General features: G+C 68.7%; 102 protein-coding genes and 2 tRNA genes (2 of these 104 cut by a window edge). 42 read left to right on the top strand and 62 right to left on the bottom strand.

Annotation, left to right across the window (positions count from 1 at the left end; translation table 11 throughout):
• A protein-coding gene (gene ubiB, locus DJ018_RS04350) for a 2-polyprenylphenol 6-hydroxylase (RefSeq protein ID WP_276309805.1) crosses the window boundary here: on the top strand, positions 1–675 show its final stretch. The gene continues 831 nt to the left of window position 1, outside the view; the window shows 675 of its 1,506 coding nt (coding positions 832–1,506); the start codon falls outside the window, past its left edge; it ends in the stop codon at positions 673–675.
• A gap of 3 nt (positions 676–678) precedes the next feature.
• On the opposite strand, the gene DJ018_RS04345 is transcribed toward ubiB, so the two are convergent.
• Positions 679–1,257: a hypothetical protein gene (locus tag DJ018_RS04345; RefSeq protein WP_240609452.1), complete on the bottom strand. Its 579-nt coding sequence runs from the start codon at positions 1,255–1,257 to the stop codon at positions 679–681.
• Between the two features lie 181 nt (positions 1,258–1,438).
• Here DJ018_RS04345 and coaBC point away from each other — a divergent pair, with 181 nt between their 5' ends.
• The 3 genes from coaBC (at position 1,439) to dut (ending at position 5,016) form a co-directional block, all read left to right on the top strand.
• The gene (gene coaBC / locus DJ018_RS04340; RefSeq protein ID WP_111513640.1) at positions 1,439–2,629 is read left to right on the top strand and encodes a bifunctional phosphopantothenoylcysteine decarboxylase/phosphopantothenate--cysteine ligase CoaBC; all 1,191 of its coding nucleotides are present in this window, start codon (positions 1,439–1,441) and stop codon (positions 2,627–2,629) included.
• A 228-nt stretch (positions 2,630–2,857) separates the two neighbouring features.
• Positions 2,858–4,453 (top strand): porin, encoded by a 1,596-nt coding sequence (locus DJ018_RS04335; RefSeq protein ID WP_111513639.1) that lies wholly within the window; start codon positions 2,858–2,860, stop codon positions 4,451–4,453.
• 107 nt (positions 4,454–4,560) lie between these two features.
• A complete protein-coding gene (gene dut / locus DJ018_RS04330) occupies positions 4,561–5,016 on the top strand; it encodes a dUTP diphosphatase (RefSeq protein WP_111513638.1) in 456 nt (151 codons plus the stop codon).
• Positions 5,017–5,031: 15 nt separating this feature from the next.
• On the opposite strand, the gene dapB is transcribed toward dut, so the two are convergent.
• Together dapB and DJ018_RS04320 are read right to left on the bottom strand one after the other, a co-directional pair.
• Complete coding sequence (gene dapB, locus DJ018_RS04325; protein ID WP_111513637.1) at positions 5,032–5,805, bottom strand: 4-hydroxy-tetrahydrodipicolinate reductase; 774 nt, start codon at positions 5,803–5,805, stop codon at positions 5,032–5,034.
• 67 nt (positions 5,806–5,872) lie between these two features.
• Positions 5,873–6,484: a glutathione binding-like protein gene (locus DJ018_RS04320; RefSeq protein WP_111513636.1), complete on the bottom strand. Its 612-nt coding sequence runs from the start codon at positions 6,482–6,484 to the stop codon at positions 5,873–5,875.
• Positions 6,485–6,551: 67 nt separating this feature from the next.
• Between DJ018_RS04320 and DJ018_RS04315 the strand changes: the two genes are divergently transcribed.
• The 3 genes from DJ018_RS04315 to DJ018_RS04305 all read left to right on the top strand — a co-directional run bounded on the left by DJ018_RS04315 (position 6,552) and on the right by DJ018_RS04305 (position 10,996).
• Complete coding sequence (locus DJ018_RS04315) at positions 6,552–7,169, top strand: TetR/AcrR family transcriptional regulator (RefSeq protein WP_111513635.1); 618 nt, start codon at positions 6,552–6,554, stop codon at positions 7,167–7,169.
• A 102-nt stretch (positions 7,170–7,271) separates the two neighbouring features.
• Positions 7,272–9,560: an NADP-dependent malic enzyme gene (locus tag DJ018_RS04310; RefSeq protein ID WP_111513634.1), complete on the top strand. Its 2,289-nt coding sequence runs from the start codon at positions 7,272–7,274 to the stop codon at positions 9,558–9,560.
• 137 nt (positions 9,561–9,697) lie between these two features.
• A complete protein-coding gene (locus tag DJ018_RS04305) occupies positions 9,698–10,996 on the top strand; it encodes an Hsp70 family protein (RefSeq protein ID WP_111513633.1) in 1,299 nt (432 codons plus the stop codon).
• Here DJ018_RS04305 and DJ018_RS04300 read toward each other — a convergent pair.
• A complete protein-coding gene (locus DJ018_RS04300) occupies positions 10,968–12,227 on the bottom strand; it encodes a flavin monoamine oxidase family protein (RefSeq protein ID WP_111513632.1) in 1,260 nt (419 codons plus the stop codon). The genes DJ018_RS04305 and DJ018_RS04300 overlap by 29 nt on opposite strands.
• Positions 12,228–12,262: 35 nt before the next feature.
• Positions 12,263–15,097 (bottom strand): M16 family metallopeptidase, encoded by a 2,835-nt coding sequence (locus DJ018_RS04295; RefSeq protein ID WP_111513631.1) that lies wholly within the window; start codon positions 15,095–15,097, stop codon positions 12,263–12,265.
• A 182-nt stretch (positions 15,098–15,279) separates the two neighbouring features.
• Between DJ018_RS04295 and DJ018_RS04290 the strand changes: the two genes are divergently transcribed.
• Complete coding sequence (locus DJ018_RS04290; protein WP_111513630.1) at positions 15,280–16,254, top strand: LysR family transcriptional regulator; 975 nt, start codon at positions 15,280–15,282, stop codon at positions 16,252–16,254.
• On the opposite strand, the gene DJ018_RS04285 is transcribed toward DJ018_RS04290, so the two are convergent.
• Positions 16,251–17,246, bottom strand: coding sequence for a small ribosomal subunit Rsm22 family protein (locus DJ018_RS04285; protein ID WP_111513629.1), 996 nt, complete (start codon positions 17,244–17,246; stop codon positions 16,251–16,253). The two genes, DJ018_RS04290 and DJ018_RS04285, sit on opposite strands and share 4 nt — an antisense overlap.
• Before the next feature lie 7 nt (positions 17,247–17,253).
• Positions 17,254–19,197, bottom strand: coding sequence for an acetate--CoA ligase (gene acs, locus DJ018_RS04280; protein ID WP_240609450.1), 1,944 nt, complete (start codon positions 19,195–19,197; stop codon positions 17,254–17,256).
• 114 nt (positions 19,198–19,311) lie between these two features.
• Here acs and DJ018_RS04275 point away from each other — a divergent pair, with 114 nt between their 5' ends.
• Genes DJ018_RS04275 through DJ018_RS04265 form a run of 3 tightly spaced genes read left to right on the top strand, consistent with a single transcriptional unit; the run spans position 19,312 to position 21,882 of the window.
• Entirely contained in the window at positions 19,312–19,851 is a 540-nt protein-coding gene (locus DJ018_RS04275; protein WP_111513627.1) for a DUF2939 domain-containing protein, read from the top strand.
• Positions 19,829–21,109, top strand: a complete 1,281-nt coding sequence (locus tag DJ018_RS04270) for a class I SAM-dependent methyltransferase (RefSeq protein WP_165842789.1) — start codon at positions 19,829–19,831, stop codon at positions 21,107–21,109. The genes DJ018_RS04275 and DJ018_RS04270 overlap by 23 nt, the downstream gene beginning before the upstream one ends.
• Positions 21,110–21,132: 23 nt before the next feature.
• Positions 21,133–21,882, top strand: coding sequence for a creatininase family protein (locus tag DJ018_RS04265; protein WP_111513625.1), 750 nt, complete (start codon positions 21,133–21,135; stop codon positions 21,880–21,882).
• A gap of 1 nt (position 21,883) precedes the next feature.
• Here DJ018_RS04265 and DJ018_RS04260 read toward each other — a convergent pair whose 3' ends face one another.
• The 5 genes from DJ018_RS04260 to tsaD all read right to left on the bottom strand — a co-directional run bounded on the left by DJ018_RS04260 (position 21,884) and on the right by tsaD (position 25,847).
• On the bottom strand, positions 21,884–22,969 hold the full coding sequence (locus DJ018_RS04260; protein ID WP_240609449.1) for a cell wall hydrolase: 1,086 nt from the start codon (positions 22,967–22,969) through the stop codon (positions 21,884–21,886).
• Positions 22,970–23,138: 169 nt separating this feature from the next.
• Entirely contained in the window at positions 23,139–23,459 is a 321-nt protein-coding gene (locus tag DJ018_RS04255) for a Rieske (2Fe-2S) protein (protein ID WP_240609448.1), read from the bottom strand.
• Between the two features lie 22 nt (positions 23,460–23,481).
• Entirely contained in the window at positions 23,482–23,763 is a 282-nt protein-coding gene (locus DJ018_RS04250; RefSeq protein ID WP_111513623.1) for a YciI family protein, read from the bottom strand.
• Between the two features lie 3 nt (positions 23,764–23,766).
• Entirely contained in the window at positions 23,767–24,759 is a 993-nt protein-coding gene (locus DJ018_RS04245) for an NAD(P)H-dependent glycerol-3-phosphate dehydrogenase (protein ID WP_111513622.1), read from the bottom strand.
• The gene (gene tsaD, locus DJ018_RS04240) at positions 24,756–25,847 is read right to left on the bottom strand and encodes a tRNA (adenosine(37)-N6)-threonylcarbamoyltransferase complex transferase subunit TsaD (protein WP_111513621.1); all 1,092 of its coding nucleotides are present in this window, start codon (positions 25,845–25,847) and stop codon (positions 24,756–24,758) included. The genes DJ018_RS04245 and tsaD overlap by 4 nt, the downstream gene beginning before the upstream one ends.
• Positions 25,848–25,918: 71 nt before the next feature.
• Here tsaD and hemC point away from each other — a divergent pair, with 71 nt between their 5' ends.
• From hemC to DJ018_RS04225, 3 genes are all read left to right on the top strand, one after another.
• Entirely contained in the window at positions 25,919–26,881 is a 963-nt protein-coding gene (gene hemC, locus DJ018_RS04235; RefSeq protein ID WP_111513620.1) for a hydroxymethylbilane synthase, read from the top strand.
• Positions 26,882–26,939: 58 nt separating this feature from the next.
• A complete protein-coding gene (locus tag DJ018_RS04230) occupies positions 26,940–27,644 on the top strand; it encodes a uroporphyrinogen-III synthase (RefSeq protein WP_111513619.1) in 705 nt (234 codons plus the stop codon).
• Between the two features lie 131 nt (positions 27,645–27,775).
• Positions 27,776–27,851 (top strand) — tRNA-Thr (locus tag DJ018_RS04225).
• A 47-nt stretch (positions 27,852–27,898) separates the two neighbouring features.
• Here DJ018_RS04225 and DJ018_RS18930 read toward each other — a convergent pair.
• From DJ018_RS18930 to DJ018_RS04165, 13 genes are read right to left on the bottom strand one after another with little or no spacing between them, the layout of a single operon-like run.
• Positions 27,899–28,093 carry a hypothetical protein gene (locus tag DJ018_RS18930; RefSeq protein WP_133254212.1) on the bottom strand — a complete coding sequence of 65 codons (195 nt, stop codon included), beginning with the start codon at positions 28,091–28,093 and terminating at the stop codon, positions 27,899–27,901.
• 29 nt (positions 28,094–28,122) lie between these two features.
• Positions 28,123–28,584 carry a hypothetical protein gene (locus DJ018_RS04220; RefSeq protein ID WP_111513618.1) on the bottom strand — a complete coding sequence of 154 codons (462 nt, stop codon included), beginning with the start codon at positions 28,582–28,584 and terminating at the stop codon, positions 28,123–28,125.
• Positions 28,581–29,177: a response regulator gene (locus DJ018_RS04215; RefSeq protein ID WP_111513617.1), complete on the bottom strand. Its 597-nt coding sequence runs from the start codon at positions 29,175–29,177 to the stop codon at positions 28,581–28,583. Before DJ018_RS04215 ends, DJ018_RS04220 begins: the two co-directional genes overlap by 4 nt.
• Complete coding sequence (locus tag DJ018_RS04210; protein WP_111513616.1) at positions 29,177–29,524, bottom strand: hypothetical protein; 348 nt, start codon at positions 29,522–29,524, stop codon at positions 29,177–29,179. Before DJ018_RS04210 ends, DJ018_RS04215 begins: the two co-directional genes overlap by 1 nt.
• A gap of 11 nt (positions 29,525–29,535) precedes the next feature.
• Positions 29,536–30,090, bottom strand: a complete 555-nt coding sequence (locus tag DJ018_RS04205) for a chemotaxis protein CheD (protein ID WP_111513615.1) — start codon at positions 30,088–30,090, stop codon at positions 29,536–29,538.
• A 2-nt stretch (positions 30,091–30,092) separates the two neighbouring features.
• Positions 30,093–30,482 (bottom strand): response regulator, encoded by a 390-nt coding sequence (locus DJ018_RS04200; protein WP_111513614.1) that lies wholly within the window; start codon positions 30,480–30,482, stop codon positions 30,093–30,095.
• The gene (locus tag DJ018_RS04195) at positions 30,482–31,504 is read right to left on the bottom strand and encodes a protein-glutamate methylesterase/protein-glutamine glutaminase (protein WP_111513613.1); all 1,023 of its coding nucleotides are present in this window, start codon (positions 31,502–31,504) and stop codon (positions 30,482–30,484) included. The genes DJ018_RS04200 and DJ018_RS04195 overlap by 1 nt, the downstream gene beginning before the upstream one ends.
• Positions 31,501–32,382 carry a CheR family methyltransferase gene (locus DJ018_RS04190; RefSeq protein ID WP_205853707.1) on the bottom strand — a complete coding sequence of 294 codons (882 nt, stop codon included), beginning with the start codon at positions 32,380–32,382 and terminating at the stop codon, positions 31,501–31,503. Before DJ018_RS04190 ends, DJ018_RS04195 begins: the two co-directional genes overlap by 4 nt.
• Complete coding sequence (locus DJ018_RS04185) at positions 32,379–32,846, bottom strand: chemotaxis protein CheW (protein WP_111514669.1); 468 nt, start codon at positions 32,844–32,846, stop codon at positions 32,379–32,381. The genes DJ018_RS04190 and DJ018_RS04185 overlap by 4 nt, the downstream gene beginning before the upstream one ends.
• Before the next feature lie 20 nt (positions 32,847–32,866).
• Complete coding sequence (locus DJ018_RS04180) at positions 32,867–35,149, bottom strand: chemotaxis protein CheA (protein ID WP_111513612.1); 2,283 nt, start codon at positions 35,147–35,149, stop codon at positions 32,867–32,869.
• An 18-nt stretch (positions 35,150–35,167) separates the two neighbouring features.
• Positions 35,168–35,533 (bottom strand): response regulator, encoded by a 366-nt coding sequence (locus DJ018_RS04175; protein WP_111513611.1) that lies wholly within the window; start codon positions 35,531–35,533, stop codon positions 35,168–35,170.
• The gene (locus tag DJ018_RS04170) at positions 35,530–35,829 is read right to left on the bottom strand and encodes an STAS domain-containing protein (RefSeq protein ID WP_111513610.1); all 300 of its coding nucleotides are present in this window, start codon (positions 35,827–35,829) and stop codon (positions 35,530–35,532) included. The genes DJ018_RS04175 and DJ018_RS04170 overlap by 4 nt, the downstream gene beginning before the upstream one ends.
• A gap of 8 nt (positions 35,830–35,837) precedes the next feature.
• On the bottom strand, positions 35,838–37,775 hold the full coding sequence (locus DJ018_RS04165) for a methyl-accepting chemotaxis protein (protein ID WP_240609447.1): 1,938 nt from the start codon (positions 37,773–37,775) through the stop codon (positions 35,838–35,840).
• Positions 37,776–38,111: 336 nt separating this feature from the next.
• Here DJ018_RS04165 and DJ018_RS04160 point away from each other — a divergent pair, with 336 nt between their 5' ends.
• Positions 38,112–38,570: a MarR family winged helix-turn-helix transcriptional regulator gene (locus tag DJ018_RS04160; RefSeq protein ID WP_240609446.1), complete on the top strand. Its 459-nt coding sequence runs from the start codon at positions 38,112–38,114 to the stop codon at positions 38,568–38,570.
• A gap of 172 nt (positions 38,571–38,742) precedes the next feature.
• On the opposite strand, the gene DJ018_RS04155 is transcribed toward DJ018_RS04160, so the two are convergent.
• From DJ018_RS04155 to DJ018_RS04145, 3 genes are read right to left on the bottom strand one after another with little or no spacing between them, the layout of a single operon-like run.
• Positions 38,743–39,042: a hypothetical protein gene (locus DJ018_RS04155; protein ID WP_111513608.1), complete on the bottom strand. Its 300-nt coding sequence runs from the start codon at positions 39,040–39,042 to the stop codon at positions 38,743–38,745.
• A 56-nt stretch (positions 39,043–39,098) separates the two neighbouring features.
• Positions 39,099–39,380, bottom strand: coding sequence for a DUF167 family protein (locus tag DJ018_RS04150; protein ID WP_111513607.1), 282 nt, complete (start codon positions 39,378–39,380; stop codon positions 39,099–39,101).
• A 2-nt stretch (positions 39,381–39,382) separates the two neighbouring features.
• Positions 39,383–39,697: a YggT family protein gene (locus tag DJ018_RS04145; protein ID WP_111513606.1), complete on the bottom strand. Its 315-nt coding sequence runs from the start codon at positions 39,695–39,697 to the stop codon at positions 39,383–39,385.
• A gap of 129 nt (positions 39,698–39,826) precedes the next feature.
• Here DJ018_RS04145 and DJ018_RS04140 point away from each other — a divergent pair.
• Both DJ018_RS04140 and DJ018_RS04135 read left to right on the top strand, forming a co-directional pair.
• Positions 39,827–39,902: transfer RNA gene (locus tag DJ018_RS04140), tRNA-Ala, on the top strand.
• A 192-nt stretch (positions 39,903–40,094) separates the two neighbouring features.
• Complete coding sequence (locus DJ018_RS04135; RefSeq protein ID WP_111513605.1) at positions 40,095–40,877, top strand: metallophosphoesterase family protein; 783 nt, start codon at positions 40,095–40,097, stop codon at positions 40,875–40,877.
• Positions 40,878–40,916: 39 nt separating this feature from the next.
• Here DJ018_RS04135 and polA read toward each other — a convergent pair whose 3' ends face one another.
• The 3 genes from polA to DJ018_RS04120 are packed head-to-tail and all read right to left on the bottom strand — an operon-like array spanning position 40,917 to position 45,712.
• Positions 40,917–43,793, bottom strand: a complete 2,877-nt coding sequence (gene polA / locus DJ018_RS04130; protein ID WP_111513604.1) for a DNA polymerase I — start codon at positions 43,791–43,793, stop codon at positions 40,917–40,919.
• A 31-nt stretch (positions 43,794–43,824) separates the two neighbouring features.
• A complete protein-coding gene (locus tag DJ018_RS04125) occupies positions 43,825–44,895 on the bottom strand; it encodes a glycosyltransferase family 9 protein (protein WP_111513603.1) in 1,071 nt (356 codons plus the stop codon).
• Between the two features lie 7 nt (positions 44,896–44,902).
• The gene (locus tag DJ018_RS04120) at positions 44,903–45,712 is read right to left on the bottom strand and encodes an isocitrate lyase/PEP mutase family protein (RefSeq protein WP_111513602.1); all 810 of its coding nucleotides are present in this window, start codon (positions 45,710–45,712) and stop codon (positions 44,903–44,905) included.
• A gap of 120 nt (positions 45,713–45,832) precedes the next feature.
• Between DJ018_RS04120 and recF the strand changes: the two genes are divergently transcribed.
• Complete coding sequence (gene recF / locus DJ018_RS04115; RefSeq protein WP_111513601.1) at positions 45,833–46,972, top strand: DNA replication/repair protein RecF; 1,140 nt, start codon at positions 45,833–45,835, stop codon at positions 46,970–46,972.
• Between the two features lie 19 nt (positions 46,973–46,991).
• Here recF and DJ018_RS04110 read toward each other — a convergent pair whose 3' ends face one another.
• Positions 46,992–48,713, bottom strand: coding sequence for a TonB family protein (locus DJ018_RS04110; RefSeq protein WP_133254211.1), 1,722 nt, complete (start codon positions 48,711–48,713; stop codon positions 46,992–46,994).
• 158 nt (positions 48,714–48,871) lie between these two features.
• On the opposite strand from DJ018_RS04110, the gene gyrB reads away from it, so the two are divergent.
• Entirely contained in the window at positions 48,872–51,298 is a 2,427-nt protein-coding gene (gene gyrB / locus DJ018_RS04105; protein ID WP_111513599.1) for a DNA topoisomerase (ATP-hydrolyzing) subunit B, read from the top strand.
• Between the two features lie 166 nt (positions 51,299–51,464).
• Positions 51,465–54,725, top strand: a complete 3,261-nt coding sequence (locus tag DJ018_RS04100; protein ID WP_111513598.1) for a glycoside hydrolase family 99-like domain-containing protein — start codon at positions 51,465–51,467, stop codon at positions 54,723–54,725.
• Between the two features lie 20 nt (positions 54,726–54,745).
• On the opposite strand, the gene DJ018_RS04095 is transcribed toward DJ018_RS04100, so the two are convergent.
• Positions 54,746–55,501, bottom strand: a complete 756-nt coding sequence (locus tag DJ018_RS04095) for a class I SAM-dependent methyltransferase (protein WP_111513597.1) — start codon at positions 55,499–55,501, stop codon at positions 54,746–54,748.
• 125 nt (positions 55,502–55,626) lie between these two features.
• Complete coding sequence (locus DJ018_RS04090) at positions 55,627–56,370, bottom strand: class I SAM-dependent methyltransferase (protein WP_165842788.1); 744 nt, start codon at positions 56,368–56,370, stop codon at positions 55,627–55,629.
• A 305-nt stretch (positions 56,371–56,675) separates the two neighbouring features.
• Here DJ018_RS04090 and DJ018_RS04085 point away from each other — a divergent pair, with 305 nt between their 5' ends.
• Together DJ018_RS04085 and DJ018_RS04080 are read left to right on the top strand one after the other, a co-directional pair.
• A complete protein-coding gene (locus tag DJ018_RS04085) occupies positions 56,676–57,641 on the top strand; it encodes a type 1 glutamine amidotransferase family protein (RefSeq protein WP_205853706.1) in 966 nt (321 codons plus the stop codon).
• A gap of 55 nt (positions 57,642–57,696) precedes the next feature.
• Complete coding sequence (locus tag DJ018_RS04080) at positions 57,697–58,689, top strand: RraA family protein (RefSeq protein WP_111513595.1); 993 nt, start codon at positions 57,697–57,699, stop codon at positions 58,687–58,689.
• Positions 58,690–58,715: 26 nt separating this feature from the next.
• Here DJ018_RS04080 and DJ018_RS04075 read toward each other — a convergent pair whose 3' ends face one another.
• The 3 genes from DJ018_RS04075 to recQ all read right to left on the bottom strand — a co-directional run bounded on the left by DJ018_RS04075 (position 58,716) and on the right by recQ (position 64,319).
• Positions 58,716–60,536 carry a M14 family metallopeptidase gene (locus DJ018_RS04075; RefSeq protein ID WP_111513594.1) on the bottom strand — a complete coding sequence of 607 codons (1,821 nt, stop codon included), beginning with the start codon at positions 60,534–60,536 and terminating at the stop codon, positions 58,716–58,718.
• A gap of 37 nt (positions 60,537–60,573) precedes the next feature.
• Positions 60,574–62,442, bottom strand: coding sequence for a M1 family metallopeptidase (locus DJ018_RS04070; RefSeq protein WP_111513593.1), 1,869 nt, complete (start codon positions 62,440–62,442; stop codon positions 60,574–60,576).
• Positions 62,443–62,510: 68 nt separating this feature from the next.
• The gene (gene recQ / locus DJ018_RS04065) at positions 62,511–64,319 is read right to left on the bottom strand and encodes a DNA helicase RecQ (RefSeq protein ID WP_420849502.1); all 1,809 of its coding nucleotides are present in this window, start codon (positions 64,317–64,319) and stop codon (positions 62,511–62,513) included.
• Between the two features lie 213 nt (positions 64,320–64,532).
• Between recQ and DJ018_RS19525 the strand changes: the two genes are divergently transcribed.
• Positions 64,533–64,664, top strand: coding sequence for a hypothetical protein (locus DJ018_RS19525; RefSeq protein WP_276309803.1), 132 nt, complete (start codon positions 64,533–64,535; stop codon positions 64,662–64,664).
• On the opposite strand, the gene DJ018_RS04060 is transcribed toward DJ018_RS19525, so the two are convergent.
• Positions 64,661–65,038: a COG3650 family protein gene (locus tag DJ018_RS04060; protein WP_111513591.1), complete on the bottom strand. Its 378-nt coding sequence runs from the start codon at positions 65,036–65,038 to the stop codon at positions 64,661–64,663. The two genes, DJ018_RS19525 and DJ018_RS04060, sit on opposite strands and share 4 nt — an antisense overlap.
• 46 nt (positions 65,039–65,084) lie before the next feature.
• Here DJ018_RS04060 and DJ018_RS04055 point away from each other — a divergent pair, with 46 nt between their 5' ends.
• From DJ018_RS04055 to DJ018_RS04040, 4 genes are all read left to right on the top strand, one after another.
• Positions 65,085–66,221 carry a DNA cytosine methyltransferase gene (locus DJ018_RS04055; protein WP_111513590.1) on the top strand — a complete coding sequence of 379 codons (1,137 nt, stop codon included), beginning with the start codon at positions 65,085–65,087 and terminating at the stop codon, positions 66,219–66,221.
• Between the two features lie 85 nt (positions 66,222–66,306).
• On the top strand, positions 66,307–67,296 hold the full coding sequence (gene cysK / locus DJ018_RS04050) for a cysteine synthase A (protein ID WP_111513589.1): 990 nt from the start codon (positions 66,307–66,309) through the stop codon (positions 67,294–67,296).
• On the top strand, positions 67,297–67,731 hold the full coding sequence (locus tag DJ018_RS04045) for a very short patch repair endonuclease (RefSeq protein ID WP_111513588.1): 435 nt from the start codon (positions 67,297–67,299) through the stop codon (positions 67,729–67,731).
• Entirely contained in the window at positions 67,728–68,786 is a 1,059-nt protein-coding gene (locus DJ018_RS04040) for an acyltransferase family protein (protein ID WP_111513587.1), read from the top strand. The genes DJ018_RS04045 and DJ018_RS04040 overlap by 4 nt, the downstream gene beginning before the upstream one ends.
• Before the next feature lie 10 nt (positions 68,787–68,796).
• Here DJ018_RS04040 and DJ018_RS04035 read toward each other — a convergent pair whose 3' ends face one another.
• Positions 68,797–69,663, bottom strand: coding sequence for a glycoside hydrolase family 16 protein (locus DJ018_RS04035; protein WP_205853705.1), 867 nt, complete (start codon positions 69,661–69,663; stop codon positions 68,797–68,799).
• Positions 69,664–69,805: 142 nt separating this feature from the next.
• On the opposite strand from DJ018_RS04035, the gene DJ018_RS04030 reads away from it, so the two are divergent.
• Positions 69,806–71,803 (top strand): transglycosylase domain-containing protein, encoded by a 1,998-nt coding sequence (locus DJ018_RS04030; protein ID WP_111513585.1) that lies wholly within the window; start codon positions 69,806–69,808, stop codon positions 71,801–71,803.
• 21 nt (positions 71,804–71,824) lie between these two features.
• On the opposite strand, the gene DJ018_RS04025 is transcribed toward DJ018_RS04030, so the two are convergent.
• From DJ018_RS04025 to DJ018_RS04015, 3 genes are all read right to left on the bottom strand, one after another.
• Positions 71,825–72,565, bottom strand: a complete 741-nt coding sequence (locus tag DJ018_RS04025) for a M48 family metallopeptidase (RefSeq protein ID WP_111513584.1) — start codon at positions 72,563–72,565, stop codon at positions 71,825–71,827.
• Between the two features lie 10 nt (positions 72,566–72,575).
• On the bottom strand, positions 72,576–73,847 hold the full coding sequence (locus tag DJ018_RS04020) for a polyhydroxyalkanoate depolymerase (protein WP_111513583.1): 1,272 nt from the start codon (positions 73,845–73,847) through the stop codon (positions 72,576–72,578).
• Between the two features lie 99 nt (positions 73,848–73,946).
• Entirely contained in the window at positions 73,947–74,561 is a 615-nt protein-coding gene (locus DJ018_RS04015) for an SCO family protein (protein WP_111513582.1), read from the bottom strand.
• A 50-nt stretch (positions 74,562–74,611) separates the two neighbouring features.
• Here DJ018_RS04015 and DJ018_RS04010 point away from each other — a divergent pair, with 50 nt between their 5' ends.
• Entirely contained in the window at positions 74,612–76,003 is a 1,392-nt protein-coding gene (locus DJ018_RS04010; protein WP_111513581.1) for an ActS/PrrB/RegB family redox-sensitive histidine kinase, read from the top strand.
• Positions 76,004–76,086: 83 nt separating this feature from the next.
• Positions 76,087–76,644 (top strand): ActR/PrrA/RegA family redox response regulator transcription factor, encoded by a 558-nt coding sequence (locus DJ018_RS04005; RefSeq protein WP_111513580.1) that lies wholly within the window; start codon positions 76,087–76,089, stop codon positions 76,642–76,644.
• 4 nt (positions 76,645–76,648) lie between these two features.
• On the opposite strand, the gene mmcB is transcribed toward DJ018_RS04005, so the two are convergent.
• The 3 genes from mmcB to DJ018_RS03990 form a co-directional block, all read right to left on the bottom strand.
• Entirely contained in the window at positions 76,649–77,107 is a 459-nt protein-coding gene (gene mmcB, locus DJ018_RS04000; protein ID WP_111513579.1) for a DNA repair putative endonuclease MmcB, read from the bottom strand.
• A 77-nt stretch (positions 77,108–77,184) separates the two neighbouring features.
• Positions 77,185–77,595, bottom strand: a complete 411-nt coding sequence (locus DJ018_RS03995; RefSeq protein ID WP_111513578.1) for a metallopeptidase family protein — start codon at positions 77,593–77,595, stop codon at positions 77,185–77,187.
• Positions 77,588–78,166 carry a hypothetical protein gene (locus DJ018_RS03990; protein WP_111513577.1) on the bottom strand — a complete coding sequence of 193 codons (579 nt, stop codon included), beginning with the start codon at positions 78,164–78,166 and terminating at the stop codon, positions 77,588–77,590. Before DJ018_RS03990 ends, DJ018_RS03995 begins: the two co-directional genes overlap by 8 nt.
• A gap of 125 nt (positions 78,167–78,291) precedes the next feature.
• On the opposite strand from DJ018_RS03990, the gene DJ018_RS03985 reads away from it, so the two are divergent.
• Positions 78,292–80,616, top strand: coding sequence for a PAS domain-containing sensor histidine kinase (locus tag DJ018_RS03985; RefSeq protein WP_111513576.1), 2,325 nt, complete (start codon positions 78,292–78,294; stop codon positions 80,614–80,616).
• 118 nt (positions 80,617–80,734) lie between these two features.
• Here the strand turns inward: DJ018_RS03985 and DJ018_RS03980 are convergent, their stop codons facing one another.
• Positions 80,735–83,236, bottom strand: a complete 2,502-nt coding sequence (locus tag DJ018_RS03980; RefSeq protein WP_111514666.1) for a glycoside hydrolase family 9 protein — start codon at positions 83,234–83,236, stop codon at positions 80,735–80,737.
• Between the two features lie 143 nt (positions 83,237–83,379).
• Here DJ018_RS03980 and DJ018_RS03975 point away from each other — a divergent pair, with 143 nt between their 5' ends.
• Positions 83,380–84,489, top strand: a complete 1,110-nt coding sequence (locus DJ018_RS03975; RefSeq protein WP_205853704.1) for an aldose epimerase family protein — start codon at positions 83,380–83,382, stop codon at positions 84,487–84,489.
• On the opposite strand, the gene DJ018_RS03970 is transcribed toward DJ018_RS03975, so the two are convergent.
• From DJ018_RS03970 to sdhC, 7 genes are all read right to left on the bottom strand, one after another.
• Positions 84,486–85,391, bottom strand: coding sequence for a LysR substrate-binding domain-containing protein (locus DJ018_RS03970; RefSeq protein ID WP_111513575.1), 906 nt, complete (start codon positions 85,389–85,391; stop codon positions 84,486–84,488). The genes DJ018_RS03975 and DJ018_RS03970 overlap by 4 nt on opposite strands.
• A 237-nt stretch (positions 85,392–85,628) precedes the next feature.
• On the bottom strand, positions 85,629–85,949 hold the full coding sequence (locus DJ018_RS03965; protein ID WP_111513574.1) for a 2Fe-2S iron-sulfur cluster-binding protein: 321 nt from the start codon (positions 85,947–85,949) through the stop codon (positions 85,629–85,631).
• Between the two features lie 26 nt (positions 85,950–85,975).
• Positions 85,976–87,205, bottom strand: a complete 1,230-nt coding sequence (locus tag DJ018_RS03960) for an NAD(P)/FAD-dependent oxidoreductase (protein WP_111513573.1) — start codon at positions 87,203–87,205, stop codon at positions 85,976–85,978.
• Positions 87,206–87,268: 63 nt separating this feature from the next.
• Complete coding sequence (locus DJ018_RS03955; RefSeq protein WP_111513572.1) at positions 87,269–88,051, bottom strand: succinate dehydrogenase iron-sulfur subunit; 783 nt, start codon at positions 88,049–88,051, stop codon at positions 87,269–87,271.
• Between the two features lie 20 nt (positions 88,052–88,071).
• Positions 88,072–89,862 (bottom strand): succinate dehydrogenase flavoprotein subunit, encoded by a 1,791-nt coding sequence (gene sdhA, locus DJ018_RS03950; RefSeq protein WP_111513571.1) that lies wholly within the window; start codon positions 89,860–89,862, stop codon positions 88,072–88,074.
• Between the two features lie 8 nt (positions 89,863–89,870).
• A complete protein-coding gene (sdhD, locus tag DJ018_RS03945) occupies positions 89,871–90,257 on the bottom strand; it encodes a succinate dehydrogenase, hydrophobic membrane anchor protein (RefSeq protein WP_165842787.1) in 387 nt (128 codons plus the stop codon).
• Entirely contained in the window at positions 90,257–90,670 is a 414-nt protein-coding gene (gene sdhC / locus DJ018_RS03940) for a succinate dehydrogenase, cytochrome b556 subunit (protein ID WP_111513569.1), read from the bottom strand. The genes sdhD and sdhC overlap by 1 nt, the downstream gene beginning before the upstream one ends.
• 174 nt (positions 90,671–90,844) lie before the next feature.
• On the opposite strand from sdhC, the gene DJ018_RS03935 reads away from it, so the two are divergent.
• A complete protein-coding gene (locus tag DJ018_RS03935) occupies positions 90,845–91,729 on the top strand; it encodes a LysR family transcriptional regulator (RefSeq protein ID WP_111513568.1) in 885 nt (294 codons plus the stop codon).
• Here DJ018_RS03935 and zapE read toward each other — a convergent pair.
• Positions 91,726–92,850: a cell division protein ZapE gene (gene zapE / locus DJ018_RS03930; RefSeq protein ID WP_111513567.1), complete on the bottom strand. Its 1,125-nt coding sequence runs from the start codon at positions 92,848–92,850 to the stop codon at positions 91,726–91,728. The genes DJ018_RS03935 and zapE overlap by 4 nt on opposite strands.
• A gap of 89 nt (positions 92,851–92,939) precedes the next feature.
• Between zapE and DJ018_RS03925 the strand changes: the two genes are divergently transcribed.
• Positions 92,940–93,467, top strand: coding sequence for a hypothetical protein (locus DJ018_RS03925; RefSeq protein WP_111513566.1), 528 nt, complete (start codon positions 92,940–92,942; stop codon positions 93,465–93,467).
• Positions 93,468–93,507: 40 nt separating this feature from the next.
• Here the strand turns inward: DJ018_RS03925 and DJ018_RS03920 are convergent, their stop codons facing one another.
• Genes DJ018_RS03920 through DJ018_RS03910 form a run of 3 tightly spaced genes read right to left on the bottom strand, consistent with a single transcriptional unit; the run spans position 93,508 to position 96,986 of the window.
• Complete coding sequence (locus DJ018_RS03920) at positions 93,508–95,004, bottom strand: CoA-acylating methylmalonate-semialdehyde dehydrogenase (RefSeq protein WP_111513565.1); 1,497 nt, start codon at positions 95,002–95,004, stop codon at positions 93,508–93,510.
• A 59-nt stretch (positions 95,005–95,063) separates the two neighbouring features.
• Positions 95,064–96,071: a Gfo/Idh/MocA family protein gene (locus DJ018_RS03915; protein WP_111513564.1), complete on the bottom strand. Its 1,008-nt coding sequence runs from the start codon at positions 96,069–96,071 to the stop codon at positions 95,064–95,066.
• 9 nt (positions 96,072–96,080) lie between these two features.
• Positions 96,081–96,986: an SMP-30/gluconolactonase/LRE family protein gene (locus tag DJ018_RS03910; RefSeq protein ID WP_111513563.1), complete on the bottom strand. Its 906-nt coding sequence runs from the start codon at positions 96,984–96,986 to the stop codon at positions 96,081–96,083.
• 147 nt (positions 96,987–97,133) lie between these two features.
• Between DJ018_RS03910 and DJ018_RS03905 the strand changes: the two genes are divergently transcribed.
• Positions 97,134–97,370 (top strand): hypothetical protein, encoded by a 237-nt coding sequence (locus DJ018_RS03905; protein WP_111513562.1) that lies wholly within the window; start codon positions 97,134–97,136, stop codon positions 97,368–97,370.
• A 5-nt stretch (positions 97,371–97,375) separates the two neighbouring features.
• Here the strand turns inward: DJ018_RS03905 and DJ018_RS03900 are convergent, their stop codons facing one another.
• A complete protein-coding gene (locus DJ018_RS03900) occupies positions 97,376–98,848 on the bottom strand; it encodes a L,D-transpeptidase family protein (RefSeq protein ID WP_111513561.1) in 1,473 nt (490 codons plus the stop codon).
• A 20-nt stretch (positions 98,849–98,868) separates the two neighbouring features.
• Here DJ018_RS03900 and DJ018_RS03895 point away from each other — a divergent pair, with 20 nt between their 5' ends.
• The 7 genes from DJ018_RS03895 (at position 98,869) to trxA (ending at position 108,911) form a co-directional block, all read left to right on the top strand.
• Positions 98,869–99,738: a GNAT family N-acetyltransferase gene (locus DJ018_RS03895; RefSeq protein WP_111513560.1), complete on the top strand. Its 870-nt coding sequence runs from the start codon at positions 98,869–98,871 to the stop codon at positions 99,736–99,738.
• Positions 99,739–99,761: 23 nt separating this feature from the next.
• On the top strand, positions 99,762–100,214 hold the full coding sequence (gene tsaE, locus DJ018_RS03890) for a tRNA (adenosine(37)-N6)-threonylcarbamoyltransferase complex ATPase subunit type 1 TsaE (protein WP_111513559.1): 453 nt from the start codon (positions 99,762–99,764) through the stop codon (positions 100,212–100,214).
• Positions 100,174–101,289, top strand: coding sequence for an N-acetylmuramate/N-acetylglucosamine kinase AmgK (gene amgK / locus DJ018_RS03885; RefSeq protein ID WP_111513558.1), 1,116 nt, complete (start codon positions 100,174–100,176; stop codon positions 101,287–101,289). The genes tsaE and amgK overlap by 41 nt, the downstream gene beginning before the upstream one ends.
• Positions 101,286–102,002: a nucleotidyltransferase family protein gene (locus DJ018_RS03880; protein ID WP_240609443.1), complete on the top strand. Its 717-nt coding sequence runs from the start codon at positions 101,286–101,288 to the stop codon at positions 102,000–102,002. The genes amgK and DJ018_RS03880 overlap by 4 nt, the downstream gene beginning before the upstream one ends.
• The gene (gene addB / locus DJ018_RS03875) at positions 101,999–105,001 is read left to right on the top strand and encodes a double-strand break repair protein AddB (RefSeq protein WP_111513556.1); all 3,003 of its coding nucleotides are present in this window, start codon (positions 101,999–102,001) and stop codon (positions 104,999–105,001) included. Before DJ018_RS03880 ends, addB begins: the two co-directional genes overlap by 4 nt.
• Positions 104,998–108,498, top strand: coding sequence for a double-strand break repair helicase AddA (addA, locus tag DJ018_RS03870; protein ID WP_111513555.1), 3,501 nt, complete (start codon positions 104,998–105,000; stop codon positions 108,496–108,498). Before addB ends, addA begins: the two co-directional genes overlap by 4 nt.
• 83 nt (positions 108,499–108,581) lie before the next feature.
• On the top strand, positions 108,582–108,911 hold the full coding sequence (gene trxA, locus DJ018_RS03865; protein WP_111513554.1) for a thioredoxin: 330 nt from the start codon (positions 108,582–108,584) through the stop codon (positions 108,909–108,911).
• 126 nt (positions 108,912–109,037) lie between these two features.
• Here trxA and DJ018_RS03860 read toward each other — a convergent pair whose 3' ends face one another.
• The 4 genes in view from DJ018_RS03860 to trpB are tightly spaced (at most 12 nt apart) and all read right to left on the bottom strand, a layout consistent with a single transcriptional unit that may run on beyond the window.
• The gene (locus tag DJ018_RS03860) at positions 109,038–110,369 is read right to left on the bottom strand and encodes a bifunctional folylpolyglutamate synthase/dihydrofolate synthase (protein ID WP_111513553.1); all 1,332 of its coding nucleotides are present in this window, start codon (positions 110,367–110,369) and stop codon (positions 109,038–109,040) included.
• A 1-nt stretch (position 110,370) separates the two neighbouring features.
• Positions 110,371–111,291, bottom strand: a complete 921-nt coding sequence (accD, locus tag DJ018_RS03855) for an acetyl-CoA carboxylase, carboxyltransferase subunit beta (protein WP_111513552.1) — start codon at positions 111,289–111,291, stop codon at positions 110,371–110,373.
• An 11-nt stretch (positions 111,292–111,302) separates the two neighbouring features.
• Positions 111,303–112,136, bottom strand: a complete 834-nt coding sequence (gene trpA / locus DJ018_RS03850; protein WP_111513551.1) for a tryptophan synthase subunit alpha — start codon at positions 112,134–112,136, stop codon at positions 111,303–111,305.
• 12 nt (positions 112,137–112,148) lie between these two features.
• Positions 112,149–112,255, bottom strand: the 3' portion of a protein-coding gene (trpB, locus tag DJ018_RS03845; RefSeq protein ID WP_111513550.1) for a tryptophan synthase subunit beta. It continues 1,114 nt past the right edge of the window; only the last 107 of its 1,221 coding nucleotides appear in the window; its start codon lies off the right edge, out of view; it ends in the stop codon at positions 112,149–112,151.

Below are 112,255 nucleotides of genomic sequence, written 5' to 3'. Positions count from 1 at the left end.
GACCATGGCGTCTTCCACGCCGATCTGCACGAGGGCAACCTGTTCGCGGCCGCGCCGGCGCAGCTGACGGCGGTCGACTTCGGGATCGTGGGCCGCCTGGGCGCGCCCGAGCGGCAGTACCTCGCGCGGATTCTCTGGGGCTTCCTGAACCGCGACTACAACCAGGTCGCTCAGGTCCACTTCGACGCGGGCTATGTTCCCAGCGAGCACAACGTGGCGGCCTTCGCCCAGGCGTTGCGGGCCGTGGGCGAGCCGGTGTTCGGGCGCAACGCCAGCGAAGTGGCCATGAGCCGGGTGCTGATCCAGCTGTTCGAGATCACCGCCTTGTTCGACATGCGACTGCGGCCCGAGCTCGTCCTGCTGCAGAAGACCATGATGACGGTGGAGGGCGTGGCCCGGCGCATCGACCCGGAGCACGACATCTGGGCGGCCGCCGATCCGGTGGTGCGCCGCTGGATCGCCCGCGAGCTGTCGCCAGTCACCCGCGTCGGCCGCCTGGCCGAGGAAGCCTCCCAGGCCCTGCGCAACATCGCCCGCCTTGCGGAACGGCCGCCGGAGCGGGTCCCCGTCGACATTCGCGGCGAGGCCCGAGTCCGCTTTCCGCCAGTGCTGTGGTTCGCCCTGGGGGCGGCCGCGTCAGGCGCGGCCTTCCTCCTGGGCCTGTGGCTGCGCTGAGCCTCAGGCCTCGTCGTCTCGGGAGCTGCGCCGCTCGCTGCGGGCTGTCTGCCGGCGAGCTTCCCGATCCTTCTGCTCCTGCCAATAGGCGGCGCCTTCGTCCGGCTTGAACATGGTGCGTGGCGCGCCATCGCGGTTGGCCACCGCGAACACATTGGCCTTGGCGTCATAGAACAGCATGTCGCCGTTGGCGCGCGTCAGGGTCTCGGTGCCAGCCGGCGGGTGCTCCACAAAGGCGTGCGCCTTCTTGATGTACTGGTCCATGGAGCGGGCGCCGAACGCTTCGCCGTTCCGGTCGAAGGCGCGGCGGGCGCTCTCGTCGGCGGAATAGCGCCGGCTGGCCGCCCACACGGGCTTGCCGTCCACCAGGCGGACCGGGTCCTCGCGATGATCGACGCGCGCGCCTTCAGAGCGCTCCCGGGCAGGGGCCGCCGTGCTCTCGCTCGCCATCTGGGTTCCAGCGGCCTGCTTCTGCGCCACCGCAGACGGGCCGTTGTCACAGGCGACAAGCCCGCCCAGCGCCGAAGCGCCGAGCGCCAGAACCAACGCCGTGCGCGCGCCCATCATTCTCATCCCAGCCATCCTGTTCTCCTTCGAGAGGCTCAGCTAGAACAAAGAAAGAACAGAGTTTTGCAGCCTTGTCGAGTCTTTCGCGTGCAGCTTGCCAGTGCGCATTGCTGCACGTCCTGGCTTCAAGCGGCGCATTTGTGGGCGAGCGTCTGTTCGCCTACATCCAGGCGACCTGCAGCAGGGGCCGACGCCTTTGGACAAACGCATTCTCCTCATCGTGGGCGGCGGCATTGCGGCCTACAAGGCGCTGGAGCTGGTGCGCCTGGCGCGCAAGGCCGGCCTGGCGGTGCGGCCGATCCTCACCAAAGCCGGATCAGAGTTCGTGACGCCGCTGTCCCTGTCCGCCCTGGCCGAGGACAAGGTCTACGCCGAGCTCTTCTCCCTCACGGATGAGGCTGAGATGGGCCACATCGAACTGTCGCGCTCGGCCGACCTCGTGGTGGTGGCCCCCGCGACTGCGGATCTGATGGCGCGCGCCGCAGCAGGCCAGGCCAACGACCTGGCGTCCACCACGCTGCTGGCCACCGACAAGCCTGTGCTGATGGCGCCCGCCATGAACGTGCGCATGTGGCAGCACCCGGCGACCGTCCGGAACTTCGAGCGATTGAAGGCGGACGGCGTGCTATTCGTCGGTCCTGACGAAGGCGCCATGGCTTGCGGGGAGTTTGGCCCCGGACGCATGGCCGAGCCGCCGGCCATACTGACGGCCATACTCGCGGCGCTGAACGGTAGCGCCGCACGTCCGCTGGCTGGTAGGCGCGCCCTGGTCACCGCAGGTCCGACGGCGGAGCCGATCGACCCGGTGCGTCTGATCGTCAACCGCTCCTCGGGCAAGCAGGGCTACGCCATCGCCCGTGCGCTCGCCGACCTCGGCGCGGAAGTGACCTTGGTCAGCGGCCCGACGGCGCTGGAGACCCCGGCCGGCGTCACCCGCGTCAACGTAGAGACCGCGCGGCAGATGCTGGCCGCCTGCGAGGCGGCGCTGCCCGCCGATGTCGCGGTGATGGTGGCCGCTGTCGCTGACTGGCGGCCGGACGAGGCGGCAGGCCAGAAGATCAAGAAGACGGGCGAGGGGCCGCCGGCGCTGCGGCTGGTGGAAAACCCCGACATCCTTGCAACGCTTTCCAGGGGTCCTCTGCGGCCGAAGCTGGTGGTTGGGTTCGCCGCCGAAACCAACGAGCTGGAGGCGCACGCCCGAGCCAAGCTCGCGCGTAAAGGCTGCGACTGGATCGTCGCCAACGACGTCAGCCAAGGCGGTGTCATGGGCGGCGACGTCAACACCGTTTCGGTGGTCACAGCGCAAAGCGTCGAGCGGTGGGAGCGTTTGGACAAGGCGGAAGTCGCCCGCCGACTGGCTGCACGTATCGCGCAAGACTTAGGCTGACGCGGTCATACCGATCTTTGTCTGGCGGCTCAGAGGCTTGCGGCCGTAGAGGCGGTTGATTGCTGTCGCCCTTTTCTTCGTTCGTCTTAGTCGAGTCGCCGTCAAGGTTATCCTGATATCTAAGCGTCTGGTTTTGTGACGCTTTTCTATGCTGGCTGCCGTGCCGTTTACCTTCTCTCTATTGTTCGGACGCACAAGCTGACGCTTCGTTCGCGCGAAGGGGAGCGCATGCGTCATTTTTTTAGAGCCAAGCTGGCGGGGGCCGCCGCTGGGGCTCTCTTCAGCCTCGCGGCGCCGACTGCTCAGGCGCAGGTGCAAGCCGCCGCTCAAGCTCAGGCTACAGCACCGGTCCAGACGATCGCCGTGACTCCGGATCAACTGCTGGCGCTCACCGCCCGGCTGGACGCGCTGGAGCAGCGCAACTCCGAGCTGGAACGGCAGGTACAGGAATTGAAGGCCACGGCCGCGGCCGGCGACCAGGCGATCCGCAAGGAGTTGGGCGGCACGAAGGTGGCCGTCGCCGGAGGCCGTCCGACCCTGGCCAGCGCCGACGGCAAGTTTACCGCCGCCTTCCGGGCCGGCGTGCAGCTTGATGCTTCGCGCTTCTCGCAGGACGCGCCCGGTCCGTTGGCTGCCGACTTCCGCCGCGGCTCCGTGGGCGACGCCGCTGAGGCCGATCGCGCCCGCGACTTCGCCGATGGCGCCAACTTCCGCCGCGCTCGCGTGGGCATGGAAGGGCGACTGTTCAGCGACTGGGACTATGCCTTCCTTTACGAGTTCGGCGGCACGGGCACGGAAGGCGGCGGCGTGATCAACGCCGCCTGGCTGCAATACAGCGGCTTCGGCCGCACCAAAATCCGCGTCGGCGCTTTCGCACCGCCGACGGGCATGGACGACCAGACCTCCGTCTGGGGCGCGCTGTTCCCGGAACGCTCAGCTGTGGGCGAGATGGTGCGCGGCATCGCCGGCGCCGACGGCCGCTCCAGCCTGGCTGTCCTGTCGAACGGGGACCGTTGGACCCTTTCGGCGGCGCTGACCGGCAACGTGGTCGGGCAGCAGAGCTTCGACGAGCAAGTGGGCCTGGTCGCCCGCGCGTCCATTCTGCCGGTGAAGGGCAGCGACTATCTGGTGCACCTGGGGGTGAACACCACCCAGGTTCTTGAGCCCGCCGCTGGCGGTCCGGACGTTGCGCCGGGCGCGACCCGCAACGTGCGTCTGCGCGAGCGGCCTGAGAACCGCGTCGAAACCGTCCGCCTCGTGGATACCGGCAACATCGACGCCAAACGCGCCAGCGTCTGGGGCCTGGAGGCGGCCGGCCAATTCAAGGCCTTCACCGTACAGTCGGAGTACTTCGACATCGGCGTCGATCGTCGCGCCAGCCCGCTGCCGAGCCCGGACTTCTCCGGCTGGTATGTCCAGGGCGCCTGGACCCTGACCGGGCAGCCACGCCGCTATGTGGCGGCCTCCGGGAGCTTCGACGCGCCGCGCATCGATCGACCGTTCGACTTCCGCAAGGGCGACTGGGGCGCGTGGGAGCTGGGGCTTCGCGTGTCGGAACTCGACCTGAACTTCGCCGAGGGCGGGGCGGGGACGGCGCCGCGTACCGGCGCGATCCGCGGGGGTGATCAGAAGATCACCACCCTCGGCCTGAACTGGTATCCGAACGCCGCGGTGCGCTTCTCCGCGACCTACCAAGATGTGCAGGTGGACCGCCTTTCCGCGGGCGGGGCGGCGTTCGGGGCAGGCGCCCTGACCCCGCCGGCCGGCGCCCAAGTCGGCCAGGACGTGCAGATCTGGACGCTGCGCTCGCAGTACGCCTTCTAATCCAGGATCGGCCCGGCGCGGCGGGAGCGCGCCGGCCCGGCCGCTTTGTCCGGCCGTCCGACGCAGCTATAGGCGGAACCATCCGCCGCCGCTCGCAAGGATCTCCCGTGACGCCGACCATCCCCATCGTTCGCCTGCCGCATGCCGAGGGCCTGCCTCTGCCGGCCTACGAGACCGCCCAGGCGGCCGGCATGGATCTGAGGGCTGCGGTGCCGGACGATGCGCCGCTCACCTTGCGCCCCGGTTCCCGTTTCGCCGTTCCGACGGGCCTGGCCTTCGCCCTTCCCAACGGCTTCGAGGCGCAGGTGCGCCCGCGCTCTGGACTCGCCATCAAGGCGGGGGTCACTTGCCTGAATACGCCCGGCACCGTTGATGCGGACTACCGGGGCGAGGTGAAGGTCATCCTGATTAACCTCGGTGAAGAGGACTTCGTGATCCGCCGGGGCGACCGCATTGCCCAGCTGGTGATCGCGCCCGTCGTTCAGGCCAGCTGGCGGGAGACGGACAGCCTCGACGAAACCGCCCGCGGCGCAGGCGGCTTCGGCTCGACCGGCGCGAGCTAGCGTCGGGCCGCGCCTCTATCGGGCGAAGCCCAGCACGTCCTGCATGTCGTAGGCGCCTGCGGGGCGACCAGCCACCCACCGGGCGGCCGCCAGGGCGCCCTTCGCGAACAGGCCGCGGTCCCGCGCCGAATGCGACAGGGTCAGGATCTCCTCATCGGCTACGAAGGAGACGCTGTGCTCGCCGATGATGCCGCCCCCGCGGAGGACGGAGAAGCCGATCTCCCCTGCGCCGCGCTCGCCGGTGATGCCGTCGCGCACGCGCACGGCCACCTCCGGCAGCTGAACGCCACGGCCCTCCGCCGCCGCTTCCCCAAGCATCAGGGCCGTGCCGGACGGCGCGTCGACCTTGCGTCGGTGGTGGGCCTCGAACACTTCGATGTCATAAGTCTCGGCCGGCAGGGCCCGCGCCGCCTGGCGCACGAGGCCCATCAGCATGTTGACCCCAAGCGAGTAGTTGCCGGCCCGCACGATGGCGACCCGCTCGGCCGCCCGGTTGATCGTGGCGATCTGGGCCTCGTCGAAGCCGGTGGTTCCGATCACCAGGGCCGGCCCGCCGCGTTCGGCGCAATGGGTCGCCAGGGCGGCCGACGCCGCCGGGCTCGAAAAGTCGATCACCACGTCGGCCGCGTTGAGCGCGGCCTCGCGCTCGCCCAGGATCGGATCAGCCGCTTCCGGCCGGTCGAACCGTCCGGCGAGTTGCAGGGCTGGGTCCTGCTCGACCACGGCTGCGATGGCGCGGCCCATGCGGCCGAGGGCGCCGGCGATGGCGATTTTGATGACGTCGGACAGCGGAAGAACTCCCGGCAGGCTGGGCCGCTAATCTCGCCAGCCCGCCCGCCGGGTCAACCCCGTCGCCTCAGGCGGCCTGGTACAGCGCAAGCTCTTCCTGGAATGCGCGGCCAGCCGCCGGCCGCGCCAACACGCGTTGATGATAGGCGCGGATGTTCGGATAGGGCGAAAGATCGAAGTTCACCGCCTGCGCCCAGTTCAGCACCACGGCCAGGTAGGCGTCCGCTACGCTGAAGGTGTCGACCAGGTACTCGCGGCCGTCCAGCTGGTCTTCCAGGTAGGCGAACCGCTCGGGCGCGGCGGCGCGGGCGAAGGCCTTGGCCTCGTCGTTGGCCCTGCGGCTGAACAGGGGCGCAAAGACGAACTTGTGCAGTTCGGTCCCGATGAAGCTCAGCCACTGCTGGGCGCGATAGCGCTCGAACCCGCTCGGCATCAGGGCGGCCTCGGGGAAGTGGTCGGCGATGAACTGCAGCACCGCGGCGTTCTCGGTCAGCACCTCGCCGTCTTGTGTCCTCAGGGCGGGGACGAGGCCCTTGGGGTTGATGCGCAGGTAGTCGGCGCCGTCCTCCGTACGTCCGGCCTTGGTGTCGACGCGGCTGTAGCGCGCCTCCGCGCCGGCTTCGTAGAGCGCGATGCGGCTGGCCAGAGAACAGGCGAGAGGCGAGAAGAAGAGTTCCATGAACGTGCCCGTGTTGATATGTGTACCGTTCCGCACAAAATAGCGGCGGTCAAGGATTGTGTGCGAAATGGTACAAAAAGAGCCCCGCCCCCGCGGTCGTCCCCGCAGCTTCGACGCCGATGCGGCGTTGGAGAAGGCGCGAGCGGTGTTCTGGAACCAGGGCTACGCCGCCACATCGCTGGACGAGCTTTCCGCCGCCACCGGCCTAAACAGGCCAAGCCTTTATGGCGCGTTCGGCGACAAACATGCGCTCTACACTGCAGCGCTGGAGCGTACGCGCGACGAAGCTGTGGCCAGCATCGGCGGCCTGTTTGCTCAGGATCTGCCGCTCCGGGACACCCTAGGACGGCTCTACGCGGGCGCTATCCGCGCCTACAGCGCTGGCGACGCGCGTCAGCGGGGTTGCTTCCTGATCGGCACGGCGGTGACCCAGTCCGTGGACGACCCGGCGGCGCGCGAGATCCTCGCAGGCTTCCTTGCGCAGATGGATCGCCTGTTCGGCGAGCGCTTCTCCCGTGCGCAAGGCGTCGGACAACTGGCGCCCGGGTTGACGGCCGCGGCGGCTGCGCCCCTGGCGTCCGCTTCTTTGCACAGCTTGGCGATCCGGGCGCGGGCGGGCGCGGGCGAGGCCGAGCTCCATGCGATCGCCGCCGGCGCGGTCGACCTATTCTGCGCGCCCGACTGACAATTGCCCTCGCGTCAAGCCTGCGGCGGTTGTTCCCGGCGCATAGCGTCTCTATAGGTTCAGCCCCTTTTTGAGCCTGCGCCGCGAGGAACCGCCGCCGTCATGTCGGACGCCGAGAAGCGAACCTTCACCGATGAGGAAGCGCTCAGCTTCCACAAGTTCCCCACGCCCGGGAAGATCGCCATCGCGCCGACGAAGCCGATGGCCACCCAGCGGGACCTGAGCCTGGCGTACTCGCCGGGCGTGGCGGTGCCGGTTCTCAAGATCGCCGAGGATCCGGAAGCCGCCTACGACTACACCTCCAAGGGCAACCTGGTGGCGGTGATCTCCAACGGTACGGCCATCCTGGGTCTCGGCAACCTCGGCGCCCTCGCTTCAAAGCCGGTGATGGAAGGCAAAGGCGTCCTCTTCAAGCGCTTCGCCGACGTTGACGCCATCGACGTGGAAGTCGCCTCCACCGATCCCGACGAGATCATCACCGTCGTCAAGAACATCGGCCTGACTTACGGCGGCATCAACCTCGAGGACATCCGCTCTCCCGAGTGCTTCCGGATCGAGACGGAGCTGCAGGAGCTCCTCGACATTCCGGTTTTCCACGATGACCAGCACGGCACGGCGATTATCTGCGCCGCCGGCCTGATCAACGCCTGCGCCGTCACCGGCCGCGACCTGAAGACGGTCAAGGTGGTGCTGAACGGCCCTGGCGCCGCCGGCATCGCCACGCTCGAACTGATCAAGGCCATGGGCGTCCCATCCGAGAACGTCCTCGCCGTCGACCGGACGGGCGTGCTGTGGCGCGGCCGCTCGGAAGACATGAACCAGTGGAAGTCCGCCCACGCGGTGGACACCGACAAGCGCACCCTGGCCGAAGCCCTGGAGGGGGCCGACGTCTTCATCGGCCTGTCGGTGAAGGGCGCCCTGACGCCCGAGCTGGTTCAGAAGATGAACGACAAGCCGATCATCTTCGCCATGGCCAACCCGGATCCCGAGATCCTGCCGGAGGACGTCTACTCCGTGCGTCCGGACGCGATCGTCGCCACCGGCCGGAGCGACTATCCGAACCAGGTGAACAACGTCCTGGGCTTCCCCTACATCTTCCGCGGCGCGCTCGACGTGCGCGCCCGGCGGGTGAACATGGAGATGAAGATCGCCTGCGCCCAGGCGCTGGCCGAGCTCGCCCGCGAGGACGTGCCCGACGAAGTGGCCGCCGCCTACCACGGCACCCAGCTGAAGTTCGGGCCCAAGTACATCATCCCGACGCCCTTCGATCCGCGGCTGATCTGGTACATCCCGCCGTTCGTGGCCCAGGCGGCCATGGACACCGGCGTCGCCCGCAAGCCGATCGAGGACATGGACGCCTACCGCGCCATCCTCGCTCAGCGGCTCGATCCCACCGCGGCCTTCCTGCAGAAGGTGCAGGGCGCGGTGCTGTCCCAGCCCAAGAAGCGGATCGTCTTCGCCGAAGGCGAGGAGCCCAGCGTCATCCGCGCCGCCTACGCCTTCCAGACGGCGGGATTGGGCGATGCCGTTCTGTGCGGCCGCGAGGAGCTGGTCGAGCAGAACATGCGCGCCGTCGGCCTCGACCCCGCCGACGTGAAGATCGAGATCGTCAACGCCCGCAAGTCGGATCGCAATCCGGAGTTCGTGGATCGCCTCTACGAGCGCCTGCAGCGGGAAGGCTACCTGCGCCGCGACGTCCAGCGCCTGATCAATCAGGACCGCAACTCCTTCGCCGCCTCCATGGTGGCCCTGGGCTATGCGGACGGCATGGTCACCGGCGTGACGCGTTCCTTCGACCAGGTGCTGGAGGAAGTGCTGCGGGTGATCGACCCCACTCCGGACGGCCGCGTCATGGGCATGAGCGTCGTCCTGGCCCGCGGCCGGACCCTGTTCATCGCCGACACCAACGTCACGGAGATGCCGGAAGCCGAGGACCTGGTGGAGATCGCCCGCGAGGCGGCTCGTGCGGTCCGCGCCCTGGGCTACACGCCGCGCGTGGCTTTCATGAGCTACTCGACCTTCGGCAACCCGATGGGCCTGCGGTCGGAAAAGGTCCGCGACGCAGTGGCGATGCTCGACATGATGCCGGACATCGACTTCGAATACGAAGGCGAGATGCCGCCGGCCCTGGCGCTCGATCCCGCCCGGCGCGTGAACTACCCCTTCATGCGCCTCTCCGGGCCGGCGAACGTGCTGATCATGCCGGCCATTCACTCGGCGGCGATCTCCACCCAGCTCATCCAGTCGATCGGCGGCGCGACCGTGCTCGGCCCGATCCTGCTGGGCATGAGCCATGCGGTTCAGATCTGTCCGCTGTCCTCGTCGGTGTCCCGCATCCTGCACATGGCGACCATGGCCGCCTACGAGCAGCCGCTGAACGTCGAAGACTAGCGTCGATCCTCCCCTTCAGGGGGAGGTGTCCCGAAAGGACGGAGGGGGTTTCCTCCGCAGCGCCAGAGCTGTAACCCCCTCACCCGCTCTGCGGGAGCTCCCTCTCCAGGGAGCCAGCTGACCAGCTTGGACGTCCCATGACCCTGACCCTCGGCGTCGACTTCGGCACCACCAACACGGTGATCGCCCTTGCGGACGCTGACGGCCCTGCGCGGCTGGCCAGGTTCGATGGGCCGGCCGGCGAGCTGTTCGCGGTCCGCTCGGCCCTCAGCTTCTTCGCCCCTCCCGAACGGCCGCAGGCCCGCACCATCGAAGCCGGACCGTGGGCCATCGAGGCCTATATGGAGGACCCGGGCGAGACCCGGTTCATTCAGTCCTTCAAGAGCTTCGCCGCCCAGGAAAGCTTCTCCGAGACCCAGGTGCTGGGTAAGCGCTACCGCTTCGAGGACCTGCTCTCGACCTTTCTGCTGAAGGTGCGCGAGCACGGCGGGGCGCAGCTGGCCGACCTGCCCAAGCGGGTGATCGTCGGCCGACCGGTGACCTTCGTCGGCGCTTCGGCGGACCCGGAGCTCGCCATGCGCCGCTACGAGGAGGCGTTCCGCAGGCTCGGCTTCGAAGAGGTGCTCTACGCCTTCGAGCCCGTCGGGGCGGCCTTCTTCTTCGCGCGCGAGCTCGATAACGACGCCACGGTCCTCGTGGGCGACTTCGGCGGCGGCACCTCCGACTTTTCGGTGATCCGTTTCGAGCGGGAAGCGGGGCAGGTTCGCGCCGTGCCGCTGGGCCGCGCCGGCGTGGGCGTCGCGGGCGACGCCTTCGACTACCGGATCATCGACAACCTGGTCTCGCCGCAGCTCGGCAAGGGCTCCAGCTACACTTCGTTCGGCAAGGTGCTGCCGGTGCCGAACCGCTACTACTCCGCCTTCGCGCGCTGGGATCAGCTAGCCCTCATGCGCCAGAGCCGCGAGATGCGCGAGATCCGCCAACTCGCCAAGGATGCGGTCGAGCCCGAGAAGTTCGAGCGCATGGTCGAGATGCTCGACGAGAACCACGGCTACCTGCTCTATCGTTCGGTCTCACGCCTGAAGGAGGCCTTGTCCTCTGCGAAGAGCGCCGAGTTCCGCTTCGAGGCGGGCTCCATCAGCATCGTGCGCGATGTCGCCCGAGCCGAGTTCGAAGGCTGGATCGCGCCCGAGCTGGCGTTGATCGAAAACGCCGTGGACGCCGCCCTGGCCGATGCCGGACTGAACCTCGAAGGCGTGGATCGCGTGTTTCTCACCGGCGGCTCGTCGCTGGTGCCGGCAGTGCGCGAAATCTTCCATCGCCGCTTCCCGGCTGGCCGGATCGCCAGCGGGGCGGAGCTGGAATCCATCGCCTCGGGTCTCGCCCTTATGGGCCGTGAGGATGACCTCAGCCGCTGGACGCTGCGGGCGAGCTGACGCCAAGCGCCGCAAGCGCCTCATCCGCCGCGCGAAGCCCCGTCTCCCACGCGCCGTGGCAGGTGGAATAGGCGTGGGGGCTTGTCGCCTCGCCGGCGAAGAAAATCCGGTTCTCCACGGGCGCGGCGAGCACCGCCCGAGCCCCGGCGTGACCGGGGAGGGCGTGCGAATAGCTGCCCAGCGTCCATGGATCGCCGGCCCAGTGCGTCTCGCCCACGGGCGTCAGCTTGCGGCGGAAGTCGGAGCCCAACAGCCCCACCAGCTCCTCGACCGCAAACCCCACCTGCGCCCCAGGACCCTCGCCTTCCAGGTGGCGCGCCAGCCGCCCGCCTAGAAACACCTCGATGTATGGGCGCTTGAACGGCCGCAGATGATAGCTGCCGGTCTCGGTCCGGTCGGTGCGGCCAAACATGTGCTCTTCAGTCGGCAGCGCCTCCGGCTCCTCAAGCAGCAGGAAGGCCTTGTCGGCGAGGCCCAGCGGCAGGCCGGCGGCCGCGGCCTGCTTGTCGCTGAGGCCAGGCGAGAACGAAAGACGTCCCTCGGCCAAGGTGGGCGTCGGCACGGCCACGATCGCCGCCCGACAGCTCACGGTCCCGCGCGTGGTCTCGAGCCGCAGCTCCGGTCCGTCATGGTGCACGACCTCCACCGCGCAGTCGGTCACAATGGCGTCCAGCGGCGCGAAGTGGCGGATGGCCGCGCCGTACCCGTCCGCCACTCGGTAGTTCACCTCGGTGTCGTCGTAGGCCGCATAGTCCAGAACCGATACCTGATCGTACTCCGCGCCGTTGTAGTAGCTCGACACCGCATCCATCAGGACGTTCCAGCGGCACTCCGGGTCGAAGAAATCGCTGGCCGGCTGGTCGCGACCGCTCCTGGCGGCCTCCTCCAGGCGGTTTTCGAAGGCTTCGTAAGCGGACCCGAACGCCTGCTGGTCCTGCGGCGTGAAGTCCTGGTTGCCCGCCTGCCGCTCCCAGTGCGGCGGCGTCCGGTCGATGTGAAAGCCGGCCTGTTCGATCGGCGTCACCAGCGGATTGACGTCAGCCGAGTGTAGCCAGCCGCAGCCCAGGTCCAGCGGCAGATCCGGCCGGGCGAGCACGGTGTGCGCTCGCCCGCCGATCCGACCCTGCGCCTCCAGCGCCACCGCCGAGACGCCCGCAGCCCGCAAGCGCCGCAGCGCCGCGATCCCGGCGGCGCCCGCGCCGATCACCACCACATCGAAACGATCCTGCATGGGGTGCTGAACGCCGCGGCCGAAGCTTCTTTCCCTTACCGCCCCTTGCGCAGCGTCGGGCTGTCGAGATCAAGATCGGTGACCGGGATCACCTCCAGGTTCGGCAGCTTCGACTTAAGCTGAGTGGAGAAGGCCTTGGCGTCGCCGGCGACGATGACGTTCGCCTGGGCCGGATCCATCACTCGGGCGGCGAAAGCCTGCACCTGACCTGGCGTCACCGCCTCCACCTTGCGGGTGTAGGCGCCGATCTCGTCCAGCGGCACGCCGTAAAGCGCCAGGTTGCCCAGGATGTCGGCCAAGCCGCTGGTGGTGGCCAGGTCGCGACCGAAGTCGCCCACTAGCACCGACTTGCGGGCCGTCATCTCGTCCGCCGTCGCCGGACGGGATGCGATCCCGCGGATCTCGGCCTGGATCAGGTCCAGCACTTCCGGCGCGCTCTCGTTCTTGGTCTGCGCCACGGCGCGGAACGAGCCGGTGGTGCGGTTCGCCGACAGCCCGGAGCCGGCGCCATAGCTGAGGCCGCGCTTGATGCGGATCTCCTGATTGAGGCGCGAGGAGAAGCCGACCCCCAGGATCGTGTTGGCGACCAGGCCCTCGTAGTAGGCCGGATCGTTGCGGGCGATGGCCGGCTTGGCCACCGTTACCGAGGCTTGTCCAGTACCCGGCAGGTCGATGGCGATGGCGCGCGGCGCGGCCTTCGGCGCGATCGCCGGGGCGGGGCTGAGCGGCGCGGCGGGCTTGCTCCAGTCCCCGAACGCCTGCTGGGCGAGGGCGAAGCCCTGCTCGGGCGTGATGGCGCCGGTCAGCACCAGGATGGCGTTGTCCGGGCGGAACCAGGTCCGGTGAATGGCCGAAAGGTCCTGCGGCTTGATCTTCTCCAGGGAGGCCGGCGTGCCCGTGGCCACATGGCCGAACGGCGTCCCGGCGAAGTTCACCGGCGCGGCCGCCATGGTCGTGAGGCTGCCGGGCTGCTGGTAGGCGACCTGCAAGCCGTCCAGCGACTGCTGGCGTTGACGCTCCAGCTCTTCGGGGCTGAAGGCCGGGTTCTTGGCCACGTCCGCCATGATCGCCATGGCCTGGAGCAGCTTGTCCGGCATGACGTTCAGGGTGACGGACGAGGATTCCAGGGCCGCGCCGGAAGACAGGCTGGCGCCCAGGGCTTCGATCTGGCTGGCGATCTCCTGCGCCGAGCGCGTCTTGGTGCCCTCGGTCAGCATGTTCGCGGTCATGGCCGCCGCCCCGGACAGGCCTTGCGGGTCGGCCCAGCCGCCGGTCTTCACCGTCAGGTCCGCCGTGACCAGCGGAAGGTCAGTCGAGCGCGCCACGATCACGCGCAATCCGTTCGGCAGCGTGCGCTCCACAGGCGCCGGCAGCACGGGCTGCACCGGCGCGCCCAGGGCCGGCGGGGCGACCCGCTGTTCAGGCGGGGCGAGGGTGACGATCGGGCCGTTGTAGCTCGCCACTGTCTTCGGCGGCGTGGGCGCAGCCGGCGCGGCTTGGCCGGCCGGCCGGGCGCTCTCGGCCTGATACCGGATGGTCATCCGCTTCTGCGGGTCCAGGTACTTGCGGGCGACGCGCTGGACGTCGGCAGCGGTGACCGCCTGCAGGTCCGAGATCTCGGTGTTGGCCTTGGCGGGGTCGCCGTTGATCTGCAGCGCATAGCCGATGGCGAAGGCCCGACCGTCCACCGTTTCGCGGCCGCGCAGCTTGCCGGCCACCAGCTCGTTCTTGGCTTCGTTCAGCTCCGCGGCCGACGGCGGTGCGTCGCGCAGTCGGGCGACCTCGGCCAGCAGGGCGCTTTCGCCCTCCTGCAGGTTATGGCCGGACGCCATGATCGCGCCGACCATGAAGCTGCCCGGCTGCTGGGGCAGGTCGGCGTTGGACATGATCTCGGCCGCGATCTGCTTATCGTAGACCAGGCTGTTGTAGAGGCGCGAGGACTTGCCGCCCGACAGGATGGCGTCCAGCACCTTCAAGGCCGGGGCGTCGGGATCAGCGGCCTTGGGCCCGAGCCAAGTGATAGCCAGCGCCGGCAGCGGCACGTTGGGTCCATAGCCGTCGAAGACGCCCGGCGCGGCGCGAGCCGGCTCCACGGCGCTCACCCGCTTGATCGGCTGGGCCGGCTTCTTCAGCGGCCCGAAGTACTTGTCGACCCAGGCGTTCAGCTGGGCTTCGTCGAAATTGCCCACCACGATCAGCGCCGCGTTGTCCGGGCGGTAGTTGGCGGCGTGGAAGGCGCGCACGTCATCCACCGTGGCCGCGTCCAGCTCCTCGATCGAGCCGATCCCCGGACGCTTGTAGGGGTGCGTCGTATAGGTCGCCTGCGGCAGGTAGAGGCTGAACAGCCGGCCGTACGGCGAGGCGAGCACGCGCTGACGCAGCTCCTCCTTCACCACGTCCCGCTCCGACTTGAAGGCGGCCTCGTCCACCACCAGCGAGCCCATGCGCTCGGCCTCGGCCCAAAGCAGCCGCTCCAGGTGATTCGCCGGCACGACCTCGTAGTAGTTGGTGAAATCGTCCCAGGTGGAGGCGTTGTTGAAGCCGCCCACGTCCTCCGTCATCCGGTCGAAGCTCTCGGACGGCAGATTGCGGGTCGCCTTGAACATCATGTGTTCGAACAGGTGTGCGAAGCCGGAGCGCCCTTGCGGATCGTCCTTCGATCCCACGCCGTACCAGACCTGCACCGTCACATTGGGCGTGCCCCGGTCCAGAGAAGTGAAGACCTTCATCCCGTTGGGCAGCGTGCGTTGCTTGAAGGCGATGGGCGGCACGGCGCTGGACGCGGCCGCAGTCTGGGCGATGGCCGGCGCCGTCAAGGCGGTCGTGGCCAGGAACAGCGCCAATCCGGCGGCGCGGGCAGTGCGGAGCATGAGGCTTCCCCGATGAGCTTGTGGCTCCTCCTTAGCACCGCGCGAAGAGATGGTGGATTACCGCCTTGTCATGTCGCCCGCCTGCAGCTCATGCGCGAGTTCGACAACCATTGTTCTTAAAGCGTGCGCCCAACCTGTGCTAAACATGGGCGGCGGCGGGGCTGCAGGACGGGACGGGTCCGATGTTCGACTGGAACGACGTGAGAGCCTTTCTCGCCGTGGCGCGCGGCGGCTCGACCCTGGCCGCCGCCAAGGCGCTGGGCGTCAACCAGACCACGGTGGCGCGTCGGATCGAGGCGCTGGAAGCGGCGCTCGGCCTGAAGCTGTTCGAGCGCGGCCAGTCCGGCAGCCGGATCACCGAAGCCGGCCGCGATCTGATGCCCCAGGCCGAGACGTTGGAGCATGCGGCCGAGGTTCTGGCCACCCGCGCCCAGGCGCACCAGCGGGGCCTCGCCGGCGGCATCAAGATCACCGCCACGGAGGCGATCGCCAACAACTCCATCACCCCCGCGATCGGCGTGTTCCGGAAGCTCTACCCCGAGGTGCGGATCGATCTGGACGTGTCCGACCGGCCGCTGGACATCGAGGGCGGCGAAGCCGATCTCGCGATCCGCGCCGGCAAGGTTCTGCCGCCGTCGAACCTGATCGCGCGCAAGCTCACCGAATACGAATTCGCGCTCTACTGCAGCCGGGACTATGCCGCCCGGAACGGCTTTCCGGCCGGGCCTGAGGACCTGCGCCACCACGACCTGATCGCCGGCGAGACCGAGCAGGGCGTCCTACCGGGCGTCGAATGGATGTTCGCCCATGCCGGCGGCAAGACCCCGGCCCACCGCTGCAACAGCCTGACCAACCTGTCCCACGCGGTGCGGGCCGGCTTGGGCATCGCGCCCTTGGGCTGCCTGCTGGCCGACAGCGACCCCGCTCTGATCCGCTGCACCGAGCCCATCGCCGAGGCCCGCGCCACGGCTTGGATCGTCACTCGGCGGGAGCTGAAGGACACGCCCCGCATTCGCGCCTTTATCGACTTCTTGGTGCCCCACATGGCGCAGGAACACCGCAGGCGTGAGGCCCACAATCGGCTGGTCCGCCGCCAGGTGGCGGAGGAGCTCGCGGCTCTGGAGATCATCGCCCCGGCGCTGGGCGAGCTGGCCTAGTCCTCGCCGGGCCCGCTGGCCGGCCACACATCGCCCCAGCCGAGCCGGCGCGCCACGCCGTGGCCCGCCTTGTCCCGCTTGCCGACGAACCGCTGCTCGAGGCCCTGGTCGGTGCAGAGCTTCAGGTCGATGCCAGGCTTTCCACTGCGGGGCGGGGCCAGCACGCGTGGGCTGCGGGCACCGGCGGCGACGTCCGGGCGGGCGGCGATCAGGTAGGCGAACCGCTCGTCCTCGAACGGGACCTCGGCGCCCTTGGCCAGGCGGTGATCACGGCTGCGGGGCAGGCGGACGCTGAAATGGCACCAGTCCGAGCCGGTCAGCGGGCAGTCCGCCGAATGAGGGCAGGGCGCCAGCAGGGCCGCGCCCTGGGCGATCAGCGCCTGGCGCGCCGCCAGGATCCGCGCGTAGCCGGCCGGCGTGCCCGGCTCCACCAGCACCAGCAGCCCCTCGCACGCCGCCCAGAGTCCGGATACCACCGCCGCCTGCCGCTCGGCCGCGATCTCCGCCAGGGCATAGCTGGCGCAGACGACGTCCGCCTTGGGCCAGCTGTCGGCGGCCCCGGTGAGGTCCGCGCGAATGCGCTCGCTGCCCTTCAGGGCGCCAGGTCCCTCGCTCGCAAGGCGCGCGGCCATCTCGAGGAAAGGCCGGCTGGAGTCGAGCCAGGTGACCTGCTCCAACGGCCAGACGGCGCTGGCCGCCCAGCTCGCCGCCGCCGTGCCGGAGCCGGCGTCGAGCAGCCGGCGCGGCGTGTACTGCGGGGCCATCCGCTCGGCCTCGGCGAAGACGGTCAGGCAAGCGGCGTAGGTCGCCGGCAGGCGCGCCAGTGCATAAGCCAGCGCATCCTCCGCGCTGCGGATCACGCCCGCGGACGACTGGCCGGCGCGATAGGCGGCCGAGGTGCGCTGGGCGCGCTCGGCCAGGCCTTTGCGGGAAACGCCCTGCAGCTCGCGGTCGATGGCGGCGCGAAGGGGCGCCGGAAGCTCGGGCGTCACGTGAACTCTACGATTGCTGGGTGCGGTTCTTCACCAGATCGTCCACCACGGACGGGTCCGCAAGCGTCGAGGTGTCGCCCAGGTTGGACAGATCGTCCTCGGCGATCTTGCGCAGGATCCGGCGCATGATCTTGCCCGAGCGGGTCTTCGGCAGCCCCGGCGCGAACTGCACCACGTCCGGCGCCGCGAAGGGGCCGATCTCCCGGCGCACCCAGCCCTTCAGCTCGGCTTCCAGGATGTCGGTGGGCGTCACGTCGGCGTTCAGGGTCACGTAGCAGTAGATGCCCTGGCCCTTCACCGGGTGCGGATAGCCCACCACCGCCGCCTCGGCGACGTTCGGGTTGGCTACCAGGGCCGACTCCACCTCCGCCGTGCCGATCCGGTGGCCGGACACGTTGATCACGTCGTCCACGCGGCCGGTGATCCAGTAGTCGCCGTCCTCGTCACGCCGTGCGCCGTCGCCGGTGAAGTACTTCCCGGGATAGGTGGTGAAGTAGGTGGCGATAAAGCGCTCGTGGTCGCCGTACACCGTCCGCATCTGGCCAGGCCAGCTGTCGGTGATCACCAGGTTGCCGCTGACCGCGCCGTCCAGAACCTTGCCCTCGGCGTCCACCAATTGCGGCTGCACGCCCGGCAACGGCTTTGTGCAGGAGCCAGGCTTCATGTGCGTGGCGCCCGGCAGCGGGCTCATCAGGACGCCCCCGGTTTCCGTCTGCCACCAGGTGTCGACGATGGGGCAACGCGCCTCGCCCACCACCCGGTAGTACCAGAGCCAGGCTTCTGGATTGATCGGCTCGCCCACCGAGCCCAGTAGGCGCAGGGACTTGCGGGAGGTGCGGGTCACCGGCTCGTCGCCTTCGCGCATCAGGGCGCGGATGGCCGTCGGCGCGGTGTAGAAGATCTCAACCTGGTGCTTGTCGATGACGTCCCAGAACCGCGAATTGGTCGGGTAGTTCGGCACGCCCTCGAACATCAGGCTGGTCGCCGCATTAGCCAGCGGCCCATAGACAACATAGCTGTGGCCGGTGACCCAGCCGATGTCGGCGGTGCACCAGAAAATCTCGCCGGGCCGATAGTCGAACACCAGCTCGTGCGTATAGGCCGCCCAGGTCAGGTAGCCGCCGGTGGTGTGCAGCACGCCCTTGGGCTTACCCGTCGAGCCGGAGGTGTAGAGGATGAACAGCGGGTCCTCCGCGTTCATCGGCTCTGGCTCGCAGGTGTCCGCGACCGTGGTCTTCAGCTCCGAGTAGAAGGCGTCGCGGCCCTCCGTCATCGGAACCTCGCCGCGGGTGCGGCGCACGACCACCACGTCGGTGACGCCCGGGCAGGTCTTCAGCGCCTCGTCCACATTGCGCTTCAGGGGCACCGTCTTGCCGCCGCGCAGACCCTCGTCGGCGGTGATCACCACCTTGGAGTCGCAGTCCTGGATCCGGCCAGCGAGGGCGTCGGGCGAGAAGCCGCCGAACACCACGGAGTGCACCGCGCCGATGCGAGCGCAGGCCAGCATGGCCACCGCCGCCGCCGGGATCATCGGCAGGTAGATGGTCACCCGGTCGCCCTTTCGGACGCCCTTGGCTTTCAGCACATTGGCCATGCGGCAGACCTCGGCGAGCAGCTCGCGGTAGGTCAGGGTCGTATGGATCTCTGGGTCGTCGCTTTCCCAGATGATCGCAGTCTGGTCGCCGCGCGCGGCGATGTGCCGGTCCAGGCAGTTCACCGAGACGTTCAGCACGCCGTCCGCGAACCAGCGGATCCGGAAGTCGGACTTATTGAACGAGACGTCCTTGATCTGCGTCGGCGGCGTGATCCAGTCGAGGCGGCCGGCCACCTCGCGCCAAAATCCGTCCGGATCGGTCTTGGCCCGAGCGGCCGCGGCCTCATAGCCGGCGGCGTCCAGGTGAGCCTTCTGGGCCCAGGTTTCGAAAACCGGGAAAACCTCGCCGTCGGACACAGCACAATCTCCGCGCAAGAAGTTGGGGATGGAGTAGGCCGATGGACCGCGAGGCGCAATATTCGTGCTGCGGCCAAGCTTGCCCCACCCGGACACGGCGGCCATGTTCCCGCGATGCTTCGAACGGGTCGGGTTCTGGCGCTGGCGGCGCTTGCTTTGGCTGCGGCGTCTTGCGGCGGAAAGCCGGAAAAGGACGCTGCCGCCGACGTGCAGACGTTCCTGGCCGCTGTTCAGCAGCGTGACGTCGCCGAGTTCGAGCGCGCCATCGACCGGCCTGCGGTTCGCGGCGTGCTGCGCGCCCAGATGGTCGAGCTTAGCCGCGCTGCAGGGCTGGAGGTCGAGGGCGGCCCGTCCGAGTTCGCCCTCAACCGGATGATCGGGCCCGACAACCTGCAGCTCGTCGACGCCGCCAGCGGCCAGCCGATGATGTCACCGCCGACCGTCGAACAGGTGCGGCCGATGCTGAAGACTGTCGAGAAGGGCGTCGTCTGCCTGCACGACGGCACCCCCCAGCAGGGCTGCCTCCTGACCTTCCAAAAGCAGAAGGGCGGGACCAAGGACGAGGCGGGCGAGACCCGCCAGGCCGGCTGGCGTCTGACGGGCATGCCGGCCAATCACCTGCAGATCGCCATTGCTCCGCCGCCGGCGTCGTGAGGCGGTTGGGCTTGTGCGGGGCGGCGCCCTGGGCCATCAGACGCAGATGCCGATCCTGACCGCCGGCCCGGACGTGGGCGACCTTTCGCTCGATGCGGTGGATCCGCGCTACCGCAGGTTCCTGCTCGACTCCATCTCCCGCTACGGCCTGGACGCCGATCGTTTCTGGGCGCCGCTGCCGGCAGCCGACGAGATGTTCTTCAAGGCGATCTTGCCGAACTTCGAGCACGACACCGGCATCGCCGCCTTCAAGTTCACCGAGAGCACCCTTCGCCTGTTCGACGCCTATCGGCAGATCGTCGGCCAGGTGTTCGGCGGCTTCGACAAGCTGGGAACGGTGCTCGACTTCGCCTCGGGCTACGGGCGCCTGACCCGTGTGCTGACCCAGAAGCTTGCCCCCTCGCAGGTGTTCGTCAGCGACATCTACGCCGAAGCCATCGCCTGGCAGGCCCGGACCTTCGGCGTCAACGCCGTGCCGTCCGCGCCCAGCCCATCCGAATTCCGGCACGACCTGCGCCACGACATCGTCTTCGTCGGCTCGTTGTTCTCTCACCTGCCGACCGAGCTGTTCCACGCCTGGCTTGCGCGCCTCTACAGCCTCGTCGCGCCTGGCGGCGTGCTGGCCTTCAGCGTGCATGACGAGACCTTCCTGCCGGAAGGCCAGCCGCTGGATCCGTCGGGCCTCAGCTACTTCCGCACCAGCGAAAGCGGCTCCCTCGACCACGACATCTACGGCATGAGCTACGTCAGCGAGGCGTTCGTGGGCGAGGCCATCGGCCGGCTGCCCGGCGCGCCCGGCTGGCGGCGGTTCCACAAGGGGCTCTATGAGAACCAGGACCTCTATGTGGTGGCAGGGCCCGGCCGCGACGTCTCCCAGCTCAAGGTGGCCAGCACGCCGATGGGAGGCTTCGAGACCGCCACGGCCTTGACCAACGGCGACGTTGAATTCGCCGGGTGGGTTCTGGAGCGCACCCCCGGCGAGCGCATCGCCCGCCTCGCCGTCAGCGTCGACGGAGCTGAGCGTCTGTCGGTCGAGCCGCAGGGCGAGCGCCCCGACGTGCTGCGCCACTTCCCCCGCTCGGCCAATGCGCCCCAGGCCTGGCGCTTCCGCTTGCCGCGCGCGCAGGCCTCCGACGGCGCCCTGGTCCGGGTGGCGATGGAAAGCACCAGCGGGCTTTCCGGTTACGCCTATGCCGACTACCCGCCGCTGACCACCATGACCTACTCCGGCTGGTCCCGCAGGGGCCTGCGCGGCTGATCCCCTGAACGCGAGGCGCTGAGATGCTGCTGCACCTGTCCACTTGGGTCGAGATCGAAGCCTATCTCAAACGCTCCCGGACGGTGGTGATCCCCATCGGCTCCAATGAGCAGCACGGCCCGACCGGCCTGCTGGGCACCGACTGGCTGTGTCCTGAGATCATCGCGCATGAAGCGCAGAAGGGCGGCGACCTGCTGGTGGCGCCCACCTTCAACATCGGCATGGCGCAGCACCACCTGGGCTTTCCGGGCACCATCGCCCTGCGACCCTCCACCTTCATGGCGGCCATCGGCGACTGGTGCAAAAGCCTGGCTGCGGCCGGGTTCGAGAAGCTTTACTTCCTGAACGGTCATGGCGGCAACGTCGCCACCATCGAAGCCGCCTTCTCGGAGCTCTACGCCGAAGCGAGCTACGCCGGCGTGAAGCGCGGCTTCGCCTGCAAGCTGAAGAACTGGTGGGACCTGGAGGGTGTCACGGCGCTTGCCAATCGGCAGTTCCCGAGTGGCCACGGCAGCCACGCCACGCCGTCGGAGATCGCCGTCACCCAGTGGGCCTATCCGGACCAGATCAAGACGGCCAACTACGCGCCGCAGATCGCGCCCACCGGTCCGATCCGTGAAGCGATGGACTTCCGCGCGCGCTTCCCCGATGGCCGCATGGGTTCGGACCCGGCGCTGGCCACGCCGGAAAAGGGCGGCGAGCTGGTGCGCGCGGCAGCGGCCGGACTGATCCGCGACGTGGCGGCCTTCGCCGCCGAAGCGCCGGTGATCTGATCTAGAAGCTCATCCCGCCGGAGGGCATGGCCAGTCGCGGCGGCCCTTTCGCCTTCGGGCGCCCGGCCCAGTCGAGCTCTTCGCTCTTGGTGAGAGCTTCCGGCGCCGGAGCGGCCTTGGCCGGCGTGACCAGTTCCACGGCGTCTGCGGCGACCGCAGGGGCGGCTTCCGCGACAGGAGCCGCCACGGGTTCCACCGCCGCCGGGTCGATGGCGGCTGTCTCGCTGACCGGCGTGAGGTTGAGCTTGCCCTGGTTCTTGGCGAGGTCGTCCAGCACGGCCAGCTGCATGCCCTTGGCTTCGCCGCCGGCATAGCGCCCGCCGAAAGCCGGGGGCAGGCCCGCGCCGCCGGTCCAGCGATAGAAGATGTGGGCGCCGATCACCCGCACCTTCACCAGGCTCGGGCTCCAGTACGGGGCGACGTATTCCGCGTGATAGTGGGTGGCGTTGCCGACCTTCTTCATGACGTAGCCGTGCAGCGCCGCCTCCGCGATCTTGCGGGCGCGCATCCAGCCTTCTTCGGCCGGCTTGCGGGCCAGCGATCCGTCGCAGGTGAAGGTGAACTGGCAGCCGGTGGTCCGCTCCGAACCCTGGAAGACAACGCCGCACACCGTCTTCGGGAAGGCCGGATGGCGCATCCGGTTCAGAACCACCTGCGCCACCGCACGCTGGCCATCGACGCTCTCGAAGGCAGCCTCGTAGTAGATGGCGGCGGTCAGGCAGTCGGTCGCGCGCGCCTCGTCCAGCACGCCTTCGGCTTCCAGCCGGAAGGGACGCGCCGGCGGGTTCGGCAGGTCGGAAATCGGGTTGGACGCGTTCCACAGCCGTGCTGCGTCGGGCGACAGGTCCTGGAGCCGGATGAGGTCGTCCTGCGAGGCCTGGTCCTCGCCGCTTGTCGCGGCGGGCGTGAGCACCATCGCCCGCGGCGCGCTGACTGGCGCTTGCGTCAGTCGTGCGCTGTTCGTCTGCGACGGCAGGGCCGCGAGGCTGATCGCGAGGCACAGGACCGAGAGCAGGCCAAGCTGCAGGCCCGCCACCTGGGTGGCGGGAAGCGGATGACGGACAAGGCTGCGGAAGCGGTGAAGCACGCTGGACCGGTGAAGCTGTTTCGGAAGCGTGACCACATAGTCGCGGGGCTCGGCGAACGCGAGTCTTTTATTTAACCAATGGTTAACCAGCGATCTGAATTTCTACAGTCAAATGAGGGCATTAACCGCATTGTGCGTTGCACAAAAATCTTCAGCGCCGCCTGTTTGATTAGGCGGTGAACACCTCGCCGTCACGGATCTCCACCGGCCAGTCGGTCAGCCGCTCGCCTGCGCAGGGGCTGGTCACGCCCAGGCCGTCCAGGTCGAACAGGGCCCCGTGGCCGGCGCAAAGGATGTGACCGCCGTCCCGCGTGAGATAGCGGTCGTCGAGCGCCGAAAGGGGCCAGCCGGCATGCGGGCAGCTGTCGACGAAGCCGCGCACCGTTCCGCCCGCCCGCACCAGGAAACCCGCGAACAGCCGGTTCTCGTGTCGGAAGCGGAAGCCTTTGGATCCGGGCTCAGCCAGCTCGTCCAGTGCGCACAGGCGCACTCCCGCGGCCGGCTGCGCCGGGTTAGAGACTGCCAATCGTCACCCGGAAGGGGCGGATCTCGACGCTCTCGAACAGGCCCGCCTTGGTGTAGGGGTCGTTGGCGTTGAACTCGCGCGCCGCCTTGAGGTCGGCCGTCTCGATGATCATCAGCGAGCCCGCCATGTCGCCGGCCTCGTTCAGGAACGGACCGCCCAGCTTCAGCACGCCGCGCTCGGCCACATAGGCCAGGTGCGCCTCGCGCGCGCCCAGGCGCACCTCCAGGGCGTTCGGCTTGTCCAGGCAGGTCAGCACGAAGAGCGGCATGGCTTATCCTTGTTCGTCGCGAAGCGGTCGGGCCAGCAGGCCCGCGATGGCGGCGTCCACATCGGCTTCGCCCGCCAGGATGGCGGCCACGGCCTCGCAGATCGGCGTGTCGATGCCCAGGCTGCGGGCCAGCTGGCGCACCGCCGGCGCGGAGGCCACGCCTTCCGCCACGGACAACTTGCCGGACAGCGCCCCCTGCAGCGTCTCGCCGCGGCCCAGCGCCAGGCCGACGCTCATGTTGCGCGACTGCGGGCTGGAGCAGGTCAGCACCAGGTCGCCCAGGCCGCACAGGCCCGCCAGGGTCTCGGCCCGTGCGCCCAGCGCAACCGCCAGTCGGGTCATCTCCGCGAACCCGCGGGTGATCAGCGCCGCGTGAGCGCTGCGGCCCATGCCGCGCCCCTCGACGATGCCGCAAGCGATGGCCAGGACGTTCTTCACCGCGCCGCCGGCTTCCGCCCCGATCATGTCGGTGGCGAGGTACGGCCGGAAGGTCGGAGTGGCGATGGCCTCCGCAATGGTCCGGCCCAGCGCCTCATCCGGGCAGGCGAGGGTGACAGCGGTGGGCAGCCCGCGCGCCACTTCTCCGGCGAAGCTCGGACCGGACAGCACCGCGGGCGCCGCCTGCGGCACGGTTTCGGCCAGCACTTCGGTCATCAGCTTCAGCGAGCCCTGCTCCACGCCCTTGGCGCAGAGCACGATCGGCAGGCCTTCGAAGGCGTTGGGCGCAAAGGCCTCCAGGGCCGAGCGCAGGTGCTGGGCCGGAGCCACCGCCAGGATCAGCTCGCTGCGCGCCAGGTCCACGAAATCGCTGGAGGCGCGAACCCCGTGATCCAGCTCCACGCCCGGCAGGAACAGCTCGTTCTGGTGACGGTCGTTGACGCCGTCGACCACCTCGCGCTCGCGCGCCCAGAGCACCGTCTCCAGCCCCGCGCGGGCGCACACCTGCGCCAGGGCCGTGCCCCACGCGCCGCCGCCGATCACCCCGGCTCTTCTCATGCCTTCGCTCCCTTGCGTCCCGCCACGTGGGTCGGGTTAGCCAACGCCGCGGCCTGGTCCAGCGGCCAGCGCGGTCGGGCCGGCGCGTCCAGCGGATCGGCCTGCCCGAGAGCCAAACGCTCGGCGCCCGCCAAAGCGATCATCGCCGCGTTGTCGGTGCAGAACGCCATCGGCGGCGCGGTGAAGGAAAAGCCGCGCTTGGCGGCGGTTTGCTGCAGCAACGCCCGCACGGACTTGTTGGCCGCCACCCCTCCGGCCACCACGAAGCGCAGTTCCTGGCCGCCATGCGTCTCCGCATAGGCGGCCATGGCCCGGTCGCTGCGTTCGGCCAGCTGGCGGGCGATGGCGGTTTGAACGCTGGCGGCGAGATCGTGCCGCTCATCGTCCGACGTCAGGCCCTCGGCCAGGCGCGCGGCCGCCGTCTTCAAGCCCGAGAACGAGAAGTCGCAATCCTTGCGGCCCAGCAGCATGCGCGGCAGCACAAACCGCTCCGCATCGCCGCCTTCCGCCAGCTTCTCCAGCGCAGGCCCGCCCGGGTACGGCAGGCCCAGGGTCTTGGCGATCTTGTCAAAGGCCTCGCCAGCCGCATCGTCGATGGTCGTGCCGATGCGGCGGCAGGCGCCCACGCCTTCCACCTCCAGCAGCTGGCAGTGCCCGCCGGACACCAGCAGCAGCAGGAACGGATAGTCGACTTGCGCCCCGAGCCGTGCGGACACCGCATGGCCTTCCAGGTGGTTCACGGCGATCAGCGGCAGGCCGCGGGCCAGGGCGACCGCCTTGCCGAACGACAGCCCCACCATCACCCCACCGACGAGGCCCGGCCCCGCCGTCGCCGCAACGCCGGTGAGCGCGTCATAGCCGACGCCTGCCTGGCTCATCGCCTCCGCCGTGATGCCGTCGACGCCCTCCACGTGGGCGCGGGCCGCGATCTCCGGCACCACCCCGCCATAGGGCGCATGGGCCGCGATCTGGCTGGCGATCACCGAGGATAGCACCTCGCTGGTTCCATCGGCGTGCAGGCGCACGACCGCCGCGGCGGTTTCGTCGCAGCTGGTCTCGAGGCCGAGGACGGTCTGGGGCGTGGTCATCCGGTTGCCGGGGGAGGCCCGCTCCTGTAGCAGGCCCTTCACAGTTTCGGCTTCGAGGTAGACCGCCCGCCGTGCCCATGCAACCGCCCGTCCGGATCGGGGCCCGTGGCTCCAAGCTGTCGCTCGCCCAGTCCGGGATGATGCAGCGTCGCATCGCCGCCGCCCTCGGTGCGGACCCCACCAATGCGGCCGAAGTCGAGCGCGTGGCGCCCCTCGTGGTGATCACCACCACAGGGGACCGGGTGCAGGACCGCCGCCTGCTGGAGATCGGCGGCAAGGGGCTCTTCACCAAGGAGATCGAGGAAGCCCTGCTCGACGGGCGCATCGATTGCGCCGTCCACTCCATGAAGGACGTGCCGGCGGCCATGGTCGACGGCCTGTGCATCGCCGCCATTCCGGAGCGGGAGGATCCCCGTGACGCCTTTCTGAGCCGCGGTCCCGAACGGCTGGAGGACCTCACGGACGGCGCCGTGCTTGGCACCGCCAGCCTCCGTCGCCAGGCCCAGTCGCTGTTCCGCCGACCCGACCTGAAGGTCGAGATGCTGCGCGGCAATGTCGACACGCGCCTCGCCAAGCTCGCGGCGGGGGAGGCGGACGCCATCCTCCTGGCCTATGCGGGGCTCAAGCGCCTGGGGCTTGGTCACCTGCCCACCAGCCTGATCGACGCGGTGCAGTGCCCGCCGGCCCCCGGCCAGGGCGCCCTGGCCATCCAGACGCGCATCGCCGACCGGGACGCCGCCTGGCTGGCGGCCGTCCGGCACGAGCCCACGATGCTCACCGTCGCCGCCGAACGCGGGGCGATGTGGGCGCTGGAAGCCTCCTGCCGCACCGCGATCGGCGCTCACGCCTGGCTGGAAGGCGGCTCCCTGAACCTGGTGGTGGAGGCCCTGACCCCTGACGGTGCGCGCCGTTTCCGTCACTCAGGGTCGGCCGAGCTTTCGCAGCTTGCCGATCCGGAAGGCTCCGCCCGCGATCTCGGCCTGTCTCTCGGGCAGGCGGTGAAGGACGAAGCCGGAGACGCCCTCGTCCTCTGACTGGCGCCTCAGGTTGCGGTCAATGCTTTAGCCACTTTCGCGTGACAAGGGTCGCCGCATGGCGGGGCGTCGCAAGCAAGTCTGGATCACCCGCGCTCAGCCGGGCGCGGATCTCACCGCCGAGCGCGTGCGAGCTCTGGGCCACACGGCGATGGTCGAGCCGCTGCTTCTGGTCCGCAATCTCGCCGACGTGGACGTGGATCTGAGCGGCGTCGGAGCGTTGGCCTTCACCAGCGCCAACGGCGTGCGGGCCTTCACCGATGTTTCCGGCGACCGCTCCTTGCGGGTGTTCGCCGTCGGCTCAGCCACCGGCCAGGCCGCCCGGCAGGCTGGTTTCCGGACAGTGCTCTCCTCCGACGGCGACGTGTCGGCCCTGGCGGGCAGCATCGCCGCGCGTAAGAGCGAGCTCGGCGGGGCGGTTCTCCACCCCGGCGCGGTGGATCTGGCGGGAGACCTCGTGGGCGCGCTGGAAGCCCAAGGCGTCGCCGCCCGCCGGCTGACCGTCTACGAGACGGTGTCCGCCGAGATCGCCGAGGCGCGCCTTGCCGAACTGCTGCGCTGCGACACCGTCCTGCTCCACTCGCCGCGCGCCGCCGAGGTGTTGGCAAAGCTGCTCAAGGCCCAACCGACCCCGACCTTGCGAGCCCTCGGGCTTTCCAAGAACGTGCTCAAGCCCTTGACGCGGGTGAAGCTCGCAGGCCGCCTTAGCCCGCCGCATCCTCTGGAAGCGGCTCTTCTGAGCCTGATCAGCCCCGCGTCCTGAGCCGGTCCGCGCGGTCGGAAAGCCTCGGTGTCGCGGATGCGCAGCCGGCGCTTGGCGAGCGCCTCAAGACCCGCTAAATAGGCCGCCTTCGCGACCGGCCCGCCGTTCGCGATCCGGCAAACGCCCATTGGGCCGCCTTAGCTCAGCCGGTAGAGCGGCGCATTCGTAATGCGTAGGTCAGGTGTTCGAGTCACCTAGGCGGCACCATCCTTCCTCCGGAAGGCGGGCCTTTCTCCCCAGATCTTAGCCGGCGATCAGCCGCCGCCGATGCCTTCCATCACCTTGCCCGTGCCGTCGCAGGTCGGGCAAGGCTGACCGTCCAGGCGGCCGCTGCCGCTGCATTGCGGGCAGATGTTCTCACCGGCGGCGCTGTCGTCTTGCGGGGGCAGGTTCGGTTCGGCCGGGTCGGTCGGCATGCGGGTCTCCACCGTGAGCGTCCTTTCGCTCAACCGGCGCCCCAGCCGTCCTGTTCCTGGCCTCAGCCGATGCTGGTGGCGACCTGACGCAGGCCGGCCAACACCGCCTGGCGGTGCTCTGGCGAGTGTTCATCCGGCGCCCGCAGCAGGCGCAGGCCGTCCAGGTGCACTTCGATCATCCGCCAGTTGTGGCGCTCGCTGGTCTGCAGGCGGCTGATCAGCTCGCAAAGGCTGTAGGCAGCCTGCCCCAGCTCGGCCAGGCCGAACACGCCCGCCATGGCGACGACGCGGTTGCCGGCCGCGTACATGGCCCGCAAGGCTTCGGGATCGGCCCCCGCCCGCAGGCGCTCGCCGAGTTCGTAGATCTCGCGCAAGGTGGCGTCGATCTCGTTCAGCGTCGGCTGGCGCACCTGCTCCACGGCCGCGGTGGCGGTGCGGATCGCCTCCGACGCGGTCATGCCGCCCTTGGTGACCAGGCTCTTGGCCAGGCGGTTTTCGTACTTGAACACGTTGGCCTTGGTCACCCCGTGGCCCTTTTCGGATTGAACATCGCGTCGATGTCGGACTGAGAAAGATCGGGGCCGACCGCACGGCCGACCTCCGCGGACAGGTCGTCGTGGCGGCGGCCCTTGGTGCCCACCGGCGGGCCGAACATCTTGTGCCGCCGATCCGGGCCGGCGTAGGTGTCGCTGACCACGAACTGGCGCTCTTCCCGCGCCAGCCAGCTCACCCGGTCGAACATCACCTTCGGGGTGATCGGCTTGGCGACAATGAAGTTGGCGCCGGAGTCCCGCGCCCGCAGCACCACGCTCGGCGGGGTGTGGCCCGACACCAGCAGGATAGGGGCCAGGCGGTTGGGATTGTCGTCCATGCGGCGCACCCGGCTGACGAAGTCGAAGCCGGCGCCGTCGGCCATGTCGCTGTCGGCCACGATCAGGTCGAACGGCGCGCGCTTCACCGCCTCTTCCGCCTCGTCGATCAGCAGGAACTTGCGGATCGCCTTGACGCCGAAGCCGATGAAGACCTGGCCCAGGATGTCCAGTTCGCTTTGGTTGTTCTGGATCAGCAGAACCGTCGCCTTGGACAGGTTCAGCCGTGGCTCGCCCGTTCCGCTCATCAGGCGCCCCCGAACATCTCGAAGTCGCCGGACGCTCCTGCGCCAGGCGCCTCGTGCCCGATCAGCCGATGGGCGAGATCCGTCAGGGTGACGCCCGCCGCCGCCGCGCGGGGATCGACCATCGCATCGGCCGGTACGTCATCGGCCAGAGCCGACAGGTAGTGGCCCAGCGCGCCCAGGGTCTGGGTCATCAGGTCCAGCGCCTGGGCTTCCTCTACCAGGGCTGTTCCTTCCAGGGCCGGCGCAAGGTGATGCTGCAGCGCCTCGCACCGCCGCGCGAGGGCGGAAAGCTCGCTGGCGCAAGCTTCCATGGCCTGGGCGACCGACATGGCGGAGGCGGCGGTCATCACGGATCTCCTTAGAACAGCTCCAGGGCGCCGGTTTGGGCCGGCGCGGGCTTGGGCGTCCGCGTCTCGATGGCGATCAGTTCCTCGGCCTGCTTCGGCAGGAAGACCTGCCGGGCTCTGCCGCTGCCGGGCCAGTACTGGATGCGCCGCCCGCTGTCGCCGCGCAGCGAGCCGCCGACGTGCTGCAGGCCTTCGCGCCGGACGAACTCCTCGGCGAAGCCGGCGTTCAGCGCGCCCACGTCCGTCAGGCCCTTGATCAGCCGGGCGCCGCCGAACAGCTTCACCTCCAGCCGCTCGCGCCGCGCGCCGCGGCCCAGCAGGGCGTTGACCAACAGCTCCATGGCGTGGACGCCGTGGCGGACGGAGTCCGTCTCCCCAGGGCGCGCGCCGGGCAGCAGGAAGTGGTTCATGCCGCCCACGCCTGCGAGCGGATCGCGCATGCACGCCGACACGCAGCTTCCCAGGATGGTGGTCAGCACCGCCTCCGGATCATCGGTGACGTACTGCTCGCCCTGGACCACGTGGATTGGCCGCAGGCCGTCCAGACGCTGAAGCCCCCCGACCATCGTCACGTGAGCGGACCGAAGACCGCTTCGATCTTCTCCTTGAGCTGCGCCACGGTGAAGGGCTTCACCAGGTAGTTGTTGACCCCGAACTGCACCGCCCGCTGCACCAGCTCCTTGTCGGCGCGGCCGGTGAGCATGATGAAGGCGGTGCCGCGGATCGGCTCATGGCTGCGGATGGCCCGGAGCAGGCCCAGGCCATCCAGCTTGGGCATGTTGAAGTCCGAGATCACCAGATGGGTGGTGCCGGTGAGCACCTGGCGCAGGCCCGCTTCCCCGTCGCCGGCTTCGCGGATGTCCTTGAAGCCAAGCTGCTGGAGACCGGTGCGCACCAGAGAGCGCATGGTTTGCTGGTCGTCGACGACGACGACGCTGATGGAAGCCGCAGCAGGCATCAGACTCTCTCGATCGGGTTGGGGGCTTTCAGGAGTTCCGCGGCGATGCGCTCAAGGGGCGCCTGCCGCTCGACCGCGCCGAGCTCGAAGGCGGCCTTGGGCATGCCGTAGACGACGGAGCTGGACTCGTCCTGGCCGATGGTGCGGGCGCCGGCCTGGCGCATCTCCAGCAGGCCTTGGGCGCCGTCGCGACCCATGCCCGTCAGGATGGCGCCGACAGCGCGCGCGCCCGCCACCTTGGCGACGGAGCGGAACAGGACGTCCACGGAGGGACGGTGGCCGTTGACCGGCTCGCCGGGCTGCACCCGGCAGTACATCCGGCCGCGGCCGGCGACTTCCAGGTGGGCCGGCCCGCCGGCGGCGATGTAGATGCGGCCCGGCTCGATGGGGGCGCCTTCGTAGGCCTCCTCCACCTTGGGCTGGCACAGGCGGTCCAGCCGCTCGGCGAAGCTCTTCGTGAAGGTCGCGGGCATGTGCTGCGTCACCACGACGGGCGGGCAGTTCGCCGGGAAGCGGCTCAGAACGGTGATCAGGGCCTCGACGCCTCCTGTGGACGAGCCGATGGCGATCAGCCGGTCGTCGGGCGCTTCCAGGGGCGCCGGTGCGGCCGCGGCGGGCGTGGTGCGCAGCGGGCGAACCCGAGCGCGGGCGGCGGCCTTCACCTTCTCGGGCAGCTCGCGGAAGCCTTCCAGGCCTCCGGTCGACGGCTTGGCGATGCAGTCGATGGCGCCGAGCTCCAGGGCGGCCAAAGTCGCCTCGGCGCCCTTCACCGTCAGGGTCGAGACCATGACCACCGGCATCGGCCGCAGGCGCATGATCTTCTCGAGGAACTCGATGCCGTTCATGTTCGGCATCTCGACGTCGAGGGTGATGACGTCGGGATTGAGCTGCTTGATCGCCTCGCGCGCCTCGAAAGGATCGCCGGCCTGGCCGACGACCTCGATCTCGGGATCGCGCGACAGCACCGCGGAAATAAGGCTCCGCATGGTGGCGGAGTCATCGACGATAAGCGCCCGGATCATCGGCCGGCTCGCATGCGGTAGGTGGTGACGCCGTCGGTGTCGAGGCGGTCGGCGGCTTCGCCGGTGATCCGCTCCGAATGGCCGATGTAGAGCCGTGCGTCGGGCGCCATCAGCGGCAGGAAGCGCGAGAACACGCGCGCCTGCGTCGCTTCCTCGAAATAGATCACCACGTTGCGGCAGAAGATGGCGTTGAACTGCTTCTTCATGGGCCACTGGCCCATCAGGTTCAGCTCGTTGAACACCACCAGCTTGCGCAGCGGCTCGGACGCGCGCCAGCGGTCGCCTTCGCGCTCGAACCAGCGCGCGCGCATCTCGCCTGGCACCGGCGCCATGACGGAGGCGCCGTAGACGCCCGCCCGGCCCTCGGCCAGCATCTGGGTGTCGATGTCGGTGGCCAGGATGCGGATGTCGTGCTCCGGCGCTTCCGGCATCATCGACAGGATCGTCAGGGCGATGGAGTAGGGCTCCTGCCCGTTGGAGCAGCCGGCCGACCAGATCCGCACGCTGCCGCCGCGGCGGGCGGCGTTCAGCAGGGGCGGCAGCACCTGGCTCTTCAGGTGCTCGAAGTGGTGCGGCTCGCGGAAGAAGCGGGTGACGTTGGTGGTCAGCGCCACGATCATCTGCTGGCGCTCGTCGAGGCCGTCGGCCCCCTGCACCAGGGCGCAGTAGTCGCGGAAGTTTTCCAGGCCGAGGGCGCGCAGGCGCTTGGCCAGGCGCGAATAGACCAGGGTCGCCTTGGAGTCCGGCAGCGCGATGCCGGCGGCGTCGTGCAGGGTCGCCGCGATCGCCCGGAAGTCGTCGGCGGTGAACAGGAATTCGCCGTCGACCAGCCGTTCGCGCCGGTCCTCTCGTGCAGTCATGGTGGGCGGCGAGGTCATGCTGCGACTTCGAGGTCTTTCTCAGGCAGAACCCGATCGAGGCTGATGAACGAGACCATGCGTCCGTCGATCGCCAGCAAGCCGCGCACGAAGTTGCGCACCATCTCCGACGCCACGTCCGGGGTCGGCTGGATCATGTCGTCCGTGACCGTGAGGATGTCGGAGACCGCATCGACCAGCAGTCCGACGATCTGGTTCTGCACCTGGGCCACGATGATCACGTGTCGGGCGGTCGGGTCGGCCTGGCCGAGGCCCAGTCGCGAGCCCAGGTCGACGATCGGCAGAACCGCGCCGCGCAGGTTGATCACGCCGCGCACGAAGGGCGGCGCCTGGGGCAGGGCGGTGGCCGGCGTCCAGCCGCGGATCTCGCGGACATCCATGATGTCCACGCAGAATTCCTGGCTGCCGATGCGGAAGGAGATCAGCTCCCGGCCCATGCCGGCGTGGGTGAGTGGATCGCTCATCTGAGTCATCCCTAGGACGTTCATCCGGCTTGCAGCATGCGCGGCGCCTCGGTGCCGCGGGAGGCGGCCACCAGGGCGTCGATGTCGAGGATCAGGGCGACGCGGCCGTCGCCCAGGATGGTGGCCGCGGCGATGCCGGGCACACGGCGGTAGTTGGCTTCCAGGCTCTTGATCACCACCTGGCGCTGGCCCTGGATGGCGTCCACCAGCAGCACCGCGCGGCGGCCGCCTTCGCCTTCGATCAGCAGGGCCACGCCCTGTTCGGCGTCCAGCGGCTCGCTGCGGTAGCCCAGCGACAGGCCCACATCCACCAGCGGCACGTAGGAGCCGCGGATCGAGATCACCCGGGCGCCGTCGCCCAGGTTGCTGACGTCCGCCCGACGGGGCTGCAGGGTTTCGACGATGGCCGTCAGCGGCGCCACCAGCGTCTGCTGGCCCGCGGTGACCACCATGCCGTCCAGAACCGCCAGGGTCAGCGGCAGGCTCATGGTGAAGGTCGAGCCGAGGCCCGGGCGCGAGCTGATGGAGATGCGGCCGCCCAGTTCCTGGATCGAGCGCTTCACCACGTCCATGCCGACGCCGCGGCCCGAGATGTCGGAGATCGTCGCGGCGGTGGAGAAGCCGGGCAGGAAGATCAGGTTGTCGATCTCTTCGTCCGTCAGCGCGGCGTCCGCGGCGATCAGACCCTTCTCGATGGCGATGTTCTTGACCCGCTCGCGGTTGATGCCGCCGCCGTCGTCGGCGACTTCGATCACGATGCGGCCCGAGCGGTGCAGGGCGGACAGGCGCACCACCCCCTCGGGGTTCTTGCCGGCGGCGATGCGCTTCTCCGGGCTTTCCAGCCCGTGGTCGATCGCGTTGCGGATCATGTGGGTCAGCGGGTCGGTCAGGCGTTCGATGACCGTCTTGTCGACCTCGGTGCCTTCGCCGTCGGTGACCAGGCGGACCTGCTTGCCCACCACGGCGGCGACTTCGCGAACCAGGCGCGGCATGCGCTGGAACACCGATTTCACCGGCTGGGCGCGCATGGCCATGACGCTGTCCTGGATCTCGCGCGTCAGTTGCTCGAGCTCGTCCAGGCCGACGGCCACGCTGGAGGCCCGCGCCATGCCTGCTTCGGTCACGCGCTGGGCCAGCATGGCCTGGTTGATCACCAGTTCGCCCACCAGGTCGATGACCCGGTCGACGCGGTCGAGGTCGACCCGGATGGTGGCTGCGGCGGCCGCGGCCTTGGCTTCGCGGCCTTCCGGCGGGGCGGCGGCTGCCGGCGCTGGCGCAGGCGCAGCGGCGACGGGCGCGGCCGGGGCCGGCGCGATCACCGGGGCCGGTTGCTGCTCGGAGCTTTGCCCTACGGGCTCGGACGTCTCGGCGATCCCGCCTTGCGCCCGGCTGATCAGGGCGGCGATGTCCAGTTCGGCCTCGGCCGAGGCGATGGCGGCCACGTCATCGGCGCTCAGGCCGGACGCGTCCTCGCCCTCCGCCCCGATCGGCGCCACCGTCAGGTCGCAGTCGCTTTCCACGAAGTCGAACACTTCGCGGATGTCGCCTTCCGGCGCCGGGCCGCGGACCTTGATGTTCCATGACAGATAGGAGCCTTCGGGGTCGAGGTGCGGCAGCAGCGGCAGCTCGCTGGCGTCCAGCTCGACTTCCACGTCGCCCAGCCGCGCCAGTTCACGCAGCAGCAGGACGGTCTCATTGGCTTTCTTGTAGAGCTCGGCCTTCGGCTTGAAGGTGAGCGTCCAGCCGCCGGGCTCGGCCGGGGCGGGTTCGGGCTCCGGCTGGGCGGCGGCCAGCAGGGCCGCGATGTCCAGGTCCGGCGCGCCGGAGGCCGGGGCGTCGCCGATCGGCGGCAGGGCCACCTGCATCGGCTGGAACACCAGGCCGTCCATGCCGTCGTCGTCGGCGGCGGCCGTGTCCTCGATGCCGGTGATCTTCTTCAGCTCGGCCGAGCTGGTTTCGCAGCGCGCCGGGTCGACGAAGCCGCCGTCGCGGGCGGCGCGAACCAGGTCCGCCAGGATGTCGGCGGCCCGCAGCATGGGCTTCACCACCTCGGCGGTGGCGGCGAGGCGTCCGGCCCGGACCTCGTCCAGGGTGGTCTCGAAGACGTGGGCGAAGTGCACGAGATCGTCGAGGCCGAAGGCCCCGGCGCCGCCCTTCACCGAGTGCACGGCGCGGAAGACGGCGTTGACGGTTTCGCTGCTGTCATCGCCGGCATCCATCGCCAGCAGGCCGCTTTCCAGTTCGACGAGCTGTTCCTCGCACTCCTGGAAGAAGGTGGCCTTGATCTCCGCCATCGGGTCCATGGACGCAGTACCTCTGTTTTAGGCGGCCACGCGGCGGATTGCGTCCACCAGCTTCTCGGAATTGAATGGCTTCACGATCCAGCCGGTCGCTCCCGCGTCGCGAGCCCGCATCTTCTTCTCGGGCGAGGACTCGGTGGACAGCACCAGGATCGGCACGGCGCGATGCTTCGGGTCGGCGCGAACGCCTTCGATGAAGCCGTAGCCGTCCATGCGCGGCATGTTGATGTCGGTGATGATCACGTCGGGCGTCTCGCCCGCCAGGACCTCCAGGCCATGCACGCCGTCTTCGGCCTGCACGACTTTGAAGCCGGCGTCGACGAGGGCCATGCGCAGCATGTCGCGCATGGTGCGGGAGTCATCGACCGTCAGGATGGTCTTGCTCATGCGAGCTCCACGGGTTGGAAATACTGCTCAAGAGGCGCCCCAAGCAGGGCGAGAGTGGACTCAAATTCTGAAGACGGACTAACCAAGGCGAAGGCTGCGCCGTCGGCCTCCCAGGTGGCCCGCGCCGACAGCAGCACCTGCAGGCACTGGGCGCCCAACCGCTCCACGGCGGACGCGTCCACCTCGAGGGTCTGGCCCCGGAGGGCCAGAAGTTCGTTGGCGAGCGGGGTCGCGGCGTTCAGGTCCAGGACCTGTGAGAGCCGTACGACGCTCGATGGGGGTGACGTGGTTGCCATGGCTCGCCTCAGAATTCTTCCCAGGTGTCGTGAGCGTGGACCGGTTGGGGCTTGCGCAACGCGCCGCCGCCGCCGGCGTGGGTGGACAGGGTCTTGAGACCCGGTTGGGCCGCCGCGGACTTCGCCGGAGCGGCTGCGGGCGCCGGAGCGCCTCGCCGGGTCGGAGACACGATGCTCGGTGCGCCCACCTGGAAGCGGCCCACGAGGCGGGCCAGCTCTTCGGTTTCCTGGGACAGGGAATGGCTCGCGGCAGTCGATTGCTCGACCATCGCGGCGTTCTGTTGGGTGACCTGATCCATCTGGTTCACCGCCGTATTCACCTGCTGCAGGCCGGTCGCCTGCTCCTGAGCCGAGGCCGCGATTTCCGAGACCACGCTATTGATGTCCGCGACCTGGGTGACGATACGGTTAAGAGCCTCGCCGGTTTGACCGACCAAAGTTACGCCCTGCTCGACCTGGGTGCTGGACGCGGAGATCAGCGTCTTGATCTCCTTGGCGGCGTCGGCCGAGCGCTGGGCCAGCGCCCGCACCTCGGAGGCGACCACCGCAAAGCCCTTGCCCGCATCCCCGGCGCGCGCGGCTTCCACCCCCGCGTTGAGGGCCAGCAGGTTGGTTTGGAAGGCGATCTCGTCGATCACCCCGATGATGTTGCCGATCTGATTCGAGGACTGCTCGATGCCGGTCATGGCGCTGATCGCCTGGCGCACCACCTCGCCGGAATGTTCGGCGTCGCGCTTGGCGGTGGAGACCACCTCGCGAGCGTGATTCGCGCCCTCGGACGTCTTGCGAACCGTGGCGGTGATCTCGTCCAGGGCCGCCGCCGTCTCTTCCAGGCTCGCTGCCTGCTGCTCGGTGCGGCGTGACAGGTCCTCGGACGCCTGGCTGATCTCGTCGGTGCCCGAGCGGATGCCGTGGGCCGCCCCGCTGATCACCTTCATGGTGTCCTGCAGGGTCTGCATGGCTTCGTTGAAGTCGGCCCGCAGCTTTTCGTACTCGGCCGGGAAGGCCTGATCGATGCGGAAGGTCAGCTCGCCCTTGGACAGCTTCTCCAGGCCCGAAGCCACGTTCTCCACCACGTCGGACAGCTGGCGGGCGGCTTCGGCCTTGGCCGCCTCGGTGCGGCGACGCTCCTCTTCGGCCGCCTTGTGCTGTTCGGCGGTCATGCCTTCCAGGCGCAGCTTCTCGATCGCCGCGTCCTTGAAGCTCTGCACCGCCCCGGCCATGTCGCCGATCTCGTCCTTGCGGCCCGCGCCCGGCACTTCGACGGTGTTGTCGCCCGCGGCCAGCTTGCGCATGGCGTTGGTCATCCGCACCACGGGCTGGGCGACGGTCTTGGCCAGCAGCCAGGCGATCATCAGCGAGCTGATCAGGGCGACCACGGCCCCGCCGATCAGCACGAAGGTCGCCGTTCGGATGTCCTCCTTCTGGGCCTCCATCCGCTCGTTCTGAATCTTGTCCTGATCGCGGGAGATCTCGTCGATGGCCGCGCGCAGAGCGCCCAGCGTCTTCTTGCCCATGATCTCGTAAGCCTGCGGCCGCGTCGCCGGGTCTCTGGACAGCTCCAGCGGGCGCTCGCCGTACTCCACCCGCCAGGCGGCGAACTGCTCCTTCAGCTTCAGCGCCCGTTCCTTTTGCTCCGGGCTGCTGGTCAAGCTGGCGAAGTGGTCGATCGCCTTGTCCACCGCGGCGGCGTTCTCTTGGTACGTCTCCAGGAACGCGGGGTCGTTGGCCAACACGAAGCCGCGGATAGCGTTTTGCTGCTCAACCAGCCCGCGGAACATGACCTGGACGTCCATCGACAGGTCGTAGGTGCGGTCGTTCTTCTCCGACGCCACGCGGATCTCGTTGATCTTCGCGAGGACCAGCGCATCGCCAGCCATGGTCACTAGGACGAGGGCGGTGAAGGCGAGGATCAGTTTCCAGGAGAACTTAAGGTTATTCAGCACGAGTAGCGGCTCCATAGCGCAACGAGTCTTCTGACGTCGGTGCGCGAATTGGAGATTTCGCTCGTTATGAATCAGTTACTTAGCTGGTTAAGCATTGTCCTTGGCCAGTTGGGCGACGCCGCGTGCTGAGCGGATGCAACCTGCTGAACTCCCTTATTGATAGGTGTGTGGTATCGGCGTTCGCCGGGTTTACTTACCTGGCGTTGTGTTTGCCCCGTTTGTCCGGGCAGATTGTCGCACTTGCATACAAGAGGCTGGGGTTCACTAACGGGCCCGGCGTTTCCTCATGTACCCGGACGGTTCCGGGATGGCGTTCAATGTTCAGGAGCTTCGAGGGTGCAAGGTCTCAGTATGCAGAACTGCGGCGACGACATGCGGTCCGCGGTGGCTCAGGGCCTTCAACTTGCCGGGCGCCGCTGGCGCGCGCGTCTTAATGAGCGGCTCAAGATCATCGGCCAGACCGACGCACGCTGTGCCGCTTTGGTTGAGATCGCCGGCTCCTCCAGCGGCGTGGTCCAACGCGAACTGTCCCAGCGTCTTGGCGTGGAAGAGCCCACCATCGTGCGGCTGATCGATGCGCTGGAAGCGCAGAACTGGGTGGAGCGGCGCGCGCACAGCGGTGATCGCCGCGCCAAGGTGGTGCATCTGAAGCCGGGCGCCGAGCCGGTGATCGACCAAGCCCAGGAGATCGTCGCCGATCTTCAGGAAGAGCTGTTCGCCGACATGGATCCGGCCGACCTGGCCGCGACCTTGCGGGTGCTGGAAACCCTGTCGCGCAAGCTCGAGCGCGCCTGACGCCACAGGCCTGGGCGCCCACTTAAGGAAGATCGGCCCGACCTTGGTCGGGGGGATGCCAGGGGTGTGGGCCGGGCCGATCTGGACTGCTCGATCCGACAGGAAGGATCAGAGCCGTCCGGGCCATCAACACGCCTCAAAAGAGCATGTTCCGGCCCGTCCGGAGAAAAATTCAGCTTCCCAGGCGGTTGCCCCGCTCGCCCAGCCGTTCGCCGGTCTGGGCCTCGCCGGACAGATCCTTGGACGGGTGGCCATCCAGGCTGCCGTGGTTTTGGTCAGCCATCCGGTCAATGGCTTCTTCGGTCTGCAGGCGCGGGTCGCGCACCGCGCCGCCTTCCTCCGGCGCGTGCGCCGCTTCGGTGTCGGACGGGCCTGCGTCCGCGAAAGACGGGTTCTCCTGCGGCGTCAGGCGGGTGTCGGCCGTAGGGCTGGTCTGGCCGGACATGTTGGGCTGGGACTGGTTCTCGGGCATGGCGGGCCTCCGTTGATGGTCGGCAAGGAAGCGGGTGCGGGCGCCGGTTGTTCCCGTCAGCCGGGCGGCGCCCCGAAGGCGCGGGCCAGGTCCTCGGGCGTCACGCCTTCGGCTTCGATCTGCTTCAGGCGGGATGTGTCGCCGCGCGCCAGGCTCAGGCGCGACTTGGGGATGCCCAGGCTCTTGGCCAGCAGAGCCAGCACGGCCGCATTGGCCGCGCCTTCGCTGGCCGCCGCCGACACGCGGACCTTCAGCACGGGCCGTCCGGCCTCGTCCCTGGTCCAGCCGTCGATCGCATCACGTCCGCCGCGGGGCGTCGCCCGCACGGCCAGGCGCATGCCTAGCCGAGCACCGACATCAGATAGTACTTCAGCGGCGTCAGCAGCTTGGAGCTGGCCAGCTGCAGCACGATGATCACGATGATCGGGCTGATGTCCACGCCGCCCAGCGGCGGGATGATGCGCTGGAACGGCGCCATCACAGGCGCGGTCACCCGGTCCAGGAAACGCACCACGTTGTAGACGAAGCTGTTGCGGACATTGATCACGTTGAAGGCGATCAGCCACGACAGCACGGCATTGATGATCAAGGCCCAGATGAAGAGCTGAATCAGCGCCTGGAGCAGCGAGATCGCGAAGTCGACGATGGCGGCCATGCGCCGCTTCTAGCGATCTTTCGCCGCAACGCAAAGCCGCCGCCGCCCCGGCCGCCGGTTGTTCGGCAGGCTGACCCGCAATGGCCGCTTGACAGCGCACCCAACACGCGACTTATTCCGCGCCTTCCTGGGGCCGTAGCTCAGTTGGTAGAGCGCCTCGTTCGCAATGAGGAGGTCAGGGGTTCGACTCCCCTCGGCTCCACCAGGAACCTTCTCGCACATCGGCGACATTGACCGCCTCGGTCAGCTGATGGAGCGCTTCTTGATTGCGCAACCGGCCGCGGCACGACGTCCACACGACATCGCAGCCTAGCTTTCAGACGCCCTTGCGTTGTAGGTGGGCGACACGGGGCCTATCCTGGGCTCAATCCACGGGCGTAAGCCGGAAGAGTTCGCCGTGTTCTCCCGACTGTTGGGCCAGAAGCGTTCCCGTGAAGTCCTGCCGTCCACCGGCGGGCGGCTCGTCTATGCGGTAGGCGACGTTCATGGCCGCCTGGACGTGTTGCAGATGCTGGTCCGCGACATCGCCAACGATGTGCTGGCCACCCGCCCGCCCGAGCGGCCGGTCCTGATCTTCCTGGGCGACTACGTGGATCGTGGTCCCGACAGCCGCGGCGTCGTCGATCTGATCCTGACCCTGAAGTCCGACCCGGCCTTCGACGTCACCGTGCTGAAGGGCAACCACGAGGAAGCCCTGATGCAGTTCGTGCAGGACCCGGGCTTCGGCTCGACCTGGCTCGATCACGGCGGCGGGGCGACCCTGGCGGCCTATGGCGTGCAGCCGCCGTCCACCCGCATGGACTCCGACACCTGGGCCGCGACCCGGGACGCCCTCAACGCCGCTCTACCGGCCTCGCACCGCGCCTTCTACCAGCAACTCGAGCTCATGCGCGTGGTGGGCGACTACGCCTTCGTCCACGCGGGTGTGCGGCCGGGCGTGGCGCTGGAAGACCAGTCCGAACGCGACCTGCTCTGGATCCGCCACGAGTTCATCCGCGACCGCGGCCCCTTCGGCAAGGTGATCGTCCACGGGCACACCCCGTCCGAAGAGGCGCAGCTCACGCCCTGCCGGATCGGCATCGACACTGGAGCCTACGCCACCGGCGTGCTGACCGCCGTGCGCCTGTATGGCGACAGCCAAAGCCTGATCCAGGCCCGCAGCCAGCGCCGCATCGGCTGAGCCTCTCTCCTCCTGGCTAAGCACGGGCGTGCATCGGCCCTAGTGCGCGTCGTCCCAGTTGGCGGCCGCGCGGGCTTCCACCACAAGCGGCACGGACAGCGAGATCGCCGGCTCGGCCGCCCGCTCCATCACCTGCTTGGCCACTTCGATGACCCGGTCGGCTTCAGCCTCGGGCGCTTCGAACACCAGTTCGTCGTGCACCTGCAGCAGCATCCTGGCCTGCAGCCCCGCCTTCTCCAGCGCGCCCGGCATGCGGATCATCGCCCGGCGGATCACGTCGGCGGCCGCGCCCTGGATCGGCGCGTTGATGGCGGCGCGGTCGGCGAAGCTGCGTTCCGCCTGGCTCTTGCCGCGGGCCGCCGGGATGTGGACCTTGCGCCCGAAGATGGTGGTGACGAACGCCTCTGCCCGGACCTGCTGCTGCATGCGATCCATGTAGCTGCGGATCCCGGGGAACCGCTCGAAGTAGGTCTTGATGTAGGCGCTGGCCTCTTCGCGCGGGATCGACAGCTGGTTCGAGAGCCCGAAGGCCGAGATGCCGTAGACGATGCCGAAGTTGATGGCCTTGGCGCGCCGCCGCGTCTCCGCGGGCATGCCTTCCACCGGCACGCCGAACATCTCCGACGCGGTCATGGCGTGGATGTCGAGGCCCTCGGCGAACGCCCGCTTCAGCTGCGGAATGTCGCCGATGTGGGCCAGCAGGCGCAGCTCGATCTGGCTGTAGTCGGCGCTGATCAGCACATGACCCGGCTCGGCGATGAAGGCGCGGCGGATCTTGCGACCTTCCTCCGTGCGAATCGGGATGTTCTGCAGGTTGGGGTCCGACGACGCCAGGCGCCCGGTGGTGGCCGCCGCCAGGCTGAAGGAGGTGTGCACCCGCCCCGTCTTCGGCGAGATCGCCTCGATCAGGTTGTCCGTGTAGGTGCCCTTCAGCTTCGACAGCTGGCGCCAGTCCAGCAGGGTGCGCGGCAGCTCGTGGCCTTGCGCCGCCAGGTCTTCCAGCAGGGAGGCGTCTGTCGACATGGCGCCGGTGGCGGTCTTCTTGCCGCTCGACAGCCCCATCTCCGCGAACAGGATCTCGCCGATCTGCTTGGGCGAGCCCAGGTTGAACGGCCGCCCGGCCAGTTCGTGCGCCTTGGTCTCCAGCTCGGCCATCCGGACTGAGAAGTCGTTGGACAGAATGCGCAGCTGCTCGGGGTCGACCTTGACGCCCGCCAGCTCCATGTCGGCCAGCACCTTGGGCATTGGCCGCTCGACCGTCTCGTAGACGCCCAGCAGACCTTCGTGCGCCAGGCGCGGCCGCAGGTGCTCGTACAGGCGCAGGGTGACGTCGGAGTCCTCGGCCGCGTAGCAGGTCGCCTCGCTCAGAGCCACGTGCTTGAAGCTCTTCTGCCCCTTGCCCGTGCCGGCCACCGTCTTGAAGCTGATGGGTTCGTGCTCCAGCCACCGCTTGGACAGCTCGTCCATGCCGTGGCTCTTGTGCAGCCCGCCTTCCAGCACGAACGAGATCAGCATGGTGTCCTCGATGGGACCCACCTCGATCCCGTATCGCGACAGCACCGCCATGTCGTATTTGGCGTTCTGCGCCACTTTCAGCACCGAGGGGTCTTCCAGCAGGGGCTTCAGGCGGGCGATCACCTCCTCGCAGGGGATCTGCTCCAGGTGCTCCTTGGCCTCAAAGTCGAGGCCGCCGTCGCTTTCGTGCTGATGCCCCACCGGAATGTAGCAAGCCTCGCCCGGCGCAACGGCCAGGGACACGCCGCAAAGCTCGGCGCTGGCTGACGACAGGGCGTCCGTCTCGGTGTCGAACGCAACGATCCCCGCCGTGCGGGCGCGGGCGATCCAGGCGTCCAGGGTCTCCACGTCGCGAACGCACTGGTAGGCGTTGACGTCGATGGCGCCGTGCTGCGGCCGGGCGGGCGCCTTGGCTTCCGCGGTGGGCGTGGCGGGCGCGCCGGCGCCCGACTTGGCGTCCGTGATGCGGCGAGCCAGCGTGCGGAAACCCATGTCCTCCAGGAACGCCGCAAGCTCGGGGCCCGGCTCCTGCACCGCCAGGCTGTCGATCGGCTCGGGCAAGGGCGTGTCGCAGTCCAGCCGAACCAGCTCACGCGACAGCCGGATCTGGTCGGCGAAGTTGATCAGCGTTTCGCGACGCTTCTGCTGCTTGATCTCTCCGGCGCGCGCCAGAAGCGTGTCGATGTCGCCGTATTCGAGGATCAGCGCCGACGCGGTCTTGATGCCGATCCCCGGCGCGCCCGGCACGTTGTCCACCGAATCGCCGCAGAGCGCCTGCACATCGACGACCTTCTCCGGCGGGACGCCGAATTTCTCGACGACCTGTTCAGGTCCGATCTTCACGTTCTTCATGGTGTCGAGCATCGACACCTGCGGCCCGACCAGTTGCATCAGGTCCTTGTCGGACGAGACGATGACCACCTCGCCGCCCAGGTCTCGCACCTTGCAGGCGTAGGCGGCGATGAGGTCGTCGGCTTCGTAGCCGGACAGCTCCAGACACGGCACGCCGAACGCTCGCGTGGCTTCCCGCACCAGCGGAAACTGCGGAACCAGATCCTCCGGCGGCGGCGGACGGTGCGCCTTGTAGTCGGCGTAGAGATCCTTGCGGAACGTCTGCTCGGACTTGTCGAACACCACAGCCAAGTGGGTAGGCGCCTCGTCGGAGGCTTTCATATCCACCAGCAGCTTCCAAAGCATGTTGCAGAAGCCAGACACGGCGCCGATCGGCAGGCCGTCGCTCTTGCGGGTCAGCGGCGGCAGGGCGTGGAACGCCCGGAAAATGAAGCCCGAGCCGTCGATCAGATAGAGCCGGACCTTCGGCCCGTCCTGCGTCGGCTCACGCGGGATCTCGTCCAGGGTCACGGGCGCGGAAGCGTCGGCGGCGTCGAGGATGTCGGTCATGGGCGGAAGATAGGGCCGCCGAGCGCTCAGGTCATCTGCGACCGTTCAGGCCAGCGGCATCTTCCAGCACCTGGTCCACCACCTCGGCCCATCGCCCTTCGCCCGGCTGGCGGTAGAGCCGCATGCTCTCGTACCAGGGCGTGTCGCGCCTTCCGTGCATCCAGCGCCAGTCGGTGCCCACCGCCGGCAGCAAGGTCCAGCACGGCCGGCCCAGGGCGCCCGCCAGGTGCGCCGCCGAGGTGTCCACCGAAATGACGAGATCGAGCCCGGCGATGATCTTGGCGGTGTCGGCGAAGTCCCGCGCCCCGGTGCTGGCCGGCGACAAGTCGATCGTCCCTGGCAGGGCGTGCAGCCGCGCCGCCTGCTCGGCCGGCAGGGATCGGTGAGCGTCGTTGCCATGCTCCGGATTACCGGCTGTCATCACCCCGATCCGGGCGCCCGCCGGCGGGGAGGGGCCCTCCTGGGGGGCTCGCAGATAAGCCCCGCCCGGGATGTCGCCGACCTCCAAGCCCATGCGCCCGGCTAGCGAACAGAACATCACCCAGTAGTCCGGGTCGGGGAACTCCACCGGGCCGTCCGCCGGCCTCACGTCGACGCCCGGCCACTGCGACAGCAGCCGCTCCAGCCCCGGCCGGCAGAACACCGTCAGCTCCGCCCCCCGAGCCTGCAGCATCGGCAGGAAGCGGGCGAACTGGATCTGGTCGCCGAACCCCTGCTCGGGCCACACTAGCAGCCGCTTTCCGGCGATCGGCTCGCCTCGCCACTCCGCAAACGGCAACGGCGGCTTGGCCATCCGCGCCAGCTGGTGCCGCGCTTCCCAGTAGGCGAAGCCTTCCCGGTAGCGCCCCTGCTCAAGCAGCACCGACGCCAGGCCCCGGGCCGAGGCGTCCGCCGACCCATCCCGCGCCAGAGCCGCGCGATACAGCGCCTCCGCCTCGGCAAGGTCGCCCGCCAGCACCCTCAGGCCCGCCAGGTAGTGCAACGGCTCAGGCCGCTCCGGAGCCGCCTGGATCGCCTGCCGGTAAAGCGCTTCGGCCTCGCCCCGCCGCCGGCTTCCCCGCGCGGCGTCAGCCTGCGCCATCAGCGCGTCGTAGTCGGCCATCGCTGCTTCAGTCCGCAAAGCGCGCGTTGAGGTCCGGCAGCCCCTGGCCCGCCGCGGCCAGGGCTGAGCTGTCGCCGCTCGCCAGATAGTCCGCCACCTGCGCGGCCATGGCGGCATAGGCGACGCGGAACGGCGCCGTCGCGGAGCTCAACCGGCGAACGCCCAGCGCCTGCAGTCGCGCCGCCGAGGGCGCGCCGGCCCGTCCCATCACGTTCAGAGGCAGGCGCACCGCATCAGCCAGCCGGCCGATGAGGTCCTCGTCCGTCGGCCCTGGGATGAAGATCCCGCTCGCCCCGGCTGCGCGATAGAGCTCGGCCCGGGTGATCGCTTCCACGTAGGCCGCGTGCCCCTCGCTCAGGTTCCGCAGGTAGACGTCCGTGCGGGCGTTGATGAACAGCGCCGCGCCTTCCGCTTCCGCCGCCTTGCGCGCAGCTTCCACCTTGCGGGCGGCGAGATCCGGCGTGCGCAGGCCGTCCTCCAGGTTGATCCCCACCGCGCCCGCGCCGATCACCCGCCGCACGGTGTCGGCCAGCTCTTGGAGGTCGTCGGTGTAGCCGCCCTCGATGTCGGCGCTCAGCGGGACGGTGAGGTTCCGGGCCGCCGCCTCGATTGTGGCGATCAGCCGGTCCAGCGGCAGGGCGTCTCCATCCGGGTAGCCGTGCGCCCAGGCCACCGCCGCCGACGAGGTCGCCACCGCCTTGGCTCCCGCCGCTTCCATCAGAGCCGCGCTGGCCGCGTCCCACGCGTTGGGCAGCACCAGGATCTCGGCGCCGCGGTGCAGGGCGGCGAACCGCTCGGCCTTGTCGGTCTGGTTCATTGGCGGCCCCCCGGCTCAAAAGCTCGCCGCGAACATAGGCGCAAGCTTTGCGGCCATGCACGCGGAAACCGGACGTGGAGGTTCTCTCCCGCGATCTCCAAAACCCTGTATGACCGGGCGGTGACCTCCACGGCCCTCACACGCCTGATCCTCACCGACTTCCGCTCGTACGAGCGGGCGGAGCTCGCGCTCACCGGCCGGCCCGTGTTCCTGGTGGGCCCCAACGGCGCGGGCAAGACCAACCTCCTGGAGGCCGTCAGCTTCTTCATGCCCGGCAAGGGTCTGCGCGGCTCCAGCCTTGCGGAGGTGGGCCGCCGTCTGCCGGGCGAGCGCACCGGCCGCGCCTGGGCCGTGGCCGCCACGGTGCAGTCCGGCGAAGACGAGGTGCGCCTGGGCACCGGCGTCGAGCAGGCCGGCGCCAGCCGCCGCATCGTCCGCGTCGAAGGCGAGCCCGCCCCGCCCGGCCGTCTCGCCGACCACGTCCGCCAGGTCTGGCTCACCCCGGCCCAGGACCGTCTGTTTCTGGAAGGCGCCGGAGATCGCCGCCGCTTCTTCGACCGCCTGGTGTTCGCCGCCGAGCCGCGCCACGCCGCCCACGCCGCGGCCTACGAGAAGGCCCAGCGCGAGCGGATGCGCCTGCTCACCGACGGCCCTGCCGATCCCGCCTGGCTGGACGCTCTGGAAGCCCGCCTGGCCGAAGCCGGCGCCCTTATGGCCGACTCCCGCGCCCGCGCCCTGGAGGCGCTGCAGGCCGAGATCGACAGCCGCGGCGAGCGCCCGTTCCCCCAGGCCCGCCTCGCCCTCACCGGCGACTGGGAGCAGATGGCCGGCGCGGGGGCGGAGATCGCCGACATCGAGGCCCGTCTCGCCGCTGCCCTGCGCCAGGCCCGCGAGCGCGACGCCGCGGCGGGCCGGGCCCTCACCGGCCCGCACCGCGGCGACCTTGCGGTGGTGCACGCCGAAAAAGATCGCCCGGCCGCCGAATGCTCCACCGGCGAGCAAAAGGCTCTGATCCTGAACCTGGTCCTGGCCCAGGCCGCGCGCCTGGCTCGCGCGCCCGGCCAGCCCGGCCCCATCCTTTTGCTGGACGAGGTCGCCGCCCACCTCGACCGCCGCCGCCGCACCGCCTTGTTCGACGAGATCGAGGCCCTCGGCCTGCAGGCCTTCCTCACCGGCACCGACGAGCACCTCTTCGAAGGCCTCGCCGGCCGCGCCCAGGGCTTTGCGGTGGACTCCGCAGGGCTTACGGAGATCGGCTGAGGGAGCGCACCATCGGTTCTCAGGTGTCGGGCTTTACGCGATCCACCTGGGACCGCTGCTGCTGTGCAGGCTCAAGGGCTGCTTCGCAGCCCAAGGCTTCGCAAAGACGCTTGCCCGTTTCGGCGTGCACCATCCACACGTGGTGCATCCCCATTTCCTGATAAGCGAGCTGGTTGCGGGAGCGGCTGAGCCGTAGCCGCTGCCCCAAGGGTGACCGCCAGAAGATTGCGGCGGTGCGTAGCTCGTCGTCTGTAAGTCGCTGGCTGAGCGCCGCCGCACGATGCCGCAGCATCTCGGCGCCGACCTTCTCGCCCGCCGTCGCTGTGGCGGCGATCAACGCTGCCTGCGCCTGAGGAGACGCATCCGGCAAGGGCTCCGCCTTCAGCCGCTCGGCGACTTCGACCTTCCAGGCGTTCTGCAAGGCTCGGTCTTGTTCGGTGGAGAGAGCCGCCAGCGCCAGCTGCAGGGCGTGTTCCGACCGCGGCTTGGGCGCAGCGAAGGTGGAAGGCGGCTGCGGCTCCGGAAGGAAGGGAACGATCACCGCTGTGGTTTTGCCGTAGCCGCCCTGCGCCATTTGCACCGGGTTGATCTTGAAGAAGCCGCGCATCCTCAGCGCGGCTGCGCCAAAGCCAATCCCCTTGGGCGCCTCGTCCGCCGCCTCGCATCGGGTCAGCACCCCGTTCTCACCGACCGTGCACTCCAGCCGCGCGGAGCCGGCCAAGTTGACGATCTTTGCCAGCGGCGGTCGCTGGGCCCGCATGGCTTGGACCGGCGGCCATTGAGACCAGGCGGGATTCGGCAGGTCGAGGGACCGGGCCGCGATAGCGAGCGCCTCCTTGGCCTCATCTACCGTCGGCGCCTTGCAGTCCCAGCGCTTGCAGAACTCGGCTTGGCCTTCGATCGCCATCCGGCGTCGCTGCTCAAGCACGAGCGCGGCGGTCAGCTCATGCTCATCTTGATCTCTCTTCAAGACGCTCGCGCCAGCCGGCGTGGAGGCGAACGCGATCAGATCGCGCAAATCCGCTTCGGTCAGATCGGCGGTCAATATTCGCAGGAGGTCTTCGCGGACCTTGCTCCTGTTTGCGTCGGCCGCGGCTCGCAGCGCCTGGGCGGTAGCCTTGCGGCGTTCTGCGTGGAGACAGGCATCCGCCTTACAGTCGAGCGTGCTGGCCAAGCGCTCGAAGCTCGCGTCATACGCCTCGATGCCGCCACCGGCGTCCACCCACTTCACCGCAAGTTCCCGCAGGGCCGGAGTGGCGGGCTCCGCTGGCAGCTTCGGCGCCGGTGGAGGTTCGGGCAGCTTGAAGCGGATCGGCACGCGCACGCTGGCGCCGGCCACTGGCTCTCCGTTGCGGGTCTCCGGCCGCATCCGGAAGAAGCGCGCCATGCTCAACGCCGCCTCCTCGAAGCCGAAGTCCTTGTGCGTTACATCGCCGACTTTGCAGGCCTCCAGCGCCCCGTGGATCGTGACCCGGCAGTCGAGCGTCACGCGCGCCTCCAGCCAGAACAGGTAACCGAACTTCGGATAAGCTTGGGAGAGCTGCTCGGGCGAGGGCGTCTCCTGCCAATCGGGCTGCGTGATCATCCCGCCGTGCGGCTTGAGCTCGGTTGGTGCGGCCAAGGCGACAGCGGCAAGCATCCAGACTGCGGACATACGAGCGGCTCCAGCGAGCCACAACCTTAGCCTGTGGTTGTGGACCCTTGGAAGGGGCGACGATTTTGCCTCCGCTGCGGCGCGCAAAAGCGTGCCAAATCCGCCGTGATCCCTATATTGCCTCTATTGAATCGCGGGCGCGCGCGTGAGTCGCGGGCGCCTGACGCCAAACCGGCGCCTCGGACCCCCTGCGCACGCCGCAGGGCAGGGCCGCCCTCAACCCGGCGCCGCCGACTGGACGACAGATGAGCGAAGAGATCGAGACGAACGGCAACGGCGCGGCCGAGTACGGCGCGGAGTCCATCAAGGTGCTGAAGGGCCTGGACGCGGTCCGCAAGCGCCCCGGCATGTACATCGGGGACACCGACGACGGCTCGGGCCTCCACCACATGGTCTACGAGGTGGTGGACAACGCCATCGACGAAACCCTGGCCGGCTACGCCAGCCGCGTGGAAGTGATCCTCAACGCCGACGGCTCGTGCACCGTCACCGACGACGGCCGCGGCATCCCCACGGACATCCACGAGGGCGAAGGCGTCTCGGCCGCCGAGGTCATCATGACCCAGCTGCACGCCGGCGGTAAGTTCGACCAGAACTCCTACAAGGTGTCCGGCGGTCTGCACGGCGTGGGCGTCTCGGTGGTGAACGCGCTGTCCGACTCGCTGAAGCTCAAGATCTACCGCGGCGGCATGACGCACGAGATGGAGTTCCGCCGCGGCGACCCCGTCTCGCCCCTCGCCATCACCGGCAAGGCGCCCCTGCGGGCCAATGGCGAGTTCCTGACCGGCACCGAAGTCACCTTCATGCCGTCGACCGACACCTTCTCGTTCATCGAGTTCGACCGAAAGACGCTGGAACACCGCCTGCGCGAGCTCGCCTTCCTGAACTCGGGCGTGACCATCTGGCTCAAGGACCTGCGCGAGGCCGAGCCGTTCGAGGAGATGATGCGCTACGAGGGCGGCATCGAGGCCTTCGTGCGCCACCTCGACAAGGCCAAGACGCCCCTGATGAAGGAGCCGATCGTGGTCCGCGGCAAGCGCGACACGGTTGAGCTGGACCTGTCGCTCTGGTGGAACGACGGCTACCACGAGAACGTCCTGTGCTTCACCAACAACATTCCGCAGCGGGACGGCGGCACCCACCTGGCGGCCTTCCGCTCGGCCCTGACCCGCATCATCACCGGCTATGCGGAAAGCTCCGGCGCGACCAAGCGGGAGAAGGTCTCGGTCTCCGGTGAAGACGCCCGCGAAGGCCTGACCTGCGTCCTGTCGGTCAAGGTGCCGGACCCGAAGTTCTCGTCCCAGACCAAGGACAAGCTGGTCTCGTCCGAAGTGCGCCCGGCCGTGGAGAACCTCGTCAACGAGGGCCTCTCCACCTGGTTCGAGGAGCACCCCAACGAAGCCAAGATGATCGTCCAGAAGATCGCGGAAGCGGCGGCGGCGCGTGAGGCGGCCCGCAAGGCCCGCGAACTGACCCGCCGCAAGTCGGCCCTGGACATCACCTCCCTGCCCGGCAAGCTCGCCGACTGCTCGGAAAAGGACCCGGCCAAGTCCGAGATCTTCCTGGTGGAGGGCGACTCGGCCGGCGGCTCGGCCAAGCAGGCGCGCAACCGCGAGAACCAGGCCATCCTGCCCCTGCGCGGCAAGATCCTGAACGTGGAGCGCGCCCGCTTCGACAAGATGCTGTCGTCGGACCAGGTGGGCACCCTGATCACCGCGCTCGGCGCCGGCATCGGCCGCGACGACTTCAACATCGACAAGCTGCGCTACCACAAGATCGTCATCATGACGGACGCCGACGTCGACGGCGCCCACATCCGGACCCTGCTGCTCACCTTCTTCTACCGGCAGATGCCGGAGGTGATCGAGCGCGGCTACCTCTATATCGCCCAGCCGCCGCTCTATAAGGCGGCCAAAGGCAAGTCCTCCCGCTACCTGAAGGACGACTCCGAGCTCGAGACCTATCTGGTCGACGAGGGCCTGGACGGCTCGACCCTGACCCTGTCCTCGGGCGAACGGCTCAGCGGCCGCGACCTGCTGGCGCTGGTGAACACCTCCCGCGGCGCTAAGTCGAACGTTGAGCGACTGTCGACCCGCGCACCGGCCTTCGCCATCGAACAGGCGGCTCTGTCCGGCCTGTTCGCCGACGGCGGCGGCGACATGGTTGCGGCGGCCAAGCGCCTCGACCTCTACGCCGAAGAAGGCGACGGCGCCTGGACCGGCGAAAAGGGCGAGGGCGGCGGCTATGTCTTCAGCCGGGTCAAGCGCGGCGTCTCTGAACGCATCGTGCTGGACGACCTGCTGCTGCACGCCGCCGACGCCCGCCGCCTGGCCGAGCGCTCCAAGGAACTGGCCGAGGTCTTCGCCGCCCCCGCCACATTCCTGCGCAAGGACAAGTCGACCACCGTCCGCGGCCCCATCGACCTCGTCAACGCGGTCATGGACAACGGCCGCAAGGGTCTCTCCATCCAGCGCTACAAAGGCCTGGGCGAGATGAACCCCGAGCAGCTGTGGGAAACCACCCTGGACGCCGAAGCCCGCACCCTGCTGCAGGTCAAGGTCACCCACGCCGACGACGCCGACGACATGTTCACCCGCCTCATGGGCGACCTGGTCGAACCCCGCCGCGAGTTCATCCAAGCCAACGCCCTCGACGCCGAGGTGGACGTCTAGGGGTGTAGCAACGGAGCGCGTCTGACAGCACGCGGGCGCGCTCCGACATCCCCAGCTATGTTGGCGCGCCCAAACCCGACCTGAGGCGCGGCGTGGCGCGTACCCCAGTTGCCTGCGCCGATAGTCCTGGCTAGTTGTCCGCCGCTGAGGCGGAAGGGGCTCGTTCATGGCGCAGATCACTGTAGGACTCTACGCCGCTCAAACGCAGTTCCTGCTCGAGTCAATCTCGAGCGTTTTGGCGCAGACGTTCTCGGATCTCGAACTCATCGTTGTTGACGGCAGTGCTGACGGCTCGGTGTCTAAGCTGGCCGCCCGTATCAGGGACCCGCGTCTGCGTGTGATCCAGGGTGAGAACACCTATGCCGGCGCGGCAGCCCGCGTCTGGAACGAGGGTGGCGGCGCGTTTTTCGCCATGCTGAATGACGGCGACGCATTCGAGCCGGAATTCATCGAGGAGCTCGCAGGGCATCTGCAGCGCGATGCCCGTTATGTGTTCGCCTTCAGCCGATACGCCATCATTGATGCTCTGGGCCGCGCCATTGAGCGCCCCCTCCTGTTCCCAAACGATGGTTGGCTGTGGTTTGATCAGAAACAGATCACTGAGCACTTTTCGCGCGTCGCGAAAAATCCTCTGGTCCGTGTGAGCAACTGCCTGATCCGCCGAGCAGCGTTTGCTCAGGCCGGCTTCCTGAGCGGCTTCCGAGGCTTGCGCTTCCCCACCGATCCGGGCCTCGCGCTGCTTCTCGCCAGCGCTGAGGTCGGGCCCACTGTGGCTACGAGCAAGTTCCTCGCTCGGCTACGTCAACCAACGGCCGAAACGCAGGGCGGATCGTCGCTTTCTATCATCGAGAGAGACATCGCGCTCCGGAGTGCGGTGCAATGCGGCTTCGCGAAAACCAACACTGCGTTGCTCGGGGCTGCGCAGCTACAGAGTGAGTACCGCTGGGCCAGTCGCCGGTTCCCCGAAGCCCACGTGATGTTGCGCCAGGCTCCAGCACTAACATCCGCCCTTGCAGCGGGTGCCAAAGAGGTTCTGACCGACGAGTTCCTCAAGGAAGTGCGTCAGGCCGAAGTTCTGATCAGCGTGCGGCAGGGCAGTACGCAAGGTGACGGGCAGAGTGCCGATGTCCAAGCCACCAGCACGAACAGGATCTTGGGCGAGGTCAACAAGCTGACCCGCCGAGAGGTACATGGTTGGGCTTGGGTTCCGGAAGAGCCCGAGCGAACCGTCATGGTCGAAGCCGTGCTGAACGACGAGGTGATCGGACACGGGGAAGCGAACTACCCCCGCGCGGACCTCCAGCGCCGGAACATCGGCACCGGAAGGTACGGCTTCGTTGTGAACTTCTACCGGCCACTGGCGGGTGACGAGCGTCCGAAGCTGCGCCTGTTTCTGGATACGCCTGAATGGCTCGAAACGGACCTTCAGCTTCCCCCGCTGGAGAGCATGCCGGCCGTCACCGGAGAGGGTGGCGCTGCCGTCCTGCGGGAGCACGCAAGGTTCACCGCGGCTGGAGCAGAGTTCGAGGAATTCGATCTATCGCTTGGCCAAAAACGAGCGTCATTGTCCCCAAACGCCGATCCCCTAATCATCGCGTTCTACCTCTCGCAGTACCACGCGATCCCTGAGAACGATCAGTTCTGGGGCCCAGGCTTTACGGAATGGCGTCAACTCGCGCGCGGAGCGCCGCGTTTCCCCGGGCACTATCAGCCCAGGATCCCAAGGGATCTTGGCTTCTACAACCTGCTCGACCTGGATGTGATGCGTCGCCAGGCGGACATGGCTAAAGCCGGAGGCATCGGCGCCTTCGCGTTCTACTACTACTGGTTCAACAGGAAGCGCGTCCTAGAAAAGCCGATCGAGCAGTTTCTCGGGTCGGACATCGACATGCCCTTCCTGCTTATCTGGGCGAACGAGAACTGGACGCGCACCTGGGACGGAGGTGCGCACGACGTGCTTCTGGAGCAGGAATACCGCGACGAAGACGAAGACGCGCTACTCGCCGATCTAGCCAGGCACATGCTGGACGAGCGTTATGTGCGACTCGATGGGCGGCCACTGTTCGTGATCTACAATCCCGGGCCTATCCCGAATACGACAGAGACCATTGGGCGGTGGCGACAGAAGTGGCGTGATCAGTTCGGTCTGAATCCGCTGATCTATCTGTCCCAGACCTTTGGCCGAGATGATCCCCGTGGGTATGGCCTGGATGGCGCCCTGGAGTTCCCGCCACACAAGATCGGCTCGCGGGCGCCGCGTCGGGACGTCCTGGACGCGTTCTCCCGGGATTTCTCCGGCCAGGTCATCGCTTACGATGACTTCGTGAAGAGCTCTCTTGAGGAACCGCAACCTCCATTCCCGATCATTAAGACGGCTCTGCCCAGCTGGGACAACGAAGCTAGGCGACCAAATCGTGGCTTGATGCTCGAGGGGTCTTCCCCTGCGAAATACCAAGCTTGGCTGAAGGCCCTGATCGATCGAGCGATCGAGACTCCGGTGCAAGGGCGTCCTGTGGTTGCGATCAATGCTTGGAACGAGTGGGCTGAAGGTGCCTACCTCGAGCCCGACGTGCACTTCGGATCCGCCTACCTCAACGCGACCGGGCGGGCGCTACAGGGAGCTTTGACCACGGCGGCCGCAGCGAAAGCCAAGCCGCAGGCAACGATGCAGAAGTTCATCGTGATCGGTGCGCCACGCACTGGCTCGACTTTGATCCAAACAACCTTGGACCAACATCCCGACATCCGAGCTTACGGCGAGCTATTTCACTGGGTGGCGTCTGAGCGAGAGGGCGATCACGCAATGATCACACCCTCGGGGCGTCGAGCCTACCAACCTGACGCCGAGGACGCGCTGGACTTCCTGTGGGCGAACGTCTGGAATGCGGAGGTCAGCAGCGCTCGCGCCGTCGGGTTCAAGCTGTTCAACGAGCACGTCGCGACTGAAGGAACAAGGGATCTATTCGCCCGCCTGAAGTCGGACGTGCCCGATCTGAAGGTTGTGTACGTCTGGCGCGACAATCTCATGGACGTGCTCGTCTCGCGGAGAATGGCTGAGAGCACAGGTGAATGGGTTCGTCGCGTTGGTGCATCCGCCGTGCCGGATGAGCGGCGTCAGATCACGATCTTGCCAGACGAAGCTGAAGACTTCTTCCGTGCGCATGAACAGACCAAAGCGTTCTTCGACAGCTATGTCGCTGACATGTCGGCCATTCGCGTTCGGTACTCCGACTTCGCCGCAAGCTTCGAAAGCCAGTCTAAGGCGCTCTACGAGTTCCTCGGTGTCTCTCCGCGGCCGGTAACGCCCGCCATTCGGAAGCAACTCGCGCGCTCTTCTCGCGAGATCGTCGCCAACTGGGATGACTTGGCCGCCCATTTCCAAGGAAGCTCTTACGCCCGGTTCTTCGAAGCTGACCCGCTTCCGTGATGGCGAGCGTCGCGCGCAAACTACGAGGTGGCCGGGCGGAAGCCTACCCAATCGAAGGCGCCGCTCTGCGGCCTTGCGAGTTGCTCGAACGGCGGCAAGTCGTTGAGCTTGCGCACGAAAGCCTGCTGAAAGGTCAGCGATAGCTCGCAGGATTGCGGGTAGCAGACAGCCGCCATCGCCAGTTCCAGCACCATGGCCGATAACGGCTTCTGTTCAGTTTCGAAGAAGTAAGCGGGGAGCGCACGCCCGAGCTTGTGAACGCAGCCCCAGTCCTCCAGCGCATAGAACCCGCCCCGTCGGATATGCGGATAGACTACGTCGAAAGACTTCGTGGTGTAGCTGTAAAGGTGGGAGCAGTCGTCGACCACCCAATCCAGAGGTTCGCCTTCAAACTCCGCTCGGAGTATCCCTTCAATGCGCGCTCTGTCGTCTTGTGAGACGCCCCAGTAGAGCTTTACACGGTCGGCGTACCCCATCCGTTCCAGATGCGCCTGGATCTCGGGGTTTCCCTGGTTCCAGTCTATTCCGACGATCTTTGCTTCCGGGAACATATCCGCGAACAGTAGAGAAGAGCCCCCCTGGAAAACGCCTACTTCAAGCATGCGCCGCACAGGCCCATGGGCTGCGAGCGCACGATAGTTCTCCATGAAAAAGCGACGCTTCAGGACAACGATCTCATCTGCGGTGGTTCGCAGGTTCTCGTAGTTGCCGTTGTGAAAGCGGAATGGAACACCTCTAAGGGTGCCATGATCTTCGGAGAGCCAGATCTGTTCCATGGTGGGCGTTTAGCACCGTAGCCGCGCGACCCGCTACCAACTCTGCTCGGCCCTGAGCGTCGCTGATCCACGGTCCCTTTGAGCAGAAGACGCGACTGTTCGACGTCGAGTTCGCTCGCAAGCACTCAGAGGACCCGGCGCGTGGCGAGCCCCGTGACACGACTTCCGTACGCGTAGTCTGCCAGCGGATCGCCCGCAGAAGGAAGTCGCCGCAGCGGTTCTGCTTCCGGTCGGAGCTTCTGCAGGATCGGACCCCAATCCACCAGCGCGAAAGAGAAGCCAACCTGCTCGCAGAGAAGCCCAAGCGCGCTAGGGCTCGGGTGTCCGACCAAGATCTGCCCGCCGATCACGCCCTCAGCCGAAGTTCCATTTGCGTGGTGGGAGATATCCTCCTGCATAAGCGCGATCACTGGCGCGTCGGTTGGCTCTACGGTGCCGTCCAGGATCAGGTGCCGTGCACCGGTCGACGCCATAAGCTGCCAAAGCGCCATGTGATTGAGCGTGTGATAGAAATAGCCGAGGCAGAGGACGACGTCGAAGCTAGCGCCTTGAACGTTGCGCTTGTGGTTCATGTCGCTGACCAAGAAGCTGAACCTTGAGCCGTCCACGCCGTACGAGGTCAGGTTCTCCTCAGCCCGCTGAACCAACTCAGGTCGAGCTTCAACGCCCGTGACGTGCGCTGCTCCTGCCTTCAATGCGGCTAGCGCCCACCTCCCATCATGGCTTCCGATGTCCAGCACGCGCGCACCGCGGAGCTGATCCACATGTCGCGCAATGATAGCCTCGTACCTTCCGTTCAAACGAGCCGGCCAGGCGCCAACCTCGCTTGTGGCGAGGAACCGGTCATGTTCTTCAAAGAATGCGGCCAAGATGTAGGTCCAGATGATGTTCGAGCCGCACCGGTAGAGGTCGCAGGTGCGACATCGTCAAGGGTCTTTCCGTCAGCACATGTGCTGGCTCGCGCCTACATCTGACGCAGGTGCGGCTGCGCTCTGCCGAGTAACGCAATGTAGGATCGTGATCGCTCCGAACGGCTTGAGCGTACCCACCCTGCTCCAAAGCCTGGCTTGACGTCTGCACGTCAGGCTTGAACCCTCCGTATCCTATATGATCGGCGCGCCTGTTCCGATCATGCCGAGACCGCGCAAAGCGGCTGGACGGGACGGAGAGGAACATGACTGGAAGCGCGACCACGCGGCGCCCGCTGGGGCGCGCGCTGGGACGTCCGGGCGAGCGGGGCGGCACGGCGTGGCTGCGGCCGATCGCGGCCCTGCTGGCCATGATAGCGGCCCTCTTCAGCACGGCGGCGCAGGCGGCGCCGAAACCGGCCGAGCCTGCCCGAACCTACAAGATCGTGTTCCTGGCCGGCCCGAAGCAACATGGCGCGCCCGGCCGGCACGAGTACGAAAAGGACCTGCGTGAACTCGCCTGGTCTCTGGAACATGCCGCCAACGTACAGAACGTCACCACCCAGGTGGTGGTCGGCGGCTCGCCGCGCGACCTCAGCATCATCGAAGGCGCCGACGCCCTCGTGATCGACGGCAACGGCGACTGGCTTCGGCGGGAAACCGGCGCGCTGTTTCCGCAATTCCAGGACACCGACGGCCGCACCTACGACGCCGAGACCACGGCCTGGCTCGCCAAGCTCGATGCGCTGATCAAGCGCAAGCAGATGGGCGTCGCCATCTTCCACTACACCATGTGGGTCGAGAACTGGGTCGGCCGCCGCTACCTGCTCGATTGGCTGGGCGGCCTGTGGATCCCCTATGCCTCGCACAATCCGGTCGACACCTGGGCGGTGAAGCCGCTCAAGACCCGCCACCCGGTGCTGGACGGGGTGAAGCCCTGGACGTTCCGCGAAGAGATGTATTCGCGGTACTTCCTGTTCGACAATCCGGGCCGGACCGAGCTCCTCACGGCCACCCCTGCCAAGCCGGAGAACGGCTCCGGCGGTCCGGTCGCCTGGGCCTACCAACGTCCGGACGGCGGGCGCTCCCTGGTGTGGGGCGGCTCGGACTTCCACGACAACATGCACAAGTTCGCCGATTACCGCCGCTTCCTGCTCAACGGCATCCTTTGGACGGCCACGGGCAAGGTCCCGCGTGGCGGCGTCTCCTCGCCGCCTCCGCCCGAACTCTGATCACATAGAACCGCCGCGCGCGGCTGCGCCCGAACGACAAGAACAAGGATCCTCCATGCCCTTCAAGCTGCCGATCTGCGCCGCCGCGATCGCCCTTCTCAGCGCCGTCTCCGCCGGCGCACAATCGCCGGCGCCCGGCTTCATGTCGCGCGAGGAGGTCGTCCACTATTCGCCGGAATGGACCGGCGAGCGCTTCCCTGACGGACGCCCCAAGGTGCCGGACGCGATCCTCGACCGCATGCGCCAGGTGACGCTGGAGGAGGCCTGGGCGACCCTGCGCTCGGCCGGCTTCAACCACCAGTACGAGGACGGCTGGCTGAGCCTCTTCCCCGACAAGGTGCTGGTCGGCCGCGCGCTCACCGCCCAATGGGTCCCAGGCAGGCCCGACCTGCAGAAGGTCCTCGAAGAGGATGGGCGCCGCATGAACCGCAAGGGCGCTCAGAACGCCTGGCCGGTCGACATGCTGCAGCCGCGCGACGTCTATGTCGCCGACCACTTCGGGCTGAAGGAGAACGGCCCTTCCATCGGCGACAACGTCGGCAACGCCATCTACGCCCGCACCGGCAACGGCATCGTCTATGACGGGGCGGTGCGCGACATCGAAGGGCTGAAGGAGTTGCCGAACTTCACCGCCTTCGTGCGCTCCTACGACCCCTCGCACCACTTCGGCGCCCTTTCCACGGGCGCGCGGCTCAACTCGACCATGGTCAGCATCAACGGCCCCACCCACATCGGCAAGGCGACGGTGATGCCCGGGGATGTCGTGCTCGGCCGCAACGGCGGGGTGCTGTTCATCCCCGCGCAACTGGCCGAACGGGTGGTGCAGGAAAGCGAAGAAGTTCGCCTCGCCGACGCGTTCGGTCACCAGCGGCTGCGTGAGAAGAAGTATACGGCGGGCGAGATCGACACCGCCTGGACGCCGGCGATCGAGGCCGACTTCATCGGCTGGTTGAAGGCCAACCGGACCAAGCTGCCGGTCGCGCCCGAAGGCGTCGACTACGTCATCCGCACCCGCCCGACGCGCACGGGGGCGCAGCCGGGCTCATAAGGAGGCGCGGGGCCCGAGCCAGGCGCTCAGCGCGCCAGCTCGCGCCCCACCGGGTAGATCTCGAAGCGGCGGTCGAAGAAGGGCGTGCGCTGGTAGAACCAGGCGAGGCGGGCGTTGGCGTCTGCCGCAAAGGCCGGGTCGGCGGCGAGCTTGGCCTCGAACTCGGCCTTCAGCGTGGGATCGGCGGCCAGCATGCGCTCGGCCAGGGGAGCTACGATGTAGCCCTCCATGTATTCGGTGCGCTGCAGGATTTCCGGGAAGAAGCCCCAGGCCAGGAAGCCGTCGGGGCTGCGAGCCTCCAGCATCAGGCTGGCCAGCTCGCCCAGCGGCTGGTCGGTGGCCACGCGCACCGAGTCGGCCGGATAGGTCATCTGCCGCATCTCGGGCGCATAGCCCTCGACCTTCACCGGCCAGCGGCCCTCCTTGTCGGCGCGCGGGTTCTGGACCGCGCCGCTCAGCCGGGTCACTTCGACGCTGACGGTGCGGGGCTCTGACAGCGTTTCGAACTGCACCCCGTGGCGGCGCAGGCGGTCGATGATCTCGGGCTTGGTCGCCGACACCCAGTAAGCGGCCGGACGCTCCACCACGATGTCGGGATCGGCCCCGAACACCGGCACGCGGACTGGCTTGCCGGGCTTGCCCAGCCAGCGGACTTCGTCACGCCCCGACGCGGCCGAGCGGTAGGTTTCGCGCTGCACCGGCAGGAACTCGAAGCTGTCCACCGGGGTGGTCTCATTGGGCTTGTAGGACAGCACGACCTTCTCGGGGCGCAGCGCTCGGTCCGCCGCCTTGGCCGCCTTCAGCTCGGCGCCTGCCGCCGCCGCGGTCTTCAGCGTCTGCTCCAGCAGCACATAGGTTCCCAGCACCCGCTGCCGGTACGGCTTCAGCGAATGGGTCTCGATCAGCACGGTCGGCAGCCGCCGCGCATCGCCATAGCCGGTGGAAAAGCGGGGGCTGTCCGGCCCCACCGCGATGCCCTTTTCCGGCGCGCGGGGATCAACGGGATCGAGATACGGCGCGGGGAAGTGACCAGCCGCCCGCAAGGCCGCTTCCAGCTGCGGGCGGTAGACCTTGTCCAGCCATGCGCCGCCCTGCGGGCTGCGGGCGTAGCGGCCGTGCCAGCCGGGGAAGGAGAAGGTGATGTCGTGGACATAGTCCACGCCGTCGGTGACGTGGACGTCCAGGTAGAGGTCCGGATCGTACTTGCCGATCAGGCCTAGCATGGCCTGCATCTCCGGGCTGTCGGCCTTGGCGTAGTCCCGGTTGAGGTTGATGTTCTGGCCGGTGGTGCGCCAGCCCTGGCTCTGCGGCCCCCGCTGGTTAGGCCGGCTGAAGGGCGAGGTGTTCTCGTGTCCGTCGGCGTTGAAGATCGGCACGAAGACGAGATTTGCGCGGTCCAGCAGGCCGGCCTTGCCCCGAAACGCCATGTCCCGCAGCAGCATCAGGCCGGCGTCCTTGCCGTCGATCTCGCCGGAGTGGATGCCCGCCTGGATCAGCACCAGCGGCTTGGCCGGATCCAGCGCGCCGGCCGGGTCCTTGCTGGCCACGACGGCGATCAGGTCGCGCCCTTCCGGCGTGCGCCCGAACCGCTCGATCCGGAACAGAGGCGAGGCGGCGGCCAGCCGCTCCACATAGGCGACCGTGTCCGCATAGCTGGGCGTGGAGGCGAACCCGGCCCGCTCCGACGGCGTGATCCACGGATCGCTCGCCTTGGCGACCAGCTGTTCGCTCTTGCCGCGCCAGGGCAGGGCTGGGGGCAGGGTGTCTGACCACGGCGCCGGCTGGGCTTGCGCAGGCGCCGCGGCGGCAAGGAGAGCGAGGGCGAGAAGGCTGCAGGCGGTCTTCATGCCGCCTGCATAGCTGAGTTCGCCGCCTCGTGCAGGTTCAGGTCCCGATGACGATGCGCTCGACGCTGCTGGCCACCGTCGGGTGGTAGCCGGCGCGCGAGGCGTCGAAGTAGCGGCGCGCCAGCGGCCGGCCCCAGTCACCTTGCCGCATCAGGCCCTGGTACAGCGGCCGCAGGAACAGCCCGCGTCCCACGCTGCCCAGGAACGCCTCCAGGAACGGCAGGGCCGGCTCGTAGCGATTGGCGATGGCCAGCTCCAGCCAGGCGGTCCGCACATAGCCGTTGGTGGAAGCCGACAGCTTGAAAGCGCTGTCGAGGTCGGCGAGCTGAGCGTTCGTCAGCTTGCGGGGCAGGTTGTTCAGGAACCGCTGCCACTCCTGGGTCGTCCAATCGCGGGCGCCCAGCTGGCCGGCGGGCGTGCCGGCTACAAAGGCGGCGACCTTCTGGTCCACCGCTTCCAGGAGGGCGGAGCGCAGGTGCACAGCGTTGTCCGGCAGGCCGGGCTGGTAGGCCCATTCGTCCAGCTTCAGCTTGGCTTCGAGCGCTGCATCGCCCCTGATCAGCTTGGCCCGGATGTCCTCCAGGAAAGCCGCCGTGGTCTGGGGCTGGAAGGCGTGGCGGTCGAAATAGCCGCGCAGATAGGCGTCGAACCGTTCGCGGCCGACGATCGTCTCGATCGTCCGCAGGAAGGTCTCGCCCTTGAAGTAGTCCATCTGGGCGTCGGGTGAGCCGTAGAGCTTGGTGCCCTCGGCGGTCGGCCCGCCAAGCTCGCGGATCGACGCCTGCATGCCGTCCCAGGTGAGGTCCGCCTCCATCACCGCCCGGTCGCGGCCGTAGAGCGCCTCCATGATCCGGTTCTCGACGTAGGAGGTGAAGCCCTCGTTCAGCCAGATGTCTTTCCAAGTGGCGTTGGTGACGAGGTTGCCCGACCAGCTGTGCGCCAGCTCGTGCGCCACCAGCCCCACATTGGCGCGGTCGCCGGTGATGAAGGTGGGCGTCAGGAAGGTGAGGGTGGCGTTCTCCATCCCGCCGTACGGAAAGGCCGGGGGCAGGACCAGCACGTCATAGCGGCCCCAGCGATACGGCCCGTAGAGCTGCTCGGCGGTTGTCACCATCTTCTCGGTGTCGGCCAGCTCATAGGCGGCCCGGTCCATCATCGCCGGCTCGGTGTAGACGCCGGTGCGCGGGCCCAGCGCCCGGAAGGCGATGTCGCCGACGCCCAGCGCGATCAGGTAAGGCGGCACGGGATGATCCATGCGGAAGCGGAAGGCCCGCTTGCCGGCCCCGGCCGCTTCGCCCTTGGGCGTCAGCTTGTCGGCGCTCATCACCGCCATCAGGTCTTCCGGCACGACGATGCGGGCGGTCCAGGTCTGGCGGATCCCCGGCGAGTCCTGGGTGGGGATCCAGCTGCGGTTGTTGATCGCCTGGCCCTGGCTGAACAGGAACGGCTTGCGCTTGCCGGCGGTCAGCTCCGGCGCCAGCCATTGCAGGGCTCGCGCGTCCGGCCGCGAGCGGTAGGCCACCACCACCCGCTTGGCGCCGCCAAGCTGCACCGTCAGCGGCGCGCCCTTTTCCGGATCAGTGGCGCCCAGGGCCCAGGCCAGCGGCTTGCCCGCGCCGTCGGTCACCTTCGCGATGTCGAGGTTCAGAGCGTCGAGGACGATCTCCTTGGCGCCCGGCGCGGCCTGCACGTCCAGCGCCGCCGTCCCGCCGACCGTCTTGCTGGCGAAGTCCACCGCCAGGTCGAGGTCCACGTGCGTGACCCGTGCTTCCCGTGGCCGGGCGTAGGACTGGTCGTCCACCGCATCCGCGCGGGCCAGGATCGGAGCGACTGCGCGCGGCGCGGCGACGGCTTGGCCCGCCATCCCGAACACGAGCGCGGCGGCGAGCAGGCGGGCGAGGATCATGCCGAACTCCGTGAAAGGCGAGGCGACAGTTGCCGTGAAGCTCGCCTTCTGCGCAAGCCCGTTGCGCCTCAGCCCTCGAAGCTGCGCACGACTTCCAGCACGGCGTCGCCATAGCGGGCGAGCTTGCCTTCGCCCACGCCGTTGATCCGCTCCAGCAGCGCCCGCGTGCCCGGCCGGGCGCTGGCGATCGCCGCCAGGGTGGCGTCGTGGAAGATCACATAGGGCGGCACGTGCTGGGTCTTGGCTTCCGACGCCCGCCAGGACCGCAGGGCCTGGAACAGCGGCTGGTCGGCGGGGGCCAGCGGCGGCTCCTTCTGCTTGCGGCGCGGCCGGCGCACGGTCTCCGCCGGCTCAGCCTGGGTGCGCACCGACACCTGCCGCTCGCCGCGATAGACGCCCCGCACCCCGTCCGCCTCGCCCAGCATGATCAGCGGCCGCCCGTCGTTGGGATCTTCCCGCAGCAGCCCCTCGAACAGCAGCTGCTCGATCAGGTCGCGCCAGCCCACCGCCGACAGCTCGCCGCCGATGCCGAAGGTGGGCAGCCCCGCCTCGTGGTCGGACACGTCCTTGGTCTTGCCCAGCAGGTGGTCGATCAGCCGCCCGCGCCCGAAGCGCCCGCCGAGCCGGTGCACCGCCGACAGCGCCTTCTGGGCCGCCACGGTCATGTCGGTGGTCTCCACCTCGCCCAGGCACAGGTCGCACTGGCCGCAGGGCTTGACCGCTTCCTCGCCGAAGTAGCGCCGCACCGCCGCCGCCCGGCAGCCGGTGCCGTCCAGCAGCGCGTAGAGCTGGCGCAGCTTGCGCGTCTGCACCTGCTTGACGCCGTCGTCCACGTCCCGCTCGCCGATGCGCCGCAGGGCCCAGGCCATGTCCGCCGATCCGTAGAGGGTGATCCCCTCGGCCGGCTCGCCGTCGCGCCCCGCCCGCCCGATCTCCTGCCAATAGGCCTCGATGGAGGCTGGCGGATCGGCGTGGATCACGAAGCGGACGTCCGGCTTGTCGACGCCCATGCCGAAGGCGATGGTCGCCACCATCACCGCCTCGTCGGCCTCCAGGAACTGCTCCAGCCGCTCCTCGCGCAGCCGCCGCTCCAGGCCGGCGTGGTAGGCGAGGGCGGGCACGCCCGCCTGCCGCAGCGCCTCGGCGATCTTCTCCGTCCCGTCGCGCGAGCCGGCGTAGACCACGCCCGAGCGGTTCGGCCGGGCTGTGACCAGCTCCACCACCCGCTTCTGGGCCCCGCCCTTCTTGCGCTCGGCCGACAGGATCAGCTCAGGCCGGGCGAAGCTCGCCACGAACTCAGCGCTGTCCTCCAGCTTCAGCTCGGCGCGGATGTCGTCGCGCGTGCGGTTGTCGGCCGTGGCGGTGACCGCCAGCCGCGGCACGTCGGGGAACAGCTCGGCCAGCTTCCCCAGCATCCGGTATTCGGGCCGGAAGTCGTGGCCCCATTGGCTGACGCAGTGCGCCTCGTCGATGGCGATCAGCGCCAGCGGCGTGCGCTTCAGCCGGTCCAGCATCCACGGCTGCATCAGGCCTTCGGGCGAGATGTAGAGCAGGTCCAGCTCGCCGGCCTCGATGCGCCGCCAGGTCTCGGCCTTGGTCTGCGGATCGACGTTGGAGTCCATCCGCGCCGCCGCCACGCCCGACTGCTGCAGCCCCGCCACCTGGTCGGCCATAAGCGCGATCAGCGGCGAGACCACCAGCCCAAGCCCCGGCCGCACCAGGCTGGGGATCTGGTAGCAGACGCTTTTCCCGCCGCCCGTCGGCAGCACCGCCAGGGCGCTGCGCCCGGCCAGCGCCTCGGCGATCACGTCACCCTGCAGGCCGCGGAAATCCTTGTGGCCGAACACCCGCCGCAGGATCTCGCGCGCCGCCTCCATGGGGGGCGTTCGGAGAAGATCGGGGGCCGCGCTCATCCGCCCGCTTATGGCCGAAGCTTCGGGCGAAGGCGATGCGGCTTTGCGGCTTTCCGCTGGTCTTCCGCAGCTTGGCCGATGGAACTCGCAATGTCTTCAGGGTGTTAGTTGGGCGCTTGTGAACTGGAACAAGCTCAAGCGCAGCCGCCCGCAAGAGGCGCGGTTCGAAGGACTCCCATGACGCTGAAAGCGTTTCTCGCGGCCGCCGCGGCCGCCGCCATAGCCGTTGGCCTGGCCATCCCGGTGCCCCACAGCACCCGAGCCGAGCCCAAGTCTCAGTTCGCCACCTACGAGTTCGGCCACGGCTAGCCGCGAGCCGGCGCCGCGCACCCCTTCAAGACCTCACGCCCCGTCAAGCTGACCTCCGCCGCCATCGGGTAGGCGAGGTCGCTCATGCCGTCCGAGCACGCCTGCGGCCACACCCGCAGCGTCAGGGTGCGGCCGTCCGCCGTACGGCCCGACCACACCGACGCCCCGCCTTCCGTCCGCCTTTGCGCCGGCGCGGACAGGTCCGGCTGCTCGGGACGGATCAGCGTCACCTGCGCGTCCCGCACCCGCACCGCCCAGAACGGCTCGGTTCCGCGGGCGTCGATCCGCGCGTCGACCTGCGGCGGCATGGGCGTCTGACATCCCGCCGCAGCTCCGGACAGAGCAAGCGCGGCGAGAGCGATGATCCGGCGCATGGATGCCTCCTTTCGGCAGGCGCGACGCAGGTTAGAGTCCCCGCCAATGAGTCGCGCGCCGCTCTCCTTCTACGAATTCTTCGCCGGCGGCGGCATGGCCCGCCTCGGCCTGGGCGAGGGCTGGTCCTGCCTTTTCGCCAACGATTTCGACGCGGCCAAGGCGGCCACCTACCGCGCCAACTATCCGGACGCCGAAACCCACCTCGTGCAAGGCGATGTTTGGAAGCTGGAGCCCGCCGACCTTCCGGGCCGCGCCGACCTCGCCTGGGCCTCCTCGCCCTGCCAGGACTTCAGCCTCGCGGGCGGCCGCGCCGGCCTGGCCGGCGGCCGCTCCTCCGCCTTCTTCGGCTTCTGGCGCCTGATGGAAGCCCTGGACGAGGAGGGCCGCGCGCCCCGCACCATCGTCATCGAGAACGTCTCGGGCCTGCTCACCTCGCATGGCGGCGACGACTTCGCCGCCCTGGGCGCCGCCCTCGCTAAGCGCGGCTACAGCTTCGGCGCGCTGGAGATCGACGCGGCCGCCTTTCTGCCCCAGTCGCGGCCCCGCGTCTTCGTGATCGCCACGCGGCAAGCCCCGCCCGCGCACCTGGTGGGCGACAGCCCGTTCCGCACCCGCGCCGTTCGCGCCGCCGCCGAGCGCCTGACGCCCGAACTCGCCGCCCGCTGGATCGACTGGAGCCTGCCCGCGCCGCCGGCCCGCAACACCGACCTTGCCGCCGTGCTGGAGGACGACGCCCAGGTCGCCTGGCACGATCCCTCCCGCACCGCGGCCTGGCTGGACCTGCTCTCGCCGCTGCATCGCGCCAAGCTCGAGGCCGCAAAGGCCAGCGGCCGGCGCACCGTCGGCGGCGTCTTCCGCCGCATGCGCATCGAGGACGGCCGCCGGGTCCAACGGGCCGAGCTTCGCTTCGACGGCCTGGCCGGCTGCCTGCGCACCCCCCGCGGCGGCTCGTCCCGGCAGGTGGTGGTGGTGGTGGAAGGCGAGCGGGTCCGCACCCGCCTGCTCACCGCGCGCGAGGCCGCCCGCCTGATGGGCCTGCCCGACAGCTACCGCCTGCCCAAGGCGACCACGACCGCCCTGCACGTCGCCGGCGACGGCGTCGCCGCCCCCGTGGTCCGCTGGCTGGCCGAGCGTTTGCTGGAGCCGCTGCTCGCCCCGCCGGCGGCGCTGGCGGCCGAGTAGCCATCTTCCTCACGCGAGGCCTTCCAAAAGCGTCGGGAAGTCTTAGGTTCGCGGCCGAAGGGCTTCTGCGACGAAAGGTCCATCCATGGACGCTACCCCGGACAACATCTACGACGCCGCCAGCTACCATCGGAATGGCCGCGGCCGGATCTACGACTCCGTTCTCGACCTGGTGGGCGACACGCCGCTGGTGCGCCTGCCGCGCCTGACCGAGGCGCTGCAGCCCAAGGCCGAGGTGGTCGCCAAGCTCGAGTTCTTCAATCCGCTCGCCTCGGTGAAGGACCGCATCGGCGTCGCGATGATCGAGTACCTGGAAGCCAAGGGCATCCTGAAGCCAGGCGGCCAGATCATCGAGCCGACCAGCGGCAACACCGGCATTGCGCTCGCCTTCGTCGCGGCGGCCAAAGGCTACAAACTGACCCTGGTCATGCCCGAGAGCATGTCCATTGAACGCCGCAAGATGCTGGTGCTGCTGGGCGCCAAGCTGGAACTCACCGCCCCTGAGCGCGGCATGGCCGGCGCGGTCGCTAGAGCCCGGGAACTGGTGGAAGCCAACCCCGGCGCGGTGATGCCCCAGCAGTTCGACAACCCCGCCAACCCGCTCATCCACCGCGTCTCCACGGCGGAAGAGATCTGGAACGACACCGAGGGCCGCGTGGACGCGGTGATCGCCGGCGTCGGCACCGGCGGCACCATCACCGGCGTCGGCCAGGTGCTGAAGTCGCGCAAGCCGTCGGTGAAGATGATCGCGGTCGAGCCGGAAGCTTCCCCAGTGCTGTCCGGCGGCCAGCCCGGCCCGCACAAGATCCAGGGCATCGGCGCGGGCTTCGTGCCCTCGATCATCGATCGCGGGACCATCGACGAGATCGTCCAGGTCTCCAACGACGACAGCTTCTCCATGGCTCGCCGCGTGGCGCGCGAGGAAGGCATTCCGGTGGGCATCTCCTCCGGCGCCGCCCTGACCGCCGCCTTCGACGTGGCCAGCCGCGACGACATGGCCGGCAAGCTGGTGGTGGTGATCATCCCGAGCTTCGCCGAACGCTACCTCTCCACCGCCCTGTTCGACGGGCTCTGATTGGAGACGCGGACCGACGTCTTCGATGCGGCCAAGCGATCCGCCGTCATGCGGCGGGTCAAGGGTCGCGACACGACGCCGGAAATGCAGGTGCGGCGGGCGCTGACAAGGCTCGGAGCCCGCTACCGCCTGCACCGCAAGGACCTGCCCGGCTCGCCCGACGTGGTGCTGCCGGGCCGCCGCCTGGCCCTTTTCGTCCACGGCTGCTTCTGGCACGGCCACGACTGCGCCCGCGGCTCGCGCGTGCCCAAGACCAACCGCGAGTACTGGACCGCCAAGGTCGGCCGCAACAAGGCCCGCGACGCTCAGGCGTACGAGGCGCTCGCCGCCCAGGGCTGGCGGGTCGAGACGCTTTGGGAATGTGATCTCAAGGACGCCGCCGCGCTTGAGGCGCGCCTCCGGATCCTGCTGGCTGAGGCGCCTTTGCGCCGATGATCCGCAACATCCAGGCCCTGCGGGCGATCGCCGCCATGCTGGTGGTCGTCGCCCATTTCCAGCCGCTGCTGATGCAAGCCCATCCAGCCCTTCAGTGGGTGGGTCTTGGCCGCGCGGGCGTCGACCTGTTCTTCGTGATCAGCGGCTTCATCATGGTCTACACGACCGAGCGCGATCCGGTGGGGCCGAAGACCTTCGCCCTGCGCCGCATCCAGAGGATCGTTCCGCTCTACTGGGCCGTCACCCTGGCGCTGTTCGCCCTCGCCCTCGCGGCCCCGTCGCTGCTGGGCGCCAGCCGCCCTGACCCCGTCTGGCTGGTGAAGTCGCTGCTGTTCATCCCCTTCGACAAGGGCGACGGCACCGCCAATCCCTTGGTGCCGGTGGGCTGGACCCTGAACTATGAGATGTTCTTCTACGCCGTCTTCGCCCTGGCGCTTTTTCTGCGGTCGGGGCGCGGACGCTACCTGGCGGTGGTGGGCGTCATCGGCGCCCTGGGGCTGGTCGGCCTCGTCGCCGAATTCTCACAGCTGCACCTTCAGTTCTACACCCGCCCTATTCTGCTGGAGTTCGCGGCGGGGGTCCTGATTGCCCTGGCCTATGACCGCCTGCCGCGCGTCGGGCGGGGCCCGGCCGCCGCAGGCGTGCTCGCCTTTGCGATCGCCATGCTGGTGGTGCTGGCCGCCAGCGGCCTGGCCGCCGCGGACGAGCGGCTGCGCGTCGCCTTAGCCATGGCCGGCGCGGTCGGCCTGGTGCTCGCGGCCATTGTGCTGGAGCGCGGCGGCGCGGCTGCGCACGCCCGCCCGGTTCTGGAACTGGGCCACGCCAGCTACGCCATCTACCTGACCCACATGTTCGTCAGCCAGGCGGTGATACTCGCCCTGCGTTTCGGCGGGCTCGGCGGGCCGACCGTCGGCCTTCTCGCCGCTCTGTCCGGCATCGTCGCGTGCGCCCTGGTCGGCCTGGCCGTCCACCACCTGTTCGAGCGGCCGGTGGACCGAACGATCCGCCGCCTCACCGGCCGCCCTGCCGTGGCGAAGATGTCCCCCAGCCTTTGAGGGACGGCCCTCAGGGCTCGCTCTTCGTCACCTTCACCCAGTCGACCAGCACCTGGCCCTTGCCGGCGCCGATCAGGTCCACCGTGCTTTGCGGCAGGCCGGGGTAGGGCGCCTCCACCTTGTTCACGCCCTGCGGATAGCCGCCGCCCAGGGCCAGGTTCACGATCAGGTACTTGGCGTCATCGAACGCCCAGCGGCCGTGCTTCTCCACCATGGCGCGGGTGACGCGATAGCGCTCGGCGCCGTCGACGCGGAACACCAGCGCCTCATCGCTCCAGTCCACCGAATAGATGTGCCAGCCGGTGATGTCCTGGCCGGCCGGGAACGGCGCGCGCTGGGCCAGCGGCGTGTCGCCCGAATAGCCCGGCCCATGCAGGGCGAAGCTCGTCCAGTCGGCCTCGCCGACGTTCTCCATGACGTCGATCTCGCCGATCGCCGGCCACTGCCCCTCGCCCAGGATCCAGAAGGCCGGCCAAAGGCCCTGGCCGGCGGTCATCTTGATCCGCGCGGCCGCCGTTCCGTGGCTGAAGGCGAACTTGCCCCGCGTGTCGAGCCGTCCCGAAAGGAAGTCGAAGGTGCGTCCGGCGCGGGTCTTGTGCCCGGCTTGCGGCACGGCCCGGATCCGCAAGGCGCCATTCTCCGCCCCTTCCGCTTCCGCGCCATGGACGATGGCGACGACGCGGGGATCGTCCACATAGGCCTGCTGCTCGTTGTTCACGACCCAGTCCGGGACCACCACGTTCCACTTGAACCGGTCGAGCTTCGCGCCAGAGAAGTCGTCGAAGAACACGGTCCGCTCGCGCGCCGCCGCGCCCGATGCCGCAGACGTCGCCGCTGCAAACGCCAGCAGCGCCGCCATCGCGCTTTTCCACCTCATCGGACCCTCATCCTCCCCTGCCGGCGCTCGCCGCAGCGGCGCCGCAAACCACATTCATATGCTGTCAATATTGTTGGGCGTACCGCGCGGGTGCTAAGCCGCCCGCGGGACGGCGGCTTTTACCACTTTCTAGGACGACCATATGGCCAACGCGCAGTCGCCAGGACCCGAGGGTCGCGGCCGCGAGCCGCGCAAGCGGCGCTCGCCGCTGCAGGCGATCCTCTACTGGGCGATGGTGCTGGGGGTCTGGGCCCTCATCTTTGTCGTGGCCTTCTTCGCCGTGTTCAGCGTCGATCTGCCTGACACCTCCAAGCTCTATGACGTGAAGCGCCAGCCGTCGGTCTCTTACCTCGACCGTTCGGGCGGACTGATCGCCGTCCGCGGCAGCCAGTATGCGCCGCCCGTCGACCTCGATCGCCTGCCGCCCTATGTGCCCAAGGCGTTCATCGCCATCGAAGACCGCTGGTACTACTACCACTTCGGCTTCAACCCCTGGGGCATCGTCCGCAGCCAGATCTACAACGTCACCCACAGGGGCGAGGGCGGTCCGCTGCGCGGCGGCTCGACCATCACCCAGCAGCTGGCCCGCAACCTGTTCCTGACGCCCAAGCAGAACTACCGCCGCAAGGCGCAGGAGCTGATCCTGGCCGTCTGGCTGGAAGCCAAGTTCTCCAAGAAGCAGATCCTCGAGCTCTATCTGAACCGGGTCTACTTTGGCGCCGGCGCCTACGGCATCGAGGCCGCCTCCCAGCGCTATTTCGGCAAGCCGGCTTCCGAGCTGACCCTGGGCGAGGCCGCCCTGCTGGCTGGCATGATGAAAGGGCCTTCGCGCTATTCGCCGGTGTCCGCGACCGACCGCGCCGCGCGCCGGGCGACCATGGTCCTGGACGAGATGGTGCGCATCAAGGCGATCACCCCGCAGGAGCGGGACGAGGCCTTCACCCAGAAGGTGCGGGTCAATCCAGTGCTGGCCAACCAGCGCGCCCAGTACTTCGTGGACTGGGTGGATGACGAGGTCCGCAGCCTGGTGGGCGAGCCGACCGAGGATCTGGTGGTCGAGACCACCCTGGACCTGCCGCTCCAGGCCTCGGCCGAACAGTCCCTGCAGGCTGGCGTCGCAGGCGCGGCCGGGCAGGGCGTCGGCCAGGGCGCGCTCGTCTCCATCGACGGCGAGGGCCGCGTGCGCGCCTATGTCGGCGGGACCAACTACCTGCAGACCCAGTTCGATCGCGTCGCCCAGGCCAAGCGCCAGGCAGGCTCGGCCTTCAAGCCTTTCGTCTACCTCACCGCCATGGAAAGCGGCCGCACGCCGGACACCCCGGTGGTGGACCAGCCGGTGACCATCGGCAACTGGCAGCCCCGCAACTACACCGGCAAGTTCCTCGGCCCCATCACCATCGCCACCGCGATGCAGGAGTCGATCAACACGGTGGCGGCCCAGCTCGCCAACGAGGTCGGCACCGCCAACGTCGCCTCCACGGCGCGTCGGCTGGGCATCACCTCGCGCATCCAGCTCGATCCCTCCATGGCCCTCGGCGCGGTGGAAGTGAGCCCGCTGGAGCTGACCCAGGCCTACGCCCCGTTCTCCAACGGCGGCTACTTCGCCCGCGCCTATGCCATCGAGCGCATCCGCACCTCCAACGGTCGGGTGCTCTACGACCGCAGCGTCGGTGCGCCCGACCGGCGGCAGGTCATCGGCCAGCCGGCCTTGTCCTACATGGTCCGCATGATGCGGCAGGTCATCGTGGCCGGCACCGGCACGGCGGCGCGGGTCCCCGGCTTCGATCTGGCCGGCAAGACCGGCACCACCAGCGACTACCGGGACGCATGGTTCGTCGGCTACACCGGCGGCTTCGTGACCGCCGTCTGGGTGGGCAAGGACGACAACACGCCCATGAAGCGCGTCACCGGCGGCGGCCCGCCGGCCCGGATCTGGCGCGACTACATGAGTCAGGCCCTGCCCAGGCTGGCGACCCAGCCGATCCCCGGGGGCGACTTCATGCCCGAGCCGCCGCCGCCGACCGATCCGATCGCCGACGCCATCGATCAGGCCAACGGCGTGGTGCGCGAGCCGGAAGAGCCGTTCTACGACGGGGCCGCCCCGCCGCCGCAGCGCGAGCCGGTGCTGCCGCCTTACTGACCGGGCGGCGACAGCGGGGCCTCAGGCTCGGCCGAAGGCGTGCAGCCGGGCGCCCTCTTCGCGCAGCCAGGCGCGGTGGGGGCGCTCGTCGCCCACCAGGTCCTTCACGTGCGCCCAGAACCTTGGGCCGTGGTTCAGCTCCCGCAGGTGGGCGCATTCGTGGGCGGCCACGTAGTCGGCCACCTCGAAGGGCGCCAGGGCCAGACGCCAGGAATAGCGGATGAAGCCGGGGCCGCCGCGCGGTCCGGGACGGCACGAGCCCCAGCGCGACTTAGCGTCCATGATGGTGACCTTCGGCATGGGCGCGCCCAGCCGGGCCGCATAGAAGGCCGTCCGCTCGGTCAGCACGGCCAGCGCCCGCCGACGTATGATCAGGGTCACGGCGCGGGCGAAGCCTTCGCCCTCGCCCATGGCGACGATGCGGGCCGGGATCTCGCCCTCGGCCTCGATCCAGCGGGCTCGGCCGGAGCCCTGCTCCAGCCGCACCGGCTCGCCGAAGATCTCCAGGGTCATGCCCGGCAGCACCGGGGCGCCCGACGGCAGCTCGGCCAGACGCTCGGCGATCCAGCTGGCGCGCTCGCGGGCGAACGCGGCCGCTTCGGGCAGGCGTCGGGCGGACGGCGCCGTGGCGATAATCTCGCGCCGCGTGCGGTCGAGCCGCAGCGACACGCGCCGGGCTCTACGGTTCACTTTCAGGTTCACGACAGCGCCGGCGACCTCCAGCCGATCGCCGTCGGCCAGAGGTCTGCCGAAGGGACTCATCCCTCTGAACTTAGGCGGCGGCCCGCTGCTTGTCGAAGACCGCTTCGGTGCGGCGGATGAACGCCCTCACCCGCGGGTAGATCTCTTCGCGGAAGCGCCGGCCGTTGAAGACGCCGTAGTGGCCGACGTGCGGCTGGACGTAGTCTTCCTTGAACTCGTCCGGCAGGCCCGAGCAGAGCGTGTGAGCCGCCTGGGTCTGGCCGATGCCGGAGATGTCGTCCATCTCGCCCTCGACCGTCAGCAGGCCGATGTCGCGGATCAGGTCCGGACGCACCAGCCGGCCGCGATGCTCAAGCTCGCCCTTCGGCAGCAGGTAGCGCTGGAACACCACGTCGACGGTCTGGAGGTAGAACTCCTCCGTCAGGTCCAGCACCGACAGGTACTCGTCGTAGAACTCCAGGTGCTTGTCGGCGGAATCGCCGTCGCCGGCCATCAGGTGGCGCAGGTAGCGGCGGTGCGCTTCCTGGTGCTTCTCCAGGTTCATCGACATGAAGCTGGCGAGCTGCACAAAGCCCGGATAGACGCGCCGGCCCGCGCCCGGATAGGGCCCCGGCACGGTGTAGATCATGTTGGACTCGAACCAGGCGAAGGGCTTCTCCTCCGCCAGCTGGTTGGTCACGGTGGGCGACAGCCGCGCGTCGATCGGCGAGCCCATGAAGGTCATCGAGCCTGGGCGGCTCTCGTCCTCGTCCTCGGCCATCAGCGCCGCGGCGGCCAGCACCGGCGGACCTGGCTGGCAGACCGCCACCACGTGCGGGCGCGGGCCCAGCAGCTGCAGCATCTTGCGGACTTGGTCGATGTAATCGTGGAAGTCGAAGCGGCCTTCCATCAGCGGCACGTCGCGGGCGTTTGACCAATCGGTGATGAACACCTCGTGATCCTGCAGGAACGCCTCCACGGTGCCGCGCAGCAGGGTCGCGTAGTGGCCCGACAGCGGCGCGACGATCAGCACCGCCGGCTCCAGCTCCCGCCGGCCCGCCTTGCGCATGTCGGCCATGTCGCGGCTGAAGTGGACGAGCTTGCACCAGGGGCTGGACCAGACCTCCGTCGGCCGCACCCGCACCGGATGGCCGTCGACCTCCACCTGGTCGATCATCCACGCGGGCTTGCCGTAGCGGCGCGTCAGGTTCGAGAAGAGATCGGCGCCGGCGAACAGGCTTCGGCCCAGCTCGCTGTCATGCGCCGGGTTCAGCGGCGATCCCCAGAAGCTGCGCGCCGCAAGGGCGGCGTAGCGGAGCGGGGTGGTGGCGTAGTAGCCGGCTTCGTAGAGGGTGTAGAGCATGCCACAATCCTTGTGCGCCGCAGCATAACACCTGAAGTGTTAATCGGGTCCACAAGCTTGACTGTGGCGTTCCGCCACGTCTGTACACTGGCGACAGCGTCAGCAGCTCTGCGCCCGCGATCCCTGCTTCATCGCCGCCTCGATCTTGGCCGCCATCTGCTCCGGCGTCAGGCCATAGCTCAGCGGGCACGCCAGCTCGCCCCGCGGGTTCATCAGGTAGGTGATCGTCGAGTGGTCGATCACGTAGTCCGGCCCCGTCCCCGACTTCTGATGGTAGACCCGGTAGGCCTTGGCGATCTGATCGACCTGGGCCTGGTTCCCCGTCAGCGCCAGCACCTTCCGGGGGAAGGTCTCGTTGTCGAGATAGGTCCTCAGCTGGTCGGGCGTGTCCCGCGCCGGATCGAGGCTGACGAACACGGTCTGGAAGTTGCGCGCCTTGTCGCCCAGCAGCTTCTCGGTCTGGCCCAGGGCCAGCAGCGTCGTCGGGCAGGCGTCGGGGCAATAGGTGAAGCCGAAGAACACCGCGCTCCACTTGCCCTTGAGGGCGCTCTGGTCGACGTTGGCGCCCGTCTGGTCGATCATTTGGAACGGCCCGCCGATGGCGGCGGTTTGCTGCTGTCGAGGGGTCAGGACGCCCGACTGAACGGCGAGTGCAGTGAGAATGGCGAAGGCCACGGCCAGGAGCGCGAGGATGGCGAGCAGGCGGCGGCTCATTCGGAATTCCTTTGTCAGGACCGGGACGGTCCCCGGGGCGCTGGTCTAGCATGGCCAGCCTGCATTCCGCGGCGGCGGCGCAGACCGTCAGCCTCGATAAGACTGGGCACGTCCTGGCGCAAGGCGAGGACGCTGGCCCCGGCGACTGGCAGGGCGTCGCCGTCCGGCGCAGCCACCTGAGGGTTCGCACCCTCGTCTCCCTGCGCTGGATGGTGATCGCGGGCGAGATCCTGCTTCTGCTGGTGGCCGGCTTCGGTCTGGGCTTCCACGCGCCCTACCCCTTCTGCTTCGCGGTCATTGGAGCTGCGGCCTGGATCAACCTGATCACGGGGGTGGCCGCGCCGGGTCAAAAAGTGCTCGGCGACGTCGAGGCCACCGCGCACTTGGCTGTGGACGTGGTGCAGATCGCAGCCCTGGTGTTCCTGACCGGCGGGACCTCCAACCCCTTCGTGCTCCTGCTGATCGCGCCCGTCACCCTGGCGGCTGCGACCCTGCCGGCGCGCCCTGTGCTGACGCTCGGGTTTCTGGCGGGGGGGCTGACCATCGCCTTGGCTTTCCTGTCCTTCCCGCTGCCGGCGCCGGAAGGGCTGGAAGCGGTGGTCTCGCCCAGCTACCGCATCGGCGCCGCAATGGCGGTGATGGCCGGCATCGCCCTGGTCGCCGGCTACGTGCGTCAGGCCGCCGAGGAAGCCGCCCGCATGGCGCTTGCCCTGGACGTCACCCAGTCGGTGCTGGCCAAGGAGCAGCGACTGTCCGCCCTCGGCGCGCTCGCCGCGGCCGCGGCCCACGAGCTCGGCACGCCGCTCGCCACCATCTCTATCGTAGCCAAGGAACTGGAGCGGGAAGCGCCCACGCCGCAGGTGCGCGAGGACGCCGAGTTGCTGCGGGCTCAGGCTGAACGCTGCCGCGAGATCCTGCGCCGGCTGACGGACAAGCCCGACGCGGCCTCCGACGAGGTCCACGAGCGCCTGTCCCTCCGGCAACTGGTGCAGGAGGTCATGGAGCCTCACGCTGAGACGAAGGATGTCCGCGTCGAGGCGATCGTCACCGGCGCGCCCGGCGTGAAAGCGCCCGACATCCGGCGCATGCCGGAGATCACCCACGCCTTCACCTCGTTTGTGGAGAACGCCGTCGACTTCGCGAATTCCGAGGTCCTGGTCACCGCCCGCTTCGATGCGGAGACCATCTCCATGGAGGTGCGGGACGACGGTCCCGGCTTCGCACCCGAGATCCTGGCGAAGCTCGGCGAACCGTACGTCACAACCAGACCGGGAGCCGAGGGATCGCGCACCGGACACATCGGAATGGGGCTCGGGTTCTTCATCTCGAAGACTTTGTTGGAACGAACCGGGGCTGTTGTGACGTTTCAGAATGGCCGCCCCCGCGGCGCGATCGTCTCGGCCCGTTGGCCGCGGGCGAGAATCGAAGCGGAGACGGCCTGAGGCGCGGGCTTGTTGCGGGTTGCGACCTGCGACAGTCTGCCGCATACCGTACTGGTTGTAGGGAGCCCCGCGGGGGTGAGTGCATGACCGACCTTTCGACCGAAGTCGCCGCCCTGCCGGATAAGTCTCTTCTGGTGATGGACGACGACGCGCCGCTGCGCACGCGGCTTGGCCGAGCCCTCGAGCAGCGGGGCTTCGAGCCCACGCTGGTGGGCAGCGTCTCGGAAGCCATCACGGCAGTGAAGAGCAGCCCGCCTGCGTTCGCGGTGCTCGATATGCGATTGGACGACGGCAACGGCCTGCGCGTCGTGGAGGCGGTGCGTGACGCGCGGCCGGACGCGCGCATCATCATGCTGACCGGCTATGGCAACATCGCGACGGCCGTCCAGGCGGTCAAAGCCGGCGCGGTGGATTACCTCTCAAAGCCTGCGGACGCGGACGACGTGGTGCGGGCGCTGCTGGCCCGGGGCGATGCGCCTCCGCCGCCGCCGGACAATCCGATGAGCGCGGACCGGGTTCGGTGGGAGCACATCCAGCGGGTCTACGAACTCTGCAACCATAACGTCTCGGAGACCGCGCGCCGCCTGAACATGCACCGGCGAACCCTTCAGCGGATCCTCGCCAAGCGCGCCCCGCGCTAAGCGGCTACTCCAAGCTGGTGGCCTGCACGCCGCCCGCCCGCATGGCGGCGAGGCGGGCGAAGGCGAGGGTGAGCGCTTTGCGACGCGCCCCGGCCAGGGCCTCCACCGGCGCCTCGCGCAGGACCGCGCCGCCGAACCCGTCGGCGACGATCAAGCCCGGCTCCGCGGGCAGGATCTCGCGCGGGAATTCCGGCGCCACGGCAAAGGCGAAGGCATCGCAGTAGGGCTGGTACTCGTGCCACTTCTGGTCGGTCCGGAAGTCCTCGACGCTCGACTTCACCTCCACGATGAAGATCTGGCCCTTGGGGCCCAGCGCCATGAGGTCGGCGCGACGGCCATTTGGAAGCGTGACCTCGGCCAGCGGCGCGTAGCCCAGCGCGGTGAGCAGCCGGGCCGCCCCGCGGGTCACGGTGGCTGTGGTCTCGGGACGCGAGAGTGAGACGACGGTGACGGAGACGTCCATGTCGCCACCCTGTTCCGTCTTCGTTCCCAGTGCAAGCGCGGCAGTTTGCGACAAGCTGGCGCGAATCGCAGGCGCCGCTACTCCGCGGCGGCTTCGATCGCGTGGATGTCGTCGTCGGAGAGGCCGAAGTGGTGGCCGATCTCGTGCACCAGCACATGGGTGACCAGCTCATCCAGCGTGATCTCTCCATGGTCCGCCCACTCGTCGAGGATCGGGCGACGATAAAGGAAGACCATGGACGGCGCAGGGCTTGGTCCCAGGACCGAGCGACTCGCGATATCGACGCCGTGATAGAGGCCGGTGAGCTCGAACGGATCCTCGATCTCGAGGCTGTCGAGCACCTCCTGCGCCGCGAAGTCTTCGACCCGGAACAGAACCTCACCAGCCAACTGACGGAAGCCAGAAGGGAGCGCCTGAAAGGCGGTCTCCGCAAGCGCAGCGATGTCATCGAGCGATGGCGCCCGACCAAAGGTTTGAAGCTCACTCATCAGGCACGACGATATCCGGTCGCTCGGGCAGGCGCACTTCGAACAAGCCGATGTCGAGCGGCTGCTGCGGCTCCACCGGCCGGAGGGGCTGGCGGGCGATGGCTCGCAGGGTCTCGGGGTCGAGCGACTGACGCGCTCGTCGCGCCTGCCGGGCTTGGGGCGCTTCGATTGGCCGCTCCGCGCTGGCCACCCGCCAATAGGACACCATGAGCCGCCAGGCTGTGCGCGGCGCTTGCGTCGGGGGCTCGGGCCAGCGCCGGCCGTCTTCAAAGGTGGGCGTGACAGGGGCGAGCGGCGCGGTTCGACCCGGCTCGATGACCAGCTGCTCGACCAGCTTGCAGAAGCGATCCTCAATCCCCGGTGTGAAGCCGGTCCGCTCGTCCTCCACGCGGCCAGCGTAGGCAGCCAGGGCGGCTTCCCGGGTTGCGAACGCCGGGCCGGTCGGATCGGTGGTGAACACCACGGCCTCTCGGGCGGCGGTGCGCGCCTCGCGTTCTCGTGTGGCGCGAGCCAGCGGCCGCGCCAGCGCCTGCTCGGCGTTCGCCGCAACCGGATAAAGGATGGCCGTCATGTCCCTGATCATGCGCCAAAACGACAGGGGCTGGAAACGTGGCGAGATCGTGGTCGTAGGGCGAAGAGCCGCCTAATGTCCGTTAAGGGTGATTCGCCTTTCGGCGGAGGGCGAGCGGAGCCAGGATGGGAGCGCATCAACTGATCCTTGCGGCCGCGGCGGGCGCTGTCTCGCTGGCGATCTGCGCTGTGCTCTGGGCTTTGGCCCAGCGCGGGCGCGGGCAAGGACGTGTGAGGGCCCTGCTGGACCGTATCGCCGCTCTCGAGGCGCGGGCGGAGGCGGCCCAGGCTTCGGCGGAAGCGTTCGACTCCGCTCTGCTGGCGGTGGAAGACGGCCGGGCCATGCTGGCGTCGGGCGAGGAGTCCTTGCGCACCTGCGCGGCGGCGCTGGGCGTCGAAGCCGCCGACCCCCAAGCTCTCGTCAATGCGCTCATGCGCGCCGATCCCGACCACACCCGCCGCCTGCGAGCGCTGTTCGAGCGCGGCGAAGCCTGCGCCTTCGAAGTGCAGGGGCCAGCCGGCGCCGTTTCGGTCGAAGGACGTGCGGCGGGCGCGCTCGCGTGGCTTCGGCTGTCGGCCGTGATGGGCGAAGACGCCGGCCTGCCGACGGCGCCGCGGTTCGCCGCTTTTCTGAACACGCGCGAGTGTCCGGCCTGGATCGCCGCGGCGGATGGCTCGCCGGTTTGGGTCAACGCCGCCTGGCTGAAGGCGGTGGACGCCCACAGCCTTGATGAAGCGGCCGAACGCGGCGCAGCTTTTGACCGCGCCGTGGACTCCTTCGCCTCCGAAGCCGCCAACTTGGGTCAGCGGCGCGAGACCACTCGCTGGGTCACGGTCGGCGGACGCCGCGTTGCGTTCAACATCACCGCCCAACCGTTGGAAGGCGGCGGGGTCGGCGTGTGGACCGACGACGTCACCGACCTGGAAGAAACCCGCGAGCATCTGAAGCGCAACGTCGAGGCGCACGACGAGACGCTCAACCACATCGCCGAAGCGGTGGCGATCTTCAGTCACGCCAAAAAGCTGATCTTCCACAACGTCGCCTTCGCCGAGCTGTGGGGTTTGGAGCCTGCGTGGCTGGCCGAGCAGCCCAGCCACTCCGAAATCCTGGATCGCCTGCGCCAGCGCCGCCGCCTGCCGGAAACTGCCGATTACGGGCGCTGGAAGGCGGCTGAGCTCGACCGGTACGAACAGCTCGCCTCCAGCCCTGACGACCTTTGGAGCTTGCCCGACGGCCGCACCCTCAAGGTGGTGCGCCAGCCGCACCCGATGGGCGGCCTGCTGCTGCTGTTCAGCGACATCACGGGCGAGCTGAAGCTGAAGGCGCAGTACAACGCCCTCATCCAGGTCCAGCAGGCGACGCTCGACAAGCTTAGCGACGCGGTGGCGGTGTTCGGCTCGGATGGGCGCCTGCGCCTGCACAACGACGCTTTCGCCCGCTTCTGGAACCTGACGCCGACCGCACTGGAGGCGGCGGGCGACTTCGAAGGCGTGGTCGACCTCTGCGTGCCCAAGCTGCATGACCTGGGTTTCTGGCGCGAGCTGAAGGGCCGGGTGGCCGATCCGGATCCACAGGCGCGCGCGCCGATGAGCGGGGAGGTTCGCACCTCCGACGCGCGTATCGTCGCCTATCAATCGCGGCCGCTGCCCGACGGGGCCACCCTGATCGCCTTCACCGACATCACCGACACCCGCAAGCTCGAGAGCGCTCTGGCGGCTCGGGAGGCGGCGCTGGACGAGGCCGAGCGGCTGAAGCGCGACTTCGTCGGCAACGTCTCCTATGAGCTGCGGACGCCGCTCACCACGATCATCGGCTACTCCGAGCTGCTGGAGCGTTCCGGGGACGGGTTGTCGGAGCGCGGGCGTGCGCATGCGGCGGCGGTGAAGGCGGCGGCGACCCAGCTGGCACGTTCCATCGACGACGTCCTCGACATGGCGCAGATCGATGCCGACGAGATGGCGCTGGACCTGGAAGACGTCCGGGTCGCCGAGCTGCTGATGCAGACCGCAGTGCGTTGGGCCAAGGAAGCGGAGGCTATGCGGGTCTCAATCCTGGTGGAACGCCCGGACGACATCGGGGTGATCCGCGGGGACTCGCGCCGCCTCAGCCAGATCCTGAATCACCTGGTGGAGAACGCCCTGCGCCAAACCCCGCCAGGCGGTACGGTCACGGTCGCTGCACGGCGCGCCCTGGGCGAGATTCAGCTGCAGGTCTCGGACACCGGCCGGGGCATTCCATTCCATGTGCAGGCGCACATCTTCGACCGCTTCATCGGGCGCGAGCGCGGCGGACCCGGGTTAGGCCTTGCGCTCGTGAAGGCGCTGACCGAGCTGCACGGCGGTTGGGTGGCGCTTGAAAGCGAGCCTGGTGCGGGCGCGACCTTCACCTGCCACCTTCCAGAAGAAGCCCACGCAGCCGTCGCCCAGCCGGAGCTGGGCTTCGCGCACTAGAGCGATCCGTTCTGCCGAAAGGCCGCGCGTAATCCTGCCTTGAACGAAGAAGGGGCCCTCAGAACGATCTGAGAGCCCTCGTCCGACCGCCTGCGGCGGCTGCCTTGTTTGCGAGAGCTTACTTGCCCTTCGCCCGTTGCTGGGCGGCGATCGCCAGGAACATGTAGTTGGTCTCGCCGCCACCGAGCACGTACTCGGTCTGCTGCCAGAAGTAGGGCCAGACCTTCAGTTCGGGCAGGTCGGGGCGGATCAGCGCCGTGCCCGAGATCACCCCGCCGGGGATGTACGACCAGTCTGCCCGGTTGGTGCCGTACGCGGTTGTCGCCGATTTCGAGCCGACGCCTGACGCGAACGAGGCGTTGTTCTGGCCGGGGTGCACGCCGAGCACGAAGTTCAGGGCGTTGAGGTGGTAGTCCTCCGGCGTCAGCTGTGGCCAGCCCTTGTGGAAGAACCACTGCTTCACACCGAACTCCTGGATGGTCCAGCCCGCACCCCAGATGTCCGGCTTGTAGGGCACGCCGTACGGGTTCTCCTTGGACTGCTCCCGCAGCTTGGCCTGATAGGTCGCCACGACGGCGGTGACGTCGCGGCGGAAGGACTCGTCCGGCACGCGGTTGATCACCTGGCCGACAGCCCAGCCGGAGTTCTCGATGTCAGCGATCACCGTCGGCTTCAGGGCGATGAGTTCGCTCATGTAGGCGCCCTCGCCGGTGGCCAGGACCAATTCCGTCAGTGCGGCAATCCGGTCCGTCGGCTTCTTCGGCCGGTCCTTGGCCTTGGCGTAGATGTCCCGGGCTGCAGCCAGGGACTCGGCCGCGAGCTTGGCGTCGTAGTCGCGCAGAGCCACTGATGCGGCCGCCAGGCCGGCGGCAGCGTCCAACTCACGGTCCGGGTTGTCCTCGGTGAACACCCAGCGATCGTCGTCCACCCCGTAGTTGTGGCCGCGCAGAAGGTCCGGCTTGGCCTTCGGATCGTAAGGCAGGTTGTCCGTCTGGTTCACCACGTCGCCCAGCAGCACATATTGCGACAGGTGCGGCTCGATGATCCCGCGGTAGAGGCGGCCCATGGCGCGGTATCCGCCGAGCACACTGAGCAGACCGTGCTCGATCTGCTGGCGAGCGTCGTCCTTGCCGTCGGCCACGCGGATGTCGACCGTCTTGTTCTTCTGGTCGACGGCCGTAGCGTCGTAGTTCAGGCCGAACTCGGTGACCATCTTGGACAGCAACCAGATGGTGCCGATCTGGCTCTCGACCCGCATGTCGTAGTCGCCCGCGTCATGCCAGCCCCCGGCGTCGAGGCCGGGCACGCGATCGCCGGGCTTGTACTTCGTCAGGGTGGAGGCGCCCTGCAGGTAGCCGTCGAAGTGGTTGAGGTCGGTCGGCGCCATGCGGGCGTCGTCCAGGTGATCGAGGCCATGCCAGATGCGGTACTTCTCGCGCACCACCATGTGGCACATCTGGTTCGGCAGGAAGGTCTCGAGCGTCGGCTGCCAGACGTCGCGGTCGAAGACGTCCGCGCCGATCTTGAACGGATGGCTGACCTGGTCACGGTAGCCGACGACGTACATCCCCGGCGCGGTCACGTCCGAGAAGTCGAAGGTGGAGTACTGGTAGCGCAGGAACGGCCCGAAGGCCTTAGGCGCGCCGCGCTTGGCCACCTGGCGGCCGTTGGCGGTGAGGCGGTAGAGGACGACCTCGTCGGCCTTGGTGTCGAGGGGGTCCTTCTCCAGCACCACCCGCTTGGCCTGGTCGGGGGCATAGCCGACCTGGCTGACCTGGATCACCGGCTGATAGCGCCAGCCTTCCACCACGTTGGGCGTGATGACCCACTCGATGGCGTTCTTGGTGGCCCCGGCGGGCACCACGCCGCGCACGATGTACCAGGCGTTGTTGTGGTTGCCGCGGCCGTCCACCAGCTCGAGCTGGCCGGTGCGGCTCTCGATCGTCATGCGGCGCAGGTCCTCGTCGGGAGCCACGATCAACGTCTTGCCCTGTGCCATGGGCTTGCTGATCCACTCGCCGGCGCGTTGCTCCACTGGGCCATTCGGCTGACGCGGGAAGATGCCGGCTTGGCCGTCCATCAGCCACGACTTGCCGAACAGCTCGCCGGGGAACAGCTCGAAGTTGAAGCCGACCTTCCCAATCCACTCCGCAGGGAGCGGTTGGTCGAGGTCGACAGTGACCCTGAAGGCGCCGCCTGACAGCGCTGTCACTTTAACGTGATAGGTAAATTTTAGGTCGGGGTAGATGATCGGATTGAACCCTTTCCGGTCCTTGGAAGGGTCCGGATAGGAGAGGGTCTGGGTGATCGTGCCGGTGGCGCGATCCACGGTGCGCGTCTGGGTCACCGGCATGGGAGACCATTGTCCGGGGGAGGTTTCCAGGCGCAGGTCGCCGTTGGCGGCGACGCGGGTGCCGTGCTGGACAACGGTCACCCCCGTCTGGTGACCGTCAGGGTAGAAGTCATTGAAAACCATGACGTTCACGCCCTGGCGCGCGAAATATTCCTTGTCGTTGATCGAGATCGGCGCGCCGGCTGAGCCGGTCGGCTTCTGCGCCAGGGCTTGTGGCGCGGCCGCGATCAGGGCGAGCGCAGCGGCGCCCGCGAGCAGGCTTCTCATCATGAATCCCCCCTTGGGAAAGGTTTTGTTGGGCCCGAAGGTCTCCCCACGCTTAGCAAGGCGATGCGGGGCTGCAACCCCCCGCTGGCGAACCCGCGAGCGCCGGTCTAGCGTCGGTGCAAGAAACAAGCGGGAGGATCGGGATGAAGCTGACGCGGCGGGGCGCCACTCTGGGTGGGGCGTTGCTCGGGCTGGGTGTCATGGGAGCGGCTAAGGCGGGCGTGACGAGCCGCCCGTGGGGCAAGCTTCCTGATGGCCGGACGGTCACCCTCTATACCCTCACGAACCGGAACGGCCTGGTCGTTCGGATCATGGACCTCGGCGGCGTGATCGTGGGCGTCGACGCGCCGGATCGCGCGGGCAAGCTGGGAGACGTGGTCCTCGGCTTCGACCGCCTGGAGCCATACCTGACGGACTCTCCGGGCTTCGGCGCCGTGATGGGGCGCTACGCCAACCGGATCGCCGGCGCGCGTTTTCGGCTGGACGGCCGAAGCTACCAGCTGATCCCCAACGCCGGGGAGCACAATCTCCATGGCGGCCCGCAAGGTTGGGACAAGCTCCTGTGGCGCGCGCGGCCGCTGGACGGAGCGGCTGGCCCCGGTCTGGAGCTGTCGCTGCAAAGCCCCGACGGCGATCAAGGCTTCCCAGGCACTGTGGAGGTTGTCTGGACCTACTGGCTCACCCACGACAATCGCCTCACCATGGAGGCCCGTGCGACAACCGATGCGCCGACGGTCATCAACATGACCAATCACGCCTACTTCAACCTTTCGGCGGACGGCTCCAGCACCATCCTGGACCACGAACTGCAGGTCGACGCCGCCAGCTATACGCCCAAGGATCGAACTGGGATTCCCACGGGCGAGATCGCGTCCGTCGAAGGCACGCCCTTTGATTTCCGCACAGCCAAACCCATTGGACGGGACATCGGATCGGCCCCGGGTGGCTACGACCACAACCTCATTGTTGATCCGCACGCCCAGGGCGAACTGCGTCGCGTAGCGCGGGCGCGCGACCCGAAGAGCGGGCGCACGCTGGAGGTCTGGTCCGACCAGCCCGGCGTTCAGTTCTATTCGGCCCACTGGCTGAAGATCGCCGGCAAAGGCGGGGCCTTCTACGGCCCAGAACACGGGTTCTGCCTGGAGCCGCAGCACTATCCAGATAGCCCGAACAAGCCGCAGTTCCCGACCACCGTGCTGCGTCCCGGCCAGACCTTCCGCTGGCGAGGCGAGTTCCGGTTCGGAGTGGCTTAGGGCAGCCGGACCGGCGGGCCTGGCATCGGAGTTTGCGCGCCCTGCTCCTGCAGCCAGGCCCCGAATGCTTCTGCGGTCGGGTTGTCCGCCAGACGCGGGCGCAGGAAAACGAAGCGGGCGTTCACCGGCTCGAAGCCGAAGGGGGCGGCGAGCCGGCCGCGCTCCACGTCCGGCGCGGCGAAGGCCCAGGGCGCGATCCCGACGCCAAGGCCCGCGGCGGCGGCCTCCAGCATGTAGGAGTTATGCTCGAACTGGCGCTCGAGCCGCGCGGGCGGCAGGACAAGCTGGGCGCGGCCGGCCCACTCCTCCCAGGCTTCCATGCGGGTCTCGGTGTGCAGGCGGGGCAGGGTAAGCAGCCGCGGAAGATCATCGCCGATCTCGGCTAGGAGGCTGGGCGCCAGCACCGGCCCGTGAAACAGGGGCATGAAGGGCGTCGAGCGGATGCCTTCGGCGGGCCGGCTATGCTCGATGCGGATGGCGGCGTGGAGCCCGCCCTGGCTGAAGTCCACGGGCGCGTGGCTTTCCAGGATGCGCACGCGCACGCCGGGATGCCGCTCGTGAAAGTCGGGCAGCCGGGGGATCAACCACTTCATCGCCAGGGTGCCCAGGCACGAGACCACCAGCTCGCGATCGGGACCGGCGCCGGGCAGGGCGGCGGCGACCATGTCGAAGGCAGGCGTCAGGGCGGCGGCGAGCTGGCGGCCGGCATCGGTCAGCACCAGGTCGTGTCGCGGACCGACCACCAGCCGGACGCCCAGGCGCACCTCCAGCGCTCGCACCTGACGGCTGACAGCGCCGTGCGTGATGCAAAGCTCGGACGCAGCGCCGGTCATCGAGCCCAGTCGCGCGAAGGCTTCGAAGGCGCGAAGACCGGTCAGTGAGGGCAGTGGACGGCGCGCCATGTGACTCCAGCTCACATCATAGCGCCGCTTAGTCGATTGAGCACCAGCTGGGAAGGCTGGAAGGTCCACCCATGACCAACAGGAAGAGCAGACCTCAGACCCCGCCGCAGCTTCGGCCCAGCTATCTTCTCGCCGCGGCCGCCATATGGGCGGCCGTCATCGCAGCGTGGCTGGCGCCTCCGCCGGAGCAGGTCGTGCAGATGGCGAAGCTGGAGTGCGCGCCGGGACGCTGAGCCGCTAGTGCTGGCTTTCCGGCATGCGGACCACGAGCCCGTCAAGGGCGTCGCTGATGCGGATCTGGCAAGACAGGCGGCTGTTCGGCTCTACGTTTTCGGCGAAGTCGAGCATCGACTCCTCCATGGCCGAGGCCGTGCCGGTCTTCTCGCGCCAGGCTTCGTCCACATAGACGTGGCAGGTGGCGCAGGCGCAGGCGCCGCCGCAGTCGGCGTCGATGCCCGGGATGTTGTTCTTCACCGCGCCTTCCATGACCGACAGGCCGTTCTTCACGTCGACCACGTGTTCGGTCCCGTCGTGCTCGATGTAGGTGATCTTGGCCATCTGTACTCTTCAGGCGGTCGGCGGCGTCAGGCCGCGACCTCTTTCATGGAAACGGAGGGGTCGGCAAGCTTGGCTTTGTCGACCGACTTGCGGTTCAGGATCAGCTGCCGCCCCATCATGAACTCCGGAGGAGCGTTGATGGCTTCAACCGACTGAAGCTGGTCGCCCTTCAGGTGGAAGACTGCGAACTTGCCCGAGGCCGGATCGCCGCGAACGAGGATCTCGTCGGCGTCGAAGGCGTAGCCGGCGATCTGGAGCTTCAGGTCGTACTGATCGGACCACTGCCAAGGCGCTTCACCGGCGGGAGCTGGGCGGCCGGTGATCGCGCTGGCCGCCTGCTTGGCCTGCTCCAGGGCGTTCGGCACGCTTTCCATGCGGAACATGCGTCCGTAGATCGGCATCGGCCTATGCGCGACGTCACCGATGGCGAAGATGTTCGGATCCGAGCTGCGGGCCTGCAGGTCCACCACAACGCCGCGCGCCGTCTCCAGCCCGCAGTCGTCAGCGAGCTCGTCGTTCGGAGCGGCGCCCACGCCCACCACCACGGCGTCGCAGGCGATGGTGCGGCCGTCGGCGAGTTTCACCCCGGTGACGTGACCGCCCCGGCCTTCGAAGCCGACGACGCTGCAGCCCAGTTCGAACGTGACGCCGTGCCGTTCGTGATAGGTGCGGAAGAAGTCGGAGAGCACTTCGCAGGCGACGCGGGCGAGCAGGCGCTCCTCGCGCTCCAGCACCACCACGTCCGCGCCGAGCGCGCGCCCTGACGCTGCGACTTCCAGGCCGATGTAGCCGCCGCCGACCACGGCCAGCTTCTTGCCCGGCCCAACGGCCGCCTTGAGGCGTTCGGCGTCAGCTGCGGTGCGCAGGAACATGACACCGTCGAGGTCCGCGCCCTCAATTGGCAAGGCGATGGCCCGAGCGCCGGTCGCCAGGATCAGCACGTCGTAATGGACGGTCGAGCCGTCAGCGAGGTGAACGAGCTGGGCGCTGCGCTCCAGCCGCTCAGCCCGGGTGCTCGGCCGAAAGTCGATGTCGTGCTCGGCGTAGAACTCCAGCGGCTTCAGCGCCAGGGAGTCCGCGTCAGCCTCCCCCTTCAGCCAAGCCTTGGACAAAGGCGGCCGCTGATACGGCGGAATGGGCTCGTCGCCGATGAGGGTGATCGGCCCAGTATGCCCGTACTGGCGCAAAAGGGCCGCCGCCGTGCCGCCGGCGTGGCCCGCGCCCAGGATCACCACATGCGCGGAAGGATCGCTCATGCGTCTCCGATGCCGAAGTGTGACTTGGCCGTCAACTTGACGCTGGGGGAGTGATGAACCGCGTCAGACGACGCGGTCCACCAGCATCTTCTTCACTTCCTGGATGGCCTTGGCCGGGTTCAGACCCTTCGGGCACACCTGAGCGCAGTTCATGATGGTGTGGCAGCGGTAGAGCTTGAACGGATCTTCCAGGTAGTCGAGGCGATCGCCAGTCGCTTCGTCGCGGCTGTCGACCAGCCAGCGGTAGGCGTGCAGCAGGGCCGCCGGACCCAGGTACTTTTCCTGGTTCCACCAGTAGCTCGGGCAGGAGGTCGAGCAGCAGGCGCACAGGATGCACTCATAAAGGCCGTCGAGCTTCTCGCGGTCCTCGGGGCTCTGCACCCACTCCTTCTGCGGCTCCGGCGTCTCGGTGTGCAGCCAAGGCTCGATGGACGCGTACTGGGCGTAGAAGAGGGTCATGTCAGGGACGAGGTCCTTGACGACCGGCATGTGCGGCAGCGGGCTGATCTGCACGTCCTTGCCAGGCACTTCTTCCCAACCATGGGTGCAGGCCAAGGTGTTGCGCCCGCCGATGTTCATGGCGCAGGAGCCGCAGACCCCTTCACGGCACGAGCGGCGGAAGGCCAGCGACGGGTCCATGTTGTTCTTGATGTAGAACAGCACGTCCAGGACCATCGGCCCGCACTTGTCGAGATCCACCTCGTAGGTGTCCCAGCGCGGGTTCTCCGTTCCTTCCGGATCGTAGCGGTAGACCTTGAAGGTCTTGGTGCGCGTGGCGCCCTCGACCGCCGGATAGTGGCGGCCGCGGGTGACGCGGGAATTCTTGGGAAGCGCGAATTCGACCATTGTGTCCTTGCCCCGCCGCCTTAGTAAACCCGCGCCTTCGGCGGGATGTACGAGACGTCGTTCGTCATCGTGTAGTTGTGCACCGGGCGATCATCGAGCCGGACGGCGCCGGTGGCGTCGTCGAACCAGGCGAGCGTGTGCTTCATCCAGTTGGCGTCGTCGCGGTCGGCGAAGTCCTCGCGGGCGTGAGCGCCGCGGCTTTCCGTGCGGTTCGCGGCGCCGTTCACCGTCACGGCCGCCTGGCCGATCAGGTTGTCCAGCTCCAGCGTCTCCATCAGGTCGGTGTTCCAGATCATGCCGCGGTCGACGACCTTCAGGTCGCGACGCTTCTCGTGCACCGCCTGCATGCGCTTGACGCCTGACGTCAGGCTCTCACCGGTGCGGAACACGGCGGCGTCTTCCTGCATGGCGCGCTGCATTTCCAGCCGCAGCGAAGCCGTGGACGTGGAGCCGTTGGCGTTCCGCAGCCGATCAAACCGGGCCAGGTGAGCCTCGGTCATGTAGGGCTTCAGCTCCGGCTGCTTCTCGCCGGCCTTGATGGTGTCGGCCGCGCGCAGAGCGGCCGAGCGCCCGAACACCACCAGGTCGATCAGGCTGTTGGAGCCCAGGCGGTTGGCGCCGTGCACCGACACGCAGGCCGCTTCGCCCACGGCCATCAGGCCCGGCACAACCTTGTCGGGGTTGGCGCCCTCGCGGGTGACGACCTCCGAGTAGAAGTTCGTCGGGATGCCGCCCATGTTGTAGTGGACGGTCGGCAGAACCGGGATCGGCTCCTTTGTGACGTCCACGCCGGCGAAGATCTTGGCGCTTTCCGAGATGCCCGGCAGGCGCTCGGCGAGGATCTTTGGATCCAGGTGATCGAGGTGCAGGAAGATGTGGTCCTTGTTCGGGCCCACGCCCCGGCCTTCGCGGATCTCGATCGTCATGGCCCGGCTGACCATGTCACGCGGCGCCAAGTCCTTCACGGTGGGCGCATAGCGTTCCATGAAACGCTCGCCTTCCGAGTTGGTCAGGTAACCGCCTTCGCCGCGCGCGCCTTCGGTGATCAGGCAGCCCGCGCCGTAGATGCCGGTGGGGTGGAACTGCACGAATTCCATGTCCTGCAGTGGCAGGCCGGCGCGCAGCGCCATGGCGTTGCCGTCGCCCGTACAGGTGTGCGCGCTGGTGCAGGAGAAGTAGGCCCGGCCGTAGCCGCCGGTCGCGAGGATCACCAGCTGCGCCTGGAAGCGATGCAGGGTGCCGTCGTCGAGCTTCCACGCGGTCACGCCGCGGCAGACGCCCTCTTCGTCCATGATCAGGTCGAGGGCGAAGTACTCGATGAAGAACTCGGTGTCGTGCGCCAGGCTCTGACCGTACATGGTGTGGAGCATGGCGTGGCCGGTCCGGTCCGCCGCCGCGCAGGTGCGCTGGATCGGGGCCTCGCCGTAGTTCTTGGTCATGCCGCCGAAGGCGCGCTGGTAGATTTTGCCCTCAGGCGTCCGGGAGAACGGCACGCCCCAGTGCTCCAGCTCGTAGACCGCGGCCGGCGCGTTGCGGCACAGGTACTCAATGGCGTCCTGGTCGCCCAGCCAGTCCGACCCCTTGACGGTGTCGTACATGTGCCAGCGCCAGTCATCCGGGCTCATGTTGCCCAAGGACGCCGAGATGCCGCCCTGGGCGGCGACGGTGTGCGAACGGGTCGGGAAGACCTTGGACACGCACGCGGTCTTGAGACCCGCTTGCGCGCAACCGAGGGCCGCGCGCAAGCCGGAGCCGCCCGCGCCCACCACGACCACGTCAAACTTGTGGTCGATGAAATCGTAAGTCGCCATGAGCTAGCTTACGCGCCTCCCAGCGCGACCTTGAGGATCGAGAAGATCGCCAGCGCGCCAGCCAGCACGCAGACGAAGAGGTTGATGAGCAGCAGGGCGCTCTTGTTCAGCGTGATGTGGATGTAGTCCTCGATGATCACGCGGAAGCCGGAGTGCATGTGCCAGAAGCTGATGCCTAAAGTGAGCACCACGAGCACGGCGTTCAGCGGCTCGGAAATCCAAGCAACAGCGAAGTCGTAGTCTCCGGCGGCGAGCCGCAGAACCCCGAACACCGCCCACAGGGTGAGCGGGATCAGCGCCACCGAGCTGACGCGCTCGGAGATCCAGTGGCCGACGCCGTGCTTGGCTGAGCCCAGGCCGCGGGCGCGGGACAGGGGCGTGCGATAGCTGACCATCAGAGCGCTCCCGTCATGGCGGCGATAACCCAAACCGCGATCGACGCGGCGACCGTGAAGGCGAGGCAGACGACGGCCGAGAAGTTGGCGCTCTTCACGTCGAGGCCGTGGCCGGTGTCCCAGACCAGGTGACGGATGCCGTTGGCCAGGTGGTAGAAGAACGACACGGTGAGGCCGAACATCACCAGCTTGCCAAGCGGCGAGCCCAGCAGGCTCTTAAACGTGGCGTAGGACTCAGGACCGTTCGCCAGGGCGATCGCCCAGGCCGCGGCGATCAACGCCCCCACATACAGCGCCACGCCCGTGGCGCGGTGCAGGATGGAAGTCGCCATGGTGATATGCCAGCGCCACACCTGAAGGTGGGGCGACATCGGCCTTTCCCGGAGCTTCGGAGCCCGTGTGGCGTCGGTCATGCGTGTCAGCCGCTCGCTCGTTTGTTCTTGGAGACGCGGCTTTTGGGCCCGTCCATGTGAGGTGTCAACGAAAGCGGGCGCAAAGCTCCTCCTTCGCAGGAGCCGAAATCCTGCGGATAATTTCTCCTGCTGCAATGCGTGATTGCTGTAGCCTGCCTTCGCGGGAGGCGAAGGATGCCATTTGATCTGGTTGATCTCAGATTGTTCTGCGAGGTGGTCGACGCTGGCTCCATCACCGGCGGGGCGGAGCGCAGCGCCCTCGCCCTGGCCGCAGCCTCGACCCGCATCCGCCGGATGGAGGAGGCGGTCGGCGCTCCCCTGCTGACCCGCTCGCGCCAGGGCGTAAACCCCACCGAGGCTGGGCGGACCCTGCTCAAGCACGCCCGCGAGATCATCGCCCAGAGCGCTCGTCTGCGGGAGGATCTCGGCGCATACGCCGGCGGTCTCGGCGGCGAAGTGCGGCTGCTGGCCAACACCAACGCCCTGACGGAGTTCATCCCGGAAGCGCTGAGCTCCTTTCTGGCGATGAACCCGCACGTCAGCGTCGATCTGGAAGAGCGGCTGTCGGACGAGATCGTCGGCCTGATCGCCGAGGGTGTTGGTGACATCGGCATTGTGGCCGGCACGGTTGACGTCGGACGCCTGGAAAGCTTCCCGTTCCGATCCGACCGTTTTGTGGTGGTGACCAGCGCGGGGCATCGGATGGCCAAGCAGCGCTCGGTGAGCTTCTCGCAGGTGCTGGACTGCGATTTGGTGGGTCTGGAGCGTTCGAGTTCGCTGCAGCGCTTCCTGTCCTCCAAGGCGACGAGGGAAGGCCGACCGCTGCGCTTGCGCGTCCAGCTCCGCAGCTTCGACGCCGTGTGCCGGCTGGTGGAATGCGGCGTGGGGGTGGGCGTGGTGCCTCAGACCACGGCTCATCGCGCGGCCAAGACCATGAACCTCGCCATCGTGGACCTCGCCGACGAGTGGGCGGTGCGCGAGCTGCGGATTTGCGTCCGGTCTCTCGAGGATCTTCGACCTTATGCCCGGCAGCTCGTCGAGAGCCTGCGGACTGGCTAGTCCCGATCCACCAGCCAGTCGGCCGACCGCATCTCCTGGAGGCGGGAAGCCGTGCGCTCGAACTCGAAGGCCCCTTCGCCCTCAGGGTAAAGTTTGACGGGTTCGGCTTCGGCCAGGACGATCAGGCGTGTGCGAGCTTCGTAGAGCGCGTCAACGAGGATGACGAACCTGCGCGCCTCTTCACGCCGAGCCGGCGTGAGCTTCGGTACGTCCTCGAGGAACACTGTGTGGAAGCGCTCGGCCAGGGCGAGGTAGTCGTTTGGGCCGAGAGCGACAGCACAGAGGCTTGTGAAGGTGGCCCGCAGTAGGCCGCCCGCGGCGTGGGGCAGGGTGATCTTGCGGCCGAGCACCTCGAGCACCGCGCCGGCCTCCTCCTGGCCGTCCAGCATGTCGCGCCAAAGCCGGTCGAACGAGCGCTCGTTGTCCGGATCGATGGGCGAGAACCAGGAACTCGCCGCACGCAGACGGTCCAGGCGATAGTCGTTCGGCCCCGCCACCCGAACGACTTCGAGCCGCTCCTTGAGCAGGTCGATGAACGGCAGGAAGAGCTGGCGATTGATGCCATTCTTGTAGAGTTCGTCCGGCGTGCGGTTCGAGGTGGTCACCACAGTGACGCCGCGGGCGAACAGGTTCTCGAACAGGCGCCCCAGGATCATGGCGTCGGCAATGTCCGTGACCTGGAATTCGTCGAAGCAGAGCAGGCGCGCCTGCTCGGCGACCACCTCGGCCGCTGGAAGGATGGGGTCATCGCCCTTGTGCTGGCCGAAGCGGGCCTTGCGGGCGGCGGCGTCGCCCTTGCGCCACGCGTCGATCAAGCGGTGGATCTCGCCCATGAAGACATGGAAGTGGACCCGGCGCTTCTTCTCGACAGGCGCGGTCTCGAAGAACAGGTCCATCAGCATGGACTTGCCGCGGCCAACTGGTCCGTAGAGGTAGACGCCGCGAAGGCTGGCGGCGTCCTTTCTGCGGAACAGACCGGCCAGCACGCCTGCGGGCTGTGCGTTCTCGAGCTCCTCTTGCAGCCTGTTGAGAGCTTGCAGCCCCAGTTCCTGAGCGTGATCACTGCGGAGCTCGCCACGCTGGAGCTTGGCGTCATAGGCGGCTTGCAGGGCTGTCGGCATCGAACGTTCCGGTAGCGGCGTCAGGCGCGCGGCGCAAGGAACGGCCCGCGGGGCAAGGGGTTGTCTCCCCGAACGAAAGGAGCCTTCACATGGCCGAAGATCCTCGGACCTACCAGCCCAGCACCACCGAAGTGAACCGCGCCCGCGTCCAGGGCAATGGCGTGGGGCAGCAGGACATGGACATGCAGCAGGACCCGGATCGCGACACCTACGCGACCGAGCCGCAGAACACCGCCGGCTGGGACAACGACCCGCCGAACCAGGGGACGGACCGCCCCTCGCAAGCTGATTTCAGCGGTCAGGACGTGGGTGATGACGATGCGCCGGGGGAGCCCCGTAGCTTCGCCGCCGACGACGACACCGGCGACAATGTCGCTCCGGTGCGCGACGAAGCTGATGTGAACGATACGCCGATCCTCGGCTCCGGCACGCCGGCCAATGTCGACATCCACAAGATCGGTCAGCAGGACAACCCTGAAGGCGATTGGGGCGACGCCGAACCCGGCGCTGTTTTCTCCCAGAACAACACCCGTCGTCCCATCACGACCGAGGGGCAACGCGGCCAGGGCGCCAAGACGCGTCAGGCCAACAAGGACATCGTCAGCCGCCGAAGCTGACACGGCGGGCGCTTCTCCCGGCGGGAGAAGCGCCGCTCCCCTAGCGCATGGTCGGGATCACAAAGGCGGAGTCTTCCAACGCGCCTTCCGGCCAACGCGCCGTCACCGTCTTCGTCTTGGTGTAGAACCTGACGCCCTCCAGGCCGTGCTGGTTGATGTCGCCGAACGCCGAGCGCTTCCAGCCTCCGAAGGTGTGGTAGGCGACCGGCACCGGGATGGGCACGTTGATGCCCACCATGCCGACGTTCACGCGACTGGCGAACTCTCGCGCCGCCCGACCGTTGCGGGTGAAGATGGCCACTCCGTTGCCGTATTGGTGCTCGGAAGGCAGGGCGAGCGCCTCCTCAAAGGTTTCCGCCCGCACGATCTGGAGGACGGGACCGAAGATCTCTTCCTGGTATGTGCGCATCGTCGGCTTCACCTGATCGAACAGGCTGGGGCCGATGAAGAAGCCTTTCTCATAACCCTGCAGGGAGAAGTCGCGGCCATCCACCACCAGCTCGGCGCCTTCGTCGACGCCCATCTGAATGTAATCCGAGACCCGCTTGCGATGCGCGGCGGTGACGACGGGCCCATACTGAGCGGCCGCATCGGTGGACACGCCCACCTTCAGGGTTTCAATCTCGGAGAGCACGCGCTCGCGCAATGCTTCGGCCGTCGTGGCGCCGACCGGCACAACGACCGGCAAGGCCATGCAGCGCTCGCCCGCCGAGCCATAGGCCGCGCCGATGATGTCCCGGGTCGCCTGCTCCAGATCAGCGTCCGGCATGACGATGCCGTGGTTCTTGGCGCCGCCCATAGCCTGCACGCGCTTTCCATTCGCAGTCCCGCGCGAGTAGACGTAGTGGGCGATGTCGGAAGAGCCGACGAAGCTGATCGCCCGGATGTCGGGGTTGTCGAGAATGGCGTCCACCGCGGTCTTGTCGCCGTGAACCACGTTCAGGACGCCGGCTGGCGCACCGGCCTCCATCATCAGTTCCGCGAGCCGGACCGGAACGCTGGGGTCCTTTTCGGAAGGCTTCAGGATGAAGCTGTTGCCCACCGCGATGGCGATGCCGAACATCCACATCGGGATCATGGCGGGGAAGTTGAAGGGTGTTATGCCGGCGGCGACGCCCAGCGGTTGACGCATGGAATAGACGTCGATGCCCGGACCGGCGCCCTCGGTGTACTCGCCCTTGAGGGCATGCGGGATGCCGCAGGCGAACTCGATGACCTCGAGGCCGCGCTGGATGTCGCCTTTGGAGTCGGCGATCACCTTGCCGTGCTCCGATGACAGCAGCTCGGCCAACTCGTCCATCCGGGCTTCCACCAGCCGCTTGAACTCGAACATAACCCGGGCCCGGCGCTGCGGATTGACCAACCCCCAGGTCTGCTGCGCGCGAAGCGCCGACTGCACGGCCTTGTCGAGTTCGGCTTCGCTGGCCAAGGCCACGCGGGCCTGAACCTCGCCGGTGTTGGGGTTGAAGACCTCGGAGAAGCGCCCGGAGGTCCCCGCGACGGCGACGCCGTCGATGAAGTGAAGAACGTCACGCATGAAACGAACTCTAGGCCTCCGGCGGCCCTGCGCAACGCCTCACGCGAGGTGACGTGGCGTCAGCCGCGGACCTGGGCGAACGCCTGCTCGATCATCGCGATCACCTCGCGCGCCTCGCTGGCTTCCACCGGTGGCGGGCCCTCGCCGCGAACAGCGGCTGCGGTCTTGCGGTAGAAGTCGACCCAGTCACCGGCAGCGATGTCGAGCAGCTCCTGGCCGTTCGGTGTGGCAAGCGTTGCGGGGATGGCGGGGAGCCGTTCTCGGAAGTCGGCGTCGGCTGGGTGTCCGCCTTGGCGGAGCAGAGCCTCGATCGGATCGATGCCGTGCGTGAGCAGGCTGGCCTTGGTCCCGTGCGCCGAGAAGCGGGGCCGAGGCGCGGCGACGACGCTGCAGGACGAGACGATCGCCCGCATCCTCCCGTAGGCGAAGGTCAGCTCGAAGTAGTCGTCGGCCACCGCTCCGTCGCGCTGGGTTGCCCTGTCTGCCCGCATCCAGTCGGGCGAGCCGAACAGCTGCAGGACCTGGTCGATCAGGTGAGGGCCAAGATCCCAGAGCATGCCGGAGCCAGGCTGGGTGCTGTTGCGCCACGCGGGCGCCGCCTCTGGCCTGAACCGATCCCAACGCGCTTCGAACAGGCCGACCTCGCCCAGGGCGCCTGACGCGATCTTCTCGCGGACGGCCCTGAAGTCGCCGTCCTCACGACGGTTGTGGAAGATCGTCAGAACTCGCCGGTTCTCTGCCGCCAGGGCGATCAGCGCGTCCGCGTCTGCGACGGACAGAGCAAACGGCTTGTCCAGCACCACGTGCTTGCCGGCCTGCAGGGCCGCTGTCGCCAGGGGGACGTGGGTCTCGTTCGGTGAGGCCACCACCACCAGATCGACATCGTCGGCCTGGACGACGTCGGCAGGGTCGCCTCGCCGGGGGCGATCGCGGCGGGCTGAGATGTCCCGCGAGGTCGCCACGGCAGTGATGCGGAAGTCGCCGGCGGCCTCGATCAACGGGGCGTGGATGATGCCTCCGGCGAGGCCGTGGCCGATCAGGCCGACGCGGATCGGATCGTTCGACATCAGCTAGCCTCAGAAAGTCTTCGCGCCGCGCACCGGCAGCAGCAGGGCGTAGAGCGAGGTCGTCGCGCAGATGTAGAGCCGGTTGCCGCGCGGGCCGCCGAAGCAGACGTTGGCCACCATCTCGCCGACCCGGATGCGGCCCAGCAGCCGGCCATCGGGAGCGTAGACGTGGACGCTTTCGTGGGCGCTGGTCCAGAGCCGGCCGGCTTCGTCGAAGCGGAAGCCGTCGAAGAAGCCTTCTTTCAGTTCGGCGAACACCTCGCCGCCGGTGAGCCGATCGCCGTCGACGTCGAAGGCGCGGATGTGGCGCGGGCCGTCCTTGCGGTGGGTGCCGCCGGTGTCTGCAATAAACAGACGTCGCTCGTCGGGTGAGAAGGCGATTCCGTTGGGGCGGACGAAGTCGCTGGCAACCCTCGAGAGAACGTTGGTATGCGGATCTAGGCGGTAGACGTGGCAGCCGTCCTGCTCGGGATCGGCGCGGACGCCCTCGTAGTCGCTGTCGATGCCGTAGGCCGGGTCGGTGAACCAGATGGAGTCGTCGGAGCGGACGACGAGGTCGTTGGGGCTGTTGAGGCGGCGGCCTTCGAAACGGTCGGAGAGGACGGTGAGCGAGCCATCGTGCTCGGTCCGCAGGATGCGGCGGCCGCCGTGCTGGCAGCTGACCAGGCGGCCCTGGCGGTCGACCGTGTTGCCGTTGGTGAAGTCGGAGGGTTCGCGGAAGACGCTGACCTGGCCGGTGGTCTCGTCGAAGCGCAGCAGGCGGTTGTTCGGAATGTCGCTCCAGACCAGCTGGCGGTGAGCCGGGAAATAGGCCGGGCCTTCCGCCCATCGGCAGCCGTCGTAGAGGCGCTCCAGACGAGCGGTGGTGTTCACGCAGGCGGCGAACTCATCGTCCAGAAACTCGATCTCGCCCAAGCGCGCCTCCTTTGTGGGAGCGCGATCCTAGCGAGGCTTTCGCCGAGCGGAAGGGTGAACGCGTTCGGCGAAAAACCTGCCCGGCGCCGCTTGCGGCTCGCGCCTCGGACTCCACCTACAGGTCAACGAAAATCGGGAGTGAGACACATGGACGAGGCCACCATCACCGTCATTCCCGTGCCCGGCGGCTGGGCTGTCCAACCGGGCGACGGCGAAGCGACGCTGTTCTTCCAGGGCGGCCGGGCCGAGGCCCATGCCCGCAAGCTCGCGCAGGCGAGCTGGAAGGCCGGGGCCCCGGCGCGCGTGCTCGTGCACAATCGCGAAGGGGTGCTGGTCGGGAGCTGGGAGATCGGGCCCTTCGGCGAGAGCCAGGTCACCCACTAGCGCCCTCAGAGGGCGGCCACGGTGCGGGCCTTCGTCCCGTCCAGAAGCTTCAGCAGCTCGGCGTCCCAGCCATAGACATCCGGACGGAAGGCGATGCGCCCGTCCTGCGGGAAGGCGGTCAGGTAGATCAGCCGGACCGGCACCTTCTCCGCCAGCTTGACGTGGGTGGTCTCGCCGGACGCGAGCACCTGGTCGACACGTTCGTTGGACCAGCCCTGCTGACGGGCGACCAGCATCCTGGCGAACGGCACCGCCTGGGCTAGACGGACGCAGCCGTGGCTGACCGCCCGCTGGGTGCGGTTGAACGCCGCCTTGGCCGGGGTGTCGTGCAGGTACACCGCGAAAGGGTTGTCGAAGTCGAACTTCACCAGGCCCAGAGCGCTGTCGGGCCCGGGCTTTTGCACCACACGACCGTCCTTCACCTCGTAGCCGTGCTCGGCGAAGTAGCCCGGGTTGCTGGCCTGCTTCGGATAGAGCTCCTCCTGGGCGATGCCGTCCGGCACGTTCCAGGGTGGGTTCAGCACGATGGTGTCGATAGAGGAGGCCAGCATGGGCGTCTCGTCGCCGGGCTTGCCCGACGCGGCGAGCATGTGCACCGCGTGGCGACCGCCTTCGTAGTAGTCCATCACGGCGGCGGCGGTGTTCACGTCCACCCGGGTGGCCGGCTCCTCGCGGGGCAGCCAGCGCAGGCGCTCGAGGTTGGCGCGGATCTGGGCGGCGCGACCGGCCGCCGGCACGTTCAGCTCGCGCAAGGTGGCCTCGTCCAGCTGGCCGGTGGCCGGCAGCCCATGCAGCGCCTGGTAGCGGTTCACGGCGGCGGCCAGCGCGCCGTCAAACGGCGCATTGACGTCCTGATCCTTCAGGCCCGCGTCCTCGAACGCGAGGCGCTGGCGAAGGGCGGTCACCTGCCCAGCGTCGGGGACGGTGGGCCAGCCGCCAGCGGCCACGATCTTGAGGTAGTTCAGGTAGGCGCTCTGCAGCGCCTTGTACTGGTCGCTCTGAGGCGGCTGCTGGTCCAGCCAGTCCTTGAAGTCGCCGGCCTTCACAGCCTCGCGCAGGCTGGCTTCGGCGTCGTAGGGCTCGGAGCGCAGGGTCCAGTCGGCGGGCATCGCCTTGCGCGGGATGCTGCGCCCGTGCTGCGCTTGTCCGTAGGCGACGAGCTGCGCGTAGAGCAGCCGGTCGCGGGTCTTGGTGTCCCCATCTTCACCGAGCTTGCGGATGCGCTCCACCGAGAACTGGTCCTGGGAGAAGCCGTGCTCCGGCGCCTTGGCCAGCACATCGAGCGCGTTGTTCACGTCGTTGCGGGCGATGGTTCCGTCTTGGGGGGTGCTGCGGCTGCAGGCGGCGGCCAGAAGGCTCAGGGACGCGGCGCCGAGGAACGCCTCTCGGCGCGAGACATAACCTTTGATCATGAAGCCATAACGCCGAACCTGCGCCTTGGTGGCGTACGACTTTGCAAGCTTGCCGCTGCGCCGCACGCTGACGCATTCTCCGTGGCATGACGGTCGCCTCGCCCGCCCACGCTGTCACGCGACGGGCCAGTCGCACGCACATCATCGACGTCCTGATCGCCGAGCGGGCGCCGAAGCTGGCCGCCAGTCCGGTCTGGCCCCTGGCGCGACCACTGCTTTACCGGCTGCTCGACTACGGCAAGGCGCGTCGCATGGCCGATGCAATCGGGCCCATGGGCGGGCGGCAGGCGCTGGATTACGTGTCCGATCTGCTGGGCTTGGACGTCACGGTTCAGGGATTGGAGCGCACGCCTGCCGCCGGCCGGGTGGTGGTGGTCTGCAACCATCCCACCGGCATCGCCGACGGAATCGCCGCGTACGACGCCCTGAGAGGCGTTCGACCCGATCTTGTCTTCTACGCCAACGCCGACGCGCACCGGGTCTCAGCCCGGCTGTCGGATGTGCTGATCCCGGTGGAATGGGTCGAGAACAAGCGCACGCGAGACAAGACCCGGACCACCTTGCAGATGACCCGCGAGGCCATGGAGGCGGAGCGTTGCCTGGTCATCTTCCCGGCGGGGCGGCTCGCGCGGCGCCAGCCCGATGGCGCCCTGTGCGATCCGGTCTGGATGAGCAGCGCCGTTTCCATCGCCCGCAAGTACGAGGCTCCGGTTCTGCCGGTGCATGTGGAGGGGCCCTGGTCGACCCTGTTTCACCTTTTCCATGGCGTCTCGCAGGAGCTGCGGGACATCACCCTCTTCCATGAGATGCTGAACAAGCGTGGTCGGCCGTTCCGCCTGATCGTCGGGCCCGTCATCCCCCCATCGAAACTGGAAGGCGATCCAGTTGAGGCGACGGCGGCGCTGAAACGCTATGTGGAAGGCGTCCTTCCCAACGAACCGGAGCGTCCGTTCTGAAGACCTTCGAAGTCGACCGCGACTTGCGTCTCCCCAACGAGGCGGCGACGGCGCGCCTTGGCGCCGCGATCGCCCAGGCGCTGCAGCCCGGCGAGGCCGTGTGCCTGTCCGGACCCTTGGGCGCCGGCAAGTCGACCCTCGCCCGGGCGCTGGTGCGGGCGCTGACCACGCCGGACGAGGACGTGCCCTCGCCGACCTTCACCATCGTCCAGTTCTACGAAGGGCCGCGACTTCACGTCGCCCACTTCGATCTTTATCGCCTCTCGTCGCCGGACGAGGCCTATGAGATCGGTTTGGACGAGGCGCTGGAGGACGGCGCGGCGGTGATCGAGTGGCCGGAGCGCCTGGAGGGCCGCCTGCCGCCGGACCGACTCGATATAGAGATCGGGCCACAGCCCAATAGCGAAGAGGGACGGTACGTGCGGTTCGTCCCGCATGGATCGTGGGAAGGACGCGGGATTGAGTTCGGATCGTGAGGCGGAAAAGGCCGAGTTTCTGAAGGCCAACGGCTTTGGCGCGGCCCGTCGCCAGCCGCTGAGCGGCGACGCCTCCACCCGGGCCTACGAGCGCCTCTTCATGCCGAGCGGCGTGTCCTTGATCTTCATGGACCAGCCGCCGGCGCTGGAAAGCGCCCCTTGTCCGCCGGAGGCGACCGCCGAGGAACGGCGCGCGGCCGGCTATAACGCCCTGGCGCGCCTGGCGGCGGGCCGGGTGGACGCCTTCGTGGCCACCGCCGGCTGGCTGCGTGAGCATGGCCTTTCCGCGCCGCAGATCCTTGCGGCTAAACCGGCGCGCGGTCTGGCCGTCCTGGAGGACCTGGGCGACGATCTCTTCGCCCGTCTCATCGAGAACGGCCACGACGAAGCGCCGATGTATGACGGCGCCATCCAAGCCCTGGTGCGCATGCACGAGCAGACGCCGCCCGACGTGCTCGCCTACGACGGCGCGAGCTGGCCTCTGCTGAGCTATGACGAGGTGGCGCTGCAAACGGCCGATGCGCTCTTCGTCGAGTGGCTGCCGAAGCTTCGGACCGAGCTCGCCTTCAGCCCGGACGCTGTCGCCGAGTGGAACGCCATCTGGGCGCCGATCCGGGCGCGCGGGGCGGCGGGCGCGACGGTGTTCTGCCACCGCGACTACCACGCCGAAAATCTGATCTGGCTGCCGGAGCGCGAGGGCTGCGCACGGGTCGGCCTGCTGGACTTCCAGGACGCCTTGAAGGCTCACCCGGCCTGGGACATGTCCATGCTGCTGCACGATGCGCGCCGGGACGTCTCGCCGGAACGCGAGGCGGCCGCTCTTCGGCGGTACTTCGAGCTGAAGCCGGACCTCGACCGCGAACAGTTCCTGGCCGACTACCATGCGCTGGGCGCGCTGAACGTTCTGCGTATCCTGGGCATCTTCGCGCGGCTGGTGACGCGGGATTCCAAGCCGCGGTACGCCGCCTTCATGCCGAGGCTCTGGGGCTATCTCGACCGCTGCCTGGCCGATCCACAGATGGCGGGATTGAAGGACTGGATGGACCGCTACGTTCCGCAGGAGGCCCGCCGGTGACCGGGGGGCCGCGCACGGCGATGGTGCTCGCGGCGGGTCTGGGGACCCGCATGCGACCGCTGACCGACACCATGCCCAAGGCGCTGGTGCCGGTGGGCGGGCGGGCGCTGATCGACCGCGTGCTGGACCGTTTGGTGGAAGCCGGGGTCGAACGGGCGGTGGTGAACGTCCACTACCTGGCCGACCAGATGGTGGAACACCTGGGCCGGCGTAGCGATCTGGAGATCCTGATCTCCGACGAGCGTGACGAGCTGCTCGACAGCGGCGGCGGCATTCAGCACGCCCGCCCGTTGCTGGGCGAAGAGCCCATCTTCCTGGCCAACATCGACTCTCTTTGGGTCGATCGTGGAGAGGCGCCGCTCGAGACGTTGAAACGGACGTGGAATCCAGACGCCATGGACCTGCTGCTGCTGCTTGTGCGGCGCGGGGACGGCATCGGTTTCGAAGGACCGCAAGGCTTCCTGATGGATGACGCCGGGCGGCTGACCCATTCCACCTCGCTGGAGGTGGTGACGCCGTTCGCCAATGTCGGTTTCGGCATCATGAAGCCGCAGGTGCTGGACGATCAGCCGAAGTCGGGTGCGTTCCCGATCCAGCCGACGTGGCGCCGGCTGCAGTCTGAAGGCCGGCTGTTCGGCGCTGTGATGGACGCGTTCTGGATGCACGTGGGCGATCCCGCCGCCAGGGGGGCGGCCGAGGCGCGCCTGAAATGACCGCCTTCTTCGAGCGTGCGGGTCCGCGCTGGTACAACATCCCGGCGCACCGGCCCTTCGCCCAGGACCTCGCCCGCGGACTGCACGACGCGCTGTCCCCGTTCGGGCCTGAAGCGCTCTCCGAAGCCATCGTCCTGACGCCCACCCGGCGGGGCGCACGGGCGCTGGCGGACGCCTTCATTTCGGCGGCCGGCGGCAAGGCCGTGCTGCCGCCGCAGATGCGACCGCTCGGCGACCTTGAAGAAGGCGAGCCGCCGTTCGAGCCGGGCGACCTGGCGTTGGACCTGCCGGCGGTAATCGAGCCGCTGAAGCGCAGGTTCGAGCTGACCCGCCTGGTCGCCGACCACGAGCACCTGCTGGAAGGCCGCACCCTGACGGCGGCTGCCGCCCTGGAGCTGGCCGATGCGCTCGGCGGCTTCTTCGACTCCGTGCAGATCGAGGAGGCGGAGATCGAGGGCCGCCTCGCCGACCTGGTGGACAGCGAGCTGGCCGAGCACTGGCAGGTGTCGCGCACATTCCTGGAAGCGGCGGCCAGCGGCTGGCGCCATCGTCTGGCGGACCTGGGCGTGGTGGACGTGAGCGAGCGCCGCGTGCGCCTGCTGCGGCGGCTGGCCGAGACCTGGTCGCTGAACCCGCCCCAGGCGGTGCTTGTCGCCGCCGGCTCCACCGGCACGGCGCCGGCCACCCGCGCCCTGCTGGCGGCGGTGGCTTCCGCGCCGCGTGGCGCGGTGGTGCTGCCCGGGCTGGACGAGGGCCTGGCGGACAAGGCCTGGGCCAAGGTGGACGTGCAGCACCCGCAAGGGGCGCTGAAGCGCCTGTTGGACGAGGCGGGCGTCACCAAGAACGATGTCGCTGTCTGGCCCGCCTCCATCGCAGCGGACAGCCGTGGCCGGTGGCGTAGGCGGCTGGTCAACGAAGCGCTGCGGCCCGCCGAAGAGACGGCCGACTGGCTCCGGGTGATCGACAGCCTGCGGGCCGAGGGCGCCAAGGAAGGCATCGATCCGATCGCCGAAGGCTTCGACGGGTTGTCGGTGCTGACCGCCCGCACGGAGGAGGAGGCGTCCACGGCCGCCGCCCTGCTGCTGCGCGAGGCGCTGGAAACGCCGGAGCGGACGGCGGCCCTGGTCACGCCCGACCAGACGCTGGCGCGTCGGGTCACCGCCAAGCTCGCGCGATGGGGGGTGATCCCGGACAGCTCGGCAGGCGAGCCGCTGGCCGGCTGCCGCTGCGGCGCGCTTTGCGGCCTGGTGTCGCGCCTGGCCATTGATCCGCTGGATCCGGTGGTGCAGCTCGCCATCGTCAAGCACCCCTATGTCCGCATGGGACGCGAGGCCGAGGCGCTGGCCGAGGCGGCCCGGACGCTGGAACTGAAGGGGCTGCGCGGCCCGCGCGCCCAAACCTGGGAGCGGCTGGAGGCCAAGCTTGCGCCGCATGCGGAGGCCGCCGCGCTGGCGCGGGATCTTCGGGCGCTCGCCGAGGCGCTGCAGGCGCCGTTCGCTGAGGGTCTGGCCTCGCCCGCCGAGGCCACACGGCTGATCGCCGCCACGATGGAGTCGCTGTGCCGCGGGCCTGACGGCGCGCTGGGCGAGCTTTGGACCGGCCCGGGCGGCGAGGCCATGAGCCGGCTGCTGTCGGGGCTGATCCGGGAATCCGACGGCCTGCCGCCGGCCAGCCCACGCGGGTTCGCCGACCTGCTGGAGCGGCTGATGGAGGGCGAGACGGTGCGGGCCGGCGGCTCGACCCATCCGCGCCTGCGCATCCTGGGCGCCATCGAGGCGCGGCTGGTGCGCGCCGATCGCCTGGTGGTGGCGGGGCTGGAAGAAGGGGTGTGGCCCAGGGGCGCGCCGCTGGATCCGTTCCTGTCGCGCCCGATGCGCGAGCGGCTGGGCCTGCCTTCGCCCGAGCGGCGGATCGGCCTGGCGGCGCACGACTTCGCGCAGGCCGCCTGCGCGCCCGAAGCCATTCTGCTGCACACCGAGCGGCGGGAAGGCGCGCCGGCGGTGAAATCGCGCTGGCTGTGGCGGCTGGAGACCCTGGCGCGCGGCGCGGGCGTAGCGATACCCAGCCGCACTGAGGTGCTGGACTGGGTCGCGGCGCTGGACGAGCCGGGGGCGCCGGAACCGGCGAAGCGGCCGGCGCCCGTGCCGCCAGTGGCCGATCGCCCGCGCAAGATGGCGGTGACCCGCGTGGAGACCCTGACCCGCGATCCCTACGCCGTTTGGGCGCGGGACATCCTGAAGCTTTATCCCATCGACCGGCCGGATGTGGCGGCCGACGTGCGCGCCCGCGGCACGGCCATCCACAAAGCGTTCGAGCTGTTCGCCGAGCGTTTCCCCGGCGCCGTGCCGGCCGACGCGGCCGAGGTGTTCGAGGGGCTCTATCTCGAGGCGCTGGCAGAGGCGGGGCTGCCGCAGGAAGCCCTAGCCCGCGAGGCGGCCCTGGCCCGGGAGGCCGCACTGTGGGTGGCCGATCTGGAGCGGGAGCGCCGGGCCGATGGGCGCAAGATCCACGTGGAGCTTTATGGTGAGCTGGCGGTGCGTGCCCCGGCCGGCGAGTTCGTGGTCACCGCGAGGGCCGACCGCATCGAGCAGACCGCCGACGGCGAGGGGCACATCCTCGACTACAAGACCGGCAAGGCGCCTTCCAAGAAGGAGGTCGAAACCGGCTTTTCGCCCCAGCTGACGCTCACCGCCGCCATCCTGCAGGCGGGCGGTTTTGCGGACCTGGGCCCCTTGCGACCCGGCGAGCTGACCTATCTGGAGATCACCGGACGGCGGCCGGCGGGCAAGATCGAGTGCCGGGCCGCAGGCGAGGAAAGCGGCTTCGCCGTCGCCATGGCGGTGGAAGGGCTGGAGCAGCTGATCGCCCGCTACGACCAGCCGGACCAGCCGTATATCTCGCGCACCGCGCCGCAGTTCGTGAAGGCGCGGGTCAGCGACTACGACCACCTGGCGCGGGTGTTCGAGTGGTCCACCAGCGGTGAGGAGGGCGAGGAATGAGCCTCGTCATCGACTTCCCCCGGCGGACCCTGGCCATCGATCCGCAGCAGCGGGCGGCGGATCCGCAGCTGTCGGCCTTCGTCACCGCCAACGCGGGGTCGGGCAAGACAAAGACCCTGATCGACCGGGTGGCGCGCCTGCTGCTGGCGGGCGCCAAGCCTGAGACCATCCTGTGCGTGACCTACACCAAGGCGGCGGCGGCCGAGATGCAGCGGCGTCTTTACGGCGTGCTGGGCGGCTGGTCGGTGGCGCCGGACGGCAAGCTGCGCGCGGAACTGGCCAAGCTGCAGGACGGGCAGCCGGGCGACTACACGGACGAGGAGTTGTCGGAGGCGCGGGCCCTGTTCGCCCGCGCGCTGGAGACGCCAGGCGGGCTGAAGATCCAGACCATCCACGCCTTTTGCGAAAAGCTGCTGCGGCGGTTCCCGCTGGAAGCAGGGGTCTCGCCGGGCTTTCGGGTGATGGACGATGCGGCCTCGGCCTTTGTCGCCCAGGCGGCGCGGCGGGCGGTGGCGCAGCACGCCATGGCCGCGCCCGGCCAGATCGCGGAGGCCTACGCCCGCTTCTCTGTGGCGCTCGACCACCAGAGCTTCCAGTCGATGTTCGCCGACTTCGAAGCGCGGCGGGGGGCTCTGCACGAGTTCATCCGCAGCCAGGGCGGCTTTGCAGGGGCGGCCGACTGGGCGTGGCGCAAGTGCGGCTTCGACGGCGAGACCTCGCCAGCGGCGGAGGCCCAGGCGGCCATGGCGCGCATGGACCGCGCCCTGTGGCGCGAGGCGGCCGAGGTGCTGAGCGGGGGCGGCAAGACCGACCAAGGCTGCGCCCAGCAGATGTTCGCGGTGACCGCCGATCCGGAAGCGGCTCTCGAGCAGGCGCTGAAGGTGTTCTTCACCAAGGGCGGCGAGGGGCCGGCGGCGACCTGGGTCGGCAAGACCAGCGGGCTGAAGAGCCGGGAAGGCCTGCGGGTCCTGCTGCTGGCCGAGCAGGCGCGGCTGGAGGAGGCGCGCGCGCGGGTGCGGGCGGCGCAGGTGGCGCTGGACACGGTGGATGCGCTGACGCTGGCCCACGCGTACCTGACGGCCTACGACCTGGAGAAGCGGCTGTCGGGGGCGCTCGATTTCGCCGACCTGATCGAGAAGACCTGCGCGCTTCTGAAGAACCGGCCGGCGGCGGCCTGGGTGCTCTACAAGCTGGACGGCGGGGTGGACCACATCCTGGTGGACGAGGCGCAGGACACCGCGCCCGACCAGTGGACCATTGTCGATGCGCTGACGGAGGAGTTCTTCTCGGGCGAGGGCGTCGGCCGCCACCAGGGCAAGCTCAAGCGCAACATGTTCGTTGTGGGCGACGAGAAGCAGTCGATCTACTCGTTCCAGGGCGCGCGGCCCGAGCTGCTGATCCGCAAATTCGAGTTCCACCGCGAGCGGGCCACCGGGGCCGGCTTCAAGTTCGAGCGCGTCGACCTGCTGACCTCCTGGCGCTCGACGCCGCAGGTGCTGTCGTTTGTGGATGCGGTGTTCGCGCCGGTGCAGCTGGCGGCGGCGATCCAGCCGCGGATCGAGGCGGAAAAGGTCGTCCACGAGGCGCAGCGCAAGGACCACGCCGGCTGCGTCGACGTCTGGCCGCTGACCTTCGAGGAGAAGGGGCCGGAGCGCCTGGCCTGGGACGCGCCGCTGGACGCCGAAAGCGAGCAGAGCGCCAACCGCCGGCTGGCCCGCAACATCGCCTGCGAGATCAAGACGCTGATCGCTCGAGGCGACCGGGTGTTCGACAAGGATCTGCGCGAGTGGCGGCCGGCCCATGCGGGCGACGTGCTGATCCTGGTGCGGCGGCGCAAGGCGCTGTTCGAGGAGATCCTGCGGGCGCTGAAGCACGAGGGCATTCCGGTGGCGGGCGCCGACCGGCTGGCGCTGTCCGAGCACATCATCTTCGACGACCTGGTGGCGCTCGCTCGGTTCGTGCAGTTCCCGGGTGACGAGCTGAACCTGGCGGCCCTGCTGAAGAGCCCGTTCTGCGGCCTTACCGACGACAGCCTCTACGAGCTGGCGTTCAGGCGGGGACGCGAGGGGCTGTGGGAGCGGCTGCAGCGGCGGGCTGGGGCGCAGGAGGACTGGACCCACGCCCATGCGGTGCTGGCCAAGGCGCTGGCGGAAGGGCGCAGCCGGCGACCGTTCGAGTTCTACTCAGCCATGCTCGGCCACCTGGATGCGCAGGGCTGGTCCTTGCGCAAGCGGCTGCTGAAGCGGCTGGGATCGGAGGCGCAGGACGCGCTGGACGAGTTCCTGGCGCAGGTGCTGACCGCTGAAGCACGAGGCATCCACGACCTGGAGAGCCTGGCCGCGGCCTTCGCCAGCCTGGACATCACCGTGAAGCGGGAGATGGACGCGCCGACCGCCGAGGTGCGGGTGATGACCGCACACGGGGCCAAGGGGCTGGAAGCGCCGATTGTGTTCCTGCCGGAAACCACGCTGACGCGCACGGCGCGCGGCTCGCCGCTGCTGAAGACGGAGGACGGCGGGTTCCTGTGGTGCGTGTCCAAGGAGCGGGACTGCGAAGCCAGCGCCTCGGCGCGCGAGGCGCGGGTGCGGGCCGAGGAGAACGAGGCCTTCCGGCTGCTCTATGTGGCGCTGACCCGGGCGCGGGACCGGCTGGTGTTGTGCGGCCGAGCGGCGGCGGGGGCCAAGCCGGAGAATATCGAGGGCTGGTGGGGCGCGGTCTCGCGGGCGCTGGACCACGACGACATCGCCCCGCATGTGCGTACCGTCGGCTGCAACGGCATGGAGATCCGCCGCTACGGTCCCGATCCGGTGGCGATGGGCGGGGTGGCGGCCGCCGTGCGGGCCAAGCTGAAGGCTCCCGACTGGGCGCGGAAGATCGCGCCGGCCGAGGCGTTCTCTCGCTACGCTTCGCCATCGGACCTGGGCGAGGGCGCGAAGGCGGCGGCCGCTTCGCCGCTGTCCGAGGTCTCGGGGCTGGGCCGGTTCCGGCGCGGGGACCTGATCCACCGGCTGCTGCAGCTGCTGCCCGACATCGTGGCGGAGGAGCAGGGCCGGGCGGCGGAGGCGCTGCTGGCGCGCGAGCGGGACCTGTCGGACGAGCAGCGGAGCGAGATGGCGCGGGCGGCGCTGACCGTGCTGCGCGACCCGCGCTTCGGAGAGGTGTTCGGGCCCGGCTCGCGGGCGGAGGTGGCCATCGCGGGCGCCTCCGCGAAGCTGCCGGCGGGCCTGAAGATTTCCGGCCGCATCGACCGGCTGGTGGTGCTGCCCGACCGGGTGCTGGTGGCCGACTTCAAGACCAACCGGCCTTCGCCGGACCGGATCGAGGACGCCGACCCGGCGTACCTGCGGCAGATGTCGCTCTATGCGGCGGTGCTGGGCGAGGTGTTCCCCGGCCGGCGGATCGAGGCGGCGCTGGTCTGGACGGACGGGCCGAAGCTGATGCCGATCCCAGAAAACCTGATCGTCCAGACGCTTGCCGACCTGCGCCGTGACGGTTGATACCCGGCCGAGCCCCGCCTACATCGGCGGATCGAAAGGGCGTCAGGCCGCGTTCCTGCGGCCCGACGCGTGAGGAGTTACCCATGAGCACCGTCAAGGTCACCGACGAGTCCTTCGAGTCCGACGTCCTGCAGGCGCAAGGTCCCGTCCTGGTGGACTTCTGGGCCGAGTGGTGCGGTCCCTGTAAGCAGATCGCGCCCGCGCTGGAGCAGATCTCGGAAGAGCTCGCCGGCCAGGTGACCATCGCCAAGCTGAACATCGAAGAGAGCCCGACCACCCCGTCCCGCTACGGCGTTCGCGGCATCCCGACCATGATGCTGTTCAAGGGCGGCCAGATGGCTTCCATGAAGGTGGGCGCCATGCCCAAGCAGAAGATCGTCGAGTGGCTTAATGAGGCTGGCGTCAGCGCCTGACGTCCTGCTCCTCCCCTTAAGGGGAGGTGACCCGCAGGGTCGGAGGGGGTTCCAGCCGCAGACCCGGCTGGTGAAACCCCCTCAGCCGCTTCGCGACAGCTCCCCCTGAGGGGGAGCAACTAAGAACTAGGTCGGCCAGGTCTCTGGACTCATCGCCAGGACCTCGCCGGCGAAGTGCAGGCCGCCGCAGATCAGGACGTGAGGCGCAGGCCCGTCCACCTGCAGCGCGGCGCGCACCGCTTCCGTCACATCGCCAACCGTTGTCACGCCCAGGCCGACCGAGCGGGCCGCCTGAGCGAGTTCGTCCGCGCTTGCCGCGTTGGGCGAGTCGAAGGTGGTGGTGAACACCGTCGGGTGCATCTCGGCGAAGGGCAGGAAGAAGCCGCGGGCGTCCTTGCGGGCGAACATGCCGGCGATGAGCACCAGGGGCCGCGGATCACGATCCACCAGGCGCGAGGCGGCTTCCGCCAGGGCGCGGCCGGCATGCGGATTGTGGCCGCCGTCTAGCCACAGGTCCGAGCCGCGGGCCCGCGCCATTTCGGCGAGCGGCCCCTTGGTCAGCCGCTGGAAGCGGGCGGGCCAGGTGGTGGAGGCGACGCCGCCGCCGACCTCGTCCTCCGACAGGTCGGGCTTGAACGTCAGGGCGGCGGCCACGGCGAGGCCGGCGTTGGCGAACTGGTAGCCGCCGAACAGGCTGGGCGGGGGCAGGTCCAGCAGGCGCTCGGGCATCTGAACCAGCAGCCGGCCGCGCTCCTCCCAGGCGTCGAAGTCCTCGCCCATCTTGAGCAGCGGCGCGCGAAGCTTGGCGGCCTCGCGCTCGATCACCTCGCGCGCTTCGTCCATCTGGCGGGCGACCACCACGGGGCGGCCGGCCTTGATGATGCCAGCCTTCTCCCAGGCGATCTTGGAAAGCTCGGGCCCCAGCAGCTCCAGGTGATCGTAGTCGACCGGCGTGATGACGCTGACGGCCGGGGCGTCGAATATGTTGGTGGCGTCGAAGCGGCCGCCGAGACCGACCTCGATCACGCAAAGGTCGGCCGGCGTGTCGGCGAAGGCCTGGATGGCCAGAACGGTGGCGATCTCGAAGAAGCTGATCGGCTCGCCCGCGTTGGCGGCCTCCAGCTGATCGACCAGCTGTTCGAGCCGTGCATCGCTGATCAGCTCGCCGGCGACGCGGATCCGTTCGGAAAAGCGGACCAGATGCGGAGAGGTGAGGCAATGGACCTTCAGGCCGGCCGCCTCGGCGATGGCCCGCAGGTAGGCGACGGTGGAGCCCTTGCCGTTGGTGCCGGCGACGTGGATCACCGGCGGCAGGCGCGTCTCAGGATTGCCCAAGGCGGCCAGCAGCCGCTCGACCCGGCCGGTGGTCAGGTCGATCAGGCTCGGGTGATTGGCGCGGAGGCGCTGGATCGCCAGATCCGAGGCGCGGATCTGATCGAAATGATGCGAGGACGACACCTCAGGCGGCGGCGGAAGCCGCGCGTCCCATCATCAGGGTCTTGAGGATCGAGCTGAGCACCGCCGGCAGTTCGCCACGTGTGGTCACCCGGTCGATCATCCCGCGCTCCACCAGGAATTCCGACTTCTGGAAGCCGGGCGGCAGGGTTTCCCGGATGGTCTGCTCGATCACCCGCCGACCGGAGAAGCCGATGGTGGCGTTCGGCTCGGCCAGGTGGACATCGCCCAGCATGGCGTAAGAGGCCAGCACGCCGCCCGTGGTCGGGTCGGTGAGCACCACGACGTAGGGCAGGCCGGCCGCCTTGACCTCGTTCAGCGCCAGGGTCGTGCGGGCCATCTGCATGAGGGACAGGGTGCCCTCCTGCATGCGCGCGCCGCCGGAGGCGGTGAAAATCACCAGGGGGACGTTGCGAGTCACGGCTTCCTGAGCGGCCTTCACGAAGGTCTCGCCGGCGCCCATGCCGAGCGAGCCGCCCATGAAGCTGAAGTCCTGGACGATCACGACGGCGGGCTGGCCCTGGATCTGGCCAAAGCCGATGGCCATGGAGTCCTGTTCGCCCGTGGTCTTGCGCGCGGCCTTCAGGCGGTCCGCATAGGGCTTCTCATCCGGAAACTTGAGCGGATCGTCGAGCACGACCGGCGAGGCGATCTTCTCGAACTGGCCATCGTCGAAGGTGTAGCGCAGGCGCTGGGCGGCCCCGATCCGCATGTGGAAGCCCGACGGCGTCACCCACAGGGAGGCTTCCAGATCCGGACGGTAGATCATCTCGCCGGTGTCCGGGCACTTCACCCAGAGGTTCTCGGGCGTGTCGTTCTTCTTCTGGAAGGCGCCACGCACGCCCGGGGCGATGCGCGCAAGCCAGCCGGAGCGCTCACGAGGCGCGGCGGGGCGCGCAGACTTTTCGGTACGATTCTCAGCCATAGCCTTGGTTCTCAGAGCGCCGCCTGGCCGGCTCGTGCGTGGCGCACAGACTTGGCCAGAGAAGCGACTTTGGAAAGAACACGCTGCGTCACGTCTTCGTTGGCGGCGAGGCCCGCCGCGACTTCCTCGACCAGCGCCGAGCCGACCACGGCGGCGTCAGCGACGCGAGCGATCGCGGCGGCTCTTTCCGGGGTCTTGATGCCGAAGCCGACGGCAACCGGCAGGCCCGAGGCCTTGCGAACGCGTTCAACGGCGGGGGCGACGGCGCCGGCGTCCGCTTCCTTGACGCCGGTCACGCCGGCCACGGACACGTAGTAGACGAACCCTGAGGTGCGGCGCACGACGGTCGGCAGACGGTTGTCGTCGGAAGTGGGGGTCGCCAGGCGGATCAGCGACAGCTCCTCGGCGTCGAGCGCGTCCGCCAGGGGATCGGCTTCCTCCGGCGGGATGTCGACGACGATCAGGCCGTCCACGCCTGCCGCGGCGGCGTCACGCGCGAAGGCGGCATAGCCGCGGCTGACCAGAGGATTGGCGTAGCCCATCAGGATGATGGGGGTGTCCTGATCGGATTTGCGGAACTCGGCGATCAGCGCGAGGGTCTTGGCGAGGCCCATGCCGCTGGAAAGGGCGCGCTGGGCGGCGCGCTGGATCGGCGGCCCCTCAGCCATGGGGTCGGAAAAGGGAAAGCCCACCTCGATCAGGTCGGCGCCCGCCGCGGGCAGGCCCTTCAGGATTTCGAGCCCGGTCTCGAAGTCCGGATCGCCGGCCATGACATAGGCGATGAAGGCGGCGCGGCCCTCGGCCTTCAGGGCCGAGAACCGGGCGTCGATACGCGCGGTGGTCAAATCAGGCGTTCCCTAGATCTGGCGGCCGAGATGGTTGGCGACCGTGGCCACGTCCTTGTCGCCGCGGCCGGACAGGTTCAGCACCACGACGCCGTCCTTGCCGACGTCGCGGGCCACGT

Origin of the sequence: Phenylobacterium deserti, from assembly GCF_003254705.1 — a bacterium.
GTDB classification, from domain to species: domain Bacteria; phylum Pseudomonadota; class Alphaproteobacteria; order Caulobacterales; family Caulobacteraceae; genus Phenylobacterium; species Phenylobacterium deserti.
Note: the sequence above shows the minus strand (reverse complement) of the source record. Positions and strands in the feature narration are given on the sequence as shown.

Excerpts from the sequence above, each read along its gene's own strand:
- DJ018_RS04075 (WP_111513594.1), bottom strand. The coding sequence starts at position 60,536 with ATGAAGACCGCCTGCAGCCTTCTCGCCCTCGCTCTCCTTGCCGCCGCG.
- DJ018_RS04230 (WP_111513619.1), top strand. The coding sequence starts at position 26,940 with ATGGCGGGGCGTCGCAAGCAAGTCTGGATCACCCGCGCTCAGCCGGGC.
- DJ018_RS03905 (WP_111513562.1), top strand. The coding sequence starts at position 97,134 with ATGGACGAGGCCACCATCACCGTCATTCCCGTGCCCGGCGGCTGGGCT.
- recQ (WP_420849502.1), bottom strand. The coding sequence starts at position 64,319 with ATGGAGGCGGCGCGCGAGATCCTGCGGCGGGTGTTCGGCCACAAGGAT.
- zapE (WP_111513567.1), bottom strand. The coding sequence starts at position 92,850 with ATGCCGACAGCCCTGCAAGCCGCCTATGACGCCAAGCTCCAGCGTGGC.
- DJ018_RS03925 (WP_111513566.1), top strand. The coding sequence starts at position 92,940 with ATGGCCGAAGATCCTCGGACCTACCAGCCCAGCACCACCGAAGTGAAC.
- DJ018_RS03915 (WP_111513564.1), bottom strand. The coding sequence starts at position 96,071 with ATGTCGAACGATCCGATCCGCGTCGGCCTGATCGGCCACGGCCTCGCC.
- DJ018_RS03995 (WP_111513578.1), bottom strand. The coding sequence starts at position 77,595 with ATGAGTGAGCTTCAAACCTTTGGTCGGGCGCCATCGCTCGATGACATC.
- DJ018_RS03970 (WP_111513575.1), bottom strand. The coding sequence starts at position 85,391 with ATGGCGCGCCGTCCACTGCCCTCACTGACCGGTCTTCGCGCCTTCGAA.
- DJ018_RS03965 (WP_111513574.1), bottom strand. The coding sequence starts at position 85,949 with ATGGCCAAGATCACCTACATCGAGCACGACGGGACCGAACACGTGGTC.
- DJ018_RS04025 (WP_111513584.1), bottom strand. The coding sequence starts at position 72,565 with ATGAGTCCCTTCGGCAGACCTCTGGCCGACGGCGATCGGCTGGAGGTC.
- DJ018_RS03895 (WP_111513560.1), top strand. The coding sequence starts at position 98,869 with ATGACGGTCGCCTCGCCCGCCCACGCTGTCACGCGACGGGCCAGTCGC.
- DJ018_RS04070 (WP_111513593.1), bottom strand. The coding sequence starts at position 62,442 with ATGATCCTCGCCCGCCTGCTCGCCGCCGCGCTCGTGTTCGGGATGGCG.
- DJ018_RS04335 (WP_111513639.1), top strand. The coding sequence starts at position 2,858 with ATGCGTCATTTTTTTAGAGCCAAGCTGGCGGGGGCCGCCGCTGGGGCT.
- DJ018_RS04060 (WP_111513591.1), bottom strand. The coding sequence starts at position 65,038 with ATGCGCCGGATCATCGCTCTCGCCGCGCTTGCTCTGTCCGGAGCTGCG.
- DJ018_RS03955 (WP_111513572.1), bottom strand. The coding sequence starts at position 88,051 with ATGGTCGAATTCGCGCTTCCCAAGAATTCCCGCGTCACCCGCGGCCGC.
- polA (WP_111513604.1), bottom strand. The coding sequence starts at position 43,793 with ATGACCGACATCCTCGACGCCGCCGACGCTTCCGCGCCCGTGACCCTG.
- DJ018_RS04315 (WP_111513635.1), top strand. The coding sequence starts at position 6,552 with ATGGTACAAAAAGAGCCCCGCCCCCGCGGTCGTCCCCGCAGCTTCGAC.
- sdhA (WP_111513571.1), bottom strand. The coding sequence starts at position 89,862 with ATGGCGACTTACGATTTCATCGACCACAAGTTTGACGTGGTCGTGGTG.
- DJ018_RS03985 (WP_111513576.1), top strand. The coding sequence starts at position 78,292 with ATGGGAGCGCATCAACTGATCCTTGCGGCCGCGGCGGGCGCTGTCTCG.
- DJ018_RS04020 (WP_111513583.1), bottom strand. The coding sequence starts at position 73,847 with ATGCTCTACACCCTCTACGAAGCCGGCTACTACGCCACCACCCCGCTC.
- DJ018_RS04245 (WP_111513622.1), bottom strand. The coding sequence starts at position 24,759 with ATGAGAAGAGCCGGGGTGATCGGCGGCGGCGCGTGGGGCACGGCCCTG.
- DJ018_RS04275 (WP_111513627.1), top strand. The coding sequence starts at position 19,312 with ATGCTTCGAACGGGTCGGGTTCTGGCGCTGGCGGCGCTTGCTTTGGCT.
- DJ018_RS04155 (WP_111513608.1), bottom strand. The coding sequence starts at position 39,042 with ATGCCCGAGAACCAGTCCCAGCCCAACATGTCCGGCCAGACCAGCCCT.
- DJ018_RS04305 (WP_111513633.1), top strand. The coding sequence starts at position 9,698 with ATGACCCTGACCCTCGGCGTCGACTTCGGCACCACCAACACGGTGATC.
- addA (WP_111513555.1), top strand. The coding sequence starts at position 104,998 with ATGAGCCTCGTCATCGACTTCCCCCGGCGGACCCTGGCCATCGATCCG.
- DJ018_RS03960 (WP_111513573.1), bottom strand. The coding sequence starts at position 87,205 with ATGAGCGATCCTTCCGCGCATGTGGTGATCCTGGGCGCGGGCCACGCC.
- DJ018_RS04095 (WP_111513597.1), bottom strand. The coding sequence starts at position 55,501 with ATGGAACAGATCTGGCTCTCCGAAGATCATGGCACCCTTAGAGGTGTT.
- DJ018_RS04210 (WP_111513616.1), bottom strand. The coding sequence starts at position 29,524 with ATGACCGCCGCCTCCGCCATGTCGGTCGCCCAGGCCATGGAAGCTTGC.
- amgK (WP_111513558.1), top strand. The coding sequence starts at position 100,174 with ATGGATCGTGGGAAGGACGCGGGATTGAGTTCGGATCGTGAGGCGGAA.
- DJ018_RS04200 (WP_111513614.1), bottom strand. The coding sequence starts at position 30,482 with ATGCCTGCTGCGGCTTCCATCAGCGTCGTCGTCGTCGACGACCAGCAA.
- DJ018_RS04215 (WP_111513617.1), bottom strand. The coding sequence starts at position 29,177 with ATGAGCGGAACGGGCGAGCCACGGCTGAACCTGTCCAAGGCGACGGTT.
- DJ018_RS03975 (WP_205853704.1), top strand. The coding sequence starts at position 83,380 with ATGAAGCTGACGCGGCGGGGCGCCACTCTGGGTGGGGCGTTGCTCGGG.
- DJ018_RS04145 (WP_111513606.1), bottom strand. The coding sequence starts at position 39,697 with ATGGCCGCCATCGTCGACTTCGCGATCTCGCTGCTCCAGGCGCTGATT.
- mmcB (WP_111513579.1), bottom strand. The coding sequence starts at position 77,107 with ATGGACGTCTCCGTCACCGTCGTCTCACTCTCGCGTCCCGAGACCACA.
- DJ018_RS04310 (WP_111513634.1), top strand. The coding sequence starts at position 7,272 with ATGTCGGACGCCGAGAAGCGAACCTTCACCGATGAGGAAGCGCTCAGC.
- sdhD (WP_165842787.1), bottom strand. The coding sequence starts at position 90,257 with ATGGTCAGCTATCGCACGCCCCTGTCCCGCGCCCGCGGCCTGGGCTCA.
- DJ018_RS04150 (WP_111513607.1), bottom strand. The coding sequence starts at position 39,380 with ATGCGCCTGGCCGTGCGGGCGACGCCCCGCGGCGGACGTGATGCGATC.
- DJ018_RS04175 (WP_111513611.1), bottom strand. The coding sequence starts at position 35,533 with ATGAGCAAGACCATCCTGACGGTCGATGACTCCCGCACCATGCGCGAC.
- tsaD (WP_111513621.1), bottom strand. The coding sequence starts at position 25,847 with ATGACCACGCCCCAGACCGTCCTCGGCCTCGAGACCAGCTGCGACGAA.
- DJ018_RS04250 (WP_111513623.1), bottom strand. The coding sequence starts at position 23,763 with ATGCCGCTCTTCGTGCTGACCTGCCTGGACAAGCCGAACGCCCTGGAG.
- accD (WP_111513552.1), bottom strand. The coding sequence starts at position 111,291 with ATGGCTGAGAATCGTACCGAAAAGTCTGCGCGCCCCGCCGCGCCTCGT.
- DJ018_RS04035 (WP_205853705.1), bottom strand. The coding sequence starts at position 69,663 with ATGAGGTGGAAAAGCGCGATGGCGGCGCTGCTGGCGTTTGCAGCGGCG.
- DJ018_RS04345 (WP_240609452.1), bottom strand. The coding sequence starts at position 1,257 with ATGGCTGGGATGAGAATGATGGGCGCGCGCACGGCGTTGGTTCTGGCG.
- DJ018_RS04100 (WP_111513598.1), top strand. The coding sequence starts at position 51,465 with ATGGCGCAGATCACTGTAGGACTCTACGCCGCTCAAACGCAGTTCCTG.
- sdhC (WP_111513569.1), bottom strand. The coding sequence starts at position 90,670 with ATGACCGACGCCACACGGGCTCCGAAGCTCCGGGAAAGGCCGATGTCG.
- cysK (WP_111513589.1), top strand. The coding sequence starts at position 66,307 with ATGGACGCTACCCCGGACAACATCTACGACGCCGCCAGCTACCATCGG.
- DJ018_RS04125 (WP_111513603.1), bottom strand. The coding sequence starts at position 44,895 with ATGGCCGACTACGACGCGCTGATGGCGCAGGCTGACGCCGCGCGGGGA.
- DJ018_RS04010 (WP_111513581.1), top strand. The coding sequence starts at position 74,612 with ATGGCCAGCCTGCATTCCGCGGCGGCGGCGCAGACCGTCAGCCTCGAT.
- DJ018_RS04190 (WP_205853707.1), bottom strand. The coding sequence starts at position 32,382 with ATGACCTCGCCGCCCACCATGACTGCACGAGAGGACCGGCGCGAACGG.
- DJ018_RS04265 (WP_111513625.1), top strand. The coding sequence starts at position 21,133 with ATGCTGCTGCACCTGTCCACTTGGGTCGAGATCGAAGCCTATCTCAAA.
- DJ018_RS04005 (WP_111513580.1), top strand. The coding sequence starts at position 76,087 with ATGACCGACCTTTCGACCGAAGTCGCCGCCCTGCCGGATAAGTCTCTT.
- trxA (WP_111513554.1), top strand. The coding sequence starts at position 108,582 with ATGAGCACCGTCAAGGTCACCGACGAGTCCTTCGAGTCCGACGTCCTG.
- DJ018_RS04085 (WP_205853706.1), top strand. The coding sequence starts at position 56,676 with ATGACTGGAAGCGCGACCACGCGGCGCCCGCTGGGGCGCGCGCTGGGA.
- DJ018_RS04055 (WP_111513590.1), top strand. The coding sequence starts at position 65,085 with ATGAGTCGCGCGCCGCTCTCCTTCTACGAATTCTTCGCCGGCGGCGGC.
- DJ018_RS03935 (WP_111513568.1), top strand. The coding sequence starts at position 90,845 with ATGCCATTTGATCTGGTTGATCTCAGATTGTTCTGCGAGGTGGTCGAC.
- addB (WP_111513556.1), top strand. The coding sequence starts at position 101,999 with ATGACCGCCTTCTTCGAGCGTGCGGGTCCGCGCTGGTACAACATCCCG.
- DJ018_RS04320 (WP_111513636.1), bottom strand. The coding sequence starts at position 6,484 with ATGGAACTCTTCTTCTCGCCTCTCGCCTGTTCTCTGGCCAGCCGCATC.
- DJ018_RS04040 (WP_111513587.1), top strand. The coding sequence starts at position 67,728 with ATGATCCGCAACATCCAGGCCCTGCGGGCGATCGCCGCCATGCTGGTG.
- DJ018_RS03990 (WP_111513577.1), bottom strand. The coding sequence starts at position 78,166 with ATGACGGCCATCCTTTATCCGGTTGCGGCGAACGCCGAGCAGGCGCTG.
- DJ018_RS04295 (WP_111513631.1), bottom strand. The coding sequence starts at position 15,097 with ATGCTCCGCACTGCCCGCGCCGCCGGATTGGCGCTGTTCCTGGCCACG.
- DJ018_RS04180 (WP_111513612.1), bottom strand. The coding sequence starts at position 35,149 with ATGGACCCGATGGCGGAGATCAAGGCCACCTTCTTCCAGGAGTGCGAG.
- DJ018_RS04300 (WP_111513632.1), bottom strand. The coding sequence starts at position 12,227 with ATGCAGGATCGTTTCGATGTGGTGGTGATCGGCGCGGGCGCCGCCGGG.
- gyrB (WP_111513599.1), top strand. The coding sequence starts at position 48,872 with ATGAGCGAAGAGATCGAGACGAACGGCAACGGCGCGGCCGAGTACGGC.
- DJ018_RS19525 (WP_276309803.1), top strand. The coding sequence starts at position 64,533 with ATGACGCTGAAAGCGTTTCTCGCGGCCGCCGCGGCCGCCGCCATAGCC.
- DJ018_RS03980 (WP_111514666.1), bottom strand. The coding sequence starts at position 83,236 with ATGAGAAGCCTGCTCGCGGGCGCCGCTGCGCTCGCCCTGATCGCGGCC.
- DJ018_RS04290 (WP_111513630.1), top strand. The coding sequence starts at position 15,280 with ATGTTCGACTGGAACGACGTGAGAGCCTTTCTCGCCGTGGCGCGCGGC.
- DJ018_RS04030 (WP_111513585.1), top strand. The coding sequence starts at position 69,806 with ATGGCCAACGCGCAGTCGCCAGGACCCGAGGGTCGCGGCCGCGAGCCG.
- DJ018_RS04205 (WP_111513615.1), bottom strand. The coding sequence starts at position 30,090 with ATGGTCGGGGGGCTTCAGCGTCTGGACGGCCTGCGGCCAATCCACGTG.
- DJ018_RS03920 (WP_111513565.1), bottom strand. The coding sequence starts at position 95,004 with ATGCGTGACGTTCTTCACTTCATCGACGGCGTCGCCGTCGCGGGGACC.
- DJ018_RS04120 (WP_111513602.1), bottom strand. The coding sequence starts at position 45,712 with ATGAACCAGACCGACAAGGCCGAGCGGTTCGCCGCCCTGCACCGCGGC.
- DJ018_RS04185 (WP_111514669.1), bottom strand. The coding sequence starts at position 32,846 with ATGAGCGATCCACTCACCCACGCCGGCATGGGCCGGGAGCTGATCTCC.
- DJ018_RS04015 (WP_111513582.1), bottom strand. The coding sequence starts at position 74,561 with ATGAGCCGCCGCCTGCTCGCCATCCTCGCGCTCCTGGCCGTGGCCTTC.
- DJ018_RS04080 (WP_111513595.1), top strand. The coding sequence starts at position 57,697 with ATGCCCTTCAAGCTGCCGATCTGCGCCGCCGCGATCGCCCTTCTCAGC.
- DJ018_RS04170 (WP_111513610.1), bottom strand. The coding sequence starts at position 35,829 with ATGGCAACCACGTCACCCCCATCGAGCGTCGTACGGCTCTCACAGGTC.
- DJ018_RS04195 (WP_111513613.1), bottom strand. The coding sequence starts at position 31,504 with ATGATCCGGGCGCTTATCGTCGATGACTCCGCCACCATGCGGAGCCTT.